Consider the following 111247-nt stretch of genomic DNA (forward strand, 5'->3'; position numbering starts at 1 on the left):
AACGCCGGGTCGAGACAGTCGATGTCGATGGAGATGTACAGCGGGCGGTCGCCGAACGTCAACTGGTGATCAGCTCTTGGGAGTTGCTACTGGTGGGGTCGTCATCGCCCCGTCCCCGACGGACACCGTCGCGGGCACGCGCGCCTCGACGCTGAACTCCTCCACCGCCTCCTCGCGCCGCTCCCGCAGCAGCGTCACCACGACGACGAGCACCCCGACCGCCAGCGCGGTCGAGATCAGCAGCCACTTGCGGAAACCGTCCTCCGCGTAGATCACACCGCCCCCGGGCACGAGCGTGGCGTACGGCGCCAGGACCGCGAACATCACGACGGGCAGGACGGCCGAGAACCCGGTCTGGGTGAGCTGGACGGTGCCGGCGGTCGAGCCCTGGTCGCCGACGGGCGTCGCGCGCATCACGAGGCCGGGCACGGACGCCGTCGTCAGACCGCCGCCGATCCCGACGATCAGGGCACAGACGACGAGTTCGCCGAACGTGTCGTTGCGGTAGGCGAGCAGTGTCGTGCCGATCGCCCACGCGCCGAGGCCGAGCGTCATGAAGAGCCGCGGGTTCCGGCCACGGGCGGCCAGGAAGCCGACCAGCAGACCGCAGGCGACCGTCGCCAGTGCCTTCGGCGTCTCCAGGGAGGCGTATCCGAGCGTGGTCAGCCCGAGCCCGTACGTCTGTCCTGCCTCGCGTGGGGTCATCGCCATCATGGGGATGATCTGGAAGACCGACGCGGAGATCGCGTACGCGGTCGCGCCCGCGACGGAGACGTACAGCAGCTGTTTCCGGCGGAACAGGGAGAGGTTGACGATCGGCTCCGGCGTACGGCGCGCACGCCAGAAGAAGAGCGTGAGTAGTACGAGTCCGGCCACCAGCAGGGTTACGCCGCTTCCCGCCGCCCAGCCCCAGGAGTTGCCCCAGCTGACGTAGAGGAGCACGCCGAGGACACCGGCGGCGAGCAGGGCGGCGCCGAGGACGTCCGGGCGGGCGGTGCGGCGCAGGGTCGACTCCGCCGTGGTCAGCCGTATCGCCGCGCACAGCCCGAACGTCCAGACCGCGTCGAACCAGAACATCCCCCGGAAGCCCACGGTCTCGATGAGCCACCCGATGAGCAGGGGCGAGAACAGCGAGAGCGCGCCCATGCCGGTGATGGTGATGCTGGCGGCGAAGGCGGCCTGCCGGGGCGGATAGACGTCCCTGACGAGGGACGGGATCAGGGAGATCGTCGCCAGGATGGGGCCCTGGAGCGTCCGGCCGACCACCATGACGGCGAAGCTCGGTGCCAGTGCGCAGACGACGGCGCCGACACCCGACACGAGCATGGTGAAGAGCAGCACCCGCCGTTTGCCGTAGAGGTCGGCCGCCTTGCCGAGCAGCGGTGCGCAGACCGCCCCGGCCAGGAAGTAGACGGTCGTCAGCCAGCCGCCCTGGGTCGTCGGGAACTCCTTGAGGATGCTCGGGAGCCCGATCGCGACCATGGACGCGCCGAGGGCCAGCGCCTCCAGGACCATGGCCAGGAAGACCGTCGACCAGACGAGCCGGGGGGTCCAGCCCGGGCCGTTCGCGGGTCCGTCCGTGGGGCCGTTTCCGTTCGCTGCATGAGGTATTGCCGTCATTGGAATCCTCCGGCGGGAAAGGGGGGAGGGGGAGCGGCCGGTCGAGCGTATGGCGGGGTGGAGGCCCTCCGTGAGCGCGGATTCCGTTTGATGGGACGGGCGGTGGACGACCGAAGACCCCCACGGGGAGAGTCGATTTCAGCCCCGCTGCGGTGGCGACCGACGGCGACACCGGAGCGTGCCGCGGAGGAGGAGGCCGAGACCCATGAGCGATGACGTGGATGACGTACGGGTGTGGATCGATCAGAAACTGTGCACCGGCGACGGTCTGTGCACCCAGTACGCGCCCGATGTCTTCGAGTTCGGCGGCGACGGGCTGGCCTACGTCAAGGACGTCGCCGACGGGGAACTGCTGATGGCGGAGGGCTCGCAGGCCGATGTGCCGGAGAAGCTGCGTCTGGATGTGATCGACGCCGCCGACGGGTGCCCGGGCAACTGCATCCACGTGGTGCGGAGTTCCGACGGGACCGAGGTCGCGGGCCCCGACGCGGCCTGACCTCATGAGTGCCCGACCTCATGAGTGCCTGACCTCACGAGTGGAGGAGTGATTTCTGGTGTCTGTGGAAACCGAACCCCGGCTGGAGCGGCGCGTTCCCTGGTTCGCGGGTGATGTCCCCGCCGAGAAGGTCCCGGAGAAGTACCGGCTTTCGCGTGCTTTCGTGCCCAAGGGCCGCTACCTGGACCCCGAGTTCCTCAAGCTGGAGCTGGAGCGGGTGTTCACGAAGGCCTGGCTCATGGCCTGCCGCGTCGAGGAACTGCCGGGTGTCGGCTGCTTCGTCGAGTACGAGATCGGCGGTCACTCGATCCTGATCGTGCGGGAGGCCAAGGACTCGATCCGCGCCTACTTCAACGCGTGCCGGCACCGCGGTACCCGGCTGGCGCGGGGGCGGGGCCGCGTCGGTTCGCTCATCTGCCCTTTCCACGGCTGGCGTTGGAACCTGGACGGCTCGATCAGGCTGGTGCTCGACCGTGAGGAGTTCGTGCCCCGCTCGGACGAGGACCTGGGCCTCGTACAGGTGCGGGCGGAACAGTGGGGCGGGTTCGTGTTCATCAACATGGACCCCGAGGCCAAGCCGCTCCTCGAATACCTCGACCCGATCCCGAGGATCTTCGAGCCGTTCCAGTTCGAGCACATGCGGTACCGGTGGTTCAAGAGCGTGCTGCTGCCGTGCAACTGGAAGACCGCGCTGGACGGGTTCCTTGAGGCGTACCACGTGGCGGGGACGCATCCGCAGCTCTACCGCTTCGACAAGTCGAACACGAACATCGCCTCGATGAAGGAACTCGAGTCACGGATCTGGGCGCCCACGACCGTGTACGAGCGGCACGCGCACTACTCGAGCGTCGGCGAGAAGAAGAACACGGCTGCCGACAGCGCAGCCAAGGACCCGAGCAACCGGGGCACAGGGGGCGTGACCGACGAGCGGCTCAGCGTCGCGCTGAGCGTGCAGTACATCGCCGACGACATGCGCGGCCTGGAGAACGAGCGGAGCTGGCGTGCCGCCGAGGCGCTCAAAACCGCGGACGTACCGGAGGGGACGACCGCCGGCCAGCACTACCTCCAGCTGTACCGGGAGCTGTCGCTCGCCGAGGGCTACGACTGGCCGGTCATCACTCCCCAGCAGTGGGCGGAGGCCGGTACGGCGTGGAACGTCTTCCCGAACACGATCCTGCTGCCCAACCAGGGCTCGGTGTTCGGCTACCGGGCCCGCCCCAACGGCCTCGACCCGGACAGCTGCCTCTTCGAGATCTTCAGCCTGGACCAGGTCCCCGTCGCCGACTACGACAAGAAGCGTGACTTCCAGCCCCAGTTCTTCGAGGACTTCCGCGACGCCGACCTGGGCGAGATCTTCACCCAGGACCTGATGAACGCCAAGGAGGTCACGGTGGGCATGCACTCCCCGAGCTTCGACGGCCACCGGCTGAGCGAGGAGCAGGAGATGACCATCTACAACCACCACCGAGTGGCAGACCGTTTCCTCTGGGCCGACTGATCAGACTGATCCGACTGATCCGGTTTCGTGCCGGGGGGCTGGGGCCGGCGCGCGCGTTTCAGCGCCGGACCCAGCCGAAGTCGTGCCAGTAGGTCTCGAGGGAGGTCACCGGCTTCGGCCAGGTCTCGATGTAGGTGACGCCCTCGGGCCCGGCGGTCATGGTGTACGGAGTGCCGGCGCGGCTGAGGAAGAAGTCGCCCGGTCCCACCCGCACGGTCTGAGGCGTGTCTGCCTCCTCGTACTCGATGCTGTACTCGCCCGAGAGGACGAAGAGCATCTCGTCCATGTTGTGGTGGTGCCGGGGCACCGTGAAGTGCGGTCGTACGCGCAGGGGGTTGCGGTTGAAGCGCGGCATGTCGATCGGCTTGGTGGTCACCCACATCGCCCCGTCGAACGTCGCCCGGAAGTCGACAGGCGCGTCGCTCAGCAACCCGCCGCCATGCCAGAAGTAGTTGGGACTCCGCTGCTGGTCGAGGTCCATCGGGAGCCAGTCCGCGTCGTCCACCAGATCACCGAAAACAAGTGTCATGCGGCAACCGTAGGCACGGCTGTTCGCGGTGTCGCCGCCCTGTTCCGCACAACGGGACCGACGGATGACACCCTCGAACTCGGTCCCCAGACTCAAGTCATGGCAATCGAATTCTTCAGTCTGCTGTCCGACGACGAGGGTTGGATCGAGCTGCCGGTCGACCAGACCGCCCCCACGTACCTCTGGGCCGAGGGCGGCCTCCTCGCCGATGCCCCGGTCGACATGGAGAAGACCTTCGAGGGCAACATGTGGTTCTCGACCAAGGTGGACGGATCGTTCAACCTCAACGGCCTGCGCTGCGCCCCGAACTTCGCGGTGCCCCGCCATCACCACAACCTCGACGAGCTGATCATCGTGTTCGGCGGCAGCTTCCACGTGACGTGGGGCAAGGACGGGGAGGAGGGCAGCAGGACGGTCGGGCCGGGCGAGTTCTGGATCAGTACGGCCGGAACCCCGTATCTCATGACGGCGGGCCCCGAGGGCGTGACCTACGTCGAAACCTGGCCCGAGCCGATGGAGAAACTCCTGACGTACTGGCACGACGAGGGCTGGCTCCACAGCTGACGATGTCTTATGTTCGGGCGCCCGCGCTCCCGATCCTGAAGCTGGCGTTCCAGATCGCGGCAGCCGTACCGCGCACAGCATCGGACGCCATCCGCCACCTCATCCGACCGGCGGAACCGGTGACGGACACCGCCCCGATCGCGCGCCCCGTGCTGCGGATCGGGGCGGCGACGCAGACGAACTCCTCGTACGCCTCGCTGCGGTCGAACGCGACGCCGACCTTACGAATCTGGTCGAGCTCGGTCCACAGGGCGAAGGGTTCGGTGATGGTGTTCGCCGTTCTCCTGGGCATCTGCGCGGAGACGACCGCGCGCATGGCCTCGCCGTCGAAGGCGGCCATGGCCTTGCCGAGCGCGGTGCAGTAGGCGGGCTGGCGTCCGCCGCGCCGGGTCGGCAACCGGACCGGGCCCACGACGATACGTTCGAGATACACGACCTCGGTCCGGTCGAGGATGCCGAGCTGCACGGACATCCCGGTCTTGGCGGCGAGTGCCTGCAGATGCGGAAACGCGGCTTCCTGTAGCCGGTTCCCCTCGACGGCGAGCCCCCCAAGCTCGAACAGCCGCATTCCGACCCGATAGCCGCCCGGATCACGCTCCAGCCACCCGACCTGACACAGCTGGTCGGCCAGCCGATGCAGGGTCGACTTCGGCAGCCCCGTGCACTCACTGAGATCACCGAGCCCCAGCACCTGCTGACCCCCGTTGAACGCGTCCATGATGGTGGCGACCCGCCCCAGGACGGTACGTTCCGGACCGCGCTGGTCGACGGTTTCCTCGTCGTGGCCGCCGTCTCCCATCGAGACGATGCATTCACGCAGAGACTCGATGGTCGATTCCGCCGGAGTGACCGGCACACCTCGTACCGCACTTGACGACACGACTGCCACCTTCCCGTTCAGGGCACCATTGCCCTCCCCGAGTTCGTCACTTAATGGACGAATTGCCTGTTCGCGCCACGCTTATCGCATAATGAGTATCCTCTAATCAGGGTCACCCTCGCGATGTACGCCCGTCAAGGGTCGTGCGTGTCCTGGCCTCGTAGCCTTTGAGGATGTCCGTACCCCGAAGCAACGGCTCCTGGCGGCAGGTGAACTCCCGCCAGGACTTCGCCGCTTACCTCCATCTGCTGGCGGCCGACTGCGAACAGGCCTGCACCGGGCGGGACTTCGACGATCCCGCGGTCCAACGGTGGACCAACCGGACGATCTCCGACTTCCTGTGGGGCTGGGTCAGGCTCCTGGGCAAGCGGATCGACGGCACCGACCAGCTGTGGGAAGAGGCTCCCGGCCGGCCCGGCTGGCAGGGCCTGGCCTTCCAACTGGACGAGGCCCGCACGTCCCCTCCCGGATACAACTGCGCCCTGGCCGACTCCGGGACCCGGCCGGACGAGGTGGTCAGCGCGATCGACATGCGCTGGTACGTGGCGACCCTCGCCACCGACTTCGCCGCCGACCAGCGGAGACTCCGGGCGGCGGCCGATCGTGGCGAATGGACCGGCGACGGAGGCAGCTGGGCGCACAGCACTCTGTACGACTGGCTCGACGCCTGGGCCGCGTGGGCGGGCGCCAACTCGCCGAACCACGCCCGACTGGAACCGGTCACCTGGCGATCGGTCGCTCTGCAACTCTCCGTGGCCCAGACGTACGAGTAGCCGTCGTTCCCGAAGCACCGGATACAACAATCAACAATCACTCGTCGGCCTCGGGGTCGGCCACCTCCCAGCCGAGTACGTCGGCGATCCTCGCCGCAAGCTCCCGTGCGGTTTCCCAGGTCCGGGGGCCGTCGGCATCGGAGCAGATCAGCTCCACCACGTTGACTCGCTGCGGCATCCGGCCCTTGTGGGCCGCGTAGTCACCGTCGCTGTCGCAGTCGGCCATGACGACGTGGAGCCAGCCAACGCCGTCCACAGCCTCGTAGAAGGCCAGGTCGGTCCGCCGAAGCTCGGGAGCCGAGTCCAGGCACTCCACCAGCACACGTGCGGGAACGCTGTCGCCGTAGCGAGAGTCCGACCGCACGGTCAGGTACGTGTACATCCCCGCATCCAACCCGAGCGGGCGCGAACCTCAAACAGTCACGCGAGCGACGGCCACCGGTTGGCGGCCCACTCCGGCCAACCCGACCACCCACGAGGCGGACTGCCCACTGCGCGCCCATCGAGTTCCGCGGAGTCGGCAGCGGATCGCGGACCTCTCATCCGCGCTTGAGGCGGTTGCGGACGCGGTCCGTCGGGGCCCTGATCCGCTTGCTTGAAGTGCACTCCACGGCCATAGCGTTGAGACAGCTGAACCGAACACCCGACGCGTCGACGCATCAGCCCGCACGACCAACGAGAAAGACGGCAAGTGGCAGACAACCAATTCACAACGCATGCAGAACTATTCGATCTGCGTGGAAAGCGCGCGCTCGTCACCGGTGGCACCAGAGGCATCGGGATGATGATCGCGCGTGGCCTTCTCCAGGCGGGCGCCCGCGTGGTCATCAGCTCACGCAACACAGAAGCGTGCGCTCAGGCGCAGGAACAGCTGTCCGCATTCGGTGAGGTGCGGGCCATCCCCGCCGACCTGTCCCGCCACGACGAGTGTCGGCGATTGTCCGACCTCGTCACCGCCGACTCTGAGCGTCTCGACATCCTCGTCAACAACGCGGGCGCCCTGTGGGACGAGCCGCTGGAGACATTCCCAGACGCCGCCTGGGACACGGTCGTCGACCTCAACCTGAAGTCGCCGTTCTGGCTGGTCCAGGCGCTGCTGCCCGCACTTCGCAAGGCGGGCACCGCCGACGATCCCGCGCGGATCATCAACATCGGCAGCATCGCCGCCATCCACATCCCCCAGCGGCCCAACTACTCGTACTCCAGCAGCAAGGCCGCACTGCATCAACTCACCAGAGTGCTCGCCAAGGAACTAGGACCGCAGCACGTCACCGTGAACGCCGTGGCGCCGGGACCGTTCCCGTCGAAGATGATGGCTGCAACCCTCGATGAGTTCGGCGAGGCGATCGCGGCGTCGGCCCCACTACGCCGGATCGGCCGCGACGACGACATGGCGGGTGTCGCCGTGTTCCTCGCCAGCCGGGCAGGCGCATACCTGACGGGCGCCGTGATCCCCGTCGACGGCGGCATCGCCACAACCGCGTAGGTCGCCCAGGGCCTTGTGCGAAAGTTGATCTCGATCGTTGATGGTCATGTCCTGCGGGGATGTGGGGATGTGGGGATCTGACGAACGGCCAGTGGGCCCGACTTGAGCCGCTGTTGCCGCGAGGCATCAAGTCGGGCCGTCCGCCGGTGTGGACGCGGCGGCAGCTGATGGACGGCATGCGGTGGCGTATCCGGACGGGTGCGGTGCTCCCTGGCGTGACGTGCCGGAACGCTACGGGCCGTGGGACCGGGTGAGCAGCAGAGCGGTCGCGGCGAGAGCCGACAGGAAGGGGACGGTCCTGGCGAGAGCCGGGCGGAGCGGGTCGGGTCTGCGCATCCGGTCATCTGATCAGGGCGTGAATCCTGTGCGTGTGATGGAGGCCATGGTTCCGGCCACAGGGGTGTCACAAGTTCGGCGGCGGGCGGGGCGGACGTGTCCGAGCAGGGGGGATCGCCGATCGCTCGTGCATCAGTCCAGGAGCGCGATGACGCCCATCACGACGAGCGCCAGCAGGGTGATCACGAAGCCGAGTGCCAGGAGGAGTACGAGGATTCCCGAGGTCTCGGTCATGCGTACCTCGTCCGCCGGCGACTCCGCACTGGTCTCTCCCTTCTCTCCCTGGTCTGTCGCCGCGAGGCGACGGCCCTCTTCCAGTATCGCGATCACCTTCCGGTGGCGACCGAACGACGGCCAGCGGCTGAACGCCTCGACGGTCACCCGCCGGCCGTCCGCCAGGTCGAGAGAGAGGACGCCTGACCAGCCACCACATGGTGACGACCAGCAAGATCCCCGGCACACTCGTTTCGGACTTCGGCCCGACCACGGCCACGACGATCCCTGTTACGCCCTGTTTCTACCCCACCCGCAGAACCGCCCCCCCGCTCAGATCTTCACCGCCCCCGAAGCCACCCCCCGATAGAACCACCGCTGCGTGATGACGAACAGCACCAGCACCGGGATCACGGAGATCACCGAACCGGCCATGACCATCCGCTGGTCGTAGCCGAACGACGACGACTGGAGTCGTGAAAGGCCCAGCGTCAGCGTCATGTTGCTCTCGGAGCGCAGCACGATCAGCGGCCACAGGAAGTCGTCCCAGGCGCTGATGAACGTGTTGATGACGACCACCATGATCGCGCCCCACGCGGACGGCAGATACAGGTACTTGAAGCGCTGCCACTCGTTCGCGCCGTCCAGCATCGCCGAGTCCTCGATCTCGCGAGGGACCGCGAGGAACGCGCCGCGCATGAGGAGGACGTTGATCGCGCCTACGAAGCCGGGCAGCCACACGCCGGCCAGGCTGTCGACCAGGCCCAGGTCGCGGATGCTGATGAACAGCGAGACCATGATCGACTCGAAGGGGAACATCATCGAGGCGATCAGCACCACCCAGACCGCCTTGCGGCCCTTCCAGGAGGGCTTGGAGAGCATGTAGCCGGCCGTCGTGGAGAAGACCAGCTGGCTGGTGATCGACAGGGTGACCACGATCAGGCTGTTCTTGATGTACGACCACACCGGCACCTGGTCGAAGACCGTCCGGTACGCGCGCAGGGTCGGGTCGTGCGGCAGCAGGGTGGCGTTCGCGCCGAAGACGTCCTCGCTCGTGCCCTTCAGCGAGGCCAGCAGCTGCCACAGCAGTGGGCCCACGGTGAGGCCGAGCACCAGGAGGAGGAGCAGATAGCGGACGACCAGCTCGCGCGGGCGCCCGTAGTCCCGCCAGCGCGGCATCAGCCGCCGGCGCTTGTCGACAGCGGCCGTGCTCACGACTCGTCCTCCTTCGTCAGGCGCTGTGCCAGCAGGGTCAGCCCCAGCGTCAGTGCGAACAGGGCCACGCTGACGGCCGAGCCGTATCCCGCGTTGCCGGTGATCGGGTCCAGGCCGACGTCCCGGATGTAGAACGGCAGGGTGCGGTCGGCGCCGCCGGGGCCGCCGGTGGAGCTGCCGAGCATGTAGATCTCGGTGAACACCCGGAGTGATCCGATGCCCGTCAGGGTGCCTACGAGCATCATGGCCGTCCGGACACCGGGGATCGTGATGTTCCAGAAGCGGCGGACCGCGCCGGCGCCGTCCATCTGCGCGGCCTCGTGCAGTTCCTTGGGCACGTTCCCGAGGGCGGCCAGGTAGAAGACCATGTACCAGCCGAGGCCCTTCCACAGGGTCAGGCCCATCGCGGAGAGCAGGATCAGCCACGAGTCGGAGAGGAAGGGGATCGCCGACCTGATCAAGTGGGCTTTCTCCAGCCAGGTGTTGACCAGGCCGTCGTCCGCGAGCAGCCACTGCCAGCTCAGGCCCACGACCACGCTGGAGGCGAGCACCGGCGTGTAGAAGGCGGAGCGGAAGAAGCCGATGCCGGGCAGGTTCTTCTCCACCAGGACGGCGAGCATCAGCGGCAGCAGCACCATCAGCGGCACGACGATCACCGCGTACAGGATGCTGTTGCGGGTCGCGAGCCAGAAGTCGTCGTCCTGGAACATCCGCGTGTAGTTGTCGAGTCCGACGAAACTCGCGGCGCCGCCCAGCGGCTTGGCGTTGGTGAACGACAGCAGGACCGTGTTGAGGAACGGGAACACCCCGAATACCACCGCGCACACGATCGCGGGGGCGGTCCACAGCCACGGCAGCCACCAACGGCGGTACATGGCCGCCCCGTTGGCCCCGGGAGCGGGACCGGGCAGCGCGGCCCTGGCGAGTCGGCGCAGGCGGGAAGGAGGAGGGGACGGGGCCGGGGCCGGCGTGGAGGCCAGGGCCTCTACGCCGGACGCCGGGTTCGTGATCTGTGCCGTCACCGTCAACTGCCCTGCTTCAGCAGCTCGTTCGACTTCTCCTGGGCGTCCTTCACGGCGTCCGCCGCGCTCTTCTTGCCCTGCATGGCCAGCTGCACCTGGGACACGATGGCGTTCTGCACGGCCGGGGAGAGGTTGGTCTGGTTGGTGGAGGCCGTCTTGAGCTGGTCGGCGACGAGCTTGCGGGCCTGGGAGAACGGGTCGGTGCCGGTGACGTTCTGGAAGAACGGGTCGTTCAGCGACTCGGTGGTGGTCGGGAAGATCACCACGGCCGGGTCCTTGCACCAGGCCGTCTGGTTCTCGGCGTTGGTGAGGAACTCCGCGAACGACAGCGCGGTGGCCGCGTGCTTGCTCGTCGCGGCGACCGAGATGTACTGCGGGGCGCCGGCGGAGGCGACGCCGAGGGCGTCGTAGGGCTGCTGGCCGACGGCCGTCTTGGCGTAGACCGACGGGCTGTTCTGCTTGACGAACCGCACGAAGCTCGGGTTCGTCGAACCGTAGGCCACCTTGCCCTGGCTGTAGAGCGTGGACGGGTCGTTGCTGGAGGACAGCGAGTCCTTCGGCATCGCGCCCTCCTTGTACAGCTTCGCCATCCACTCCACCCACTGGGTGGTGCGCGGGTCGTCGCCGAAGACGGCGGACTTGCCGTCGGTGGAGAGGACCTTGATGCCCATCTGGTCGAAGTCGGCCGGGATGCGCCAGATCGGGTTGGCCATCGTCGCGAAGTACTTGCCGTCGGAGGCCTTGGCGACCTTCTCGTAGTCGGCGAAGAGCCCGAAGATGCTCGTCGGCGCCTTCGCCGGGTCGATGCCGGACTTCTCCAGCAGGTCCTTGTTGTACGTCAGGAGGACGCCGCCGGTGTACCAGGGCAGCGTGGTGTGGATCGACTTGCCCGAGGCGTCCGCGAAGGTGGCGGTCTTCCAGAACGACGGGACGAAGGGCTTGGACGAGTCCGGGTCCTTGGTGCCGATGTCGAGCAGGTAGCCGGCCTTGGTGAGGGCGGTCGCCGTCGGCGCGTTGACGTTGATGACGTCGGCCATCGTGCAGGCCTGGGCGTCGGCGACGGTCCGGCTGGTGAAGGTGTTGTCGCCGGGGTCGTCGATCCACTTGACCTTGGCGTCGGGGTGGGCCTTCTCGAAGTCGGCGATCACGCCGTTGAAGAAGTCGCCGAAGTCTTTCTTCAGGTTGGTGGTCTGGAAGGTGATCGTGCCCTTGACGTCCCCGGTCAGCTTCCCCGACCCGACGTTGCCCTTGTCGACCTTGCAGGCACCGGCGGTGGCGCCGCCGTCGTCGGAGCCTCCGGAGAGGCCGCATCCGGCGGCCGTCAACGTCAGTACGACGAGACAGGACAGGGATCCGGTCAGTCTTCTTGCGCGCATTGCTGCTGCCCTCCTGGAGCATCCGGGATGTCCTGGATACTGGTTCAATTCACCAACTTTGACTCCGATTGATGAAAAGGTGGACCAGAATTCATCGGAGGTCAATGGGGTGCCGTGTTGCTTTTGTGTTCCGGAACCGGTGCGCGCCGCTTCAGTGGCGGTGTTCGTGGTCCGGGTGGGACGGGTCCCCGGGGTGCTCGTGGCCGGGTGCGTACACCACGTCCGCGCGCGCCAGATCGAGCCACGAGAAGAAGGCACGCCGGCCTGCGGCCTGCCTCAACTCGCCCTCGATTCCTGCCTTTACGTGCTCGTACGGGAGGAAGTCCGTGTCCGTCGCGGCGCGGAACGGGTCTACGCCGGCGCGGAGCGCGTCCGCTGTGAGGAAGCGGTCCCGGTTGTGCTCGTAGTACTCCCACACCGCCCTCTCGGGGATGTTCTGGTGTGCTTCGAGGTGGGTGAGGAGGGTTCGGGCGGCGGGGGAGTACGCGAGAGTCACGGCGACGATGCTGCCCAGGCCGGCTACGGCCGCCTCCGGCACGGGGCCCAGGGTTCGTGGAGTGTCGGGTGGGGGCAAGCCTCGTTCCGCGCACGCGCGTCTTGCCAGTACGTCCGCCACGACCACCTGTGTTGCCCAGCGGCGGCGTTGTCGTTCCGCGGAGGGGGTCGTGTTTCGGCTTGCGGCCGGTGGGGGCTTGTCGCGCAGTTCCCCGCGCCCCTGAAGGGGCGCGTCACCTGGGCGCCTGCCATCCCGTGCCGGTACTGCTGCCAGTACCGCCTCCACCTCCTCCCGGGGTATCGGATCGCCGCCTACGAGGGCGCAGGCGCCCTCCGGTGGATGCTCGTGCTCGTGATGGTTCACGGGGTCACCTCCAGCACCACGGCCTCCGTGTACGCCACGCACCCGTGCCAGCCGGCCTTCGCCAGCAGCCAGTACGAACCCGGTGTCAGCGCGGCCCCGTCGACCTCGATCCCGTACTCCACCGACTCCCCGGCCGGTACGGCGAACCCCTGGACCCCGGGTCCGACCCCCGCCCACGTCCCCCACGAGGACACGGCCCACAGGGTGCCGTTGATCTCCCCGAGGGTGGTGTTGCGCAGGCTCACCGGGACTCGTACGCGCTCTCCGTGCCGCACCACGACCCGGTCAACCCCCAGCTCTGTCACCAGAGTTGGGCCGGTATGGCCGTCCGGCACGTCCAGGGCCACGGTGTCCTCGTACACCTGGCCGCCGTACGGCAGGCGTGCCGTGAGCCAGTGGCGGCCCGGCGGCGCGTCCGGGGGCGGGGTCACCGTGACTTCGGTGAGGGTGAAGCCGGCGGGGCCGAGGGCGTACGGCAGCTCGGCCGGTTCGGCGGACCAGCCGGGCGGGACGCCGAGGGTGAGTGTGCCTGAGACGGGCGCGTCCGTCAGCTCGGAGCTGACGCGGACCGTCGCCGTGACCGGCCCCGAGGCGGTCAGGGTGGTCGGGGAGAGGTACACGGCCACGGGTAGGTTGCCGCGTGGCGCCGGGCCGGAGTTGTGCAGCCAGTAGCGGGTGTGGACGGGCTGGGCGGGCTCTTGCGCGGCCACACCGGCGCTCGGGTCAACAGCCGCCGCCCCAGCGGGAGTTGCGAGTACCGTCGCCACCTCGAAGCCGGTCAGGTGGGTGCCGAGGCCGCCGTCCGGGGCCGGGGGCAGCGGCTCTCCGGGCCGCTCCAGTACGTCCGTACGGGCGCCGTCCGTCCACGGCAGCGGGCCGCGTATCCGGGCCGCCGTCGGCCTGCCGTTGACCTCGTGCATCCGTACGACGACACCGCGCCCAGGGTCGGCGGGCGCCACGCTCCCGCGCGCCAGGGGCGAACCGGCCGGCTTGAGCGCGTCGAGCAGCACCTCACCGGCGGGTTCGAGGCTCAACAGGGTGATGGTGCGCGGCAGGGCGCTGCCGTCCTCCGGTGATCGTTCCCGGAGCCGTGCCCGCAGCGGGTGGTTGTACGCGTGTCCCGCCTGCGGCAGGCGCAGCTCGCGCCAGTCGCCCGTGCCGCCCAGGACGGCGTACTCGAAGGTGTGAGACCAGCGTTGGAGCTGGAAGGCCGAACCGTCGGGGGTCGTGCGGCGCGGCGGGTCGACCCAGATGCCCGACGGCCAGCCGGTGCAGGAGCGCATCAGGGACATGTAGAGGTCGCCGGACGGGGTGACCACGCAGCCGGGCGTGCCCCGGTTGAGGACGGCGAAGCCGGTGCCGTCCCAGGTGTCGCCCGGCGGCAGCGCCTCGCCGCCACCCGCCGCCGTGGCCTGCACGACGGCGTCGCCGAGGTCGGCGATCAGCGCGTCCACCGCCTTGGCGTCGTCCTCCGGACCGCTGCCCGCCACCACGAGCAGCGGCAGCCGCTCCAGGTCGCGGAGGTCGGCCCCCGGTATCCATTCCTCGCGCAGCCCCGCTCGCGGTGCGACCCACACCGACGCGATGCCCGACTCGGCGAGCTGGCGCCGGAGTTCGCGTCCGGCGGCCGGGTCCATCGCGAGGGCCTCGGCGACCACGGAGTTGCGTTCGGGAGCGCCGACGGCGATCCGGATGTCGGGGAGGTTGGAGTCGACTTCGAGGTCGCCGTAGCGCTGACCGCCCGCGATCGTCGAGGTGGCCGTGACGCCCACGCGTACGAGCGCGGCGGCGAGTTCGGCACCGAGTTCGCCCGCCTCGGCCCAGGACGGATAGATCAACTCGGCGACACCGATGGCCCGTTGGCCGAGCAGCGCGCCGGAGTCACTGTGCACCGCCACCCGGGCCGTGCTCCCCAGCCCGAACCAGTTGTTGGCCGGATTGTCCAGCGTCCAGGGGAACTCCTTGCTGTCCACCTCCACGAACCCGAACCCGCGCCCGATGACCGCGTCGGCCACCTCGTGCACGGGCAGCCCGCCCTGGACGTTCGACGGCCAGCGGACCCGGATGAGGCGGTCGGAACCGTCGTACCCGTCGATGGTCGTGGTCAGGTCCAGCCGGTCGATGCCCTTCCACAGGGTCAACTGCTGGGTGTAGGTGAGGAGTTCACCGAGCGGTGCGGTGACCGTGATGCGCGACCCCGCCGCCGAGTGCTCCACCTTCACCGCAGCCGTCACGTCTCCACTGCGGGCGGCCGTCGTGCCCGTCGGCGTGAGGTGCCAGGGCCCCTCGCCGAAGCGCGGGTGCCTCGAATACTCCTCCTGTACGACCAGCTCGTTGCCGATGTCACCGGCGCGGAGCAACTCCCGTCCGCCGTCCGCTAGTTGGCGAAGGCTGCTGACGCCGCCGCCACGCGACGGGTCGACCGTCACCTCGTAGAACTCGTTGCGGATGACCAGACCCTCCCCGGGGGTCCAGTCGGCGACCGTTCCCTCGGCGAGGGGAAGTGCCTTGAGGCCCAGCCCCGGCACCTCCGGTACCACCACCCGCAGTTGACCGTCCGACTCCCGAACTGCGGGCAGCGGCAGGCCTGTTGTCTCGTCGACGGGGACCAGTCCGTCGGGGAGGTCGGTCGTGAGGGTGTCCCGGCGTTGCCAGGTCGCGGAGTTGAGGACGACGAGGTCGGGGCCGCCGCCCGGCAGCGGGGTGATGCGGTCGGCGAGGGCCTGGGTGGCGTCGGCGTGCACGGACTCGGCGAGGTCGTACAGCTCGCGCCAGCCCGTCAGCAGGTCGATGTAGACCTGGTCGGACTCGGATCCGGTGATCGCGTCGTGGTGGGCGCCGTAGACGAGTTGCCGCCAGGCCTTGTCGAGCGCCGCGTCGGGATAGGCGCGCCCGGTGAGGAGGGAGGCGAGTGTCGCCCAGGCCTCGGCGTCGGCGAGGAGTGTCTCGCCGTACCGCTGGGCCTGCTTGGTGTCGATGTACGAGACGTCCTTGCCGGTGTAGATCGGGTTCATGTCCCGGGTCTGCGGCGAGGCCCTGCGCCCTTCGGCGTCGAGTTCGGAGCGTACGGCGGCGAAGAAGTCGCGGGGGATCGCGGAGACGAAGCGCGGCCAGACGTACCGCTCGTTCCAGTCGCGGTGGATGGCCATGACCCAGCGGCAGGGCGGCGCGTAGTCGCCGCCGACGGGCAGCAGCACATTGCGGGTGAGCGCGACCTTCTTCAGCCCGGTGAAGAGCTTGAGCGCCGCGGCCTCCGCCTCCGGGAGCGTGGGCGCGTTGTCGATGGCCCAGCCGGCGCCGTAGTGATTGACCATGTAGGCGGTGAGGAGGCCGCGTCCGGAGGGGGCGATCCAGTCGAACTCGGCCTGGAACTGCATCCGTTGGGGGTCGCGGGGCGGCTCGCCGAAGACGTTCAGGGTGGGCCCCCACTGGTGGAAGGGCCCACGCGCCCAGGAGCTGGACGACAACCCCGCGTCGGCCATGAGCCCCGGGAACTGGGGGTCGTGGCCGAAGGCGTCGAGCTGCCAGGCGGTGTGCGGGTCGGCGCCGAGAATCCCGCGCTGGAAGCCGTCGCCGTACAGCGCGTTGCGTACGGTCGCCTCGGCGCCCGTGAGGTTGGTGTTGGGCTCGTTGTACGTCCCGCCCATGATCTCGACGCGCCCGGTGCGCAGCAGCTGCCGCAGGAAGGCGCGCTCCTCGGGGAACGCGTCCCAGTAGGGCTTCAGGTAGTCGACCTCGGCGAGCACGAAGGTGTACGCGGGGTCGCGTCGTGCGAGATCGATGTGCGCGCGGACGAGGCTCATGCCGGACTGGCCGCGGGAGTCGAAGGTGCGGGCGGGGAGGCCGGAGGTGGCCGGGTCGTCGGCGACGTCCCAGGTCTCGGTGTAGGCGGCCTGGGTGTTCCACCAGACGGGGTCGTAGTGGAAGTGGCTGACCATGAACATCGTCCAGCCGGGCTCGGCGACGAGGAGGGCGCCGGTGAGGGATGCCTGCTGCTCGGGGTCCTCGGTGTCCTCGGCGGTGACCGTGACGTGGGTGCGCTCGCCGGGAGGCAGGTCGCAGAGCACGGGTATCTCGGCGCGGAGGGTGCCGTCGTCACCGACGGTCGAGCGGATTTCCCCGTCGGAGCGGACGCCGGGGCCGTCGGCGGTGAGGCGGACCGTGCGGCCGGCGGTGTGGCCGATCTCGGCGGTCACCACCTGACGCGGATGCTCGGCGCTGCCGACGAACAGCTCGGTCGACTCGACTGAGGTGACGCGCATGGGTCTCCTACGAGGCCTACGAGGGAAACGGGGGAACAACGGGGCACGCGAAGTGGTGGGGCCCATCGTGGCACCGTTCCGATGGTTCAAACAACCATCTTCGAGTTTCCTTGGTGGTTCATCCATGCAAAAGCCGCCCTCGGGGAGATGTCTCCCGGGGCGGCATTTGTGTGCTTGCCGGCTGATTGCCGGTTGCTCAGCGGGTACGGCGGGTCTTCACCGCGTGCTCCCTGGCGATGTGGTCGGTGAGGGCGAGGGAGGCGCTGGCGCGCTGGTAGGAGAGCTGGGCGACCCGGACGTACAGGCAGTCGATGAGGACGAGCACCGAGTGCCGGGCGCCGATGCTCTCGGTGCGGAAGCTGGTCTCCGAGGAGGACGAGATCAGCCGTACGTCGGCGGCGCGGGCCAGCGGGGACTTCGGGTCGGCGGTGATGGCGACGGTGGTGGCGCCGCGCTGCTTGGCCAGTTCGAAGGGCTCGATGGCCTCGCGGGTGGAGCCGGAGTGCGAGATGCCGATGGCGACGTCGGCGGGGGTGAGGAGGGCGGCGGAGGTCAGCGCTGCGTGCACCTCGGTCCAGCCGCGCACCTGGCAGCCGATGCGGAAGAGCCGCGTCTCGGTCTCCTGGGCGACCGCGCCGCTGCCGCCGACGCCGTACACGTCGATGCGCCGGGCGCGGGCGACTGCCTGCCCGGCACGCTCGATGGAGTCGAGGTCCATCCGGTCGATGGTCTGCTGGATGGCCCGCAGATCGGCGCTGCCGACGACCTGGACGACCCGCTCAAGGCTGTCATCAGGGGAGATGTCGGGCCCGATCTCGGCGGTGCCCCAGTCGGAGACCTCGCCGCGCCCGCGTTCCTGGGCCAGCTCGATGAGCAGATGCTGGTAGGAGTCGAGGCCGATGGCACGGCAGAACCGGGTGACCGTGGCCTGCGAGGTGCCGGTACGGCGGCCCAGCTCGGCGGCCGAGCAGTGGGTGACGGCGGCGGGGTCCTCGAGGATCAGCTCACCCACCTTCCGCAGGGAGCCGGCGAGGCGCGGCAGTTCCGTACGGATGAGGGTGGTGACGTCGGTCGGGGGCATCCCGTTGCCGGAGCCGGTCCGTTCCATGGGGTACCCGATCTCCTCGGTGCTGTACTGGTAGTGACGACGAATGTATCAGCCACCGTCTATTGGGCAGTTTGAATTCCAGGACCAGGAAGGCTGCCTGCGGCGGTCCTGGGGTCTCCGACCGTTGCTCGCGGCCCGTACACTGTGATTTATTGATTCACCGATAGAGCTAGAGCGGGTGGTTTCATCCACCGGTGGGGAGTACCGAGTGTCCGTCGAGTCCGTCAGTGCCCAGGGCTTCGTGCGTGAGAGCCGGGCCGTGCTCGACCGCATCACCGGGTCGGAACCGGTCCGGGAGTCGGTGTCCCGAGCCGCCGAACTGATCGCGGACTGCATCCGCGCGGACGGCGTGATCCAGGCCTTCGGTACGGGCCACTCCCAGGCCCTCGTCCTGGAACTGGCGGGCAGAGCGGGCGGCCTCGTCCCCACCAACCGCCTGTCGATGGCCGACCTCGTCCTGTACGGCGGCGACGACCCGAGCGCCCTCGACGACCCCCTGCTGGAACGCAAGCCGGGCATCGCGGAGCGCCTGTACGACCTGGCCGCCCCGCAGCCGTCCGACCTGTTCGTGATCATCTCCAACTCGGGTGTCAACAACGTCATCGTTGAGATGGCCCTGCGCGCGAAGGAACGCGGCCACAAGATCCTCGCGATCACGTCCCTCACCCACACCCGCACGGTCCCGGCGGGCCACAGCAGCGGCAAGAAGCTGGCGGACATCGCGGACGTGGTGCTGGACAACGCGGCCCCCACGGGCGACGCGCTGCTGGAGTTGCCGGGCGGCGGCGCGGTGTGCGCGCTGTCCACGCTGACCGGCGTGATGCTGGTGCAGATGGCGGTCGCGGAGACGGCGGCGGTGCTGATCGGGGCGGGGGTGCGGCCGCCGGTGTACGTGTCGGCGAACGTACCCGGGGGGTTCGAGGGGAACTTGGGGCTGGAGCGGCATTACGGGGACAGGATTCGGCGGCCGGCTAGCTGAGACGGGCGTGCAGCGGGGCGTGTGGACGTGGGACGGGCGGGACCCGGAGTGCCTGCCGGGTCCCGCCCGTCCCACGTCGCTTCCTGCCGTCGTACGAGAGGGGTCAGCCCCCGTCGACGTGCCCGTTCACCTCGATGCCGCTGTCGTGGTGGCCGGTCAGCTCGATGCCGTTGTCGTGCTGACCGCTCTCGTGGTGGCCGGTGCCTGCCGAGGTGGCTGCGGACGCGGTGCCGATCCCGGCGAGCAGGGCGCCGAACGCGAGTGCGCCTGCGGTGATGACGGTCGCGAGTTTCCTGCGGATCATGGGTGGTACCTCCGTGTTCCCCGTTCCCCGTTGATGGTTCGAGTCTGGCGGCCGTTTCCGGGCCGACGCCACACGTTGAAACCGTGCTCTAAACGAAGTCCGTGGACGAAGGCCCTGGACGAACGCTCTAGACGTCGAACGGTGTGTCGAGCGGGTTGCCGAGGAGGGCGAGTCCGGTGGGTGTGGCGGTGTGCAGTACGTACTTGCCGTGCCGCTCGCTGAGCAGCAGCCCGGCCCGGCGCAGGACGGCGGTGTGATAGCTCGTGGCGGCTTCGGAGATGCCGATGCGACGCGCGAGTTCTCTCGTCGTACGGCCGGTCACGACGTCCTCCAGGATGGCGGCCCGGGTGTGACCGATGAGGGGTCCGAGGTTCGGCCCCCGGACCCGGGCGAGGGCGAGGGTGTGCCGTATCGGATAGACGAGAACCGGGGCCGGACCGACCGGCGGGACGGCGAGTGTGACGGGCCTGCGGCAACAAAAGAAGGACGGTTGCAGTGCCAACCCCCGCCCGCCGAGCAGCAGTTCACGGTCGACCGGATAGTCGGCCTCCAACACCGGCGGCTGCCAGCGCAGCACGGGCCAGAAACTCCGCAGCAGCCCGTCGGCGCCGCCCGCCAGCACGGCCCGGGTGCGCAGGGCGAGGTCGGCGTCGACCTGGGCGCGGACGGTCGGCCAGAAGGGGGCGAGGGTCTGGCGGTGGTAGGCATGCAGCGCGTCGCCGAGGCGGCGCAACGCGTCGGGATCGCCCTCGGCGAGTGCACGGGTGCCGGCGGGCAACGGCCGTATGCGCTCCGGGGACGCGGCGAGCCGGGCGAGGTCACCGCGCAGGCCGGCCCGGGGTGTGCTGAGCACGGCGTCGACGGCACTGGCCAGGTCGGAACGGCCGCCCAGGTCGGGCGTGAGGAAGTCGGGGGAGTAGCCGCGCGCAGGTAACAGCCCGCCCAGCAGCCGACCGGCCGTGGGCAACCGAGGCAGGACCAGTCGCCGCCACTCGCCGAACGCGAGCGGAGCCTCTCTGGTGATCAGGACCTGGAAGCTGTTGGTGACCTCCCAGAGCGGGTCGGGTGCGGTGGCGAGACGGACGCGTGCGATGTCGTCGGTGGTGAAGTGCACTCGCAGCATGGGATCTCCGACGGTGGTCGCTCATCGGGCCGGCGGGCACGGGCATGCTCACCGCCAGAATGCCTGTCGCCGAGGGTGAACGGCATAAGGGCCAACGCCGGTGACGGGAAAACCGGTTGCTGAGCGAACGCCGGTGACGGGAAAAGGGGTTGCTGAGCGAACGCCGGTCCTGGACGATCCCGGACCGTGAAGACACCCGCCGAGGAAGCCCACCCTGCCCGCCCCGCCGGCCCTGCCCGTCCGCTGGCCCTGGTCACCGGGGTGGGCCGCACCGTGGGTATCGGTGCCGGGATCGCCCGCCGGCTGGCGGAGTCGGGCTGGGACATCGCCTTCACGTACTGGACCCCGTACGACGCACGCATGTCCTGGGGCACCGAGCCGGGCGCGACGGAGGAGATCACCGCGTCGCTGACCGCGCTCGGCGCCGCGAGCACGGCGACAGAGGCGGACCTCGCGGATCCTTCGGCCCCGGCGCAGGTCTTCGACGAGGTCGAGCGCAGAATGGGCGGCGGCGGTACGGGTGTCACGGCGCTGGTGATGTGCCACTGCGAGTCGGTCGACTCGGGCCTGCTCGACACGACCCTGGAGAGCTTCGACCGCCACTTCGCCGTCAACGCCCGCGCGACCTGGCTGCTGATCCGGGAGTTCGGCCGCCGCTTCACGGCTCCCCCGGGAACGGGCCGGATCATCGCCCTCACCAGCGACCACACGGTGGGCAACCTGCCGTACGGGGCGAGCAAGGGGGCCCTGGACCGCATCACCTTGGCGGCGGCCCACGAGCTCTCCCACCTGGGCGTGACGGCGAACGTCATCAACCCTGGCCCGGTGGACACGGGTTGGATGACGGAGGAGGACAGGATGAACGCCATCCGCTACACCCCACGGGGCCGCCTGGGCACTCCGGAGGACACGGCCCGCCTGGTCGACTTCCTGTGCTCCGGGGAGGGGGAGTGGGTCAACGGTCAGTTGCTGAAGAGCAATGGGGGGCTCGGGTAGACCTGGGACGGGCGCGCCGGTGTGCGGTCAGTTCAGTTCGGGTTCCGGATGATGGCGAGGGCTTCCACCTCCAGCATGAGTTCCGGCCGGTACAGGGCGGCGACCTGTACGGCCGTACTGGCAGGCGGGCGCGCGGTGTCGATGTGCGCGTCGCGGGCGATCCGTACGTCCGGCAGGACGGCCACGTCGGTGACGTAGAAGGTGAACTTGGCGACGTCGGCGAATGTCGCGCCGGCCGCCGCCAGGCAGCGCCGCAGGTTCTCGAAGACCTGTCGGGCCTGGGCGGTGGCGTCGCCCTCCCCGACCAGGTTGCCCTGCTCGTCCAGTGCGACCTGCCCGGAGATGACGACCAGCCGGCCCTCGCCCACCACCACATGGCTGTAGCCGTTCCCCGGGGCGACCCCGTCCGGCGGAATGTGGGTGAGCACGGCCATTGCCGGCTCTTTCGACTCGTCCGACACGGGTGACCTCCACGTACAACAGGCGACGAGGCAACGGTATATGGCGGTGATCCCGTGAGAGGACGCGAGGACGCGAGGACGCGAGGACGTGGATGTGTATGAGGCCGTGGACAGCCGCCGGGCTGTGCGGGCGTTCAGCGATGAGCCGGTGCCGAAGGAGAGACTCGAACGAGTGCTGACCGCGGCGACGCGCGCTCCGTCGAGCGGGAACCTCCAGCCGTGGCATGTGTTCGTCGTGACCGGCGGGCCCCTGGACAGCCTGAAGGGGCGCACCACGGCCAGGGCACTGGCGGGAGACCCCGGTGATGACCGGGAGTATCCGATGTACCCGGCCGAACTGAACTCGCCGTATCTGGACCGTTTTTCCGCCGCGGCCGCCCAGCGGTACGAAGCCCTGGGAATCGAGCGGGACGACCCCGACAGACCCATGAAGATCGCCGCCTTGAACTCGGAGGCGTTCGGGGCGCCGGTCGTCCTGTTCTGCTATCTCGACCGGAGCATGGGACCCGGACAGTGGGCTGACGCGGGGATGTACTTGCAGACGGTCATGCTGCTGCTGAGGGCGGAAGGGTTGCACAGCTGCCCCCAGGTCATGTGGACCATGTACCACGAGACGGTCAGGCAGGCAGTCGGAGCCGATGACGGGCTCGTGCTGCTCTGTGGTGTCTCGGTGGGGTTCGAGAAGGAGGCGCGCCACCGCTGCGTACCGGCCGGGCGGACATGACGGAGACAGTCAGCTTCATCGGGGTGTGAGCCGCTGGGCGGTCGAGATCGACAGGACGGCTCAGTAGCCTCGGACCCCATGGGCATTCAGATCGACGTAGTGACGAGTTACCCGATCAACGATGAGGTGGAGAGGGTGCTGGGGCTGGCCGAGGCGGTTGGCGAGCCTGTCACTGTCACGTTCATGTGGGAGGGGCGGGAAGAGGCGGAACGCGCGGTGCTGGTGCCCGCAGCCACGCTGGCGCTCTGGGAACACTGGGCCCCCACCGCCTACGCGAGAGCTGGCGTCGAGGACGAGATCGGGGACGAGAACCGGGCTGTGGCGGAGGAGCCGGAGCTTGCCCACCCGGCGGAATTCGGCGCGTTCACGCTCTTTCGTCGTCGCGCGGGAGGGCGTACGGCGGTCGCTCGCAACGGCGTGGTGGTCGCCGAGCTACTGGACCCCGACGAGGCGCACTGGCTCCAGGAGACGGCCCGCAATGTCCGCCAGGGCTTCATGGACCCGAAGCAGAAGGCGGCGTTCGAGGAGTTCCTTGCCCGGCAGGTGTCCCTTGACGAGCAGTGACGCGCCGAATCGTGCTTCGTGGTTGGTCCGAAGCCTGCACGGTTGAACGTTCGCTTCTGCCCGGCTGCTGTGTCCCTCACCGCTCAGGTGGCTTCGCATGAGGACGGTGGCGGACTGGCTCCGGGTGCCTGCGAAAGGCCACACCCCGGTCAGGCCGCGGCACTAGGTTGTGCCGATGACCCGACCCCTGCCGCCCGGCGGCACTGTGCTCGATGCGGACGAACTGGCAGCCCGCTGGGCGGACGCATGGCGTCCGGAACAAGTCGCGGAGCGGTTGGGTGGGGTCGGTGCGCCCTGGTGCGTCGCGGCGGGGTGGGCGCTGGATCTGTTCCGCGGGCAACAATCGCGGCCGCACGGCGACTTGGAGATCGCCGTGCCTGCGGCGGGCTTCCCGGAGATCCGGCGCCGCTTCCCCGAGTGCGTGTTTGACGCTGTGGGTTCGGGGCGGGTCTGGCCGGGGGCGGGAGCCGAGGCGCTGGCGGCCACGCACCAGACGTGGCTGCGGGATCCGGCGAGCGGGCGGTTCCTGCTCGACGTCTTCCGCGAGCCGCACGAGGGCGGGACATGGACCTGTCGGCGGGACGAGAGGCTGCGGCTGCCGTACGAAAGGATCATCGAGCGAACGGCAGACGGGATCCCGTATCTGGTACCGGAGTTGGTGCTGCTGTTCAAGGCCAAGGCGCCACGACCCAAGGACCAGGCGGACTTCGTCGGGGCGCTCCCTCTGTTGGGCCCGCCGCGGCGGGATGCCCTGAGCGAGTGGCTGCAGCTCGTCCACCCCGGGCATCCATGGCTGGCGGAGCTGGCGGGATGAGGAGCTGGGCGGGGGTGGGCCGGTCCACAGGGGGATCAGACCGGCATCGGTCGGCCGGAAACCGCAGGCCTCGAAGTAGAAGGAGCGCAGGTGCCCCTCGAAGTCCACGTGCAGCCACTCGCACTTGGCGGTACGGGAGTGCTGCGCGGCGGTGGCGATGAGAGTGGCGCCGATGCCTTGGGAGCGATACCGCTGGGCCACGACGGTGTCCAGGACGAAGGCGTGAACTCCCCCGTCCCAGGCGACGTTGACGAACCCGACGAGGGAGTCGCCGTCCCAGGCGCAGACCCAGCCGAGGCTGTGGCGTTGCAGCCGGGTGCGCCAGTCGATGTTGCCGACTGGTCCGCCGAAGCCTTCGGCGTGCAGGGCGTTGAGGGAGGCGTTGTCGAAGTCGCTGTGCCATGCGTATGTCGCCGTCACGCGGTTTCACTCTCATCGATTCTGTGCGGCGGAACGACGACCGACCGTGCTCGTTCACGCACCTGCGGTGGCTTGATCAGAGCAGTACCCTCGAAATCATGGCAGAGCACTTGGGGGACCGGTTGAAGCGGCTTCGCCGCGTGGCCGGTCTGACGCAAGAGGGCCTGGCGGAGAAGTCGAACCTGTCCGTCGACACGGTGAAGAAACTGGAACAGCGGCAACGGCACTCCGCGTCGCTGCCCACGCTTCACGCTCTGTCGGGCGGCCTCGGGGTCGAGCTGACCAGCCTTCTGGGCGACCCACCCGGAGTGCCCTCGAACGGGGAGGCCGATCCGCCTCAGCTGGTCGCGTTGCGTCGCGCGATCATGCCCCCGATGTTCGCTCCTCCGCCGGAGCCGTCCGGCGTCGAGAAGCTGACACTTCCCCTTCTCCGCAAGGAGATCGCCGCCGCGTGGACTCTCTACCACGATGCCGAGTTCGCGGCCCTGATGGAGGTTCTGCCGGGCATCGTCAACGATGCACGGTTCGCGACGGCCGTGGGCACCGGCGACCAACGGGCCGAGGGCCAGGCCGCGTTGGGGAAGTCCCTTCAACTGGCCGGCCATCTTGCCATCCGCATGGGGAAGACCGATCTCGCCCTGTCCGCCCTCGAACGGGCCATGAACGCGGCCGACGCCTCCTCGGATCCCCTCCTGGGAGGGATGGTGACCAACTCCGTGGCGTGGAACTACCAACGCCAGAACCGGCTGGGGGACGCCGAACGCGCCGCCGTGTACGCGGCTGATCGCGTGGAGCACGAGAACAGCTCGACGGCCGAGGGCGTACGTGTGTGGGGCGGGCTGGTCATGTCGGCGGCCACCAGCGCGGCCCGCAGCGGCGACTACGACAAGGCCTCGGACATGATGCGGACGGCCGAGGACGCGACCAGCCGGTTGGCGCTGCTGCCCCCGCCGGTCGACGGGAAGATGGTGAGCGTCTTCAGCCGGTCGTCGGTGCGGATCGAGCGCGTCCGTCTGGCTGTGCAGCACGGCCGCCCCGACGAAGCCCTGAGCCTGGCCAAGGGGATGCGGCTGAGGGCGGACACTCCGCCCTCGTGGCGTACGTGGCTTCTCCTGGACGTCGCTCGGGCACACACCGACCTCGGGGACGCCGAGGGGGCGGTGAAGGCCCTCGAACGGCTTCGCCGGATCGCCCCTGCATGGATGCGACACCACACGCTGGCCGTGGCCATCGTGACGGATCTGTCGGCCGGTCCTTACCGTCCGCCGGGTCTGCGGAAGCTTGCCGAGTTCCTCGGGGTGGCAGGCTAAGGCCGCAAAAAGGGGGACATGGCGTCCCTCTCGTCGCACGTGCTCCGGCGGAATCATCGCCCCAGTCAGCGAGTCTGAGGGGCGAACGATGATCAGGCAGAGTCGACACAACGCGGCTGAAGCGCGCGAGGCGGTTGCCCGTGCCGAGTTAGTCGGTTCCGAGCACAAGGGCACCTTCTGGCTCCTTGTGCCTGAGTGCGTCCCACGGGAGTTCGCTCCTCCAACTCGCCCCCTGATACACCGAGTCGAAGCGGGTCTTCGCCGTATGGCCGGGTCATGAGCGGACAGAAGACTTCGCTCGGCATCCCGGTCCTGCACACACCCGCCCTTGAGCCCGTGGGCGTCGCAGGGTGCGACGTGTGCGGTGCCCTGGTGGGCCAACGGGAAGCCGCACGCGAAAGGGGCGCTCGCGACTCGGGCAGGTCGCCGCGGCAACGATCCGGGGAAGCCGAACCTTGTCGAATTCCTGAACCGGCTACCGGGTTACTGCGCCGCGTGCGCGGGCTGGCGCGAGATCTGGTGTCCGCGCTGCTGTGGCTTCGACGGGTGCGCGGGTTGCGCGTACACGTTTCGCGTTCGGTGTCCGACGTGCGCGGGGGGAGACGCGGAGCCGATCCGATGGTGAGGTTCTGCCGCGCCGCGACAGGTTCGAGACCCCTTGGACAGATCACCGCGAGGTCCAGCCACATCGGGACGTTGAGCGTGCGGGCCGTGGCCCCGTAGAGGACGTCCCAGCAAAAATTCGGGTGCTGGAGCCTGGCCCCCGTCCCTACCCTCGGCCCATGCGCCCCGAATCCGCCGCCCTCCTGAACGTCATCGACGTGGAAGCCACCTGCTGGGACGGGCAGCCGCCGCCCGGTTCCGTGAACGAGATCATCGAGATCGGGCTCACCGTCGTGGACGTGACGGCACGGCGCCGGGTGTCCCGGCACCGGGTTCTGGTCCGGCCCGTCCGGTCGAGGGTGAGCGGCTTCTGCACCGAGCTGACCGGCCTGACACAGGCCGAGGTGGACCGGGGCGTCAGCTTCGCCGAAGCGTGCCGGGTCCTCGTCGAGGAGTACGGGGCCGGGGAGCGCCCCTGGGCGAGCTGGGGCGAGTACGACCGCAGGCAGTTCGCCCGGCAGAGCCAGGCCGACGGGGTGGCCTACCCGTTCGGTTATCCGACGGAACGCACCCACACCAACGCCAAGGCCGTATTCACCGAGGCCTACGGACTACGCAGGAAACCCGGCATGAGCCAGGCCCTCCAGATCGCCGGACTGCCGCTGGAGGGACGCCATCACCGGGGTGAGGACGACGCGTGGAACATCGCCGCGCTCGTTCTTGATCTGGTGGGGCGCGGGGCGTGGCCGGTCACGGACGCGGTCGTCTAGTGGCTCGTCTCGATTGGTCGGTTGGGTAATTGATCCGTCGTCTCTGAAGCCCACCCAGCCGATCCCACTTCTTCAGGCGGTACCGCCTGTGCGGGGCAGGCGCGGCCGGCCCCGGCGTCGGTCGGATGCGGTACTGGGCGACCGCGGCTACGACCACGACACGTACCGTCGGCTGGTGTGGGATCTCGGCGTGAAGCCGCTGATCGCCCGCCGCGGCACCGAACATGGCTCGGGTCTGGGCACCCAACGCTGGGTCGTGGAGCGCGCGTTCGCCCACCTGCACCGGTTCCGCCGCCTGCGGGTCCGCTGGGGGATACGCGACGACATCCACGAAGCCTTCCTCGCTGTGGGATGCGCACTCACCCGCTAATTCTTCTGCAGGGCGCGGGTGACACCCGCGACGACGGCGGTCGTCAGCACCCACCCCGAGGCGATCAGCACGTAGGCCAGCCATTGAGGGCCGCCGTCCGTCCAGTACCAGGCGGTGCGCTGGCCCAGGCCACCAATGGGGATCAAGAGGTCGAGCGTGTAGACAAGGGGCTGGAACGGAGCGCCTTCGCCCGGCTTCACGGGCGTGGGCCCGTGCGCGTCGAAGACCAGGGTGCCCAACAGGGTCAGCGCGAGGAGCCAGACGCCGGCCAGCCAGGGGCGGTAGCCGTAGCCAACGGTCGCGTCGAGCAGGTGGCCCCAGGCACGCGCGGGCCAGGACAGGGCGCGGCGCCGGTGCCGCTGTTTTGCCAGGAGGACCCGGCGGGCGTCGTCGTCGTGGCCGATCGTCCGGTACCAACTCGCCAACTGCTCGTACGGTTGCGGGCCATAGCCCGGACTGCGCCGAATCCACGCCACACGGCGGTCCGCGGAGTCCCTCCGCTCACCGGACTCCACCTCCTTGATGGAGCCATAGACGAAGCCCTCCAGCTCCACCACGTCCGGCCAGCTCTGCGCGCTGTCGTAGAGGTAGGACACCTGCGCGCCACGCAGATCCACCGCGCCCGACGGCGGCCGGGCGAGGGTGAGGTCGACATCGACGGCCTGCATGAGCCTGCAGACCAGGGCCGGGCCGTCACCGTCGGGTGGCCCGTTCAGGACGCCTCCTTCGAAGCCCATGCGGTCCAAGACCTGGGTACGCCGCAACTGCACGGTCCCGTTCGCGGTGAATCCGTCGGAGAAGTCGAGTCGTGAGACCACGGCGTTGTTCAGGGCGAGCGCCACTCCGCGCGGTCCAGGGTCTTCCAGGCGTGAGCCCCGCATGTACAGACCGCGCGGCAGCTGCGCTCCCACCAGCCGGACCTCTCCTCGCGCGACGAAACCGCGGTTGCAGTAGACGCCCCCTTCCATGACCAGACCACCGGCGGCCATGGCCAATCCTCCGGGCGCGCTGATGCGGGCTCCGTTCAGGAGCATGCCGCCGGCCACCCGGGCGTCACTGAGCGACAGGGCGGTGCTGACGTTGTTGAAGGGAGAGGAAGCGAGGCTTTCCACGACGGAGCGCCGTAGGTCGAGGTTGCCCTCGATACGGGCCGAGTCGGCCTCGACGCCCGGCACCCTGCAGTCCGTCATGACGACCGTCCGAGTCGACGCTCCGAGCAGGTCCACCGCCTCCTCGAACCAGCACTCCTCGATCCAGAGGGCGTGCTCGATCTGCGCACCGGCCAGACTCAGGTGCCCCGATATCCGCGCCCCGGCGAGCCTGAGGCATGCGACGGCGCCGGGCTGCGCGGCGTTCGCGCCCAGCAGGAGCGCCACGATCACGGCGCCCCGGACCGTGCGCTCGGCACCCCACTGCCCGCCTCCGGCGACTCGGTCGTCCTCAGGCCTCCCGGTGTGCAGGTCCACGCGGCGCCCCTCGGGGAACGCGTCCCACAGCGCACGCTCGGGCGGCGTCAACTCGGCGTATGAGATCACGCGGGCAGCGTAGTGACCTTCCTTCTCGCTCCCCTTGCCTCACCGCGCGAACCGGAGGAGGTCCATTTCTGCTAGGAGATCCAAGTCTGCTGGCGCCGTGCAAGGGCCGAATACTCCGCAGCGGTGTGAGCCCTCCCTACCGCACCGGGTACCGCTGTTCGGGCAGGAGGTCCACGCCGAACCGCTCGTGCAAGGCCGCCATGTCCCGGCAATCCTCGTCATCGAGTTCGTATCCGGTGTGGCACCGCACCTGCCCCTGCGCGGTCAGGCACCGCACCGGCTCACGCTGAAGGGTCCCGGTCCCACCGAACCAGGCAGCCTCGTAGACCCACACCTCGCCGTTCTCCATCGTGTAGTCGCCGTTGCCCTCGCCGTCGAACACGACGGGATGGACATCGACGCTCCTTCCCTCCTGATCACGCAGGACGAAACACGACGAAAGACGACCCTCCGCAACGGCGAAGCCCACGCACCGCAGAGCCTGGACTGCGGCCTCAGCCTGGTCGACCCGGACAATCAGATCGACATCCTTGTGCGGACGTGTCTGCTCGCCGAGAAGGGCATCAACTCCCCAGCCACCGTCCCCGAGCCACACCTCCACACCCTGTGTCTCCAGAGCCCTGATCACAGCCAGCGCGTTGGCAGCATCCATCATCACCACGCCAGTATCGCCATGGAGCCGGAGGACGCCGGGGGATTTACCTGGTCAACGCTCTGGACAATCCACTAGGGAGTCTTCCGGCGCGGCCGACAGCCCCGTCAAGGCCAGGTCCGGTCGAGGCCGCCGAACCGTACGGCGTACGCGGCGGGTCCGCCCTTCTCGACGGCCCGGAGGATCGCACTGCGATGTGTGTCGAGCCGCTCCACCATTTCCAGGCTGCGGAGTTGCTGGTTGTCGAGGTAGAAGAGCACGGCGGAGCGCTCGAGGACAGGTTGGATCTCCAGGTCCCGTGTCTTGATACGGCCGTCCTTCGACAGCGGAACCCATGACCGGTCGAGTCCGTACGAGATCCACTCCTCGTCGGGAATGTCCTGCGCGTCCGACGGGAAGACGTCGACGATGCGGTGCACCGCCCAGCCACGCTGCCTCAGTTCCTCCGCGACGCGGCGTCCCAGGTTCCGGTCGAGGAAGAACTCAGGCGGCAAGGCGCACCACTGCGTGGCAGAGCGAATCCACTTGCTCGGGCGTCATCTCGTACTCGTATGCGATGTCCTCGACGCTCTCACCGGCCTCCCAGAGGTCTGTGACGGCCTTGACGGTGACGCGGTTCGCGGCGATGACGGGCAGGCCGTGTCCGAACCGCGGGTCGATGACGACAGGAACCGATTCCCCGTACTGCTTCAGCCGCAGGCTCGCCGGGTAGTCGTCCTCGCCTTCCCAAGTCAGGTAACGGAGGTAGCCGGCCACCACCTCGTGGATGGGGGCCTGGCCGTCGCGGGCACGCCTCAGATCTCCGAAACCGTGCTCGACGAAGATGTCCACCCCGTCCGTCGCGATGCGCTTCGAGACCAGACCGTAGGGGGTGTCGAATGCCTTCCGTACGGCCGCGGCGGCCTCCCGGATCTCACTCATCCGCAGGCCGAGCGAGCGCAGGGAACGTAGTACGTGGGCCTCCGCCACGGCGATGAAAGGGACCGAGGGCTGCCCGTTGCGGACCGGCTCGACGCGGTGGACGAGCGGCGCGCCGGCCGCTGTTCCCTTGAGCCAGCTGGTCAGCGTCGACAGTGGGACCTCCAGGTGGGAGGCCGTCTCCGTGGGCGTCAGAAGCCCGTCATTGAATCGGTCAACCATGATCCTCCTCCCGTTGATCCGAGGTTCAGCATGCTTGCACACCCGAATCGTCGGCTGTGCGCCATGACGGTTCACCTCCGTGACGCGCCGTGCCCTGGTACCGGTCCCCCAAGCCATCAAGCCGCCTCCACCACCCTGCAATCCCTGCACGCCGAAGGCCCCGCCGCCCGGAACGCCCGTTCGCAGCCGTCGCAGGTCTGCCAAGGGAGGGTGGGCGGCAAGGATGTGACCGCTGGCCGGGCGCTCGGCGGTGCCGGGAGCGGAGTTTCGCGCAGGCGGAACGCCAGTATGCGTGCCGGGCGGGCCCGGAAGTGGGCGGGGAGGCCGGTGGTGAGCGCCCCGGTGGTCTCCTCGGGCCGGAGACCCTGCGCGAGCCACTCACCAACCGCCGGGGCCAACTCGGCGACCTCGCTGCGGGACAGGACCAGCCTGCGGTCGACGATACGGAGCGAGGCGAGGATGACGACGGCCTGCGGGTCGGCTTCGTCGAGGTCGAGCGGGTGAGGTGCCGCTGCTGCCTCCGCAGCCGCCTCGGCTGCTTCAGCCGCAGGTGCATCCGGTGGCGTGCCGCTGCTCTCGGCGGGCGCGGACTGCTGCGGCGGCGGAGGGGGTGGAAGGGGCGGCCTCTCACCTGCGGCACGCGGTACGTCGTAGAAGAACGTCTGCGTACGTACCTTGCCGTTCGGCCCCCGCACCCGCCGCCGTTCCGGATACCCCGCCGCCTCCAACTCCCGTAGTGCACGCGAGATCAGGATCTCGCCCTCGTCGAAGTGGGCGCAGAGGGCGGTGATGCTGACGCGGGCGCCGTCGGGGACGGAGAGGATGTAGGCCGCGACGCCGATCGTGACCGCGCTGCCGCGCCGCTGGGCGAGGGCGTTGGAGATCACCGTGAAGTCGGCGGTGAGGCGGGTGCGTACGTGAATCACACCGTAGGTCGGTGTGTTCAGCGCGTTCGGTGCACCGGCGTTGGCGCACGAGGGCGCGTTAGACTGCGTGTCAGCCATTGGGAAGGTGATCTCTTCCTGAGCGGTCAGGCCCTCGTTCAGGATTGCCGTCCTGGCGGGGGCCGTCGTCTTTGTGAGGTTGTTTCCGGGAACGTAACTCTCCGCACCCACTCGCCGCAACCGAGTCACTCCTGAGGGTGAACGTGTGAACGGGCGGTAGGAGGAGGGGGGTGGTTCTTTACCCCAAGTCCTATAGGGGGGTTGGGCTGTTGTCGTCCGAATCCCGGCTGACAAGGACCCGGCTAGCCCATCGCGGGAGCATGGCGGACCAGCCAGGCCGTCAGCTCGGTGCGCATGTCGTCCGCGTTGTCGTCCTCCCACATCCGCCAGGGAAGTTCGTCTCCCAGTAGGTCGTACTCCCAGTGGGCAGCCGCCTCCGCCAAGTGCCGGTCGGCCACCGGGTGATCGAGTGTCTCCCAGACCGTGAGCCAGGGGCTGATGGTGCCCGAGGCCTCGGCGCACAGTCCGAGGAGTTCGTGCACGGGGACGACGGGGGCCGGATCGGTGAGGCTGTGCGCCCACCAGGCGTGCAGGAACTCCTCCACCGCCGTGCTCTGGCGCACGGGCCACCGGTGCCAGTCGCCCTGCGAGAAGGAACGTCCGACCTCGTCGATGAGGTACGGCTCCACGAGGCCGGCTGTCAGCGCTCTGGCGAACTGGGGCAGGATGCGGCGCAGTACCGCGCCGTAGTCCTTCCAGTCGAAGGCATGCCAGGTGCGGTGCAGCAGGTCCGGGTCGAGTTCCACGTCCGGGATCTTCAGCAGCGCGAGCTCTTCCGCACTGCCCCAGTGGCAGTCGCACTGAACCTCGTCGGGGGACTCCAGGAGGCTTCCGCCGACCGAAGACTGCGACTCTAGTCGTTGTGGGTCAGGGCGTTGGTGACCGCGCATAGTGGTGGGCAAGTTTGGTGGCGAGGTCGCGGAGGTGAGCCCTGGCTTCGGTGGGGCCGTGCACAGTGATGGCGTTCCCGAACGGCAGTAGTGCTCGCACGTCCTCCAGATGCAGGAAGCGGATCGTCACCTTGCGGCCGGTGGCGGATTCTTCCTGGTCGTCCGGGACGAGTCGTTGGCCGAAGATCCGTTGCGCTCGCTCGATCTGGGTCTGGTCGATGGTGGCGCTGACCTCTATCGCGTGGTTGTGCTCCCACTGGTCAATGAGCGCTGCGGCGACGGTGGCCAGGGTCTGGCTCTCGCGGATCCGTCGTGGCTGGTCGACTTCTTTGCACGTCGTGATCCGTTCGAGTCGGTACATCCGTGGCACTCGGGCACAGTCGGCGACGAGGTACCAGATGCCGGCCTTGGCGAACAGCCCGTAGGGATCCACGACCAGGTCGCGTGGGCGTGACTCGCGTGGGCTGTCGTACTCGATCCGTAGCCGGCGACCTCGCCGCACCGCGCCGATCAGCGAAGCCGGAGTCGTGCCGGAAGCTCGTGCCTGACGCCAGGGACGGCTGTCCACGTGCACGACGTCGGTGAGCGGCAGGAGCTCATGAACTCGACGTGGCTGTGCAGCGGCGATCTTGGAGAGCGCGCGCCGGCTTTCGGCCGATGCGTCGAACTCCGCACGTTGCTTCTCGTCCAGCCCGGTGAGCGACAGATGATCACGCTCGCCCGGTGTGAGTCGCGTGAGGTCGAGCCCGGACCCGGGCAGCATGGTCACGCCTCCGAGGCGGCCCCGGTGTGCGGTCACCGGCAGACCGGCGTCGCGGAGCCAGTTCAGGTCTCGGGTGATGGTTCGAAGCGACACCCCGAGCGCTGAGGCAAGTTCCTGTGTGGTCACGGCATCCCTCGATTCGAGGAGCAGCATCAGGCTGAAGAAGCGATCCGGGGTCACACACCAATTTTTCCAGGAATTGCGACACGATGCGGCGCATATCCCGGTCAGGCTGGTGGATGCGTACCTACCACCTGCGAGCCTGTGAGAAGGAACAACCATGACCAGATCCGTCGTGTCCATCGTCTACGTGAACGACGCTCCCGCCGCAGCCCGTTTCTACGGCGACCTCCTCGGCATGAGTCCCTCGTTCGAGACTTCGGGATACATCACCTTCGACCTCGGGCCGGGCGCTGACCTCGCTGTGTGGTCCGGCCAGTTCGAGGATCTGTCACCGGACGTCCCGCGCACCGGTGAGGTGTGCCTGGCCATCGGCGGTGGATCCGACGAGGTCAACGCGACCTTTGAGCAGTGGAATTCCAAGGGGGTCACGATCCTGCGCGAGCCTCATGACATGGGGTTCGGGCTGACCTTCCTCGCAGCCGATCCTGACGGGAACCGTATCCGCGTCGCACCGCGGGGCTGAAAGGCCGCAATGCGGCAGGCGCGCACGACAGGTGTCGCGCCTGCCGTCATCGCCGGCGGCTACACGGTGATGCAGGATTGGACGAACTTGTGAGTATCGGTTCTGTGATCGACCGGCGAACTGTCAGCCGACACCTGACCCGGCTCGGCCTCGGCGAACGCCGCTTCATCGACCCAGGGCTGCTCGCGTTCCCCACTCGGTTGCACGGTGAACGGAGGGCCGGATTCGCCCGTCAGTTGAGGGTTCGGACCGCTCCTCCGCGTCGAGGGCGCCTACGGCGTCGTGTATCCGCTCCGACCGCCGGTACGGCGTGGCATTGCCGCTCTACCGTTCGGCGGTGCCGTCCGCACCGTCAATCTCGTAGATCCGCCCTTGGAGCTGTTCACCGGCCCAGTCCAGCCCGACGCCCAGGTCGAACCAGTGCCGATCCTTGCGGGCTTCGGGCGATGAGAGATTCACCGCCGCCCAGGAGAACACCCCCAGGAGGATGGAACGCCCGTGTTGCGTTGTGCGCACCGACAACGCGAACGGCGCGGCGAGTGCCGCCCGGGTGACCAACATGAGCTGTTCGTCCTCAGAACGCCGCCGCCCGCCCGTGAGAAACCGGGGCGTTTCGAGGATCTTGACCCACTCGACCATCGCGTCTGCCACCTGGGCGCGCAAGGACTCCTCGATGCCCTTCCGGACGGCGGTCGCGGGTTCATCGCCGAGCCAGCCAAGCCAGTGATCAGGGTCGGTGAGCTTGCCGAAGTCGTCCTGTGGCACCCCGTGACGGGGATTCTCCTGGTACTCACCTGTAAGTTTCCCGCTGCTGTCCACCACCCACGCGCCGCGGATCGCTTCGGGAGGCACGTAGCCGTTCGGGTCGTCGATATACGTCGGGTCGATCTCGGCGACGCTGCCACCGGGATTCTCGGCAGCCGCAGCCAGCAGCGCCGAGTCGTTCGGTATGCCCTTACGTCGGCTTCGCGAGCCAAAAAGCCCCACGTTGCCACCCCCCCACCGTTGCCCGCCCAGTTGACCGTGATTGTGCCGCACCGGTCAGCACCGTATGAGGGGGGTGTGCGGGACGGCGACAGGTGGGTGCGGGTGGGTGGGGAATCTCAGCGAGCAGGTCCCTACCGCCAGCCCCTCAGCGACATCAACGGCCCGCCACCGCCCAGATAACTACGAAGCGCCCCCGCACTCGACCGCACGAACTCCCCCGGCAACGCGTCCACTTCGGTCCAGCGGACCTCCGCGTGCTTCTCGGGTTCTCGGTTCTCCGGTTCGCCCGTCCAGGTGTGGGTGGCGAAGACGACCGTGAGGTAGCCGTTCGGGGCCTCGACGCCCTGGGCGCCGTGGACGACGTGGGCGACCGACAGGGACTCCGGGTTCACCCGCAGGCCCGTCTCCTCGTACAGCTCGCGTACTGCCGTCTCGGTGATGGGCTCGCCGGGTTCGCTCTTGCCGATGGGGAGGTCCCACATGCCCTGGCCGAACTTGGCGTTCGGGCCGCGCCGGAGGAGGACGACCCGGCCCGCCGCCCGGTCGTGGACGATGACCGCCGCAACGAGCACCGTCATCGAACCGAGGGCAGGCTTCAGGGTGTTGAGGGTTGCGGGGTCGTTGTTCGTCATGGTGCGGCGGAGTCTAGGGCCGCCCACTGACATCGCCTTCCGAGAGCCGCCCACCCCGCCCTCACGCCCGCCGCGACATCGGCCGTTCCACCACCACGTACGACGCCAGAGCCGCCACCCCCGTCGCCGCCAGGCCCGCCGGGAGCAGGTGGTCGTCGGTCACGCCCAGGTCGGAGAGGAGGCGGATGACGGGGTAGTGCCACAGGTACATCCCGTAGCTCAGGTTGCGGCCCACCCAGGCCAGCGCCGCGAGCGACAGCAGGCGGGAGGGCCAGGACTCCGGGACCAGGTCCAATGCCGCCACCACCGTCGCCGCCAGGACTGCGGCGACCATGAAACCGGCCGTGTACCAGACCGGGTTCCACGCGCTCGCCTCGGCGATCGGGATCTGCCAGGCGATCAGGCCCAGCAGGGCCAGCGCCGGCCAGCACAGGCGGTTCGCCCACCGGCGGAGCAGTGCGAGTCGGGGGTCGTCGGCTTGCAGGCGGGCCAGGAGTACGGCCAGCAGCGCGCCGATCAGGAGTTGGTCGGCGCGGGTGTCCGGGCCGTTGTAGATGCGGTGCGCCGCCGTGGGGTCCCAGAGGGCGAGGCGCCACAGCAGCGGCAGTACGCACAGTGCCGCGACCCAGGCCAGCACCTTCCGTGCCGTGGTGTGCCGTAGGAGGAACAGGAGGAGCAGGGGCCATGCCAGGTAGAACTGCTCCTCCACTCCCAGGGACCAGGTGTGGCTGAGAGCTGAGGTGACGTCCGAGTACGGGCCCGGCTCTCCCGCCCGTACGAGGTTCACCACCGACACCGCCGCCAGCGCCGCCGCCGTCCACGCCCCGTCGAACAGCGGCAGCGGCAGTGCCAGGGAGAGGAGTGCCGTGACCGCGCACATCAGCAGCAGGGCCGGGCCGAGCCGCAGCCAGCGTCGGCGGTAGAACCTCCGCAGGCCGATACGGCCCGTACGGGCGTACTCGGCGATCAGCAGGCGTGTGATGACGAAGCCGCTGAGCGTGAAGAAGACGTCCACCGCCACCGAGCCGCCGGGCAGCGGGCCCGGCTCCACGTGGTACACGATCACCAGGACGACCGCGACCGTCCGCAGCCCGTCCAGCCCCGCCACCCGCCCACCACCGCGCAACGCCGACGGAAAGCCCCGCCCGCCACCGCCGGATCTGCGCCGCGGCTCGGCCGTACGTACGGCCGAGCTCTGCTTGGCGGCCTCGTCCGCCACTTCTGGCGCTTCTGCCTCTTCTACGGTGCTCGGGTCGGTGGGAGTGCTCATAACGACCGCGCCTGCCCAGCCCGGGCGGCGTCACACAAAGTCTTATGGTCCCCACAGCTTCGGCGCGGCTTTCCGGCCACCGCGCCTCCACCTGTCCTCCACCCTTCCTTCGCCCACGCTTCCCTCCGTCCGCTCAACCCCACGGGTCCCGCGCAGGTCTACTCTGTCGCCGCGGACAGCGGTCAAACGCGTGAGCGGAGACGAAAACAGGATGAACAGCCCTACGGGAGCACCTCGAAGAGTCGGCGGCGGCCGCACCAGGCAGCCGGGGCGGCCGGGGCAGCGTGGTGCGCGGATACATCGCACGCGTACGACCGTGCGTACCACCGGTGTGCCCACGAGGACCCCTGCCCCTGCCGACAGCCGTGGCGGCGGCCCCCTCCTCTCGGAGCCCGCCCGGCGCATCGCCGCCGGAAGCGTGCTGTTGCTCCTGGTCAGCGGTGTGATCACCGTGGGTGTGTGGTTCTGCATCACGTTCCAGACGGCCGTCACGCCGGTACTGCTCGCGCTGCTGCTGTCGGCCCTGCTCGGGCCGTTCTACCGGCGGCTGGTCGCGATGAAGTTCAACAAGTCCCTCGCCGCCGCGCTGACCTGCGCCGCTGTGATCCTCGTCATGGGCGGGGCCGCCTACATCGTGGTGAACGCCCTCGTCGACACCGGTGACCAGATCATCGACTCGGTGCGGGACGCTGCGAAGGACCTCAGCGAGCGCTTCGACGTGGTCGGCAACTCACTGGACGAACTCGCCGCGAACGCCAAGGACCTGCTGTCCAACTTCGGCGGCACCGCGGTCTCCGGGGTGCTGAGCGGCGTCAGCCTGATCACCGAGGTGATCGCCACCAGCACGCTCGCGATCCTGCTCCTCTTCTTCTTCCTCCGGGACTCCGACCGGGCCGTCGCCTCCATGCACACCCTCGCGCCCCGGGGCACCGGCCCGACCCTGGAGATCATGGCCCGCCGCGCCTTCCAGGCGATCGAGGGCTTCATGCTGGGGACGACGATCGTCGCGTTCATCGACGCCGTCTGCATCACCGTCGGTCTGCTGATCATCGGGGTGCCGGGCGCCGTCGGGCTCGGGGCGCTGGTGTTCATCGGCGCCTACATCCCCTACCTCGGTGCTCTTCTCTCGGGCGCGGTCGCGGTCCTCGTCGCCTTCGCGGACGGCGGGCTGACCACCGCGCTGTGGGTCCTCGGGGTGGTCGCCGTCGTCCAGGTCCTGGAGGGCAACGTGTTCCAGCCGATGATCCAGAGCCGTACGCTCCAGATGCACCCGGCGGTCATCCTCCTCGCCCTCACCGCAGGCGCCTCCCTCGCCGGCATCCTCGGCATGCTCCTCGCCGTACCGCTGACGGCGGCGGCCTTCGGGGTGCTCTCGGAACTTCGGGGGCGGTACGAGCAGGGGACCGGCACGCCTGCCGAGGCGCCGACCGGCTGACCTCTGGATGTCCTGACGTCCGGTGCCCTCACGCCGACTGGAGTGAGGGCGCCGCACCGTCCGACGACAACTCGTAGGCCGCCAGCAGGCGTTCGGTGTCGGCCAGCTGACGGAGCCAGCCGTCCCGTACGACGTCGATGCCTGTCTCGGGCTCCTGGAGGGACGCCAGATAGCGGGCGAGCGGGGCACCCTGCGGGCCCGCCTGTTCGTGCAGCGCGATCATCCTGGCCACCAGCTTGGTCTGTGTGCCGTAGACCGGGATCTGGGGGCCGCGCGGGGCGATGAGGCCGATGAAGTACAGCTTCTCGGCGGTCGCCGTGACGATGCCGCCCGCGTAGCGCACCGGCGCCCCGGCCGCCCAGGGGAACAACGCGTCGTCGAGGAACGGGAGCCGGACGTTGAAGCCGGTGGCCCACAGGACGGTGTCGTAGTCGCGGGCCGTGCCGTCGGCGAAGTGGACGGTCCTGCCGTCGAACCGCTCGATGCCGGGCCGGACGGTGATGCGGCCGTGGTGGATCCAGTACAGGAGCAGGTCGTTGACGACCGCGCGGCCCTCGGCGAGCGACGCTCCCTCGGGGGCGGGCATACCGGGGTACGCGTTCCACTCCCCGATCGACAGCCGGGCCATGAGCCGGTTGATCAGATCCTGTTCCTGCGGCGCGAAGTCGGCCAGGAACGGCACCTGTTGGCGGGGCACACCGAAGTACGTCTTGGGCTGGAACCATGATCCGCGCCGGATCACGATGTCGGCGTCCAGCCGGTGCTGGGCGAGATCCACGGCCAGATCGCAGCCGGAGTTGCCCGCGCCGACGACGAGGACCCGGTCCCCGTCGAGGTCGGAGACGTTCCGGTACGCGCCGGAGTGGATCGTCTTCCCGGTGAACTCGCCGGGGACGTCCGGGATCCTGGGGTCCCACAGATGGCCGTTGGCGACGAGTACGCCGTCGTAGATCCCGTCGTCCCCGGCGGAGGTCGTCACGCGCCAGCCGTACGACCCGGTCGGGGCGTCCGCCGAGCCGTCCGGTGCCTCGACGGGGACGACGCCCGTCACCGCCGTACCGAACCTGATGACGTCGTAGAGGCCGTGCTCGCGGGCGTACGACTCGATGTAGGCACGCACCTGGTCGCGGCGCGGGAAGTGCGGGTGGTCGGCGGGCATCGGGAAGTCCTCGAACGCCGTCGTGTCGCGCGAGGTGATGAGGTGCAGGGCGTCGTAGTCGGTGTGCCAGTGGCCGCCGACCCGGTCGGTCTTCTCGAAGCAGTCGACGTCGTGGCCGAGTCGGCGCAGCTGCTGGAGGGCGGAGACGCCTGCGGCGCCGGCGCCGATGACGCAGTAGCGGGGCATGGGGATTCCCTTCCGGCGGACCGAGGTGCTGCGGGATGGGCACAGTATTGGCAGTCCGACTGCTCTAGGTAAATGTGCAATTTATGGACATGTCCATAGGGTTTCCCTATGGCTGGCTTGGCCTCGGCTTTGCCAAAGGGTCAGCCTTGAGGAGCTCTCGGAATTCGAGGGTTTACCAAACGGCCCGGGCTCTTCATGCTCTCGGCAAGCGTTGAGGTGGTCGGCGGTCTCCCGTCGCGAAATCGGCATGCCTTTTTGGGAAATCCTGTTCAGGTCACAGCTGGATGACGAAATATAGACGAAATAAAGCTGACCTATCGGATTGCATTCCAAGTCATTACGATCCCCTCAAATTTCCCCTCCCTGCGGTGCTGAGGAGTGCAATGCGCAGATCGGCAAGGATTTTCGCTACGGTCGCGGTGACCGGACTCGCGGTGAGTGCCTGTGGTGGCAATGCCTCGGGCGGATCGGACGGCGGCTCGTCGAGCGGGGACACGCTTGTCATCGGTGTGGACCTGCCGCTTCAGGGGGCGTCGAAGGACGCGTCCGAGTCGACGGTCAACGCGATGCAGCTCTACCTGGACCAGACCGGCAGCAAGGCCGGCAAGTACAAGGTGAAGCTCAAGGTCTACGACGACTCGACCGCCGCCAAGGGCGCCTGGGACGACGCGACCTGTGCCAAGAACGCGCAGGACCACGTGGGCAACACTGCGGAGGTCGCGGTCATGGGCACCTACAACTCCGGCTGCGCCAAGATCATCGCCCCGGTGCTGAACCAGGACCCGAGCGGACCCATGCTGATGGTGTCGCACGCGAACACCAACCCCGGTCTGACAAAGGCCTGGGACCCGGGCGAGCCCGAGAAGTATTTCCCGTCCGGCAAGCGCAATTACGCCCGGGTCATCGCGACCGACGACTACCAGGGCGCGGCGGGGGCCCAGTTCGCGGCCAAGGATCTCGGTGTCAAGAAGTGCTACGTCCTCAATGACAACCAGACCTACGGCCAGGGCGTCGGGAAGGCATTCGAGGAAGCGGCGAAGAAGCAGGGAATAGATGTCCTGGGCAACCAGGCGTGGGACGCCAAACAGCCCAACTACACGGGGTTGTTCACCAGCATCAAGGCGTCGAACCCGGACTGCGTCTACCTCGCCGGTGTCTTCGACAACAACGGCGGCCAGCTCGTCAAGGACAAGGTCAAGGTCCTCGGTGACAATTCCAAGGTGAAGCTCCTCGCCCCCGACGGCTTCAGCGGCTACCCGGAATTCGACGGGCTGGCACAGGCCCAGGGCGCCTACATCACGTTCGCCGGCCTGACCGCCTCGACGCTGCGCGAGGAGGGCGGCCCGGGTGCGGACCTGCTCGATGCCTACAAGAAGAAGTACGGCGCCGACCCGGCGACCAGCTACGCGCTGTACGCCGTGGAGGCGCTGCAGGTGATCCTGCAGGCGATCGAGAAGTCCGACGGCACCCGCAAGTCCGTCAACGAGCAGGTCTTCTCGGGCAGCGGGATCAGCATCCCGGCCGCCGAGTCGATCGTGGGCAAGAAGCTGGACATCGACACCGAGACGGGTGACGTGAGTGTCCTCGACATGTCGGTGCTGCAGGTCGTGAACAAGGAGGAGAAGTTCCTGAAGCCGTGGCCGCTCAGCTGAGTTGAGGCCCGGGGCGGGCGTCGTCCGACGAAGGTGGCGCCCGCCCGGGACCGGCTTTCCGGTCCCCTTCTCCGCTTCTCCGCCGCTCCCTTGTTTCCCCGACCCGTTCCCCGACCCTCGCGAGGCCTTCATGGCAGCAACTGTCACCAGTACCGTGGTGCCGGCCGCGATCGACCGCAAGGCGGTCATCCAGCGCATCGCCACCCAGGTCATTCTCCTGGGCGTCGTCGTCTGGCTCGGCGCCAACCTGATCAACTCACCGTCGCAGTTCTTCTCGGCGGGCATGGTCGGGCTCAACCTCGGCATGCTCTACGCGCTCATCGCGCTCGGCTACACCCTTGTCTACGGCATCATCGAGCTGATCAACTTCGCCCATGGCGACCTGTTCATGCTGGGCGCCCTCTTCAGCGGCTTCCTGCTGACCACCGTCATGGGCCAGGACCACGCGGGTGTGCTCGGCATCGTGCTCCTGCTCGTCACGGTCGTCGCCACCATGATCTTCTGCGGCGGTATCAACGTGACGCTCGAATTCGTCGCCTACCGCCGCCTGCGCCGGGCCCCCAAGCTCGCCCCGCTGATCACCGCGGTCGGGATGAGCTTCATCCTGCAGTTCGTCGGTCTGAAGTGGAACGGCTCGACGCCCAAGCAGTGGCCGAGCGTGCTCCCCGAGGGATCCTTCGGGATCGGTGACTTCCAGGTCGACTACAGCCTGCTGGCGGTCGTCGCGGTGACCGTTCCGGTCCTGCTGCTGCTGCGCTGGGTCATCACCAGCACCAGACAGGGCAAGGCGATGCGGGCCGTCGCCCAGGACCAGGACGCCGCCCGGCTGATGGGCGTCAACGTGAACCGGACCATCTCCTTCACCTTCCTGATCGGCGGGGCCCTGGCCGGTACCGCGGGGGTGATCTACCAGCAGGTCGTGGGGACCACGGCGTACAGCCTGGGCTACCAGCTGGGGCTCATCGCCTTCGTCTCCGCGGTCCTGGGCGGTATCGGCAACATCACCGGCGCCGTGCTGGGCGGCCTCCTCATCGGCCTCATCCAGGGCTTCAACGACGGCCTGCCCTACGGCTTCGGGCAGAAATGGTCGCAGAGCGTCGTCTTCGCCATCCTCATCCTGCTGATGGTCTTCAAGCCCGAAGGCCTGCTCGGCCGACCGACCACGGAGAAGGTGTAGCCATGGTGTCCGACGCTCCCGGCAGGGCCCGGCGGATGCCTGGCCTGGCCATACCCCACCGCATGCGCTGGCCGCTCGGCTACACCGCGGCAGCGGTCCTGGTGTTCCTGGCCTACTACTACATGATCCCCGGCCTGAGCCCCGACGCCCAGACGTTCTTCCGGAACTGGCTGCCGCTCACCTCGATCAACGAGGCGATCGTCTGGATGATCTGCGCGCTCGGCCTGAACATCGTGGTCGGCTACGCCGGCCTGCTGGACCTGGGCTTCGTCGCCTTCTGGGCACTGGGCGGCTACACCGCGGGCTGGCTGATGTCCGGCTTCTTCTACCAGGTCGACTTCCACTTCCTCGGCGGGGCGCTGGAGTCCCTGCCCGGTATCCACATCAGCTTCTGGCTGGTGCTCGTCATCGGAGCGGTCTTCTGCGCGGTGTGGGGCGTGATCATCGGCGCGCCCACACTGCGTCTGAAGAGCGACTATCTCGCCCTGGTGACGCTCGGCGCCGGCGAGATCATCCCGCAGGTCTTCACCAACGGCGACGACATCGGCGGCTTCAACCTGACCAACGGCACCAAGGGCATCACCCCGGTCGACCCCATCGGAATCGGCTCCGCCCGCCTGGGCCCGTTCGACCTGGTGTGGAAGTACCTCGTCTTCGTGCTGATCGCCGCCGTGGTGGTCTTCATCTCGCTGCGGCTGCGCGAGGGCCGGCTGGGCCGGGCCTGGCTGGCCATCCGCGAGGACGAACTCGCCGCGAGCATGATGGGCGTCCCGCTCATGCGCACCAAGCTCTCGGCCTACGCCGTCGGCGCGGTCGCCGGAGGCCTGGCAGGCGTCGCCTTCGCCACGCACGTCGGAGGTGTCCTGCCGGACCGCTTCAACTTCTCCATCTCCATCACCCTGCTGGCGATGGTCGTGCTCGGCGGGATGGGCAACGTCTGGGGTGTCATGCTCGGCGCCCTGGTCCTGGCCTGGGTCAACTCCACCGGCCTGCCGCAGTTCGGCACGTCCTTCAACGAACAGTTCGGCACGAACGTCAACTTCCCGTCGTACAACTACCTGCTGTTCGGCGGCATCCTCGTGCTGATGATGCTGTTCCGCCGCGAGGGCATCCTGCCCGAATCACGCACCCGCCTGGTGCTGCACGAACCCAGCCGCACCGATATGGAGTCGCTGCACGCCGACATGGAAGCGCCCGCACCCGAACTGGACGAGGACGTGTCACTCAGGACCGCCGTCGCCGACGGATCAGGGGAGAAGGCATGACGACCGCACCGGACACCGGCACCCGGCTCAGACTGCACGCCGACCACATCACCGTCCAGTTCGGCGGACTGGTCGCCGTCAACGACGTGTCCTTCACCATCCCCGAGCAGTCGGTGGTCAGCCTGATCGGGCCCAACGGCGCCGGCAAGACGACGTTCTTCAACGTCCTCACCGGCCTGTACCGGGCGACCAGCGGACGCGTCGTCCTGGGCGACAAGGACATCACCAACCTCGTCCCGCACCGGATCGCCGCCCTGGGCATGGCCCGTACGTTCCAGAACATCCGTCTCTTCGGCCTGATGACGGCCGAGGAGAACGTCAAGGTCGCCATGCACTCCAAGCTGCGCTCGGGCCCCTTCCACACGATCGTCCGCACCCGCCGACAGCGCCGCGAGGAGGCCGAAGCCCAGGAAAAGGCCCGGGAGTTGCTGGAGTTCGTCGGCATCGGCAAGGTGGCGGGCGAGTACGCGCGCAACCTCTCCTACGGCGACCAGCGCCGCCTGGAGGTCGCGCGGGCCCTCGCCCTCGACCCGAGCATCCTGCTCCTGGACGAGCCGACGGCCGGCATGAACCCGCAGGAGTCCGGCAGGTTCACCGAGTTCGTCCACCGGGTGCGGGACGAGAAGGACCTCTCGGTCCTGCTCATCGAGCACGACATGAGCGTCGTCATGCAGGTCTCCGACCGGATCACCGTGCTCGACAGAGGAGAGAAGATCGCCGAGGGCGGCCCGGACGACATCCGCTCCGACACCCGCGTCATCGAGGCCTACCTCGGCAAGTCCGGAAGGGACAAGACCACATGAGCGGCGCCAGCGGTGTGATCGAGACGCGCGAACCGATGCTCGAACTCGACGAGATCCACGTCTACTACGGCAACATCGCCGCGGTGAAGGGCCTGTCGCTGACCGTCTACCCCGGCGAGATCGTCACCCTGATCGGCTCCAACGGTGCGGGCAAGTCCACCACCCTGCGGGCGATCTCGGGCCTGCTGCCCGTCCGCGGCGGCACCATGACCTTCCAGGGCCGGAAGCTCAACGGAGTCGCCGATCACGAAGTCGTCAGACGCGGTATCGCCCACTCGCCCGAGGGCCGGCGCATCTTCCCCCGGATGACCGTCGACGAGAACCTCGACATGGGCGCCTTCCTGCGCAAGGACAAGGAAGGCATCGCCGAGGACCGGGAGACGGTCCTCGAACTCTTCCCCCGCCTCCGCGAACGCCTGAACCAGAAGGCGGGCACCATGTCCGGCGGCGAGCAGCAGATGCTCGCCGTCGGACGGGCCATGATGGCGAAGCCGCAGCTGCTCCTGCTCGACGAGCCCTCCATGGGTCTCGCCCCGGTGCTCGTCGACGTCATCTTCGAAACCATCGTCCGCATCCGCGAACAGGGCACCACCGTCCTGCTCGTGGAACAGAACGCGCTGGCCGCACTCGAAGTCGCCGACCGCGCCTACGTACTGGAATCCGGCTCCCTGAAACTCCACGGGCCCGCGGCCGAACTGGCCGAGGACGAGGAGATCGTGAAGGCGTACCTCGGCGGCTGACCCCGCGGGAACGGGGGCATGGGCGTGCCCGCCAATGCCCCCGACGGACCGCGCAGAGACCGAAGGACAGGAAGCAGGTCGGCTGGGACGACCGGTGCGAACATCGCGAGGGGGAAGCGCGTGCCGCGGATGACGCGAGGGCAGCGGCTCGGCGTGCTGATGGGAGCGGCCTCCGCCGTTCTGGTCGGGGTGTCCTTCGTGGCGAGCAGCATGATGGCGCACTACCCGTTCCTGGGCGGACAGGCGGTGCGCTACGCCCTCGGATTCCTGCTGCTGGCCGTGCTCTGCGCGCGGCGGGGATGGGCACCGGTCCGCCGCCTCACCCCACGGCTGTGGGTACGGCTCACGCTGGTGACGGCGGCGGGCCTGGTGGGGTTCAACGTGGCGGTGCTCTCCGCGGAGCGCACCGCCGAGCCCGCTGTGCCGGGCGTCGTCGTGGGCTGTACCCCGGTCGTGGTCGCGATCCTGGCGCCGTTGATGGAGGCGAGGCGCCCCTCGGGGCGGGTGGCCGGCGGAGCCCTGGTGGTGGTGGCCGGGGCGGCGGTGGTCCAGGGGTTCGGCCGGACCGACGCGGCAGGACTGCTCTGGTCACTGGCGGCGATGGGCGGGGAAGTGGTCATGGCCCTGTTCGTCGTGCCCGTGCTGCGGGTCCTGGGTCCGCTGCTGCTCACGACCTGCGCCTGCGCGATCGCCTCGGTGGAGGCGGCGGCACTGGGGCTGGCCGTGGACGGCCCGGCGTGGGTACGGATGCCGGACGGCGTGGAGGCGGCGGCACTGGCGTGGCAGGTCCTCGCGGTGACGGTGCTGGGCATCGTGCTGTGGTTCGGGGCCATCCACCGGATCGGGGCGGTGGGCATGGCACTGCTGTCCGGGCTGATCCCGGTCTCCGCCGCGCTGACGGCACCGGTCGTCGGCACGGGGACCTTCGGTGCGGGACAGCTGGCGGGCAGCCTCCTCGTCGCGGCCGGCGTGGCACTCGGCGCCTCCGCCGCGGCCACGGACCAGCCGGACGGGCGCCCGGTCACCGTGTCGCCGGTACCCCGCCGTGCGGCGGCGCGGGTCCCTGCCACGAGGAAGCGAGAGCAGATGCCGGACGACATGCCGGAAGAGATCCTGTTCCTGTCCCGCAGCCGGGTGGATCGTCTCTTCGACCCTGATACGGCGATCGAGTCCCAGCGCGCCGCGTTCGCCGCCCTGGGCGACGGGACCGCCGAAGCGCCGGAGAAGATCCTCTACTCCAGCCGCTTCGACGGCTCGATCGTCTTCTGCTACGCCTCCCGGCTGTCGGCGGACACCGGCGCGGTGAGCAAGTTCGGGAGCCTCAACCAGGGGAACTCCGCACGTGGACTGCCCAGCACCCACGCCTTGATCACCGCGCTCGACCCGGAAACCGGCCGGCCCGTCGCCGTGCTGGACGGAACGACCGTGACGACCCTGCGCACGGCCGCGGGCAGCGCCCTCGCCGTCGACCTGCTCGCCCGCCCGGACGCCACCCGGCTCGCCGTCATCGGCTCGGGCGTACAGGCCCGCGCACACGTACGTGCCATCGCCCGGGTGCGCGGACTGCGGGAGGTGCGGATCTGGAGCCCCACACCGCACAACCGGCTGGCCGCCGCGGCCGAACTCGCCGCCGAAATGGGGACCGAGGGCATCGACGTGCAGGCCACGGCCACCGCCGAGGAGGCGGTGGCGGGCGCGCACATCGTCGCCGTGTGCACCCTCAGTGAAACGCCCGTCGTCCTCGGTTCCTGGCTGCCGAAGGGCTGCACGGTCGTGAGCGTCGGGTCCGTCGAACCCACGCGCTGCGAGACCGACGCGGAGGTGCTGCGCCGGGCGAGCGCCGTCGTCGTCGACGACCCCGCCACCGCCGCCGGGCACTGCGGGCCGGTGGTGGCGGCGCTGCGGTCGGGAGAGATCGGACGGCAGGATCTCGTCGCCCTCGGCGATGTCGTCGTGGGCCGCGCGGCAGCCCGCACCGATCCCGACGACATCGTGTTCTACGGCAGCGTCGGCCTGGGCGTGCAGGATGCCGCGGCCGCCTGGGCGGTCATCCACCGGGCCCGCCAGGAGAACCACGAACATGCGGGAACCGTGAACTGAACCGGCGAACCGGCGACGTCCTCTATGGCGGAGTGCCGGGGCTTCCCTATGGCTGTGCCGGCGACTCCAGCCGCGCGAGGTGCTTGGTGGCCAGCTCGATCAGCACGCGCGTGGCGGGGGACACGTGGGCCTCGCGGCGCGTGATGAACGCGAACGTCTCGTGCAGCGGCGGGTCCAGTGAGACCGCGTGCAGGCGGTCCATGTATCCCAGGGCGTGGGCGAGGGGCAGGGAGCTGATGGTGTCACCGATGCTGCGGGCGGCGAGAGCGAGGGCCAGGGCCGGGGACTCGACCTCGACCACCGAGGTGAGGGAGACGCCCGCCTCCTGCGCCCGCTCCAGGAGCCGACGCCGGGTGGGGTCGGCGTTGCCCCAGCGCGCCTCGGGGAGGATGAGCGGTGCCTCGGACAGCCGCTCGGCCGTGGGCGGCGCGGTGACGCGCGACGGGTCGGTGCTGAGGTAGACGGCCTCGCAGGTCCACACGACGTTGCCCACGTCGAGGCCACGGTCGTCGACGGGCAGGGAGACGAGCCCCGCCTCCAGAGTGCCGTCGCGGACGGCGTCGGCGACCTCCGAGGAGTTCAGCCCGACGACCCGCACCCGTACCTGCGGATGGCAGGCGTGGAAATCGGCGATCAGGTCGCTCAGCAGCAGGTGCTGTGCGCTGCTGAAAGTGCCGAAGGTGACGGTGCCGCCGGTGAGCGTCCGCACTCCGCGCACCGATTCCGCCGCCTCCTTCGCGGCGGCCAGGGCGTGCTGGGCGCGGGGCAGCAGCAACTGGCCGGCCTCGGTCAGCACCAGCTTGCGGTTGGTGCGGACGAAGAGCGGGACGCCGAGCGAGTGTTCCAGGCGGCGGATCTGCTCGGACAGGCTCGGCTGGGCGATGTACATCGCCTCGGCCGCCGCGGAGAAGGAGCCGTGCTCCACGGCCGCGAGGAAGTAGGTCAACTGAGCCAGAGTCATGACGGGGGGCCTGCCAAAGGGTGAGGCTTGGGGATCTCTCGGACTTCGAGGGTTTACCAATCGCTCCGAGGCTCTTCATACTCTCCGCAAGTGCTGAGCCGGTCAACGGCCGAGCGCGCATCGCCGTCGTCGGACCTGAAGAACCCCCCAGGGACACCCGCCAGAGGAGGCAGCATTGAACGCGCTCCCCATCCCGTCCGCCGGTGCACGGCTGTCCGGCAGGACCGCCCTGATCACCGGGGCGGCCCGCGGCCAGGGCGCCTCGCACGCCGAACGGCTCGCCTCCGAGGGCGCCCGGGTCCTGGCCTGCGACGTCCTCGACGACGAGGGCAAGGCCACGGCCGCCCGCCTCCAGGAGGCCGGGCTCGACGTGGAGTACCTGCACCTCGACGTCACCTCGCCCGACGACTGGGCCCGGGCCGTCGACCGGGCCAGGACGGCGACCGGACGCCTGGACGTCCTCGTCAACAACGCCGGGATCATCCACGTCAACCCGCTCCTCGACGAACGTACCGAGGACTGGAACACCACCCTCGCGGTCAACACCACGGGCCCGCTGCTCGGGATCCAGGCCGCCGTACCCCTGATGCGCTCGGGCGGCGGCGGCTCGGTGATCAACGTCGCGTCGATCTTCGGCGTGGTCGGCGCCCCCGGCTACGTCGCCTACTGCGCCAGCAAGGGCGCCCTCGTCGCCCTCACCAAGACCGCCGCGCTGGAACTGGCCGTCGACGGCATCCGCGTCAACGCCATCTGCCCCGGCGGGGTCAGCACACCCATGAACGAGCACGAGAAGGAGGGCGGCGTGATCCCGCAGACCCCGCTGGGCCGCCGCGCCCATGTCCGGGAGATATCCGGGGCCGTCGCCTTCCTGGCCTCGGACGACTCCAGCTTCATCACGGGAACGGAGATGATCGTCGATGGCGGCTTCCTCGCCCACTGAGCCCATGCGTCCGACGGCCCTGGTGACGGGCGCCGCCAGTGGCATGGGCCGGGCCGTCGCGGAACGCTTCCTCGCCGAGGGCTGGACGGTCCTGGCCGTGGACCGCGACGCCGAGGCCCTCACCAAGGCGGCCGCCGAACTGGGCGCCGCCTTCCACCCCGTACCGGTGGACATCACCGATCGCGCGGCGGTCGCCGAGGCGCTCGGCTCCCCGGAGGACCTGCGCGCGGTCGTCAACGCGGCCGGCATCTACCCGGCCACCCTCCTCGCCGACTACGACGAGGCGACCTACCGCCGCATCTTCGACGTGAACGTCCTCGGCACCCTCAACGTCACCGCGGCAGCCGTCCCCGCGCTGCGTGCGGCCGGTGGCGGAACCGTCGTCAACTTCGCCTCGATCGACGCCTTCGCCGTCTCCCCGGGCCAGTTGCTCTACAGCGCCTCGAAGGCGGCCGTGGTCTCCCTGACCCGCTCCCTCGCCCAGGAACTCGCCCCCGACGGCATCACGGTCAACGCCGTCGCCCCCGGCTGGGTCGACACCCCGGGCACCCGGGCCGGAGGCCGCATGGAGGAGGCGGTCAAGTCCGTGCCGCTGGGGCGCGCGGCCCAGCCTGCGGAGATCGCCGACTGGGTGTGGAAGCTGTGCGACGGGAGCTATGTGACGGGGGAGACGCTGGTCATCGGCGGGGGGATCACGGTCCGCTGAGCCGCGCGGGGCCCGACGTAGGCTCGACGGCATGGAGACAGCGAGGCTGCGGCTCCGCCGGTTCACCCCGGCGGACGCGCCGGCCCTGGCGGCGTACCGCTCGGACCCGGAGGTGAGCCGGTACCAGTCGTGGGAGTCGCCGGTGCCGTCGGCGGAGGCCGAGCGGCTGGCGGCCACGCTCTCGGCAGGGGATCCGCGTGGTCCGGGGTGGTTCCAGTACGCCGTCGAGCGGCTGGACGTACCGGGGCTGATCGGCGATGTCGGGGTGTGCCGGAGCGACGACGGGCGCCAGGCGGAGCTGGGCTTCACGTTCGCGCCGGAGTTCCAGGGGCGCGGGTACGCGAGCGAGGCGGTCGCGCGGACGGTGGAGTTCCTGCTGGTGGAGGAGGGGCTGCACCGGGTCTCGGCCGCCTGCGACGGACGCAACGTCCGCTCGGCGAGGCTGCTGGACCGCGTGGGTTTCCGCCGTGAGGGCCACCTCGTGCGGAGCACCTGGATCAAGGGGGAGTGGACCGACGACGTCCTCTTCGGCCTCCTCGCCTCGGAGTACCCGGCGCGGGCGCAGAGGGACGGACCCGGACCTCCATGACCGCCATGACTACCCCGCACGTACTGATCCTCGGCGGCACCACCGAAGCCCGCCGCCTCGCCGAACTGCTCCACCCCACCCCTGACCTGACCCTGACCAGCTCCCTCGCCGGACGGGTGGCCGGCCCCCGGCTGCCCCCCGGCGAGGTCCGGATCGGCGGCTTCGGCGGAGCGGAGGGGCTGGCCGCGTGGCTGCGCGAGCACCGGGTGGACGTGCTCGTCGACGCCACGCACCCCTTCGCCGCCAGGATCAGTCTCCACGCGGCGCGTGCCGCGGCCACGGCCCAGGTTCCGCTGGTCGCGCTACGACGCCCCAGCTGGACCCCGGTCGCGGGGGACGACTGGCACGACGTCGGCTCCCTGGCGGAGGCCGCGACTCTGCTGCCCGCCCTCGGCCGACGGGTGTTCCTCACCACCGGGCGCCTGGGGCTGGCCGCCTTCGCCGCGCTCGACGACCTGTGGTTCCTCGTACGTTCCGTGGATGCACCGGAGCCCCCGCACCCGGCCCGGATGGAGGTGCTGCTCGACCGGGGCCCGTTCACGCTCGACGGCGAGCGCGAGCTGCTGCGCGGCCACCGCATCGACGTCGTGGTGACCAAGGACAGCGGGGGAGCGGCCACCGCACCGAAACTGACGGCGGCGCGGGAGGCGGGGCTGCCCGTGGTCATGGTCCGCCGGCCACCCGTACCGGAGGGCGTCCCGGTCGCGGCCGACCCGGAGCAGGCGGCGGGCTGGATCGGCGAACTGCTGAGACCTGCCTGACGGAAACCTTGCACGGGCTTTGCCGCCCTCTTCTTCTACTTGCAACCTCTATGCAGAAACCTGTGGTGTGCGGCTGAGGTGGCCGTCCCGTCGACAGGTAAGGCCCGTCCCCCATGACCACCGCTCCCCGGCAGCGCATCCGCACCTCGATGACCCGCAAGGAGTGGACGAGCCTCGGCGGGATGGCCGCGTTCATCCTGGCGCTGCACGTCATCGGCTGGTTCACGCTGGTGGTGATCGTCGCCCCGGAGCACTACAGCCTGGGCACGAAGACCTTCGGCATCGGCATCGGCGTCACGGCCTACACGCTCGGCATGCGGCACGCCTTCGACGCCGACCACATCGCCGCGATCGACAACACCACCCGGAAGCTGATGAGCGAGGGCCAACGCCCGCTGTCGGTCGGCTTCTGGTTCTCGCTCGGCCACTCCAGCATCGTGTTCGCGCTCGCGTTCCTGCTCTCCCTCGGCGTCAAGGCCCTGGCGGGCCCGGTCGCGGACGACAACTCGGACCTCCACAACGTCACCGGCTGGATCGGTACGACGGTCTCCGGGACCTTCCTCTACCTCATCGCGATCATCAACATCGTGATCATGGCGGGCATTTGGAAGGTCTTCCGCCAGATGCGCACCGGCCACTTCGACGAGGAGGCCCTGGAGGAGCAGCTCAACAACCGCGGTTTCATGAACCGCCTCCTGGGCCGCCTCATGAAGTCGATCACCAAGCCGTGGCAGATGTACCCGCTGGGCATGCTCTTCGGCCTCGGCTTCGACACGGCGACCGAGATCGCGCTGCTCGTCCTCGCGGGTTCGGGCGCGGCCTCGGGCCTGCCCTGGTACGCGATCCTGTGCCTGCCGGTCCTCTTCGCGGCCGGCATGTCGCTGCTCGACACGATCGACGGCTCGTTCATGAACTTCGCGTACGGCTGGGCCTTCTCCAAGCCGGTCCGCAAGGTCTACTACAACCTCACGATCACCGGCCTGTCGGTCGCCGTCGCGCTCATCATCGGCACGGTGGAACTGCTCGGCCTGATCGCCGAACAGGCGGACCTGCACGGCCCGTTCTGGGACTGGGTCTCCGGCCTGGACCTCAACACCATCGGTTACGTCATCGTCGGGCTGTTCTTCGCGACGTGGGCGCTGGCCCTGCTGGTGTGGAAGGTCGGCCGGATCGAGGAGAAGTGGACGGCGGGCCTGGCGACGCAGCCGACCCCGGCGACCGAGAGAAGCTGACCGCTCACTCCTCTCCTACTCCTCCTCACTCGCGATCGCGTTGATCGCGGCGGCGGCGATGGCACTGCCGCCACGACGACCGCGTACGACGATGTGCTCCAGCCCCGACGGATGCGCGACCAAGGCCTCCTTGGACTCGGCGGCACCGACGAACCCGACCGGAACGCCGATGACGGCGGCGGGCCGTGGCGCACCCTCCTCGATCATCTCCAGCAGCCGGAAGAGCGCGGTCGGAGCGTTGCCGACAGCGACAACCGACCCCTCCAGCCGGTCCCGCCACAGCTCCAGGGCGGCGGCACTGCGCGTGGTCCCGAGCTTCGCGGCCAGCTCGGGGACGGCAGGGTCGGTGAGGGTGCACAGCACGTCGTTCCCGGCGGGCAGCCGCTTGCGGGTCACGCCGCTGGCGACCATCCGTACGTCGGTGAAGATCGGTGCGCCGCCGCGCAGCGCCTCACGGGCGCGGGCCACGACACCGGGCGTGTACGACAGGTCCCGTACGAGGTCGACCATCCCGCAGGCGTGGATCATCCGGACGACGACCTGACTGACGTCGGCCGGCAGACCCGCGAGGTCGGCCTCGGCGCGGATGGTGGCGAAGGACTGACGGTAGATGGCCGTGCCGTCCTTCTCGTAGTCGTACGTGGTCACGGCGCTCTTCTCACTGCTCGCGGTCGTCATGCCTCTGGTGTGACATTTTGCCCCTGCCGATCACAGGGCGGGATCACGCCTCCCGCTTCGCGCCGTCGATCTCGGCGATCAGGGCCTCGATGCGGTCCCTGATCTCGTCGCGGATGGGACGCACGGCCTCGACGCCCTGGCCTGCCGGGTCGGCCAGGTCCCAGTCGAGGTACTTCTTGCCGGGGAAGATCGGGCAGGCGTCGCCGCAGCCCATGGTGATGACGTAGTCCGACGCCTGGACGGCCTCGGTGGTGAGGATCTTCGGCGTGGCGCCGGCGATGTCGACACCGACCTCCCGCATGGCCTCGACGGCGGCCGGATTGACCTGGTCGCCGGGGAGGGAACCGGCGGAACGGACCTCGATCCGGTCGCCCGCGAGGTGGTCGAGGAAACCGGCGGCCATCTGCGAGCGCCCGGCGTTGTGGACGCAGACGAACAGCACGGAGGCGAGGGGGCTGGGGGGCATGGTTTCTTCCTTCATATGGGCGTATTCGGAGTGATGTGAAAGTATCAGTCCATGCTGAAGTCAGTCGACACTGATCTGATGCGGGTTCTCGCGGACCCGCTCCGCCTCCGGATCGTCACCCTGCTCGCGAAGGAGACGCTCTGCAGCACTCACCTGATCGAGGAGACGGGTGCCAGACAGACCAACCTCTCCAACCACCTGAAGGTGCTGCGCGAGGCCGGGGTGGTGGAGACGGAACCGTGCGGCCGGTTCCTCTACTACCGCCTCAAGCCCGACGTCATCGCCTCCCTCGCGGGCCAGTTCGCCGACCTGGCGGAGACCGCGCGGGCCACCGCCGAGAACAACATCAAGAGGTCCTGTCCTTGAAGACGGCAACGACAGCCCCGACGGCGGCGCCCGCAGTGGCCCCGCTGATATCCAGGACCGCAGCCGAACTGCTCGGCACCGCACTCCTCGTCGCGATCGTGATCGGCTCGGGCATCCAGGCCACCGAGCTGACGACGGACGTCGGGGTGCAACTGTTGGCGAACTCGATCGCCACGGTCTTCGGCCTCGGCATCCTGATCCTGCTGCTCGGCCCGGTCTCGGGCGCGCACTTCAACCCGGTGGTCACCCTCGCCGAGTGGTGGACGGCCCGACGCGGCGGCGGTGTAGGCGTCACGGCTCGCGAGGTGGCGGTGTACGTCCCCGCGCAGATCGTCGGTGCGATCGCGGGCGCGATCCTCGCCGACGCGATGTTCGGCGAGCCGCTGGTGGAGTGGTCCACGCACGACCGCTCGGCCGGTCATCTGCTCCTGGGCGAGGTGGTGGCCACCGCCGGCCTGATCCTCCTGATCTTCGGCCTGGCCCGCACCGACCGCCTCCAGTACGCCCCCGTGGCCGTGGCCTCGTACATCGGCGCCGCCTACTGGTTCACGTCGTCCACGTCGTTCGCCAACCCGGCGGTGACGATCGGCCGGACTTTCAGCGACACGTTCGCGGGGATCGCGCCGGGGTCGGTGGCGGGGTTCATCGGTGCCCAACTGGTGGGCGGGGTGGTCGGGTTGGCGCTGGTGGCGCTGATCTTCGTACCGGACAGGTCGGCCGAAGGGCGGGCAGGGGGCGCGTGATGCGACGCGCCACGCCCTGCTTCGACGCACGCCTATATTGACGTCTATCGATTAAAGAGTGACACTGGCTCCGAGCCTTATATCGACGACTGTCGAAACATCGCCTTCGCCCTACTTGAGGAGCACCCCATGGACGAGGACCTGCCCGTCGTGGTCATCGGCGCCGGACCCGTCGGCCTGGCTGCCGCCGCCCGCCTGGTCGAGCGCGGCCTCGAACCCCTGGTCCTGGAGACGGGCCCCGTCGCGGGAGCCGCCGTGCGCGAGTGGTCGCACGTCCGCCTGTTCTCGACGTGGGGCGAGGTGGTGGACGCCGCTGCGGAGAAGCTGCTGGCGCCGACGGGCTGGATCCGCCCGGACTCCGCCACGTACCCGACGGGCGGCGACTGGGCGGAGCGCTACCTCCAGCCGCTCGCCGACGCCCTCGGCGGCAAGGTCCGCTACGGCGCCACAGTCACCGGAGTGGCCCGCGCCGGCCGCGACCGTGTCGTCGACGCGGGTCGCGAGGAGCAGCCCTTCACGGTGCACATCGCCTCCACGGACGGCCACGAGGACCGGATCACCGCCCGCGCGGTGATCGACGCCTCCGGCACCTGGTCCACCCCGGGTCCCGTCGGCGCGGACGGCCTGCCCGCCCTCGGCGAGAAGTCGGCCGCCGACCGCATCTCCTACCGTGTCCCGGACCTCGACGACCCGTCCGTACGCGCCCACTACGCGGGCAGGCGCACCGCGGTCGTCGGCTCCGGAGCCTCCGCCTTCACGGCCTTGGCGCTCCTGGCCGACCTGGCGGAGCGGGAGCCCGACACGCACACGGTGTGGGTCCTGCGGCGCGGCATCGGCGCGGACACGTACGGCGGCGGCGAGGCGGACCAGCTCCCGGCCCGAGGCGCTCTGGGCCTGCGCGCGAAGGCGGCGGTCGAGGCCGGCCACGCGAGCGCGGTCACGGGATTCCGTACACAGGCTGTGGAGAGGGAGGGCGACCGCCTCACCCTCGTCGCCGAGGACGGCCGCCGCCTGCCCCCGGTCGACGAGGTCATCGCCCTGACCGGCTTCCGCCCGGACCTGACCTACCTCTCCGAACTCCGCCTGGCCCTCGACGACCGCCTCCAGGCCCCAACGGCCCTGGCTCCGCTCATCGACCCGAACGTCCACTCGTGCGGCACGGTCTACCCCCACGGCGTTCGGGAACTCTCCCACCCCGAACAGGACATCTACCTGACCGGCATGAAGTCGTACGGCCGAGCCCCGACGTTCCTCGCGATGACCGGCTACGAGCAGGTCCGCTCGATCGCGGCAGCACTCGCGGGCGACCACGAGTCCGCCGAACGCGTGGAACTGACCCTCCCGGAGACTGGGGTGTGCGGCGGCGCGGGCTTGTTCGACGAGCCGGAGAACACCGAGGCGTCGGGCGGCGGATGCTGTGCCGCTCCCAGCACCCTCCAGATCGGCATCGGCAGCCCGGCTGCCACGTCCGGCGGCTGCTGAGTCCACCGAACCCCTCACCCGTACAAGGACGTTCGTCATGTCCGGCTCCGGTTGCCCGCGCACGTTCTCGCCCCGCCCCGAGGGCGGCGCCGGGAGTGCCGGGGCCGTCAGTCGCGTTTGTTCCCGGGCCGGTCCGGCTGCGGAGCGGGGATGGCCGAGGTGTCGAAGCCGCCCGAGATGATCTGCGTGGCGAGGTCCGACAGGCGCAGATGACGGGCACGGGCGTACGACCGGAACGTCTCGAAGGCGTCGTCGACGGAGGTGTCCCAGCGCTCGGCCAGGACTCCCTTGACCTGCTCCACCAGGACACGGCTGATCAGCGCGGCCTCCAACTGGCCGTTCTCCACGTGCGACTGCTCCAGCGTGCGCTGCTGGAGGATCGCGATGGTGGACACGTCGGCGAGTGCCTGGGCGAGCGCGATGTCGTCGTCGCCGAGGTGGTGCGGTGCGGTCTGGAAGAGGTTGAGGGCGCCGACGACCCGGCTGCGCAGGCGCAGTGGGATGGCGTGGGTGATCGAGTATCCCGTCTCGCGGGCCCGTGGGGCGAAGTTCGGCCAGCTGGCGGTGGTCTGCGGCCGGGTCAGGTCGATGTTCGTCCGGGCGGTACCGGTGCGGTAGCACTCGACGCACGGGCCCTGGTCGTGCTGGAGCGCGAAGAGTTCCAGCAGCCGGGTGTGCTCGTCGGAGGCGGCGATGATCTGCAGTTCACCGTGCGCGTCCGCGAGCAGGATCCCGGCCGCCGACACGTCGAGCAGCTCGACGCAGCGTGCGGACAACCGGTGCAGCAGGTCGATGACGTCGAAGTCCTCGACGAGGGAGTCCGCGACCTCCACGAAGATCTCGGCCAGACGTCGTTCACGGGCCATGCCGATCATCCCTTTCCACCGTCGGGCGAATGCGGCCCGCTCACATCGTCGTCGAATCGGAGCCTGCGGGCGACCACGTCCGCCGCGATCTCACCGAGTGGACGCTCACTGCCGTACGCGTGGGCACGCAGGCGCAGGAGAGCCTCCTCCATGGCCACACCCAGTTGGACGCTGATCATTCCCGTGGCCTGGTGCACGACCGCGCGGCGCAGCCCCGACGGCGGTTCCAGGGACATGTCGAACCCGCGCACGTCCCCGCCCCCGCCGCGCGGGCCGCCGTTCAGGAAAGCTCCGGTCAGCGCGGCCGTGAGGGCGGTGGCGTCCGTGTACTGCTGCGCACTCAGCCGCCGGTCGCCGTCGCACAGCACGGTCAGTACACCGACCCGGATGGCTCCGATGCCCAGCGGGAAGCAGCACACACCGTGTACGCCCAGATCGTGCGCGGCCGGCAGCAGCGCGGGCCATCGTTCGGGGCGCACCCGGTGCAGGTCCGGCTCCACGACGGGCGAACCCGTGCGGACCGAGTCCGGACCCGGCCCCTCACCCAGCGTGAACTGAAGCTCCTCGAACCGCGCGCTCAGCTCGGGGTGGCACCAGACCGGCTCCGCCGTCGGGGCCGGGCCGACCAGCAGGGACAGTACGACGCCCTCGGCGCCCAGTGCCTGCGCGCACGCCCGAGCCGGGTCGGCCACCTCGCCCAGACGCAGCGACCGCAGGACCTCGGCCATGCCGTCGCTGATCACCGGTCTCCGTCCCGCGCCGGCCGTGGCACCTCAGAGTGGGGCGCCGCTCGGCCTCCGCCGTACATTACGCGGGCCGGTCCGCCGCCACGCGGTCCGCGGGTACGTCCTGCCAGGCGTCCTGGGGACTGGCGTACCGCGGGAACCGCTCCAGCAGACCGGCGGCCCGGAACACGAGACTCGCGCACGGCCGGTTGTGCACGACCCGCACCCATCCGAGCCGGTCGCGGCAGTCATCCCACGCCGCGCACAGTGGGTTCAGAACGCTGCCGTCCATGAACGTGACAGCACGCAGGTCGACGATGATGAACCGCCGCCCACCGCCGCGCCGGGCGTCTTCCAGATCACGCACGAGGGCAGGCACGGTCGTCAGGTCCAACTCGCCGCCGGCCGTGACCGTACGCAACTTGACGAGCAGGTCGGAATGCGGGCCCATACGCCCCATCTCCTCTGTCACCGGGTCTGTCACCGGGATGACTCTCGCCTTGCGCAGGGCCTCTGTTGCGCGGAACAGGACGGTACGGAGAGGGCCGGGGGCACGGGCGGCCGTATGCCGAGAGTACTGCCGTGGGGGGATCAGCCGGCCGGCCTTTCGCCGGTCATCCACGAGGGCGGTCGAAACTGTCGTCCCCGGTCGGTTCCTGACCGGATCGAGGGTGAAGGTGCGAGAGAAGTGGTACTTCCCGTGTCAACGCACCGTCGGAATGGGCGAGTTCGAGGTGCTGGGCAGTGGGCGGCACCGGGGTGGCCGACGCTGCCGGTTCGGCCGGGGGCGACGGCAGGATGCGGTCCTCCCACCAGGAGAGGGCCATCACGACGGCGAGCAGGACGAGGGGTGTCGAGGCGGGAACGATCAGCGCGTACATGTGTATCGCCTGGTGTGGGATGCGTGCGACGCGGCGGGCAGCAGAATCGGTACCCGCTTGAGGCGCGTCGGGGCTTCGCCGGGATCGCGTGACGAGGGGCGGGCGGGGGAGAGGCCTCGCTCGTGACGCGGCGGGTTCCGGCACCGATGCGCGGGGGTGCGCCCTCTGGGGGCGCGTGGGCGGTGCGACGCAGCCGGGGGCCGGGGCGGCATGCCACACGCTAGTCCTCGCGGCAGTTCCCCGACAGGTGTCAAGCAGCCATCCACGCCGGGCAGGACGCGCTGACGTCGCACGGTATCCCCGGCCTCCGGGCAGGACTACGCTGGAGGCGAGGCCCCGGACCCCGGTATCGACGCTGTGTCCAGCTCCCGGAGAGGCCCGCCGTGTTCGCCCTGCTCGTCATCGTCCTCATCGTGATCCTCTTCGGCTCCGGCTCCCTCCATCCCCTCTGGTGGGTGGCCGCGGCGGTGCTGGTCTACGGCGTCACCCGCCACGGCCGTGATCGTGGCGGCGGCGGTTCCGGTCGCGGGGACTACCGGGAATACCAGGAGAGCCGGAGCCGTCGGGAACGCTGGGACCGCCGCTACAGCCGCCAGAACCGGGCGCGTTGGCGGCGCGAGGACCGCCAGGACCACAAGCGCCACCGGTGACGGACCGTCAGGTCAGGCACCCAGACCGGCGAGGGATTCGGTGTCGTCGACGAAGGCACGGGCCACGTCGGCCAGACGCCGGTTGTGGGAGCGGGCGTAACCGCGCAGCGCGCTGAACGCCTGTTCCATGTCGATGCCCTGGCGTTCTGCGAGCTTTCCCTTGGCCTGTTCGATCAGCACCCGGCTGTTCAACGCCGTCTGCAGCTGTTCGTTGAGCATCGTGCTGCGATGGGCGGTGCGTTGTTGCAGCAGACTGATGGTGGCGACGTCGGCCAGGGCCTGGGCGACGAGTGTGGCGGGCGGGTCGAAGGGGCCGGGGGCGGCGCGGAAGAGGTTCAGGGCGCCCACGGTCTCGTCCCGCAGGCGCATGGGCAGGGCCTGGACAGCCCCGAATCCACTGCGGTGGGCCGCCGTGACGAAGCGCGGCCAGCGGTCGAGCTCCCGGGTCAGGTCGTGGACGATCACCGGTGCGCCCGTGCGGAAGCACTCGAGGCAGGGGCCTTCGTCGTTCTGCAGCTGGAACAGCTCCAGCAGGCGCACCTGTTCGTCGGAGGCGGCCATGACGCGGAGTTTGCCGTCCCGGTCGGCGAGCAGCACCCCGGCGGCGCTCGCGTCGAGCATGCCGACGCAGCGGTCGGTCAGCAGACGCAGGAAGTCGATGAGGTCGAAGTCGGCGACCAGGTTGTCGGCCAGCTCGACGAAGGTCTTGGCCAGGAGCTGTTGATCCATCGTGGGCACCCTCGATTGAGACTGGTCCCGGCCCGAACGGGCGGGGACGACGGTACGGTCGGCGGCCGGCAGCCATGCGTCAGGTCTCCTCGTCGGCATGGTCCGGCTCGGCGCCCGGTGAGAAACGAAGCCGACGGGACACCACGTCCGCGGCCACCGGTGCGAGCCGGCGTCCCTGCGCATAGGCGTGGGCACGCAGCCGGACGAAGGCTTCTTCGATGCCGACGCCGAGCTGGACGGTCAGGATGCCGGCGGCCTGGTCGATCTCCGCCCGGTACGCGCCCAGGTCTTCGGCGGGGTCACCGCGTGGCCTGCCAGTCTCGTCGATCCGCGCGTCGAGCAGCATCAGCGTCGCGAGATCGGCGAACGCCAACGCGTCCGCCAGTTCCTCCGCGTTCAACCGGACCGGAACGCGGGCGTACAGGTCCAGTACTCCGGGGCTGATCGCCCCCATCTGCAGCGGGAGCGCGAACACCGAGCGTGCCCCGGCCTCCAGGGCCGCCTCGGCGAACACCATCCAGCGGTCCTGCAGTTCACGGGCGAGCAGATCGGGTGTCAGGACTGCCGAGCCCTGCAGGAAGGCGTCCACACAGGGCCCCTGGCCCAGCGTGAGCTGGAGCTCCTCCAGTTGTTCGCTGATGTTGTCGGTGCTGCACAGCGGGTGGCTCGGCGCGGTTCGGGACATCGCCGACAGCCCGGCTCCGCCGACCGGCAGCGCGGCCACGGCCGCGGTGCACACGTCCACCACACCGACCCGGGCACCGCGTCGCGCCGCCTGCTCGGCCACCAGCACCTGGATGCGGGCCGACCGGCTGTCAGACTCCACCCGGGCCACCACTTCCAGGCATCGTGACAAGGCCCGCCGGCCTCGCCGCGGTCCGTTCCCCGCCGGGAAGCACCAGTGCGCGGAACGTGGTGGGACCGGCCCGTCTGTGAAGCTCTCCGATGTCCTGCCACCCCCAGGAGCGGATCGCGGCCGGAGTGGGGCCGTCGGCCCGGTCCACCAGCGTGGCGCCGAGTGACGCCCGGTGGTCGGTCAACAGCCGCTCCTGCACCCGACGGGCGAGGCTCCGGTCCTGCGGGTGCGGCCGGATCATGATGGCACCGAACGCGAAGACCCCGCCGGACACCATGAGTTGACCGATGCCGTGCGGCAGTGTTCCGGCGAGGCCGAACCACCAGGAGCCGTCGCCGCGTACCGGGAATCCGAAAGCGCATCCCATCAGGCCGTCCGTCTCGCCGATCACCATGGCGAACCCCGGGCGACGCATGTCCGTGGTGAGACGGTTCAGGAAGCTCTGGCGGCTGGGACGGAGGTATGCGTCGCCCGGCTCCGTCGCGCGGGACTCCGCATACAGGTCGGCGAGATCCTCACGCACTCCCTCGACCTGCCGACGGTTCAGCCGACGTAACCGCACCGGAGCCACGGCGGACGGCCGGCCGCCCGCCGGCTTGCGTGACTGTGTCTGCCGGGCGTCGGCCGTCATCGCCCGTCGCCCGAGAGCACAGGCACCAGCTGGACAGAGAAGGGCGGCGGGACCGGAGCGGGTGTGGCAGGCGTATCCCCGGGAGAAGCGGGAAGGTGGGAGAACGGAGGATCGAGGAGCAGGAACCCGCAGCCGGTGAGGTCGAGCATCCGCGCCGGCATCGGCTGCGGATGACGCAGTCGCAGGGTCCCGCCGACCGCGGTGGTCCGCTGTGCGGCGTGGAGGAACGCGTTGAGCCCGCTGCAGTCGCAGAAGGTGACATGGGTGAGGTCGACGTCGATGGCGCGGACACCGTCTCGCAGGCACTGTTCCAGGGACACCCGCACCAACGGCGCGGATTCGAGGTCGATCTCACCGGCCAGGGTGATCAGCGTCCGTGTCCTTCGGTCATCGCGGTGGACTGTGAGCTGTGGCAGGGGCATGGCGCCTCGGTTCGGAAGACCATCCGGAAGCGGATGCGGTGGTGCCGGAGTCCCGGCTCCCTGGGCGCGCTCCCGGAGTGGGAGTGTTTTCGACGGAGGCAGAGCAACGGCCGGTCCGACAGCCTGCGCAGCAGGACAGAGGATCCACCCGGTTCCCTCCAGGGAAGCGTCGGGTGACAGACGAAGAGTCCGTACCCCGCAGCCATCTGTGTTCAGGACAGCAGCCCGTCGGGGTCTCGGACGTCTATACGGCAGTGTAGTCCGCGCCACCGCCCGATGGACGGTTCGAAGCCGCCGGATCCGGACCCGCCCGCCGACCGGAGAGGGACGGCCGGCCGCGGTCGCCGGAGACCGTCGGCCAGGAGGATTGGCATCTGCACCCGGACGCGCCCCGAGCCGTCGAGCGGTGGAACGGCCACACATGGGAGCCGTACGGGTTCACCGCGAACCTCGCTGCGGCAAAGGCCCTCCTCTACCCGGAGGCCGCCGAGCCCCCGCCCTCGCAGCCAGGGCCGGAGCACAACAAGGGCGGGACCCGAAAGCCCCGCCCGCCACCAGTGAAACCCCTCGGCAGGGCCAGTTGTGCCCTCGCCTACGGCGTCGGCGCGGGCTGTTCGCCCGAGCCTCGGACGATCAGGCGGGTGGGGACGGTGATGGTGCGGGCGCGGGTGCGGTCGCCGTCGAGTCGGGTCAGGGCGGTGGTCGCCGCTGTCCTGCCGAGTTCTTCCGCGTCCTGGGCGACGACCGTCAGGGCCGGTTCGAGCGCCTCGGCGAGGGACACGTCGTCGAAGGCGACGACGGCGACGTCCTTGCGCTTGCTGCGGGCGAGTTCGGCGACGATCCCCAGCGCCATCATGTTGTTGCCGGCGAACAGAGCTGTGGGGGGATCGGCCAGGCCGAGGAGTTGGGCGGTCGCGGCCTCGGCGCCCTGCTGGTCGTGGGCGTTGGTGACGAGCGAGCGGTCGTAGGGGATGTCGGCTTCCTGGAGGGCCGAGCGGTAGCCGGCCAGACGTTCGCGGCGCGTGTACAGCTTCGGGGGCAGGTCGCCGACGAAGCCGATGCGCCGGTGTCCGTGGGCGACGAGGTGGGCGACGCCGTCGTGGGCTCCGGCGCGGTTGGAGCTGACGATGCTGTCCGTGGCGAGGCCGACTCCGGGGCGGTCGAGGAAGATCACCGGCAGTCCCGCCGTACGCTGGGACTTGAGGTGGGAGTGGTCGGCGCCGACGGACGGTACGACGATCAGGATGCTGACCCGGCGGGCGAGGAACTTGTCCGTCAGGGCGCGTTCGCGTACGGGGTCGTCCGCGGAGGAGCCCATCAGCAGGGTCAGGTTCCGGTCGCGGACCGTGTCCTCGATGCTCCGGGCCACGGCCCCGAAGAAGGGGTTCCCGAGGTCCGGGATGACCAGTCCGACCGTGGTGTCGGGTCCGCCGACGCGGATGTTGCGGGCCATCAGGTTCGGCTGGAAGCCGAGCTTGGCGACTGCGGCCAGTACCTGTTCCCTGGTCCGAGCGGAAGCGGGTCCGTCCTCGTTGAGGACTCGGGAGACCGTCTTGGCGCTGACACCGACTTCTCGGGCGACATCGGTCAGGGTGGGGCGGCGGTTCGCTGCCATGGAGAAACCGTCCTGTGGGCTCTCGGTTCCGGCCGCGGCCTCGGCCGGAAACTACGAGAGCTGGTCGTGCTGTCAGGTGGCCTGGACTCCCGCGGCCTTCGCCGCCTCGGAATCCGCTACGACAGTATCTCCGGCCGCGTCGACGGTGAGGGCGCCGGTCATGATGGCGACGACCTCGGCCATGGAGTAGTCGGAGGGCTTGATCACGGCGGCGCGCCGGCCGAGGCGGTGGACGTGGATCCGGTCGGCGATCTCGAAGACGTGCGGCATGTTGTGGCTGATCAGGACGACCGGCATGCCCTTGTCGCGGACCCGGCGGATCAGGTCCAGGACCTGGCCGGACTCCTTGACGCCGAGGGCGGCGGTGGGTTCGTCCATGACGACGACGGAGCTGGCCCAGGCGACGGAACGGGCGACCGCGACGGCCTGCCGCTGTCCGCCGGAGAGTGTCTCCACCGACTGCGTCAGTGAGCGCAGACCGATCTTCAGGTCGGCCATGTGCTCGGCGGCCTCCTGGCGCATGCGCTTCTTGTCGAGCATGCGGAAGACACTGCCGAGAACGCCGGGGCGGCGGAGTTCGCGCCCGAGGAACACGTTCGAGGCGATGTCCATGGACGCGGCCACGGCGAGGTCCTGATAGACCGTCTCGATGCCGTGGGCGCGAGCGCTTTGCGGCCCGGAGAACTGGATCGGCTTGCCGTTGAGACGTATCTCGCCCGCGTCGGGGGTCACCGCTCCGGTGAGGGCCTTGATCAGGCTGGTCTTGCCGGCGCCGTTGTCGCCGATGACGGCGAGGACCTCACCGGGCAGCAGGTCGAAGTCGGCGCCGTCGATGGCGGTGACCTGCCCGTACCGCTTGACCAGACCGCGGGCCTGAAGGACAGGGGTGGGGGTTCCGGTGGCGGTCATCGGGCCTTCTTCCGGGAGAGCTGGTCGACGGTCACCGCGAGGATCACCAGGACCCCGGTGATCAGGGTCTGGTAGATGGACGCGACGCCCATCAGCTGGAGCCCGTTGCGGAACACACCGACGATGAGGACGCCGATGAAGGTGCCCAGGACCGACCCGCGTCCACCGAAGAGGCTCGTGCCGCCGAGGACCACTGCGGTGATGCTGTCGAGGTTGTCGGTCTGCCCCGCCTGCGGATCGCCCACTCCGGTACGGGAGATGAGCAGCAGGGCGGCGATGCCGTACAGCAGGCCGGCCACGGTGTAGATGCCGATGGTGAGGCGGGAGGTACGGATGCCGTTCAGCCGGGCGGCCTCGGCGCTGTTGCCCAGCGCGTACACGTGCCGGCCCCAGCCGGTGCTGCTCAGCGCGTAGGCGAGGAGCAGGAACAGGGCGATGGTGACGAGGGAGCCGTAGGTGATGTCGGTGTGGCCGAGGGGGAAGGTCTCGCCGAGGGCGGTCAGCGGGCCGGGCAGGTTACTGACCGTCTGCTCCTCGGAGTAGATGTGGGTCAGCGCGAACGCCACGTTCAGCATGCCGAGGGTGACGATGAACGGCGGCAGCGGGATCTTCTGCACCAACAGCCCGTTGACCAGCCCGAACCCACCACAGACGCCGATCCCGAGCGCGATGGCGACCAGCGGCGGCAGCGACCCCTCGGCGGCCATCTTGGCGATCACGATGCTGCCGAACGCCATCACCGCCCCGCACGACAGGTCGATGCCGGCGGTCAGGATGATCAGGGTCTGCCCGATGGCGAGGGTGCCCACGACCATGACCTGCTGCACGATCAGCGAGAAGTTCCCGCCGGTCAGGAACTGATCGGTCGAGAACGAGAAGAAGGCACAGGCCAGGAGGAGGGCGGCCAGGGGTCCGGTGGTCGGCGCCGTGAGCAGCCGCCGGGCCGTCGTCGGCGCTTTGAGCTCCGAGTACGGCGAGGGGGTGCCCGGGGGTGTGGTCGTGGCTGTCATGCGAAGTCCTTGTCGGAAGACAGATGGCCGGGTCGGCGGACGGGAGACGGGGGCGGGGGACGGTGGCCGGGGGGTCTGGCGATGTCGGGTGGCGCGACAGCGCCCCCGACAGGGGCGCGGGGCTGTGTCGATATGCGGCTCCGCCGCGCGGGCGCGACCAGCCCCCACCGGGCCCGCAGCAAACACCGCGCCCACCCAGCGGAGCGCCCCGCTCACCCCCAGCAGTTCTCCAGCCCGTACGCGGTGTCCTTCGACGCAACCCCGTCCTGCGCCTTGTCGCTGATCAACGTGACCCCGGTGTCCGTGTAACCGGACGCCTTCGTGCCGTCCTTCGCGTACGCCACGACCGCCTTGACACCCTCCGCGGCCATCTTCAGCGGATACTGCTGCGAAGTCGCGGCGATCTTGCCGTCCTTGACGGCCTGCGTGCCGGTGCAGCCGCCGTCGACGGAGACGATCAGTACGTCCTTCTCCCGGCCCTTGGCCTTCAGCGCGGTGTACGCGCCCAGCGCGGCCGGCTCGTTGATGGTGTAGACGACGTTGATGTCCGGCTCCTTCTGGAGACAGTTCTCCATCGCCGTCTGGCCCTTGGCCTGGTCGCCGCCCGTGTCCTGGGCGCACACGACGTCCTTGTCGGTGGCGCCGAAGCCCTTCAGGAAACCGTCGTGGCGCTGGACGCCGACGGAGACGCCCGGCGCGAGGTCGAGCGCGGCTATCTTCGCCGTCTTGCCCGCCATCGCGGCCTTGGCGTACTCGCCGATCAGCTCGCCGGCCTTGAGGTTGTCGGTGGCGAAGAGGGCGTCGACCGCGCTCTCCGGCTCGGTCGGGGTGTCCAGGGCGATGACCAGGACGCCCTTGGCGCGGGCCTTCTCGATCGCGGGCACGATCGCCTTGGAGTCGCTCGGGGTGATCAGGATGCCCTTGACCCCGGCGGCGACCATGTTCTCGATGGCGGTGACCTGCCCGGCGTTGTCCCCGTCGAACTTGCCCGCCGCGGTGGACAGTTGGACGCCGTTCTCCTTGGCGGCCTTCTCCGCGCCCTCCTTCATCTTCACGAAGAACGGGTTGGTGTCGGTCTTGGTGATCAGACCGACCTTGACCTCGCCCGAGCCGGAACTCGACGAGCTCGATCCGGAGCCGGACCCGCAGGCCGTCAGGGTGAGGGCCGCGACGCCCGAGACGGCGGCGACTCTGAGGAGGGAGGAGGACAGGCGAGTGGTACGAGACATCATCGGCTCCTGTGGGATAGCGAGCGGCACGGAAGTGGGATCAGAGCACACCGCCCCGGAGTGTCATCGTTGACTTATGTCATCGTTGACACTGCCTGGCGAGGATGATGGACTCCGTCTCCCGGAAACGTCAATGCCCCGCGCTTGTCACGAATCGGCAAACATCCGATGCCGCCGCCCACCCCGGCTGTCCGGCACCCGCCCTCCCCATGACCGGTGAGCCCGTACGTCGTCAGAGAAGAGCAGCCCATGAGCCCGAGCCGGATCACCGTCCTGGGAGAGTGCGTCGCGGACGCCTTCGCCGAACCCGCGAGCACCTCGAACGAACTCGCCCTCCGCGTACTGCCGGGCGGCGGACCTGCGAATACGGCGGTGTCCCTGGCCCGTCTCGGCACCCCGGCCCGCTTCCTCGCGCGGCTGTCGGACGACGTGTTCGGCCGTCTGTTCCGCGCCCATCTGGAGGCGTCGGAGGTGGACCTGTCGGACGCCGTCCAGGCCGCGGAGCCCAGCACACTGGCCGTGGCGGAGCTGGACTCCGAGGGCCAGGCCGCGTTCTCCTTCCACGCCCAGAACACGGCCGACTGGCAGTGGACACCCGAGGAACTGGCCCGCGTCGACCTGTCCGGAACGGCCTGTCTGCACACCGGATCCCTGGCCCTGGTCCGGCAGCCCGGCGCGACGGTGGTCGAGGACTTCCTGGCGGCGGCCGCTCCTCGTACGACCATCAGCATCGATCCCAACGTCCGGCCGCTGCTGGTCCACCCCGACGTCTACCGGGCCCGGCTCGCGCACTGGTGCACCCTCGCCGACGTGCTGCGGCTCAGCGAGGACGACCTGGAACTCCTGCTGCCAGGCACCCCGCCCGAGCAGGCGTGCGACATCTGGCACGCGGCCGGGGCGCGGCTCGTCGTGATCACGCGCGGCGCCGACGGCGCCCTGGCCTCGCTCGACGGCGAACGGGTCCAGGTGCCCGCCGTCGCGGTGAGCGTCGCCGACACGGTCGGCGCGGGTGACTCCTTCACCGCCGGACTGCTGCACCACCTCGGCACTCACGGGCTCCTGGGCGGCCGGCTGACGGAACTCCGCCTGGACGACGTCGAGGAAGCCTGCCGCTTCGGCACCCGGGTCGCGGCCCTGACCTGCTCGGTCGCCGGCCCCAACCCGCCGTGGCACCACCAACTGGGGCAGCTCGCCGCGGCCGACCGCGCCTGACGGGCTAGCGTGCCGCTCAACAGGCCGTCGTGGCCGAACCGTTGACGCACCGGCCGGATTGCCTCCATCATCGGGCCACTCGATGTCATCGATGACTCAAGTCAACGATGACACTCCTCGCCGGAGCCGGTGCCGTGGGACGACGGCACCGGCGAGGCGCTACTTCAGCGGCCGGATCCGCGCCGGGCAGCAGGCTTCGCTGCCCGGACGGCCGCAGCACAGGAGAACCCATGAGCGCTGCACGTGTATCCCGGCATGCCCGCGTACGGATGATCGCGGCGGTGGCGACGGTCTGCGCCCTGTCCGCCGCCCCGCTCGCCCCTCAGGCCGTGGCCGCCGACATCCCGCCGTACTCCGAGACCTACCGGCCCCAGTTCCACTTCACGCCGGAGCAGAACTGGATGAACGACCCCAACGGCCTTGTGTACTACGAGGGCGAGTACCACCTCTTCTACCAGTACAACCCCAACGGCAACTCCTGGGGAGACATGTCCTGGGGCCACGCGGTCAGTACGGACCTCGTGCACTGGACGGAACTGCCGCTCGCCCTCTCGCACGACGACAACGAGATGGTGTTCTCCGGCAGTGCGGTCGTCGACCGGGACAACACCACCGGCTTCGGCACGACGGAGAACCCGGCCATGGTGGCGATCTACACCAGCCACAACAAAACGACGGGTATCCAGGCGCAGTCGCTCGCCTACAGCACCGACCGCGGCCGTACCTGGACGAAGTACCAGGGCAATCCCGTCCTCGACATCGGCTCCAGGGACTTCCGCGACCCCAAGGTCCAGTGGTACGCGCCGACGCAGAGCTGGCTGATGACGGTGTCGATGTCCGCCGAGCACAAGGTGCGGTTCTACTCGTCGAAGAACCTCAAGGACTGGACGCTGCAGAGCGAGTTCGGCCCGGCCGGCGCGACGGGCGGGGTGTGGGAGTGCCCCGACCTGTTCCCCCTCGCGGTCGACGGCGACAAGAACAACATCAAGTGGGTCCTGGTCGTCAACATCAACCCCGGTGGTATCGCGGGCGGTTCGGCCGCCCAGTACTTCGTCGGCGACTTCGACGGGACGAAGTTCACCGCCGAGGACAAGGGCACGTACATCCCGCCCACCGGCACGGTGGTGCAGGACTTCGAGGGCACCGACTTCGGTACGTGGACGACCACGGGCACCGCGTTCGGCACGGCTCCGGCCGCCGGGACGTTGGACGGCCAGCAGGCGGTCTCCGGCTTCGAGGGCAAGGGCCTCGCCAACAGCTTCCACTCGGGCGACGGCACCACCGGCACCCTGACCTCGCCCTCCTTCACCGTCGACAGCAAGTACCTGAACTTCAAGGTCGGCGGCGGTCGGCACCCGCATGTGGACGGCACGGTCCTCGCCGACTTCGAGGGCGGCACCTACGGCGGCTGGACGACGACCGGGAACGCCTTCGGCACCGCACCGGCCACCGGCACCCTCCCCAACCAGCAGCAGGTCTCCGGCTTCCTGGGCGACGGCCTGGTCAACAGCTACCTGAACGGCGACTCCACCACCGGCACCCTCACCTCGCCCGAGTTCACCATCGACAAGGACTACGTCAACTTCCTTGTGGGCGGCGGCAACCACCCCGCCGGCTCCGGCAACCCGACCGCGATCGAACTGCTCGTCGACGGCCAGGTGGTCCGCAGCACCACCGGACAGGACAACGAAGCACTCGACTGGGCCTCCTGGGACGTCAAGGACCTCGCCGGCAAGAAGGCACAGATCAAGATCGTCGACGACAACACCGGCGGCTGGGGCCACCTCAACGTCGACCACATCACGCTCTCCGACACCCGGGCCCAGCCCGCCACCCAGGAGACGTCCGTCAACCTGATCGTCGACGGCAAGGTCGTCCGCAGCGCCACCGGCTCCAACAGCGAGACCCTGGACTGGGCCTCCTTCGACCTGCGCCCCTACGCGGGCAAGCAGGCGCGGATCCAGCTCGTCGACATGAACAGGACCGGCTGGGGCCACATCCTCGCCGACAGGTTCACCGAAGCCGACACGGCCGCGACGTCCGTCGTCCAGCGCGCCGACTGGGCCGACTACGGCAAGGACTACTACGCGGCCGTGTCCTGGGAGGACGCGCCCGACGGCAAGCGGTACATGATCGGCTGGATGAACAACTGGGACTACGGCGGCGCCGTCCCCACATCCCCCTGGCGCGGTGCGCAGAGCGTCCCCCGGGAGATGGCCCTCCGTACGGTCGACGGCCGGATCCGGCTGACCAGCGAGCCGGTGAGCAGCCTGGAGTCCCTCCGTGCGCAACCCCCGGCAACAGCGTCCGGCGTCACCGTCGACAGCACCACGCAGACCCTGATCGGCCCCGCGGCCGAGGGCAAGGCGCTCGACATCGAGGCGACCTTCTCCCTCGACGACGCCGACCGCTTCGGCCTGAAGGTACGCACCGGCGCCGACGGCGAGGAGACCGTCATCGGCTACGACACCACGACCGAGGAGCTGTACGTCGACCGCACCCACTCCGGTGCCGTCGACTTCGACAGCACCTTCCCCGGCGTCCAGACCGCACCCCTGAAGGCCGAGAACGGCAAGGTCAAGCTGCGGATCCTCGTCGACTGGTCCTCCGTCGAGGTCTTCGGCGGCAACGGCGAGGCCGTCATCACCGACCAGATCTTCCCCGACCCCGCCAGCCAGGGAGTGCAGATCTTCGCCGAGAACGGCTCGGTGACGCTGGACGAGGCCGTGGTCTGGCAGCTCGACTCGGCCCACGAGTGACACCCGCAGCCGACAAGAAGAACAGGAGAACAAGACCGTGAAGAAGACCCTGCTCGCCGAGTTCACCGCCCGCGAGGGCACTGAGGACGAGGTCGCCCGTCTGATCGGCGACTACGCCCTGAAGGTCCGCGAGGAAGAAGGCAACCTCGTCTTCGACGTCTACACCAAGGAAGCCGCCCCGCGCGCCTTCTGGATCTTCGAGGTGTACCGCGACGAGGACGCCTTCCAGGCGCACATCAAGGCCCCCTACGGCGGCCCGTTCAACGCGGCGCTCGTCCCGCTGATCGAGGAAGACGCCTCGGTGCTGACCTTCCTCGATCCGGTGACCTGACCTGACCTGACCTCGCCCGATCTGGTGACTGACATCGGCCGGTCCCGGGCACATCGTCATGCCGCCGACCGGTGCGGCGGGGCGTCGGAATGCGCTGGCTTGGGCGGCAGTCGGAGCCTGTTCTCTTCGGCGTCCTGCTAAGCCTCGGCCGGGCCCGGTACAGCGAGTCAGCCGACGGATTCCTGACGGCACGCCAACGATGCTTCTGGTGTGATGTAGCCCACATTGGCGACCTGTCACGTGCGGTGCGGGTCGCTTGTCCCATGGGCGTCACCGGCACCGAAGCCGGTGCCCGACCTTGGGAGATCCGATGAACAACGGCCACCGCATCGTCGTCCTCGGCGCCGGCTACACGGGCTTGTTCAGCGCCATCCGGCTGGCCCACCGCACCCGCCGGACCGACGTGAGGATCACCCTGGTCAACCCCTCCAGCCGGTTCGTCGAGCGGCTGCGGATGCACCAGATCGCCACCGGTCAGGAGCTGGCCGACCACCGGATCCCCGACCTGCTCGCCGGGACCGGCGTCACGTTCGTGCAGGGCACCGCCATCGCCATCGACGCCCAGGCCCGGCAGATCACCGTCGACGGCGCCGAGACCCTCGGGTACGACACGCTCGTCTACGCGCTGGGCAGCTCGACCGACACCGGCAAGGTCCCCGGCGCCGACACCCACGCGTTCACCCTCGACAACCCGCAGACCGCCGGTCGGTTTGCCGCGCGCCTCATCGAGGTCGCTGCGTCCGGCGGCACGGTCACCGTCTGTGGCGGCGGCCTGACCGGCATCGAGGCTGCCACCGAGATCACCGAGAGCCACCCCGGCCTGAACGTCACGCTGATCAGCCTGGACGAGCCCGGCGGCATGATGGGTCCCAAGGCCCGCGCCCACCTCCACGACGCGCTGGACCGCCTCGGCGTCACTCTTGAGACCGGCGCCCGCGTCACCAAGGTGCTGCCCGACGCGGTCGAACTGGCCGACGGCCGGCTCGTCCGCTCCGACGCCTGCCTGTGGACCACCGGCGTCAAGGTGTCGCCGCTCGCCGCCGACGCCGGGATCGCCACCGACGACCGGGGCCTCATCCTGGTCGACGCCACCCTGCGTTCGGTCTCCCACCCGGAGATCCACGCCATCGGCGACGCCGCCGCCGTCCGTCTGGCCTGGGGGCAGATCCACGGCACCTGCCAGAGCGGCCTGCCCACCGCCCAGTACACCGCCGACACCATCGCGCGGCTCGTGCGCGGCAAGGCCGTCAAGCCGTTCCGCTTCGGCTACTTCCACCAGCCGGTCAGCCTCGGCCGCCGTGACGCCGTCATCCAGTTCACCAGGGCCGACGAAACCCCCCGCCGCATGCACCTCACCGGCCGGATCGCCGTCGCGTACAAGGAGATGGTCAGCGGCAGCCCGCTCACGACCTACCGGTTCAGCAAGCGCATGAACGTCACCACCATCGTCTCCAAGGGCGGCCGCGCCACCCGCAAGCCCGCGGTATGACGGGCACATCGGCTCCCAGCGCCGTGATCCCGGGCCTTGCCGCCCCGGTTACGGCGCTGGCAGCATGAGCCGATGGTCGACGCCAGGGACGAGCAGGACCCGTACATCGAACACCGCAGGCTCCTGTTCGCCACCGCCTACCGCATGCTGGGCAGCGTCACCGACGCCGAGGACGTCCTCCAGGACACCTGGCTGAGCTGGAGCACCGCGGACCGCGACGCGATCCGCCACCCCAAGGCCTACCTGGTCCGCACGGTCACCAACCTCTCGTTGAACCGCCTCACCTCCGCACGGGCAACCCGCGAAACCTACGTCGGGCCGTGGCTCCCCGAGCCCCTGCTGACCTCCCCCGACGTCGCCGCGGAGACCGAACTGGCCGACAGCGTCTCCACCGCGATGCTGGTCGTCCTGGAAACCCTCAGCCCCGTCGAACGCGCCGTCTTCCTGCTCCGCGAGGTCTTCGGCTACTCGCACGCCGAGATCGCCGAGACCCTCGACCGTCCCGAGCCGACAGTCCGCCAGATCGCCCACCGTGCACGCGAGCACGTCCAGGCCCGCCGCCCCCGCTTCGACGCCGACCAGACCCGGCGCCGACAGGTCACCACCCGGTTCCTGGCGGCCTGCGCGGGCGGCGACCTGAACGCCGTCATGGAACTGCTCGCCCCCGAGGTCACCGCTTGGTCCGACGGCGGCGGCAAGGTCACCGCAGCCCGCCGCCCCCTCCACGGCACCGACCGCGTCGCGCGCTGGATCGTGGGTTTCCTGGCGAAGCCCGAACTGGCCGCCCTGACCATGGAGCCGGCCGTCATCAACGGCGAGCTCGGCGTCCTGGCCACCCTCGGCGGACACACCGTCGGCGCCCTCTCGTTCGACCTCGTCGACGGCCGCATCCAGAACCTGCGCTTCCAGGTCAACCCCGAAAAGCTCAGCGGCCTGACCCCCGACAACAGCTTGGCGCTGCCCTAGCGTTCGATCCTGAAGCACCACCGGCGGGACCCTGGACCGGAACGAGCTGTCCAGGGCGGGCGCAACCCATCGCCTACGACGCCGAAGGCGCCCTTGACGGAGCCGAGTCGCCCCGAACTCATCACTGGCGGGCGAATCGGCCCAAGTCGGCGAGGGCAACGGCCCGGGCAGTGAAGAGCATCGCTGGCCGTTTTGAGTCTTCAGAGATCCTCATCACCGACGGGGCCCCTTCCGCTGTCGAACCCGGTCGATCAGTTCGCAGGCCCTTACTGCGGCCACCAGCGCGCCGGTGCTACCTGTGGTGGCGGCTATGTCCAGCAGGGTGTCGGTGAACTTCACCACGTGCTCGGCGGCGCGTGCGAAGACTTCCTGTGCGCCGCTCGGTTCGGGCACCGGCAAGCACCGCAAGCCGCAGGCTCCCAGGCCGGAAGGTGAAGATCGGGCACGGTAGCGACACTCGGGCACAAAAAGGCAGGCACACAACAAGGGCGGGACCCGCAAGCCCCGCCCACTACTACCTGCCCACGAGCCCGCAGCTCACGGCCAAACACGGCAGTGGGGCTGATGCCCCGCCTCATGCAGCCGGTGTGAGAAGTCCTGAGTGACGACTCCTGGAACCGGGCCATGACAGAGCGCGGTGCGAACGTCCCTCCTTCTTCGATGGCCCGTCGTCGGCGGGTCCACAACCGGAACACCCATCTGGCGAGGCCGAGTGCGAGCAGGCAGCCCACGGCCAGGTAGATCCACGGCGAGGTTGACGGCATCTGCGGGTCTGTACCGTACTTGGTGTAACGGCGGGATCTGAGGAGGTCCCTGATGCCCGAACAGCCAAGCGAGCCACGCGACTTAGCGGATGGTGTTGAGCCCACCGAGGTCGTGTTGCATGACGAGCTGGATGCCCAGCTGATCCGCCGTCTGACCGACCGGGCCCGTTCCGAGGGGCTGGCGCTGACCGGGACCGGCGGGTTGTTGCAGCAGCTGACGAAGCTGGTCCTGGAATCGGCCCTGGAGGGCGAACTCGAAGACCATCTCGGCTACGCAAAACACGCGCCGGAGGGCCGGGACGGCGGCAACTCCCGCAACGGCCGGCGCGCGAAGACGGTAACCACAGAGTCCGGCCCGGTCGAAGTGGCGGTGCCACGGGACCGGGACGGCTCCTTCAGCCCGACGATCGTGCCCAAGCACGCCCGCCGCCTGCCCGGGGTGGAGGACCTGATCCTGTCGCTGTCCGCGAAGGGCCTCACCCACGGCGAGATCTCCGCGCATCTGGCCGAGGTCTACGGCGCGGAGATCTCCAAGACCACCATCACCACGATCACCGACAAGATCTCCGAACGCCTTGCGGAATGGCAGAAACGCCCGCTGGACGAGGTCTACCCGGTCCTGTTCCTCGACGCCCTGCACGTGAAAATCAGAGACGGGCAGGTCGCCAACCGGGCGATCTACATCGCACTGGCAGTCACCGTGGACGGCGAACGCGACATCCTGGGACTGTGGGCCTCGGACGGCGCCGAGGGCGCCAAGTACTGGCAGCGGGTCCTCGCCGAGATCAAGAATCGCGGCGTGCGCGACACCTGCATCGTGGTCTGTGACGGCCTCAAAGGGCTGCCCGACGCGATCAATCTGACCTGGCCCGAGGCGATCGTGCAGACCTGTCTGATCCATCTGATCCGCAACACCTTCCGCTATGCCGGCCGCCAGGACTGGGCCGCCCTGGCCCGCGACCTCAAACCGATCTACACCGCGGTCTCCGAGGCCGCCGCCCTGGAGGAGTTCGCCCGCTTCGCCGGGATCTGGGAACAGAAATACCCGGCGATCATCAAACTCTGGGAGAACGCCTGGGCTGAGTTCGTGCCCTTCCTCCGCTTCGACCGGGAGATCCGCACTGTCGTCTGTTCCACCAATGCGATCGAGTCCCTCAACGCCCGCCTGCGCAGGGCCGTGCGGGCCCGCGGACACTTCCCCAGCGAGGCCGCCGCCCTCAAATGCCTGTTCCTCGCGATCACGGCGCTCGACCCGAAGGGAGACGGCAGAGCCCGCTGGGCCCGCCGCTGGAAACCCGCCCTCAACGCCTTCGAGCTCACCTTCGAAGGCCGCCTGACCCGACACACCAACATCAACTAACCAACATCAACAAGCCAGTTACACCAGGAACTTGACAGTCCCCGCAAGGGTTCGGCTTCCTTGATGTGGAGGCGGTCGAGGCGCAGACCGGCCGCCCCATCCGATCGGCTTGGCGATCACGGGGAGGACTGCGCACGACTCGGCCCGCGGATGCGATCGCGGTCGCCCCGGCCAGCTTCAACGCCGTCAACAAATGGGCGGCCGGGATCTGCGACAACCTCGCGTTGGGCATCCTGTGCGAAGCACCCGCCATGGGTGTACCGGTCGCTGTACTGCCGTACTTGAACTTGGCCCAGGCCGCCCACCCCGCGTACCACCAGAGCCTGGAACGGCTACGCGAGATGGGCATCCTGATCGGCTCGTACGAGCCTCACCGGCCGAAGGCCAGCGGCGGGGCAGACCGCTGCTGTTGGGAGGAAGCTGAAACCTCAGCTCACGGCCAAACCAAGCAATAAGGCTGATGCCCCGCCTCATGCAACCTGTGACTGAAGTCCTGCCACTCATGCAGCAGTTGGTACACATTGAACGCATCCCGAGGCCCACCCCGGTCCGGCACCGTCGACCAGATGAACGCCGCCGCGCCCACCGCCTCCTCGCCGATGCCCCGCAGCGGGTCGACGACCGTCATCGGGAGTTTCACCACCGCGTAGTCGGGGTGCAGCACGACCAGTTCCAGTGGCGGCACCTTGTTGAGGGGTACGCCCTCGATGCCCGTGAGGACCATCGCGGCCATCGTTTCGGGCTTGATCTTGGTGAACATGCCGTTCATGCCGAGTTCGTCGCCGCCGAGTTCCTCGGGGCGCATCGAGATCGGAACGCGGGCTGCCGTGGCGCCGTCAGGCGCGCCGAAGTATTTGTACGTCACCCCCACCCGACCACCATTCCCACTCGCCGCCCGGAGCCGCTCGACCCTCCGGTCGAGGCCCTCGGGCACACCGTTCGATCCCGGGCCCTGCCCAGGACCCGTTCCCTGTCCATGCCGTGCCGCTTCTGCCGCTGCCGCTTCCTCCGCGTCGCGTCGGTGCCTTCCCCGCTGCGCACGTCGAGGACCCAGGCCGTCGGTCCCCTCGCCCAGTCCGCCACCGCGATGCATATCTCCACCCGACTGCTTTTCTAGGACGCGCGAACCCCTCCGCGCAACCCGATCATCGTGTCAGTGACCTCCCCCACGTCCGCCCGCCGAAACGTGCGTTGAAACACCTGTCCGCAGGATCTTCGCAGCCTCTGAACACCGTCGTCCGCTCATCGTGCACCCATCGTTCGTATGTACGGGCCGATGGGCCATGTGTCTCTGAGTGTCCCTGTGTGTGTTCGGTCCCAGTTTCGCAGACGGGTGGGGCCGACGGGCCGCTGTCCGGCCGCCTACCCTGAGGGGGTCACTGGCAACCGGAGTCCGAGAAGTCGGAGAAGTCGCAGGTCATGAGCGAAACGTCTAGCGAAATGTCTAGCGGGGCAGCCAGCGGGATGGCTAGTGGGTTGCCCTATTCATATGAAGCGCCCGTCTCGCAGGGCCTCTTCGACCGTGCGACGGCCGTCACACCCGGCGGAGTCAATTCGCCGGTGCGTGCCTTCCGTGCCGTGGGCGGTACGCCCCGGTTCATGGTCTCGGGGCGTGGCCCATATCTCACCGACGCCGACGGGCGTGAATACGTCGACCTCGTCTGCTCCTGGGGGCCGATGATCCTCGGCCACTCCCGCCCCGAGGTCATCGCCGCCGTCCAGGACGCCGTGTCCCGCGGCACCTCCTTCGGCACGCCGGGGGAGGGGGAGGTCGCCCTCGCCGAGGAGATGGTCGACAGGATCGACCCCCTTGAGCAGGTGCGGCTCGTCTCCAGCGGGACCGAGGCCACCATGTCGGCCATCCGGCTCGCTCGTGGGTTCACTCGGCGCGCCAAGGTGATCAAGTTCGCCGGGTGTTATCACGGTCACGTCGACTCGCTCCTCGCCGCCGCCGGCAGCGGTGTCGCCACGTTCGCGCTGCCCGACACCCCCGGCGTCACCGGCGCCCAGGCCGGCGACACCATCGTCCTCCCCTACAACGACCTCGACGCCGTGCACGCCGCCTTCGCCGCGCACCCCGGCGAGATCGCCTGCCTCATCACCGAGGCCTCCCCGGGCAACATGGGTGTCGTACCGCCGCTGCCCGGTTTCAATCAGGGGCTGAAGGATGCTTGTGCGGCGAATGGCGCGCTGTATGTGTCCGACGAGGTCATGACCGGGTTCCGTACCAGTCGTAGCGGGTGGTTCGGGATCGACGGCGTACGGCCCGATCTCATGACCTTCGGGAAGGTCATGGGCGGGGGATTCCCCGCCGCCGCCTTTGGTGGGCGTGCCGATGTCATGGCCCACCTCGCGCCCGCCGGGCCCGTCTACCAGGCCGGCACCCTCTCCGGTAACCCCGTCGCCACCGCCGCCGGGCTCGCCCAGCTGCGGCTGCTCGACGAGGCCGCGTACGTCACCGTCGACGCCGTCTCCGCGCAGGTGCAGGCGCTGGTCTCCGACGCGCTGAGCAAGGAGGGCGTCGCGCACACCGTGCAGAACGCCTCCAACATGTTCTCCGTGTTCTTCACCGACCAGCCGGTGCGCGACTACGAGGGCGCCAAGGCGCAGGAGTCGTTCCGCTTCACCGCGTTCTTCCACTCCATGCTGGCGAGCGGCGTCTACCTCCCGCCCTCGTCCTTCGAGTCCTGGTTCGTCTCCACCGCGCACGACGAGCGGGCCATCCAGAAAATCGCCGACGCCCTCCCGGCGGCGGCCCGTGCGGCAGCGGAGGCCACGGCGGCATGAGCGACATCAGCAATGAGAGCAGTGGCTCCAACGAGTCAGACATCACCGTCGTCCACCTCATGCGGCACGGTGAAGTCGCCAACCCTGATGGGGTGTTGTACGGGCGGCTCGCCGGTTACCACCTCTCCGAACTCGGGCGCCGCATGGCCGACCGCGTCGCCGAGCACCTCGCCTCCCGCGATGTCACGCATGTCGGCGCCTCCCCGCTGGAGCGGGCGCAGGAGACCGCGACGCCCATCGCCAAGGCGCACGGCCTCGATCTCGCCTCCGACGAGCGGCTCATCGAGGCCGACAACGTCTTCCAGGGCAAGACCTTCGGCGTCGGCGACGGCGCCCTCAAGCGGCCCGAGAACTGGAAGCACCTGGTCAACCCGTTCAAGCCGTCCTGGGGGGAGCCGTACGTCGATCAGGTCGTACGGATGATGGGGGCGCTGGACGCCGCCAAGGACGCCGCCCGTGGGCACGAGGCCGTGCTCGTCAGTCATCAGCTGCCGATCTGGATCGTGCGCTCGTACGTCGAGCGGCGGCGGCTGTGGCACGACCCCCGCAAGCGGCAGTGCACGCTCGCCTCCCTCACCAGCTTCACCTACCGCGGCGACAAGATCGTGTCTGTCGGGTACAGCGAGCCCGCCCGCGATCTCGTCCCGGCCCATCTCCTCGCCGGCGCCAAGCCGGTGAAGGGGAAGGACAAGGCCTTCGGGGCGTAGTGACATAGTTGTTGCAATTGTTCCGAACTGCGTAACAACGGGAGGAACCTCCCCATTCGTCGTGCCCTCTGACTGGGTGACCACCAGCGGGTACGACGGATGGGGAACACATGCACGTCAAGAAGGGTGCCGCCGGCTTCAGCCGACGAGGTGCGCTCGGCCTCGGTCTCGGGGCCGCCGCCGCTCTCGGTACCGCCGGCTGCGGAACCGTCCTGCAAGAGGGGGCGGGAGGGTCCGGAGGTTCCGGGAACGACCGGCCTTCTGCCAAGCCGTCGCCCACCGCCACCGCCAAGCCCATCGGCGACGGCTCCACCTCCTTCACCGGCAAGCAGCCCCACCAGCCCGGCAAGCCCGTACCGCTGGAGGCGGGCCAGACCCCGCCCCAGTTCGTGATCTTCTCCTGGGACGGCGCCGGCGAGGTCGGCAACGGGCTCTTCCCGCGCTTCCTGGAGCTGGCCAAGACCCACGGCGCCCACATGACCTTCTTCCTCTCCGGGCTCTACCTCCTCCCCGAGTCGCAGAAGCGCAAGTACCTCCCGCCGAACAACGCCCCCGGCGCCTCCGACATCGGCTACCTCACCGACGAGCACGTCAAGGCGACCCTCACCAACGTCCGCCAGGCCTGGCTCGACGGGCACGAGATAGGCACCCACTTCAACGGCCACTTCTGCTCCGGCTACGGCACCGTCGCCAACTGGACGCCCCAGCAGTGGCGCAGCGAGATCGACCAGGCCAAGGGGTTCGTCAAGGAGTGGCGCACCAACACCGGGTGGACCGACCTGCCCGCCCTCCCCTTCGACTACGACAAGGAACTCATCGGCGGTCGTACGCCCTGCCTCCTCGGGCAGGACAACCTGCTGCCCACCGCCCGTGAACTCGGCTGGCGCTACGACGCCTCCTCGCCCGGCGGCCGGCAGGTCTGGCCCACGAAGACGAACGGCGTCTGGGATCTGCCCCTCCAGGCGATACCTTTCCCCGGCCGCCAGTTCGAGGTCCTGTCCATGGACTACAACATGCTCGCCAACCAGTCGATCAACTCGACCAACGCGCCCGCCTACAACTACCCGGCCTGGCGCGAGCAGGCGGCCGGCGCCTACATCGCCGGTTTCCAGCGGGCGTACGAGACGAACCGCGCCCCCTTCTTCATCGGCAACCACTTCGAGCACTGGAACGGCGGCATCTACATGGACGCCGTCGAGGCCGCCCTCAAGCACATCGCGCGGGAGAAGGAGAAGGGTGAGGACATCAGGCTCGTCTCCTTCCGGCAGTACGTCGACTGGATGGACGTACAGAAGCCCGAGGTGCTGGAGAAGCTGCGGACCCTCGATGTCGGGACGCAGCCGGTGGGTGGCTGGAAGACGTTCCTCGCCGACACACAGCAGTCCTCTGCACAGCAGTCCTCGACCCCTGCTGCCTGAGGCACCGGAAACGCCGCCTGAAATGCGGGTTTCCGCCCGCAAGGGGGGTGCGCAAGATCCTCGGAACGGACATGCGAAACTTTTCACATGAGTGCCGCCAGCCGCGCCCCCCTCTCCTCGAACCATCCCCGTGGCCATGTCAGTAGCCGCAGGGCCATGGCGCTCACCGCCACGGCCGTCGCCTCCGCGCTGGCCCTGACCGCGTGCGGTTCCGGTGGTACGTCCGGGGGCTCGGGCGACACCAACTTCGTCACCGGGACCGACGGCATCGCCACCGTCGCCAAGGGCGAGCGGGTCGCCGCCCCCGATCTCTCCGGCCCGACCATCGACGGCAAGCAGCTCGACGTCGCCGACTACAAGGGCAAGGTCGTCGTCATAAATGTCTGGGGTTCGTGGTGCGGGCCCTGTCGGCTGGAGGCGAAAAACTTCGTCGCCGTCTCCGCCGATCTGAAGGACCAAGGGGTCCAGTTCGTCGGCATCAACACGCGTGACACCAGCACCGGTCCGGCGGTCGCCTTCGAGAAGCAGTACGGGGTCACGTACCCGAGTCTGTACGACCCGACGGGCAAGCTGATGCTCCGCTTCAAGAAGGGCACGCTCAACCCGCAGGCGATCCCCTCAACCCTGATCCTCGACCGGGACGGGAAGATCGCCGCCCGTACGCTCCAGGCGCTCAGCGAGGACAACCTCCGCAAGATGCTCAAGCCCGTTCTCGCGGAGAAGTGACGTGCCCGGCGCGATCACGGACGTGACCGGTGTGCTCACGCTCGCCGCCTCCGTCCCCGAGGCCAACCAGACCGTCCTGAACGGCGCCCTGATACTGGCCCTCCCCATCGCCCTGCTCGGCGGCCTCGTCTCCTTCTTCTCGCCCTGCGTGCTGCCCCTCGTACCCGGTTATCTGTCGTACGTCACCGGCGTGACCGGTACCGATCTCGGCGAGGCCCGCCGGGGGCGGATGGTCGCCGGGGCCTCGCTCTTCGTGCTCGGGTTCACCGCCGTGTTCGTGTCCACGGGCGCCCTGTTCGGGTACTTCGGGCAGACGCTGCAGGAGCACCAGGACACGCTGTCCAAGGTGCTCGGCGTGCTCATGATCCTCATGGGTGTCTTCTTCATGGGCATGATGCCCTGGCTCACCCAGCGCGAGTTCCGCTTCCACAAGAAGCCGGTGAGCGGGCTGCTCGGCGCCCCCGTCCTCGGCGCGCTGTTCGGCATCGGCTGGACGCCCTGCATCGGCCCGACTCTCGCCTCCGTCAACAGCCTCGCCTTCGACCAGGCCAGCGCCGGGCGCGGGGCCATCCTGACGGTCGCCTACTGCATCGGCCTCGGCGTGCCCTTCGTGCTCGCGGCGGTCGCCTTCCGCAAGGCGCTCGGTGCCTTCGGCTGGGTCAAGCGCCACTATGTCTGGGTCATGCGCATCGGCGGCACGATGATGATCCTGACCGGTGTCCTGCTCCTTACCGGCGCGTGGGACCGTCTTGTGCAGGAGATGCAGACCTGGTCCAACGGCTTCACTGTGGGGATCTGATCCATGAGCAACACCACCGCCGACAGCAAGAGCGACGCCCCCGGCACTTCCGGCACGTCCGACGAGCAGGAACTCGGCGCCGCCGGCTCCCAGCTGTCCACCGCCCCCCAGGAGGACGCGCCCGGCCTGCCCGCCCTGGGTGTCATCGGCTGGGCCCGCTGGTTCTGGCGGCAGCTCACCTCGATGCGGGTCGCGCTGCTGCTGCTGTTCCTGCTGTCGCTCGGGGCGATCCCCGGCTCGCTGATCCCGCAGTCGGGGACCGACGAGACCAAGGTCGCCGACTTCATGCAGCGGCACGACTTCCTCGGGCCGATCTACGACAAGCTCGGGCTGTTCCACGTCTACAGCTCGGTCTGGTTCTCGTCGATCTACATCCTCCTCTTCGTCTCCCTCATCGGCTGCATCGTGCCCCGCACCTGGCAGTTCGTCGGCCAGCTGCGCAGCCGCCCGCCGGGCGCGCCCCGCCGTCTGACCCGGCTGCCTGCCTACACGACGTGGCGTACGGAGACCGAGCCCGAGCAGGTACGCGAGGCAGCCCTCGTACTGCTGAGGAAGCGGCGTTTCCGCGCCCACCTCGCCGGGGACGCGGTCGCCGCCGAGAAGGGGTATCTGCGGGAGGTCGGCAACCTCGCCTTCCACATCGCGCTGATCGTGATGCTGACCGCTTTCGCCTGGGGCCAGCTGTACAAGTCCGAGGGCAACAAGCTGATCCTCGAAGGCGACGGCTTCTCCAACACACTCACCCAGTACGACGACTTCAAGTCGGGCACCCTCTTCGACACCGACGACCTCGATCCTTTCTCCTTCACTCTGAAGGACTTCAAGGGCACGTACGAGGTGTCCGGGCCCAACCGCGGTACGCCGCGCACGTACGAGGCCGACGTCAACTACAGCGTGGGCGCGTACGGCAAGGACGAGAAGACGACCATCAAGGTCAACGAGCCGCTGGTGATCGGCGACTCGAAGGTCTACCTCACCGCCCACGGCTACGCGCCCGTCATCACCGTCCGCGACGGCAAGGGCAAGGTCGTCTACAGCCAGCCCGTGGCCCTGCTGCCGCTCGACTCCAACGTCACCTCCTCCGGCGCCATCAAGGTCATGGACGGCTACCGCAACGCCAAGGGCGTCGAGGAACAGCTCGGCTTCCAGGCCTTCTTCCTGCCGACCTACGTGCCCGGCAACGAGATCGCCTCGCAGTTCCCGGCGCTCGACAACCCGGTGCTGAACCTGATCGGCTACCACGGCGACCTCGGGGTCAACGCGGGCATCCCGCAGAGCGTGTACCAGCTCGACAAGAGCCACATGAAGGTGTTCAAGGACGCCAAGGGCAAGGAAGTACGGGAGAACCTGAAGCCCGGCGAGACCATGACCCTCCCGAACGGCGCCGGCTCGGTCACCTACGAGGGCACCCAGGAGTGGGCCAACTTCCAGGTCACCCGGCAGCCCGCCAGCGGCTGGGCGCTCGCCGGCGCGATCGTCGCCATCTTCGGCCTCGCCGGCTCTCTGTTCATCCAGCGCCGACGGGTGTGGGTGCGGGCGGTGCGCGGCTCCGACGGCGTGACCGTCGTCGAGCTGGGCGGCCTCGGCCGCAGCGAGTCCGCCAAGGTGCCAGAGGAACTCGGCGACCTCGCCGGAATTTTGTACGACCAGGCGCCGGGCGTGCCTGATGCCAGTCCCGACCCCGACCCCGACTCCGATACCCCCGACCCCAAAGTCGTACCTGCCGAAGGGGCTGAGAAGTAAATGCAATCTCTCGCCGCCGCGACCAACGAGAACCTCGCGAACATCAGCAACACGCTGATCTACTCCGCGATGGCCGTCTACACCCTGGCCTTCTTCACCTACATCGCCGAGTGGATCTTCGGCAGCCGCAGCAAGGTCAGCCGTACGGCCGCCGCGCTCACCGCGAAGCCGGCCGGGGCGGCCGGGGCGAAGGCGCCGGAGGTGACCGTCAAGAAGGCCGGCGGGACCGCCGTACTGGAGCGGCCGAAGGTCGTCGTACGGGCCGCGGCCGGGGCCCGGGACGTGCCGGACGGGCCCGGTGCCCACGGCGGGGACGAGCAGGGCGACCTCTACGGGCGGATCGCCGTGTCCCTCACGGTCGTCGCGTTCCTCGTCGAGTTCGCCGGGGTGCTGGCCCGCGCGCTGTCCGTGCAGCGGGCACCGTGGGGCAACATGTACGAGTTCAACCTGACCTTCTCCACCACCGCAGTGGGCGTGTACCTCGTCTTCCTCGCGCTGAAGAAGGACATCCGCTGGCTGGGCCTGCCCCTGGTGACGTCCGTCCTGCTCGACCTCGGACTCGCGGTCACCGTCCTGTACACCGCGAGCGACCAGCTGGTCCCGGCGCTCCACTCGTACTGGCTGTACATCCACGTCTCCACGGCGATCCTCTGCGGTGCCGTCTTCTACGTGGGCGCGGTCGCCACGATCCTGTACCTCTTCAAGGACTCGTACGAGAACAAGCTCGCGTCCGGCGGCAAGCCCGGCAGCTTCGCGACCTCCGTCATGGAGCGCCTGCCCGCCTCCGCGTCCCTCGACAAGTTCTCCTACCGCGTCAACGCGGCCGTCTTCCCGCTCTGGACGTTCACGATCATCGCGGGCGCGATCTGGGCGGGCGACGCGTGGGGCCGCTACTGGGGCTGGGACCCCAAGGAGACCTGGGCGTTCATCACCTGGGTCGCCTACGCCACCTACCTGCACGCCCGCGCCACGGCCGGCTGGAAGGGCCGCAAGGCCGCGTACATCGCGCTGATCGCCTTCGCGTGCTTCCTCTTCAACTACTACGGCGTCAACATCTTCGTCAGCGGCAAGCACTCGTACGCCGGAGTCTGAGCCCTAACTCCCTTGTACCGAAGGCCGGTTCCTGTGACTCAGGTCACGGGAACCGGCCTTCGGCGTACGGACAGGTAAGTGGGCGTGGACACGAATCTGCGGAAACGGATCCGCGCGGGGGAGCACGACGCCTTCGGTGAACTCTTCGACGCGTACGCGCGCTCCGTCTACAACCACGCCTTCCGGCTGACGGGGGACTGGTCGGCGGCCGAGGACGTGGTCTCGCTGACCTTCCTCGACGCCTGGCGGCTGCGCGCCAAGGTCGACGAGGAGGGCGGCTCGCTGCGGCCCTGGCTGCTCGGCGTCGCCACCAACGTCACGCGCAACACCCGCCGCGCCGCCCGAAGACACGCCGCCGCCGTCGCCCGGCTGCCCCGCGACGAGGTCGAGCGGGACTTCGCCGACGAGGTCGCGGGCCGCCTGGACGACACCGACCAACTGGCCCTCGTACGCACCGCGTTGGCGCTGCTGCGGCGGCCCGAGCGGGAGGTGCTGGCGCTGTGCGTGTGGTCGGGGCTCGACTATCCGGCGGCGGCCGAGGCGTTGGGGGTGCCGGTGGGGACCGTACGGTCGCGGCTGTCGAGGGCCCGTACAAAGCTCGCGAAACATGTCAAAAACCTGGAACCGTCCACCGGGCGCGGACAGATGAGAGGTGACCGCATCACCGCGGTCGGGCCCATGAGGGAGGGAAACCGATGAGCAAGCCGATGAGCACACCCCCCGGATTCTCCGAGCGAGACCTTCCGCCGGGCCGTCACCGACTCCTCAAGGAGCATCTGATGACCGAGATCCGGCACGAGGACGAGAAGCGCGCTCCGCGGCGCAATGTGTGGCTGCGGCCCGCGATCACCGCCGGGGCCGTCGCCACCGTCGCCGCGCTCACCTTCGTCGTCCTTCCCGGCGGCGGCGCGGACAGTACGAGTGGCAAGGGGACCACGACCACGACGACCGTCCAGACGGCCACGACCCTGCTGGAGAACATCGCGCTCGCCGCCGAGGGCACCGAACTGCCCAGCGGTATCCGTGACGACCAGTTCGTCTACATCAAGAGCCGGATCGCCTACATGACCTACGCCAACGGCGGGCCCGGGAAGCTGGACCCGGTCCACGACCGGGAGGTCTGGCTGTCGGTGGACGGCGTCCGGGACGGACTCCTGGAGGAGGACAAGGACCACCTCCGGCACCAGGTACTGAGTTTCTCGGGGGACCTTCTGGAGAAGCCCGCGACCCCGTCGGCCACCAGCTACCGCTCCCTGTCCAAGCTGCCCACCGACCCCGACAAGATGCTCGCCTGGCTGTACGAGACCGTCGCCGAGGAGGTCGACGACGAGCAGCCCGACAAGGACTACCGGGCCTTCGTCCTCTTCGGCGATCTGATCCGGGAGACCCTGATGCCGCCGAAGGTGGGCGCCGCGCTCTACCGGGCCGCCGCGAAGATCCCGGGCGTCGAGGTGGTCCAGGACGTGCAGGACACGACGGGCCGGACGGGGATCGCGGTCACCAGGACCGGCGCCGACGGCGAGGAGGAGCAGCTGATCTTCGACAAGAAGACGTACACCTTCCTCGGTGAACGGGTGCTCGACGACGGCAAGCTGATCGGCAGCAGTTCGGTCCTGGAGCGCGCGGTGGTCGACCGGACGGGCCAACGCCCGTAACCCACAGCCTGGTTGAGGGACTGCCTACGACGGCGGCAGGCAGTCCTTCTCCGGTGGCTTCCCGGTCGGCCAGGCGATCTCGACGAAGCGGGCGTGCCGGTCGGAGGTCAGTTCCACGATCGGTACGGCCTTGTCGTACGGGTTGCCGTAGTTGTCGAGGCAGATCCAGCCGCTCGCGCCGTTCACCCGCCCCGAGGAGCCCTTGATGAGGGTCCACTCGTCGCCCACGTCGGCGAGCGTCGGCGCGGACTGGCCACGGGGCGTGGCCTCGCGGATGCCCTCGACGGTCAGCCGCATCGCGTCGTACGCCACGATCAGCTGGCCGTCCTCCAGGTCGACCTCGCCGATCGGCAGGGGCCTGTCGGTCTTGGCCGTCCTGTTGGCCTGGGCGGCGGCCAGCAGGTCGGCCAGGTCCTGGGCGTCGGCCGCCGAACCCCCGGTCTCCGGGGGCTTCTTGAGCCACGCCTCCGGGTGGGCGAGGGCGCTGTAGCGGACCGAGATGCCGTGTTCGAGGGCCTCGGGGTCGAGCTTCGCGTCGCCGGTGAGGTAAGAGGCGTCGTCACCGGTGAGGATGGTGAACTCCCGCTGCTGGCAGCCTCGTTCGCCAAGTGCGTTGATGAACTGGCGCAGTTGGGTGTGGCGGCCGGCGAACAGGATGGTGTTCACGGCGGGCGCGGTGTCGCAGACCAGCTCCCTGATCTGCCGGAAGTCGTTGGCGGTCGTGCCCTCCTTGGTGCGGTCGGCGAGCGGGGTGAAGGGCCACGGCTGGTAGCGCGAGCCCTTCAGCAGCTTCTCGAACGAGGCTTGCAGGGTGAGCGTGTACGGGTCGCCCGGATCGTCGTACACCAGCACCGCCTTGTCGGCCGCCACCTTGGCGAAGGAGGCGAGGGCGAGGGCCTCGTCGGTGTTGGTCGGCGCGACGCGGGCCAGCCCCGGGAAGGGCATCATGCCCGCGGGGTTGCCCTGCTGGCCGTTGGCGAGACTGTCGGCCGTGATGGAGGTGCCGACGACGGGGATGCCACGGCTCGTCAGCTCCTTGACGGCCCGCGCGTTCTCCTCGGTGCTGAGCCCTATCCCGGTGACCGCGCGCAGCCGGTCCGAGGTGGTCGTCATCTTCTCCAGCTGGTCGACCGTGTGCTCCCAATGAGCGCCGGTACGGCCCGGGTTGGCGAGCACCAGCCGGATCGGCGGACCCTCGCCGTTCGCGTCGTGGTTCACCTTCCACTGGGCGAGATACGCGCCCTGGAGTTCGTGCAGCACATCCCCGAGGTTGTCCGCGTCGGTCGCGGTGAACGGCTCGAACAGGGCGACGGTGACATAGCCCTTGTCGTCCTTGCCGTCGGTGAGGGAGTCGTTCTCGCGGTCGATCGCCGTGATCGTGTCGGCGAGCTGCTTCCGCCCGAAGGAGAAGCCGGTCGTCGAGACGCCCACGCACTCGTCGCTGCCCGCCGGTCTGACCACTCCGGGCGCGCAGGAACGGTCGTCCTCGGTGAGCTTTTGGACGGTGAAGCCGAGTCCGGTCACCAGCGCCGCCGTGACCAGCAGGGCCAGATAGCGGCGCAGCGGGATCGCCCAGACCCCCTCGCGCAGCCACCGGCCGACACCCCTGGACCCCGTACCTCTGGAACTCGTGCGGGTCATCACGCGCCTCCGTCGGTCCGGTTGTCGTCGTCGGCGGAGTCCTCGTCGCCCGGGACGCGCAGCGGGCGCCCGGCGAGCGCGGCCTCGGGCCACTCCTGCGAGGCCTGCCACAGCAGCGCGTTGCTGGCACGCGGGTCGTTGGACAGCTGCTCCAGCTCGTAGCGCAGCCGGTCGCACAGTTTCCGGTCGGGCAGCACCAGCGGATCGGTCAACTGCCAGACGGCGTGCAGGAGTCGGCGTACCCGCAGATGCAGTACGGCGTCCACGTCGTCCGGCGGGAGCTGCTCGGCGTCGGTGTGGCCGAGGGCGATCCGGGCGCGGAGGTGGTCCCCGCCCGCGAAGTCGTGGCCCTCGGTGTCGTGGGCGTGGAAGTAGGGCGCGGACGCGACGAACAGGAGGGTGTCGAGCCAGGTGCGGGTGTCGAGGCTGTGGAATGTGTCCCGGAGATGGGCGACCGCCGGTCCGGTGTCGCCGAGGGCGAGTTCGTGGTGGAGGCGGTAGCGGGCCGCCGACGGTTCGGGTCCCTCGTAGTGCTGGATGAGGGTCTCGTGGACGTCGCGCCACTTGCCGTGGTCGGCGTGCCGGTGGTGCAGGCGCAGCAGGAGCAGGGTGCGGACGAAGGCGTCGCCGACGAACTGCCCCGGTACGGCGGGCAGTCCCTCCGCCGTGAGCCGGGTCTCCAGGGCGCGGACGCTCGACGGGCCGAAGTCGTCCGGGAGTTGGACGGCGGCGAGCAGACAGGCCGAGTCGTGGTCGTGGGCGGCGGCCAGCACGGTGAGTTCGTCGAGCCGGTCGGCGGGGACGAGCCGGTCGAGGAGTTCGCGGTAGGCGGGACGGCCGTCGCGGTCCTCGTACAGGACGAGGTCGGCGGTGAGCAGGGCGCCGAAGGGTGCGGTGGGCGGCAGTTGGGGGAGGTTCTGCCGGGCCGACTCGGCGAGCAGGGCGATGCCCAGCGGGTTTCCGCACGTCAACCGGTGGGTGGCGGGCGGGAGTTCGGCCGGTACGGGCACCGCCGTACCCGTGCAGACCGCGTCGACGATGTGCAGCGTGTCGTCGGAGGAGAGCGGCGGCAGCGACACCAGCAGGGCCCGGGAGGCGACCGTGTCGGCCGGGGTCCAGCGGGTGCGCTGGGCGGTCTCGCGCAGGTCCCGGCGTACGGCGTTGCGCAGCGAGGACTGGCCGCCGCTGCCGCGCACGGCGGCGATGAAGGCGACCTGGTCGGTGATGCCCTCGGACCGGTCGCGCAGCACCTGCTCGATGAGTTCGCGGCCCGGCGCCCCCTGGGCGTTGTCGACGAGGACGAGCGGACGGCCGAGGCGCTGCAAGTGCGCCCGTACGCCGCTGTAGGCGTCGGTGAGGTCCGCGAGCAGGGCGCGGACGAGATAGCGCTCGGCGTGCTCGCGGGAGGTGCCGCCGGCCCTGAAGTGGTCGGAGAGCAGCCGGAGTCCGAGTTCGGCCCGGTCCCCGGCGTTCGGATAGGTCCGGTACCAGGTGGACGCCCGGCGCTGCCGCGCACCCGAGGAACGTTCCGTCATCGCCTCCAGCGTCGCCTCGATGACCGCCGACACCAGCGGGTCGTCGCTGATCGCCGCCGCGACCGCCTTCGCGGCCACCCGGCCCGCCCAGCGCGCGGCGAACCCGCTGAACCAGGAGGCGCTCTCGTTGAGCAGCAGCATCCGCTGGACCTCCCACCGGATGCGCTCGGTGTCGGCGTTGCCCCAGCCGCCGGCGGCCACCGCGATCAGCCCCGACATCAGCCGGGGGAAGGCGATCCGTCGGGCGCCGGTGACCGGTTCGGCGAGCTGCTCGGCGATCACGAGCAGCGCCTGCGCGAGCGGCGACCAGGCCTGCGCCGGGCGCGACTCGAACGACCCGCTGAACTGGGGGTCCTCGCAGTCGATCAGCGCGATCGGGGTGTGCCCCTGGTAGGCGGCGCGCAGTTCACGCAGGACGGCGCTCTTGCCGAGCCCACGCCCGGCGGTGAGCACGACGAACGGCAGCTCGCGGGGGTGTTCGAGGGGAGCGGCGATGTGGTGGTGGGGCCGCAGTCCGATGAGCCGGGGCGCGAGCCCCGGCGGCTCGGTGTCGAAGAGCGCCCCGCGTCCGTGCAGCCGTCTGAGCACCGCATCCCTCCCCCTGGCGCGGTTCAAAGTGCTGTGCAGCAGCGCTGTTCAGTCTGCTGTGTGTCGCAGCAACACCAGTGTAAGAAGAGGGAGTTGCATCGGACCAGATAGTGAGATGTCCGTTGAGTTACGAAATTATCGACCCGATGCTCAGCTTTGTACGGAGGCCTACTCGACCGTGATCGAGTCCAACTGGCCCCGCAGATAGACGTGCGAGTCGAAGGGTTCGTACGCGACCCGGCCCACCGGCGCGGGCACGGACTCGACGGTCGTGCCCGGGGTGCACTCGCCGAAGTACACGAGGGACATCAGCTCCTCGGCGGGCGCGTCGGCCGGCGGCGGCAGCACGCGATGACGCCCGGACCGCCACCGATCACCCGTCCAACGGGCCATCAGATCACCGATGTTGATGGTGAACGCCTCCGGATCGAAGGGCGCGTCCTCCCAGCCGCCCTCGTCCGTGTAGACCTGCAGCCCGCCCTTCCCGGCCTGCCGGTCGAGGATGGTGACCGTCCCGAAGTCGGTGTGCGGCCCGATCCGGAACTGCCCCGGCTCCGGCTCGCCGACGACCTCGATCCCCGGATACCAGTTGATGTTGAAGCCGTACGTCGGATGGTCCATGTGCCGGGAGAAGAAGTCGGGTTCGAGCCCGAGCGCGTCACCGAGCAGGGTGAGCAGCTCCTTCTCCAGCTCGCCCATCCGGTCGAGATACTCCTCGCACAGCGCCCGCAGCTCGGGCGCCTCGGCGGGCCAGACGTTGGGCGCGTACCACTCGGCGTTGACGATCGGGTCGTCGAAGGGCTCGTGGGTGGCGAAGGACAGCGACTCCTTGAGGTCGGGCGGAGTCTCGGTCCCTTCCGAATACCCGTTGGCCTCGGCCCCGGGCCCCAGCCACCCCCGCCCGCCGACCTTGACGGCGTACCGCTCCTTCACCTCGGCGGGCAGTGCGAAGAAGGCACGGGCCGCCTCCCGGACCCCGGCCCGCAGGGCGGGGTCGACGCCGTGCCCGGTGACCAGCAGGAAACCGGCGGTCTGGAGGGCCTCGTCGACGGTACGGGCGATGGCGGCGCGGGCATCGGGGTCCCCGGAGAGCCAGGGGCGCAGGTCGACGGTCGGGATTCGCGGGGTCGTACGAAGGTCACTCACCGATGTCCTCGTTCCACAGTGCGGGATTGTTCTTGATGAAGTCGCGCATCAGGGCGGTGCACTCGGCATCGTCGAGCAGCACGATCTCGACGCCGTGCTCGGCGAGCCAGTCGTGGCCGCCGTGAAAGGTGACGGCCTCGCCCACGACCACCCGGGAGATACCGAACTGCCGGACCAGACCCGAGCAGTACCAGCAGGGCGAGAGCGTGGTGACCATGGTCGTCCCACGGTACGAACGCTGCCGTCCCGCGTTCCGGAACGCGGCCGTCTCCCCGTGTGTCGAGGGGTCGCCGTCCTGGACGCGCCGGTTGTGCCCACGCCCGAGGAGTGTGCCGTCGGCGCCGAAGAGCGCGGCGCCGATCGGGATACCGCCCTCGGCGAGCCCGGCACGGGCTTCCTCGAGGGCGACGGCGAGCCAGGAGCGGGCCTGTGCCGGATCCAGCTGACGTACCTGATCTCCCTGATCCATAGGTCCACTCTCCTTCGACGGAAACACCGGGGCAACGTGCGGAAAGTACTCTCCGGACATCCCGCAGCAGGACGAAGTGTCAGCGCCCCTGGAGGCACCCGTGCCCGCACTCACCCTCCGTGAAGTCCTGACCCTCGACCCGGTCCGTGCCGCCGAGCCCGAACTCCTCACCGGGGAGGCCGCGTTGGACCGTCCGGTGCGCTGGGTGCACTCCAGCGAGGTGTACGAGGGCGCGAACTTCCTGGACGGCGGCGAACTGCTGCTGACCAACGGTTTCGGCCTCACCGACACGGACGAGGAGGTACGGCGCCGGTACGTCCGTGAGCTGACCGCCCGGGGTGCGGCGGGCCTCGCGGTGGAGATCGGCCGCTCGCTCCCGGCGATGCCGCCCGAGGTGACGGACGAGGCCCGCCGCCTGGGCCTGCCCCTGCTGGCGCTGCGCCGGGTCGTCCCCTTCGTACGCATCACGGAGGCCGCCAACCGCGCGATCGTCGCCCGGGGCCTGTCCGGCCGTACGGTGGTCCGCCCCTGGGGCGACGACCACACCGCCGCCCTGCTCGCCGACCTCGCCGACGCCCAGCCCCTGAACCAGCCCGAGGTCGAGGCCCGCGCGGCCCTGTCCGGCTTCCACCCCGGCCCCGGCGCCCGCCTGATCGGCGTCTCCGTGCACGGGACGCGGGAGGTCGGGGCGGTGGACCGAGCGGTGCGGACCCTGGGCGGGGCGGTGCTGCGGGCGGCGTTCCCGGGGGACGTGCTGGCGCTGGTGGCGGTGCTGCCGGGGGCGGGCGCGAAGACGGCGAGGGGCCGGGACCCCGTACGGGCGGTGCAGGAAGCGTTCCGTACGTCTGCTGCCCCCGGCCTCACCGTGGCCGTGGGCCACGCCGTCGACGCCAGCAGCGGCTGGCTGCGCTGGAGCGAGACGCTGCGCGCGGCCCGTACGACGCTGGAACTGGCCCTGACGGTGCCGCCCCCGGAGCCGAACGCACCCCAGGGCCCCCTGGTGACCTCGTCCCGTGCCCTGGCCCTCGAACGGGAACTGACCCGAGGCGGAGTCGACGCCAACCACGACCGCCTGACCCGCCTGGTCCAGCACACCCTGGGCCCCCTGCTGGCCTGGGAGGCGGCCCACCCCAGCGACCTCGTCCGCACCCTGGAGGTCCACCTCCGCAACGGCTGCTCCCCGACCCGCACGGCGACCCTCCTCCACATCGGCCGCCAGTCCCTCTACCAGCGCCTGGAACGAATCGAGTCCCTCCTGGGCCTGGAGATCGACGACCCGGACCTGCTGGGGGAGCTGCTGACGGCGGCTTGTGCGTGGCGGGTGGTGCGGGGGACCGGGGCGGCGGGGGCGGGAGCGGGGGGCCTGCGGACGGTGGCGTAAAAGCGTGTGAACACCGGGCCGAGCCCACCCAGAATGCCCCTGTGACCCATGCCCACATCCACGCGCACGCCCATGTCCTGTGCGGGTTGGCCGCCAACACCGCCCTGCCGTCCGAGCTGGTCGACCGGCTGATCGAGGTCGCGGCTGCGGACGTCGACTTCGTGGACGACCTCGCCTGCCGTGGGGACCTCAGCCACGCGCAGACGCTCGCGCTGTTCGCACGCGTCCCGGAGGCCGGCGTACTGCTGGCCCGCGAGGGTCGTCTGACGGCCGCCGACGTCGATCCCGTCGCCCAGCCGGACACCGCTCTCGCGCTGCTGGACGAGGGGCGCGGCGAACCGGAGTGGGCCCGGCTCCTCGCGGCGGACCCGTGGGCCGTGCGCCGGGAGCGACTGGCCGCCTGCGCGGGCCTGCCGCCCGATGTGGCCGAGACGCTCGCCGCCGACCCGGACGTGCAGGTCGCCGCGGAACTCGCCCTGTGGACGACGGTTCCGGAGGTCGCCACGAGGCTCGCGGAGCATCCGCACGCCGACGTCCGCCGGGCGCTGGCCTGGAACGAGGCGACGCCACCGGCCGTACTGGCGGCGCTGGTCAGCGGCGAGGGGCTGCCGCCCGCGCGACGGTGCCCGGTCTGCGAGCGTGAGGAGACGCCGTACACGCACGCCCCGGACTGTGACCGGCCCGACTGCGATCTGCCGCCGGGTGCCTCCTGCGACGGCTCCCACGAGTCCACCGTGCACGACATACAGCACGCGGCCCTGCGGAACCCGGCCACGCCCACCGAAGCCGTGGTCGCCTTCGCGGACCACCCGTCGACGATGCTGCGCTGGGCCCTCGCCGAACGCCCCGACCTCCCCCCGGAGGTGAGCCGACGCCTCGCCGCGGACCCCGTGCCGGGCATCCGGGCCGACCTCGCCGGGAACCCCGCGATCGACGAAGCGCTGATGCGCGCTCTGGCCGACGACGAGGATCCGGACGTACGACGCCACCTCGCGCACAACCCGAACGTGCCGCTCGACACCCTCACCCGCCTGGCCGCCACCACGAAACTGGGCGCCGCCCTGCCCCCACGGATCGCGACCGCGTCGACCGCCGAGGTCGAGGAACTGGCCCGCTCGACCGACCCGACCGTACGGATGCTCCTGGCCCTGCGCCGCGATCTGCCCGCCGGGATACGCGACGCGCTGGCCGCCGACCCCGACGCGAAGGTGCTCAAGTCCGTCGCCCCTCACCCGGGCCTCTCCGAGGCACAGCTGCGTGCCATGGTCGACCGGCACGGAGTCCGGGTCCTGGCCAAGGTGGCGACCAACCCGGACGCGTCCGGCGCTCTCCTGGAGGACCTCACCCGCCACCGGCCGCCGGTACAGAAGGCGTTCCGCGAGATCGCCCGACACCCGCACGCGACCCCACAAGCCCTGCTCGCCTGCCTGACGGTCACCGACGTGAGATCCATAGCCGCCGCGCACCCGGCACTGCCGCCCGAGGCCGTCGTGGAGTTGCTCGCAGACGAGGACCGCCAGGTGGTGCGGGCGGCGGCGGGCAATCCGTCGCTGCCGCGCGCGGTGATGCTGGAGCTGATGCCTTAGCCGCTCTCAGAACCCGGGCGGGATCAGGTCCTGGGGCCCGTCAGGGTCGGCCGAGTCCGAGAGCAGCTCCGCGACGCGCAGGGTGCACTCCCACTCCGACAGCTTGCCCTTGATCACCACCAGGTACGACTCCGGGTCGGTGAAGCGGTACACGCGGCGCCGCTTCTCGATGATGTTCTTGCTCGGTACGTATGTGTGGACGGCAGCACGGAGCTCCTCCAGCGCCTGGTCCTTCGTTTCCCGCCCACGGCAGATGAACTCCGTCCGGTGCGACTCACCGTAGAAGTACTCAGCGATCACGACCCAGTTGCCCATACCCACCCCCTCGTCCAGGGTTACCTACCCCTCGACACGCTCGATGTACTCCGCCGGCCAGGCGCCGGTGTCACAGGTTGCCGACAGTTCACGAGGCATGTCCCGTACACCATGAGCACTCTGAACTACCTTGAGGAAACGGGGTGTTGGGGGAGGGGAGAGATCGTGATGTATGCGAGAGCCCGGTTGGTCTGCGGGGCGGTGATGACGTGCGCGACGCTGCTGGCCGGCTGTACGGACGGCGGCGGTGGTCCGGGCGGGGAGACGACGCGGGGGGCGAGCCCGGATGCCGCCCGGAGTGATGGTGACACGGACGCGGTCACCGGCGCCGATGCCTTACCCGCGGCCTCGCCGACCGAACGGGCGGACCCGGCGAAGCAGCCGCACAGCGCGGCCGAGGCGTGGGCGTTCGTCCGGAAGGTGATCGCCGATCCGGAGCTGGTCGGGTCGGGGGCGGCGCCGGGGACGCCGTACGAGAGCGATCCGAACACCTGGGCCGTGCTGGGCGAGAACTGCGCATGGCAGCGGGAGGGGCTGCCGGAGGACGTACTGGCCACGCTCACCCGCCACTTCGAGGTGCCCGCGAGCGGTGCCGAGGGGGCGGTGCGGATGTCGACCACGGTCACGGTGCACCGGACGGCGCTGGACGCCGCCTGGGAGCAGGCCGGGATGCTGGAGGAGGGCGTCGGCTGCCCGGAACAGACCCTGCGGGCGGGTGAGCGGCTGACCGATCTCTCCTCCGTGGCCGTCGCGTGGGGCGAGAGCGGTAACACGTCCAGCGACGACTCGCTGTCGGAGTCGGGCGCGTGCGTCAGCGACACCCGGGGCGGTCCGTACCCCTACTCGTGGACGCAGTCCGTGTTTGGCCCGGTCGTGATCTCCGCGTCCTCGTGCGGAGGGCAGGAGGGCACGTCGCCCGAGTTGGATGTGGCCGTCAGGACGCTGTTGCGGGTGCAGGACGCGATCGGAAGCCCCACCGGGGCCGGCTCGGCCTCACCGGACCCGGCCACCCCCTCCGGCACCCCCTCCGACAGCCCCACCGTCGGGGACAAGAAGGGCGGCGAGTGATGGAGCGTCTCCTTCCCGCCGACCCCTCCCGCCTCGGCGACAACCGCCTGCTGGGCCGCCTGGGAGCCGGCGGCATGGGCGTGGTCTACCTGGCCCGCACCGGGACCGGCGACCTGGCCGCCGTGAAGGTGATCCAGCCCGAGTACGCCGACCAGGCCGAGTTCCGGGCCCGTTTCCGCCGCGAGGCGTCCTCCGCCGGGCAGGTCGACAGCCCGTGGGTGGTACGGGTGCTGGGCGCCGACACGGAGGCGGCGGCGCCCTGGCTGGCCACCACGTTCGTGCCCGGACCCGCCCTGGCCGAGGCGGTCGCGGCCTGCGGACCGCTGCCGGACCGTGCGGTACGGGTGCTGGGCAAGGTACTGGCGCGCGCCCTGACCGCCGTGCACGAGGCGCGCCTGGTCCACCGGGACGTCAAGCCGGGCAACGTCCTGCTCGCCCTCGACGGCCCCCGCCTGATCGACTTCGGCATCGCGCGTCCGACGGCGACCGACGAGACCGAGCTGACCTCGGACAACATGGTGGTCGGCACCCCCGGCTTCCTCTCCCCCGAGCAGGCACGGGCGCAGCGGGTGGGCGCGGCGAGCGACGTCTTCTCGCTGGGGTGCGTGCTGGCGTACGCGGCCACCGGCCGCCTGCCGTTCGGCACCGGCGCGGCGGACGCGCTGCTGTACCGCACCGTGCACGACGAGCCCGAGCTGGACGGTGTGGCGGACACCGAGCTGCGGGCGCTGCTCGGCCGCTGTCTGGCGAAGCAGCCGGAGGAGCGGCCCACGGCCGCCGAGCTGGACGCGGCACTGGTGGAGGACGCCCCGGCCGGCACCGTCGACTGGCTGCCCGACCCGGTCGTACGGATGATCGCCGAACGGTCGGCGGAGATGCTGGCCCTGCCGGGCATCGAGCCCACCGAAGTCCCGCAGGAATCCACGGAGTTCCCGGATTCCCAGGAGCGCCCGGGGCACGGCCGGCGCAGGGTCCTCGCCCTGGGCGGCGGCGCGGCGTTGCTCCTGGCGGGCGGCGGGACCGCGCTGTGGGCGACGCTGCGCGACGACGAGGACACCCCGCGGGCACAGACCGCGAACAGCCCCTGGGTCATCGGCCTCCACGCGGATCTGACGGGCCCGCTGCGGGAGACCGGGCGGGCGCAGGAGCGGGGCGCGCGGCTGGCGGTGGAGCGGTTCAACGCACGTAAGGGCAGGCCGTTCACCCTCGCCCTGCGGACCGAGGACGACCGGGGGGAGCCGGCCCGCGCGGTCCGGGCGGCGCGGCGGCTGACCGGTGCCACCGATGTCCTCGCCGTGCTCGGCCCCACCGGCTACTCCTCGACGCTGGCCGCGCTGGAGGTCTACGACGCCGCCGTGATGCCCCTGCTGACGGTGTCGGAGCTGTCGGCCCGCGCCGCGCAGGCGGGCATCGCCGGCACCGACCCGCGCTCGTACTTCAGGGCCGCGACGCTGTCCGCGTACGGCGCCTTCGCCACCGTCACCGCACTCGGCGAGCGGGGTGTCGGCAAGCTGGGTCTGCTGGGCGACAGGGCGGGCGGGCTGGTCGGCATGGAGTCAGTGCTCGTGACCAGCAGCGCCGCGAGCGGCCGGCTGGAGCTGTACCTGCGCGTGGTGCCCGCCCTCGCGAGCACGAGCGACCTGGCACCCGTCACCGACGACATGCTCGGCCGCGGTGTCGACGGCTTCTACTACATCGGCACTCCCGAACGTGCAACCGCGGTCGCCCGCACCCTCGCCGAGCGGAACTTCACCGGGCCCCGCTACCTCGACGCCGCCTCCGCCACCGGGGCCTTCGTCTCCGGGGCCGGCCGGGCGGCCGAGGGCTGGCAGGCGCTGACGTCGTACATCGGACCCGACGCCGCACCCGTGAGCGCCTTCGCCACCGCCTACCGCAAGCGGTACGGCAGCGCGCCGGGCCCGTGGGCGGCCGAGGCGTACGACGTGACGCGCCTGCTCGCCGACCGGCTCACCGCCCTCGCCCCGAAGGGCGGGAAGCGGCCCACCCGCGACCGGCTCACCCAGGCCCTCGCCGCGGCCCGGTTCACCGGGGTGGCCGCGACCTACGCCTTCGACGACCAGAAGCGGATGAAGCAGCAACTGCTTCACCAGTACCGCGTCCAGAACGGCCGGTTCGCCTATGTGGGCGTCCGGGACCTCACCGGAGACTGATCCGACGCGATCCGACGTGATCCGACGCGACAGGTACTGGAGGAGCTGGACCGATGCGGGCGCTGCACGCGCGGGACCCCGGCGAGCTGGGCGGGCACCGGCTGCTCGCCCGGCTCGGCGCGGGCGGCATGGGCGTGGTCTACCTGGCCCGCACCGCCGACGGGACCCTGGTCGCCCTGAAGGTCATCCGCGCCGAGTACGCCGCCGACCGGGCCTTCCGGGAACGGTTCCGGCGCGAGGCGCGGCTGGCCAGGGGGTTCACCTGCCGCTGGCTGGTGCCGGTCACCGACGCCGATGCCGAGGCACGCGAGCCGTGGCTGGCCACCGCGTTCGTACCCGGGCCGTCCCTGGCCGAGGCGGTGGACGGCCACGGCCCGCTGACGCCGTACGCCGTCACCGCGCTCGGCGCCCGGCTGGCGGAGGCACTGACCGAGGTGCACGGTGCCGGCCTGGTGCACCGGGACGTCAAGCCGGGCAACGTCCTGCTCGCCCTCGACGGCCCCCGGCTGATCGACTTCGGCATCGCCCAGGCCGGCGGTGCCACGGCGCTGACCGAGCCCGGCGCGATCGTCGGCACCCCTGGCTACCTCGCCCCCGAGCAGGTCCGGACCGGTGGCGAGGCGGTCCCGGCGAGCGACCTGTTCGCCCTGGGCTGTGTGCTGGCGTACGCCCTCACCGGGCAGCGGCCCTTCGGCCTCGGCGACCCGGCCGCCGTCCTGTACCGCACCGTGCACGAGGAACCCGACGTACCCGGCCTCGACCGGCTGCCGCTCCCCCTGCGTACGGCGATCACCGGCTGCCTGGCCAAGGACCCCGCCGGGCGACCTACGGCGACCGAACTCGCCCGCGCCCTGCGAGCTGCCGAGCAGCCGACGACGGGCTCAGATCAACCGGCCGATCCCTTTCCTCGGGCCGATCTCCTTCCCCGGGCCGCTCCCGACCACCAGGCCGATCCCCGTCGACCGGCCGATCCCCGTCGACCGGCTGCTCCCGACCACCAGGCCGCTCCCCACCACCAGGCCGACCCCCCTCACCGGGCCGCTCCCGACCACCAGGCCATGCCGCCCCATCAACAGGCGTCCCCCGCGCAGGAGTTCACCCTCACCGCCGCCCTCCCGCCCGACTGGCTCCCCTCCGCCGTACTGCGCCTGGTCGCCGACCGCTCGGCCCGCGCCCTGGACCCGCCACCCCGCCAGAGCGAGCCCCTGGCCCCACTGGAGCCCACCGTCGTCGACGAGGGACGCACGCCCTCCCGGCGCCGGATGCTCGCCATCGGCGGCTCGGCCGTCGCGGTCCTCGCCGCGTCCGGCACCGGCACCGCGATCGTCCTGACGAACCGTCAGAAAACCGCACAGGGTGGCGCGGCGCTGAACCTGCCCACCTATGTCATCGGCTTCCAGGCCGCCCTGACGGGTGATCAGAAAGAGGTCGGACTGGCGCAGGAGCGCGGCGCCCGGCTCGCCGTGGCCGCCCACAACGCCCGCAAGGACACCCGCTTCCGGCTCGCCCTCACCTCGTACGACGACCGGGGCGAGGCCGGGCGGGCGAAGGCAGGGGCCCGCGAGCTGCTCGCCGAGCGGTCCCTGTGCGCGGTGATCGGCCCCACCACCGTCGCCGCCGCCCGCGTGGCGGTCCCCCTGTACGGGGAGGCGTCCACGCCGGTCCTGCTCGTCTCGGCCGACTACGACGCGCTGGGGCTGTCCGCGGCCACGGAACGCACCCTCTGCGTGACCACGGCCCCGAGCAGGTACCGGACCACACCGGTGCTCGCCTACCTGACCTGGGTCCACAAGGTCGAGCGCACCGCCGTCGTCCAGGACCAGGCCGCGGGCGAGACGGCCGCCGACCTCGCCCGCGACCTGCGCGAGACACCGCCCAGTGAGGGCACCACCACCGTCCACCCGGTGGCGTCCGGCACGGACGACTTCGGCCCGGCCGTCGCCGCCGCGCTGGCCACGCGCCCCGAGGCCGTCGTCTACGCGGGCACCTCGCCGACCCGGGCCGCGGCCTGTGCCCGCGCGCTGGCCACCGCGGGTTTCACCGGTCCCCGGGTGACCTTCGAACCCGTCATGCGCCCGGCTTTCCCGGAGGCCGCGGGCGAGGCCGCCGAGGGCTGGGTGTCGGGGGCGCCCTACAGCGAACCGCAGTCGTCGGACAGCAAGGCCGCCCGGGCCTTCACCGCCGCGTACCGCGACCGCTACGACGCGCCTCCCGCCCGCTGGGCCGCCGAGGCCTATGACGCGGTGGGTCTGATCGCCGCTTCCCTGAACGCCAACGGCGGCGGCGCCGGCATCACTCCCGGGCAGGTCGCCGAACGCCTCTTCAAGCTCACCTACGACGGTGTGGCCAAGCCCATCCGCTTCAACCAGGACATCACCCACGGCCTCAGACCCGAGAACACGAGCTTCCTGTACCAGGTCGAGGACGGAGAGTTCCGCTTCCTCGGCCGGTACGACCAGGTGAGCTGACCGGCGCCGTTCCGTAGACCGTCACCCCCGCTGCTCGACGTACTCGATGTACTCCGCCAACCGCCCCGCCCCCGCCAGCATCGCCCGAGTACGCCCCGCCAGCGCCTCCCCGCGTGCCTCGACCGCCGCTCGCAGTGCCTCCGTGCTGCCCTGCTGACGCAGTTCTTCCAGTACCGGGCGGATCTGGTCGAGGAGGTAGTGGCTGCGGCGGAGCGTCTGGATCAGGCGGGCGTCACGGACGTCGTCCGGCCCGAACTGCCGGTAGCGCGTGCCGCGTTCGCGGTCCGGGGTGAGCAGCCCCGCCGCCTCCCACACCCGCAGCGCGGACGTCCGTACGCCGAGCAGCGCGGCCAACTCACCGATCCGCAGGTCGAGGTCGGCCGTACGGGGCGTCGCCGCCGGAGTGCGCCCTGTGGCCAGCGCCTCCAATGCCTCGCGTGTCGCCCGCAGCGCCGTCCGCTGCTCGTGCAGTCCGGCGTGCGCCGCGTCGACGAGCGCGAGGGCGCCCGGTACGTCACCGTCGTGCAGGGTGCGCATGACGGCGGTCGCCGCCAGGGGCCCGTACCCGGGTTGCAGGGCCCGGTACGTCAGCAGCGCGCGCCGGTGCACGTCCCCGAAGACGCGGTATCCCGACTCCGTCCGCGCCGCCGGGGGCAGGACGCCCGCGTCCTCGTAGTTGCGGATCTGCTGCGTCGACAGTCCCGACAGCCGGGCGAGGTCGACGGGACGGAGTCGCGGCTCGTGGTTCATCACGGATTTGAAGCTTAGGGGCAGTGCGGCCCGGTGTTTCTGCCTAAAAGTCTCAACAGGAACTTCAATGAAAAACTTGAAGGTATGGATGAAGACACGGTTGACCGAAGTTCCGTGATGCACATCAAAGGTGCCCGTCTCCACAATCTCAAGAACGTCTCGCTCGCGATCCCGAAGCGGAAACTGGTCGTCATGACCGGTCTCTCCGGTTCCGGCAAGTCCACGCTCGCACTCGACACCCTCCACCGGGAGAGCCACCGGCAGTACATGGAGTCGTGGGGCGTGGCGACCGCCGGTGTCAGCCGGCCCTCCGTCGACTCGATCACCGGTCTGTCCCCGTCGGTCAGCGTCGACCAGCGCCCGGCCGGACGCGGCCCGCGCTCGACGGTCGGCACCGCGACCGAGGTCTTCACCTATCTGCGGCTGCTGTGGTCCCGGATCGGCGTACGGCCGTGCCCGAGCTGCGGGGAGCGCGTCCCTCTCGCGGACTGTCCGCGCTGCTCCGCCTCCGTGCCCGAACTCGCCATGGGCTCCTTCTCCTTCAACAAGCCCGCCGGTGCCTGCCCGTCCTGCACGGGGCTCGGCGAGGTGATCCGGGTGGAGGTACGGACCCTGGTGGACGAGGAGTCGAGCGTCGCCGCCGGTGCGGTGCGGGGCTGGCCCCGCCAACTCGTCGAGCGGAACGTGCGGTTGCTGTTGGCGGCGGCCCACCACTACGGCCTCACCTTCGACGGGGACACCCCGGTAGCCGAACTACCCCCGGAGACAAGGGACTTGCTCCTGTACGGCGTCGAGTCACCGGAGTTCCGCAACCGTTTCCCCGCTGTCGAGCCCCCGGCCACCGTCTCCGCAGGCCGTTTCGAGGGGGTCGTCACCGCGTTCATGCGGCGCTACGCCGACCGTATCGACGACACCGACTACCGGCAGAAGGCCGAGCGTTCGATGGTGAAGGAGGTCTGCGGGGAGTGCGAGGGCACCCGGCTTCGTGCCGAGAGCCGGGCCGTCACCGTGCATGGCCTCGGGATTGCCGACGCGGCCCGGCTGCCGATCACCGAACTCGCCGACTGGGTCGGGCAGTTGAAGTCGCATGCCGCCGGCGACGAGTGGCGGTTCGCCGAGCCCGTCGTGGCCGACCTGGAGGAGCGGGTACGACGGCTCGTCGACACCGGGGTCGGCTATCTGACCCTCGACCAGTCGAGCACCAGCCTCTCCGCCGGGGAGTCACAGCGGCTGCGCCTGGCCGCGCTGCTCGGCTCGGGCCTCACCGGCATGCTGTACGTCCTTGACGAGCCGACCATCGGACTGCACCCCGCCGACACCGCCCGCCTCGTCGACGTACTGCGCCGCCTGCGGGACCTGGGCAACACGGTCCTCGTCATCGAGCACGACCTGGATGTGCTGTGGGCCGCCGACCACGTCGTCGACATCGGTCCGGGCGCGGGCCGGGACGGCGGCCGGGTCGTCGCCTCGGGGACCCCGGAGGAGGTGGCGGCGACGGAGGGATCGGTCACCGGGGCGTATCTGTCGGGACGGCTCCAGCACCCCGTACGCAAGGAACGTCCTTCTACGGATGCGGAGTTGGTGATCCGCGGGGCGCGCGCCCACAACCTCCGGGACGTCACCGTACGGATTCCGCTCGGGCGGCTGGTGACGGTCACCGGGCCGTCGGGGTCGGGCAAGTCGACGCTGATATTGGATGTGTTGGGGCGGGCGGCACATCAACGCCTGGACCCGGCAAGGGCATTGCCGGTGTCGCCGGGGGAGCACGACGACATCGAAGGCTGGGAGCACTTGGACAAGGTCGTGACGATCGACCAGGAGCCGATCAGCCGCCTGCCGCGCTCGAACGCGGCGACGTACGCGGATGTGTTCACGCCGGTGAGGGAGCTGTTCGCCGCGCAGGACACGGCAAGGTCCAAGGGGCTGACTCCCGCCTCCTTCTCCTTCAACGTGCCGGGCGGGCGCTGCGAGCGGTGCGAGGGCGCCGGTGTGCTCGCCGTGCACATGCACTTCCTGCCCGCGGTGGAGGTGCGGTGCCCGGGCTGCCGGGGCCGCCGCTTCCGGAGTGAAGTACTGGCGATCCGCTACGACGGGTACGACATCGCCGAGGTGCTGGCCGCCACGGTGGACGAGGCGCTGACCGTCTTCCGGGGCGTACGGCAGGTCGCCGCCCGGCTGCAACGGCTCTCGGACGTGGGCCTCGGCTACCTCCCCCTCGGCCAGCCGGCCACCACCCTCTCCGGAGGCGAGGCCCAACGCCTCAAGCTGGCCAAGGAGTTGGGCCGCCGCGCGACCGGACGCACCCTCTACCTCCTCGACGAACCGACCACCGGCCTGCACGCCGCCGACACCGCCCGCCTGCTCGACGTACTCCAACGACTCGTCGACGCGGGCCACTCGGTCGTGACGATCGAGCACAACCTCGACGTCATGCGCGCCTCCGACTGGCTCGTCGACCTCGGCCCGGAGGGCGGTGCCGGGGGCGGGCTGGTGGTGGCGGAGGGGACGCCGGAACAGGTCGCGGAGGTGGGTGGCTCTTTGACGGGTGGGTTTCTTCGGAGTACCTGATTCCTGGGTGGCGGGGTCCGGTGATCACGGAGGATGGCTTCGAACGCTTCCTGGGGGAGGGGCAGTTGCAGTTGATGCGTCGGGTGGGCTCGTTACGGCCGTTGGCGTCGCTGGCTCTGGGCTTTGTCTCCTTGTTTCTGCTGGGGGTGACGTACAAGTGCAACGCCGACTACGACCTCGTGCCGGTGTGGGTCAACCCGGGGATCGTCGTTCTGGGGGTGCTGGTCGTCGTGTGTGGGGGCCGGTGTGTGGTCGGCGGCGACTGGGGCACGTCGCTGACGGTGTCAGTGGTGGGGACCGTGGCGGCCGAGGGTCTGGACGGGGGTCGCGTCGGGGCGGGTCCACTGGGGGACCGGGCGGCTGGTCGGGCCCCAGGAGGCGTTTCCGTCGGCGTCCGAGCGCCAGGACCAGCACGGGACGTTCCCCTCGGGCCAGCCGTCGGGCTTGTCCTCCCAGGCCTCGCCGCGGCCGTACGGTGTCATGTCGAGCAGGCCCAGGGAACCGTTGGCCCGCTCGGTGCCACGGCCTGTCGTGGAGTAGGTGAGGAACACGCGGTCGCCGTCGCGCAGGTAGGAGGTGAGGTAGCCCATGTCGCCGCCGGCCGGGCCGGCCACGTCGCGTACCGAGTACCAGGGCTGGGTGTACCCCATGAACTCGACAAAGTCGGCGACCTCGTCCCACGGGCCCGTCGTCACGACGGCGAAGGACACGCCCCGGGCGTTGAGGTAGACGGCGTCCTTGAGGTGCCAGGCCGTGGTGGTGCAGCCCTCGCACTGGCCCTGGTGCGGCGCGCCGTCGTACCACATGTGCTTGTAGACGACGAGTTCGTCGCGGCCCTCGAACAGGTCCAGGAACGGGACCGGGCCGTCGGGCCCGACGACCTCGACCGTCCCGTCGAACTCCACCATCGGGAGTCGGCGGCGGGCCGCGGCAATGGCATCGCCCTCGTGGGTGTGCGCCTTCTCGCGGACCAGCAGCTCGTCACGGGCGGCCTGCCAGGTCGCCAGGTCTGTGACGGGCGGGCGCCCCGGCAGAGCTGCTGCGGTGGCGGTCGGGTCACTCGGCGTGTTCGTCATGGTGTCCTCCGTACGTACTCCAGCGACGGTCACCACAACAGACTCTGCACCCGGCCGAAACTCATCGCGACCCGGCCCTACGCCTGCGGTTCCAGTACGGAGTAGTCGGCGAAGCAGCGGCGGTAGCGGGTGTGGCGGGTCTCCTGGGTGTGCAGCCGCTGCCATTCCTCGACCTCGGCCGGGTTCGCGTGCCGTCCTGACACGGCCCCGCAGTCGTGCTCGTCGCCCGAGACGCAGCGCGCTTCGTACTCGGGCTCGGCGGAGCCGTCCTGGACGATGGAGTACGGCACGTACCGGAAGATCCGGCGGCGAGGCTTCTCCGCACCTTCCCCATTGCCGGTGTGCTCCTGTCGCTGGTGGCGGCGGAGCAGCACGTTGGCGTCGGCCTCGCGGCTGCGGTCGGCCTCGGTCCGGGCGGTGCGCCGCATCTCGGCCAGCTCGTCGCAGGTGGCGCAGCCCGGGACGGGTACGGGAGGTGACGGATAGATCGTGGCGGGCAGCAGGCTGAGCCCCGAGTGGTGGATGGCCGCGCGCCGGCTCGCCCTCAGCTGCTCCTCCAACGTCGTTGTCCCCGGCTCGATTTGCTGTTCGTCGGTCATGCGCCAACTCCGTACGTGCGTCACCGCTTGTCATTACTCTGGGTGTACTGAGCGTGGCTGAGGGGAACGGTCCGTTTCAACGCCTGAGGCGTGCGAACGGGGCACTGGCACATGAGGGCACACGAGGAGGACGCGTGGCGCGACGAAACGCTGAGGACGGTTCCGGGACGGGAGTCAGCAACGCCGCCCTGTTCGGCGAGGTGTTACGTCACTTCCGCGAGGCCGCGTTCCTGACGCAGGCGGCTCTGGCCCAGCAGATCCCGTGCGACCGGTCCCACGTGGCGAAGGTGGAGGCGGGGATCAGCGTCCCGCAGGACACGTTCGCGAAGATGTGCGACGAACTGCTCGGTACGGGTGGGGTGTTGCTTCGGTTGTGGAAGAAGGTGGACTGGTATCCGGAGGTTCAGCATCCGGACTGGTTCGAGCGGCGGGCGAGGATGGATAGGGAGGCGGTGGCCCTCCGGGAGTATCAGGAGCAGGTCATCCCCGGCTTGTTGCAGGCTCCGGGCTACGCGCACGCCCTGTTCTCCCAGATTTCGACAGGGAACGAGGTGGAGGAACGCGTCCGGGCCCGGTTGAGTCGCCAGCCGCGCTTCCTGGCGGACGACGGCCCGCTGTACGTCGCTGTCCTGGACGAGAGCTGTCTGCGCAACGCGGTAGGGAGCCCGGAGGTCATGCGCGACCAGTGCGCGCATCTGCTGGGTGTCGGGCAGCGCCCCAACATCCGTATCCAGGTGGTCCCGACGGGCCTTTTCGGGCTTGTTCCGCCGAAGAGCTCCATGTCCCTGATCGACCTCCCCGGCGAGCGGTGGGTGTACTCGGAGTCGCTGAGCCAGGGCCACTTCACCAATGATCCAGCCGATTACGCGCGGCACAGCCAGACCTATGATGTGCTCAGGGCGGACATTCCGTCGGCCCGCGAATCCGCCGCTCTGATCAGCGACGTGATGGAGGGTTACGAGCATCATGCACAGGCACGCACTCGACACGGCGACCTGGATCAAGAGCAGCTACAGCGGCAACGACGGCGGCAACTGCATCGAAGTGGCCCCCGGATTCCCCGGCGTCGTCCCCGTCCGTGACAGCAAGGTGGCTCCCGAGGGTCCCGTGATCGTCGTAACCCGGGCCGCCTGGGCCGAGTTCGTGGCGTTCACGTCTCACTGACTCAGCCCTTAGGGCGGGCAGTCCACTCCTTGATCTCATCCGCGACCTCGCGTACGTCCAGCCCGTCACGGGCAATCCGCTCGGCCAGGTCCCCGGCCTGTTTGAAGTCTGCCGTCACCACGGACCCTGACGTCGTCAGGTACGCGGCGGCCACCACCGCGCCGAACAGCTCGTTGGCGTACTCCAGCGCTGGGCACCGGATGAGCTGGTGCATGAGCGCTGCCGCCCGATGGTGCACCTCGGCGTACACGGGCCTGTCCATCACCTTGTCGGCGTGCCGGGCCACGGCGGCCTGAAGAGTGCCGAAGTCGGTGACGTCTGGGTCACCGGGCAGGCTGCGGTGAGCGAGGTCGAGCAGCCACGCACGGTCGATGTGCAGGATCACGCGGCGTCCTGCCCGCGCGTCTCGTCCTGGGCGGGCGCGGGGTGGCCGAACTTCTCGGCGAAGTGGGGACCCCACGCGTCCATGAAGTGCGCCCCGGCCTCGAGGAACCGATGCCTTATGTCGTTCGCCTCGTCGGCGAGCACCTGGCGGGCGTAGTCGGTCACCTCCATGCCGGCCGCCGCCGCGCGCTCCTCGATCCCGGCGTACACCTCGTCGTCCACACGCACGTTGATCTGCTTCTTCGCCATGGGCCAAGCGTAGCGGCTTCTACGCGCCGCTACAGTGGGTTGGATCAATCTCAGCGATACGGGTTTTCCCACTGGGCCCCAAGGCCGGTGAGCGGGCTAGCCAACGGGGCGGCGGTAGCGCAACTTGTTGAGGGAGGCCCCACCGGTGGTGTCCTCCACGGCTGCGCCGTCTGCGCGCCAGTCAGCGGCTTCGTAGAAGCGCCGGGCGCGTTCATTGTCTTCCAGGACCCACAAGGTGGCTTGCGCGTAGTCAGCCTGTCCGAGAGCCGTCAACGTGGCCAGCATCAACTGCTTCCCGACCCCAGTGCCCCAGACCTCAGGCATCACGTAAAGCGTGCCGATTTCCGCGATGACAGGGGACTCCTGAGACGGGCCGAAACCTGCAAGTCCGACGATCCCCGCCTCGGTTTCGGCCACCAGTACTCCCGACGAGGGCCATCGTGTCTCCGCGATGCGTGTCTTCCACTCTGGCTCTTCGCGGCTTGGGTCCATGGCGTCGAGGTAGTGCTGAGGAACAAGACTGGCAAAGGCCGCCTGCCAGGAGCGCACGTAAACACCGGCGACCGCTGATGCGTCTTCAGGCCACGCCTGTCGAGTCTGCATGGCCGTCATTCTTCAAGTCCCGTCAATCCGAGCCAAGTTCTTTTCCCGAGGGCGATGCCGAGTGCTCGGCTGTCTGTTGCAGTAGCGCCCGTACGGAGTCCGCGTAGCGCATCGCGGTCTTCTCATTGAGCCCGAACACCTCGGCGAGGTGAAGCGGATCGGGCCCGTGGACCATGGCCCTTCGAGCTGCCGGTCGAGGCGGAGCCGCTCCGGCGTCGCGTCCTGTCCGCGCATCGCGGCGCTGATCCAATGGTTGCTGGCCCTGCCGGTCGTGTTGGCGGGAAGGCAAACGGGACAGCTTCGAGGACGTCCTGCTGATCTCCGAGGTCGTCTCGACCTCCTCCGCGCGCAAGGACTACGACGATTTGGACCCAGTCCGTCTCCTCGGCGGTCTGTGCGTCCGCGTGGAGGGCCGCGATGGCCGCCTGGGCCTGGAACTCGCCCAGGCGGTCCCGGGAGAGAGCCGTCTGGAGGATCGCCACGCCCTCGGCGATCGTCTTCGTGTCCCAGCGCGTTCGGTCCTGTTCGGCGAGTGGCACCAGGTCCCCGTCGGGGGTTGTCCGGGCCGCGCGCCTCGCGTTGTGGAGCAGCATCAGGGGGGCGAGATTCCGCAGGCGTCTGATCGTGTCGTCAACATCGGCCAGCCCTCGCTGGGGGATGGGTAGACGGGCAGGCGTTCCGTCGGCAGTGCCCCCGGTTCGAGGAAGACGTTGTAACCGTGCCCAGAGGGTCGAGAGCGGCCGGCATCCAGCTCCGGTCCCTTGCGCTCGTCGTCGCTGGCCATGGCGTCCCGGGCCTCGATGCATGCCGACTGGATGTCAGGTGCGGTGCAAGTTTGCGATGAGGTCGTCGAACATGGCGATCGTATTCTCCTCGTTGAGCGCCCTGTTCTCCAGATCCTCGAAGCACTCCTGATAGGCCACCAGGTGCCGGTTGTCGTGGAATGGCGGCAGGTTCGGATACTCGACTGTGCGGAATGGCCTTCGTGAGCTCACCGCGGGGCAGTCGGATGACGCAGGGGGATTTGGTGTCGACGGTCGACGTGCAGGGATTCTGGAAGCCGTCTGTAACAGAGCGCTGGGCGGGACGACGCCCTCTGTGGTGGACGGCCGGCCCGACAGGGGAGCTTGCTGTTCTGCTCGTCCATCGGCAGTACCTACGCCGAAGTCGCTACGGCAAGGGTTGGGTGGGATGGATCCCGCAGGTCCCATTCGATGCGGTACTCGTGATTCGCCAGGCTGACGGGTCGATTCAACGTCGACCGCTCAAGGACGTGCCGGTCAGGCCGAGCCACATCGCACTTCTCCCGGAGTCCCGACTCCTCATAGCAAGCGGTCGAGCGGGCAAGGAGGAGTCTGGACAGTGGAGCCCGAACGCTGTGGTGTTCTCTCTGGAAAGTGGTGACCAAGAGGCCACCTTCTGCATCGGTGACGACATCCCTGTTCTGGCGACCGATCGAGGGGGATCGATCTGGACGGCTTACGGAGACGAAGGCATCTACGGAGGGCATCCGGAGTCGGCAACCGGTCTTGCCGGCTGGAGTGCCGAAGGCCAGGCAACCTGGGCTCCGGGAGGTCGTCTTCCTGACGTGCCGTTGGAAGGATGCACCGCTGCCACCGAGGGGGACCGGGTCTGGCTGATCTGGTATTCCGGCAGTCGGCGGGGTGGCACGTTCTTGACGCGGATCACCCCGTCGACCGGTGAGGTGACCAGTTGGCCCAGCCCCGTACGTCACCCGGACGGGTTCGCCGTGCGCGGCCGGCGAGCAGTCCTGACCAGGCGCGTTCACAACCAGCGGTCAACCGAAGTGGTGCGAGCTGAGTTGGATGGTGATGCCTGGAGTGTGACCGAGCGGCGCAAGATTCGAGTACCTGGACGGGTGGTCATGCGCTGCGGTCAGGGTCGTGAGGGTTTTCTGTGGCTTCGCGCCGGCGACACGTGGCTTCGCATCGAAGCCTGACAGCAGCCGAGGGCGCTGATTTCCGCACGGGGCATACCGGTGGCGAAGATCGCTGAGGTGTCGTTCGCCAGCCACGACTGGGTCCGCGATGTGATCCACGACTTCAACACGGACGGTTTCGACTCGCTGTATCCGAACTGCAGGGGCGGTCGGCCAAAGACGTTCACCCTTGGAAATCGTGCCCGGAAGTCACCCGGGCGTCCCGGAGCCTGACGTGAAGTCACGGTTCTGTCGGGCCCAGGGGCGGGGGGTTTACCGAGGGGCGCACGGTGTACATAGTGAGTCCTGCGTGCGCCCCGGCAGGTGCATGCGGAGGGGGAAAACCGTGGTGCGCTACGTTCACCATCAATTGTCGGCGGTCGTCGAGGTGGGGATCGCCACGGCCGTCACCGCGCCTGTGGTCATCGCCCTGCGTGGGCTGCCGCAGACTGGCAGCGGAGAGGTGTTTCTCGCGCTGTGGCTTGTAGTGGTCATGGCGCTGATCGGCCTGCAGGAGGTTTTGACCCGGTCGTGGTGGCTGGGCGGCGAGAAGCGCGATTTCGAGAGCGCGCTCCCCCTGA

General features: G+C 69.7%; 107 protein-coding genes and 7 pseudogenes (1 of these 114 cut by a window edge). 59 read left to right on the forward strand and 55 right to left on the reverse strand.

Annotation, left to right across the window (positions count from 1 at the left end; translation table 11 throughout):
• Window positions 1–69 precede the first annotated feature (69 nt).
• Complete coding sequence (locus tag ACWCRB_RS03845) at window positions 70–1620, reverse strand: MFS transporter (RefSeq protein ID WP_450994475.1); 1551 nt, start codon at window positions 1618–1620, stop codon at window positions 70–72.
• Window positions 1621–1825: 205 nt separating this feature from the next.
• Here ACWCRB_RS03845 and ACWCRB_RS03850 point away from each other — a divergent pair, with 205 nt between their 5' ends.
• Both ACWCRB_RS03850 and ACWCRB_RS03855 read left to right on the forward strand, forming a co-directional pair.
• Window positions 1826–2116 (forward strand): ferredoxin, encoded by a 291-nt coding sequence (locus ACWCRB_RS03850; protein WP_450994476.1) that lies wholly within the window; start codon window positions 1826–1828, stop codon window positions 2114–2116.
• A gap of 58 nt (window positions 2117–2174) precedes the next feature.
• Window positions 2175–3614: an aromatic ring-hydroxylating oxygenase subunit alpha gene (locus ACWCRB_RS03855; RefSeq protein ID WP_450994477.1), complete on the forward strand. Its 1440-nt coding sequence runs from the start codon at window positions 2175–2177 to the stop codon at window positions 3612–3614.
• Between the two features lie 58 nt (window positions 3615–3672).
• On the opposite strand, the gene ACWCRB_RS03860 is transcribed toward ACWCRB_RS03855, so the two are convergent.
• Window positions 3673–4143 (reverse strand): cupin domain-containing protein, encoded by a 471-nt coding sequence (locus ACWCRB_RS03860; RefSeq protein WP_450994478.1) that lies wholly within the window; start codon window positions 4141–4143, stop codon window positions 3673–3675.
• 99 nt (window positions 4144–4242) lie between these two features.
• Here ACWCRB_RS03860 and ACWCRB_RS03865 point away from each other — a divergent pair, with 99 nt between their 5' ends.
• Window positions 4243–4707 (forward strand): hypothetical protein, encoded by a 465-nt coding sequence (locus tag ACWCRB_RS03865; protein ID WP_450994479.1) that lies wholly within the window; start codon window positions 4243–4245, stop codon window positions 4705–4707.
• A 7-nt stretch (window positions 4708–4714) separates the two neighbouring features.
• Here the strand turns inward: ACWCRB_RS03865 and ACWCRB_RS03870 are convergent, their stop codons facing one another.
• Entirely contained in the window at window positions 4715–5587 is an 873-nt protein-coding gene (locus tag ACWCRB_RS03870) for an IclR family transcriptional regulator (RefSeq protein ID WP_450994480.1), read from the reverse strand.
• Window positions 5588–5760: 173 nt separating this feature from the next.
• Here ACWCRB_RS03870 and ACWCRB_RS03875 point away from each other — a divergent pair, with 173 nt between their 5' ends.
• Complete coding sequence (locus ACWCRB_RS03875) at window positions 5761–6360, forward strand: hypothetical protein (protein WP_450994481.1); 600 nt, start codon at window positions 5761–5763, stop codon at window positions 6358–6360.
• Between the two features lie 37 nt (window positions 6361–6397).
• Here ACWCRB_RS03875 and ACWCRB_RS03880 read toward each other — a convergent pair whose 3' ends face one another.
• Window positions 6398–6742 (reverse strand): hypothetical protein, encoded by a 345-nt coding sequence (locus ACWCRB_RS03880; protein WP_450994482.1) that lies wholly within the window; start codon window positions 6740–6742, stop codon window positions 6398–6400.
• A 309-nt stretch (window positions 6743–7051) separates the two neighbouring features.
• Here ACWCRB_RS03880 and ACWCRB_RS03885 point away from each other — a divergent pair, with 309 nt between their 5' ends.
• Window positions 7052–7846 (forward strand): SDR family oxidoreductase, encoded by a 795-nt coding sequence (locus ACWCRB_RS03885; RefSeq protein WP_450994483.1) that lies wholly within the window; start codon window positions 7052–7054, stop codon window positions 7844–7846.
• Between the two features lie 59 nt (window positions 7847–7905).
• Window positions 7906–8100, forward strand: a complete 195-nt coding sequence (locus ACWCRB_RS03890; protein WP_450994484.1) for a transposase — start codon at window positions 7906–7908, stop codon at window positions 8098–8100.
• 214 nt (window positions 8101–8314) lie between these two features.
• On the opposite strand, the gene ACWCRB_RS03895 is transcribed toward ACWCRB_RS03890, so the two are convergent.
• The 7 genes from ACWCRB_RS03895 to ACWCRB_RS03925 all read right to left on the reverse strand — a co-directional run bounded on the left by ACWCRB_RS03895 (window position 8315) and on the right by ACWCRB_RS03925 (window position 18210).
• Window positions 8315–8563: a hypothetical protein gene (locus ACWCRB_RS03895; RefSeq protein WP_450994485.1), complete on the reverse strand. Its 249-nt coding sequence runs from the start codon at window positions 8561–8563 to the stop codon at window positions 8315–8317.
• A 165-nt stretch (window positions 8564–8728) separates the two neighbouring features.
• Window positions 8729–9574, reverse strand: coding sequence for a carbohydrate ABC transporter permease (locus ACWCRB_RS03900; protein WP_450994589.1), 846 nt, complete (start codon window positions 9572–9574; stop codon window positions 8729–8731).
• A gap of 32 nt (window positions 9575–9606) precedes the next feature.
• On the reverse strand, window positions 9607–10632 hold the full coding sequence (locus ACWCRB_RS03905) for a carbohydrate ABC transporter permease (protein WP_450994486.1): 1026 nt from the start codon (window positions 10630–10632) through the stop codon (window positions 9607–9609).
• A gap of 2 nt (window positions 10633–10634) precedes the next feature.
• Window positions 10635–12008 (reverse strand): extracellular solute-binding protein, encoded by a 1374-nt coding sequence (locus tag ACWCRB_RS03910; RefSeq protein ID WP_450994487.1) that lies wholly within the window; start codon window positions 12006–12008, stop codon window positions 10635–10637.
• A gap of 151 nt (window positions 12009–12159) precedes the next feature.
• A complete protein-coding gene (locus ACWCRB_RS03915) occupies window positions 12160–12867 on the reverse strand; it encodes a peptidyl-prolyl cis-trans isomerase (RefSeq protein WP_450994488.1) in 708 nt (235 codons plus the stop codon).
• Window positions 12864–17129, reverse strand: coding sequence for a glycoside hydrolase family 38 N-terminal domain-containing protein (locus tag ACWCRB_RS03920; RefSeq protein WP_450994489.1), 4266 nt, complete (start codon window positions 17127–17129; stop codon window positions 12864–12866). Before ACWCRB_RS03920 ends, ACWCRB_RS03915 begins: the two co-directional genes overlap by 4 nt.
• A gap of 196 nt (window positions 17130–17325) precedes the next feature.
• Window positions 17326–18210 (reverse strand): MurR/RpiR family transcriptional regulator, encoded by an 885-nt coding sequence (locus ACWCRB_RS03925; protein ID WP_450994590.1) that lies wholly within the window; start codon window positions 18208–18210, stop codon window positions 17326–17328.
• Window positions 18211–18445: 235 nt separating this feature from the next.
• Here ACWCRB_RS03925 and ACWCRB_RS03930 point away from each other — a divergent pair, with 235 nt between their 5' ends.
• Window positions 18446–19216 (forward strand): sugar isomerase domain-containing protein, encoded by a 771-nt coding sequence (locus ACWCRB_RS03930; RefSeq protein ID WP_450994490.1) that lies wholly within the window; start codon window positions 18446–18448, stop codon window positions 19214–19216.
• A 103-nt stretch (window positions 19217–19319) separates the two neighbouring features.
• Here the strand turns inward: ACWCRB_RS03930 and ACWCRB_RS03935 are convergent, their stop codons facing one another.
• Window positions 19320–19520 (reverse strand): hypothetical protein, encoded by a 201-nt coding sequence (locus tag ACWCRB_RS03935; RefSeq protein ID WP_450994491.1) that lies wholly within the window; start codon window positions 19518–19520, stop codon window positions 19320–19322.
• 127 nt (window positions 19521–19647) lie between these two features.
• Window positions 19648–20643 carry an ArsR/SmtB family transcription factor gene (locus tag ACWCRB_RS03940; RefSeq protein WP_450994492.1) on the reverse strand — a complete coding sequence of 332 codons (996 nt, stop codon included), beginning with the start codon at window positions 20641–20643 and terminating at the stop codon, window positions 19648–19650.
• Window positions 20644–20829: 186 nt separating this feature from the next.
• On the opposite strand from ACWCRB_RS03940, the gene ACWCRB_RS03945 reads away from it, so the two are divergent.
• Window positions 20830–21639 (forward strand): SDR family oxidoreductase, encoded by an 810-nt coding sequence (locus ACWCRB_RS03945; protein WP_450994493.1) that lies wholly within the window; start codon window positions 20830–20832, stop codon window positions 21637–21639.
• 32 nt (window positions 21640–21671) lie between these two features.
• On the opposite strand, the gene ACWCRB_RS03950 is transcribed toward ACWCRB_RS03945, so the two are convergent.
• Window positions 21672–22073 (reverse strand): RidA family protein, encoded by a 402-nt coding sequence (locus ACWCRB_RS03950; protein ID WP_450994494.1) that lies wholly within the window; start codon window positions 22071–22073, stop codon window positions 21672–21674.
• A 115-nt stretch (window positions 22074–22188) separates the two neighbouring features.
• On the opposite strand from ACWCRB_RS03950, the pseudogene ACWCRB_RS03955 reads away from it, so the two are divergent.
• The 3 genes and pseudogenes from ACWCRB_RS03955 (at window position 22189) to ACWCRB_RS03965 (ending at window position 24202) form a co-directional block, all read left to right on the forward strand.
• Window positions 22189–22853 (forward strand): annotated as a pseudogene (locus tag ACWCRB_RS03955) (nitroreductase).
• Window positions 22854–22902: 49 nt separating this feature from the next.
• Window positions 22903–23388 (forward strand): hypothetical protein, encoded by a 486-nt coding sequence (locus tag ACWCRB_RS03960; protein WP_450994495.1) that lies wholly within the window; start codon window positions 22903–22905, stop codon window positions 23386–23388.
• A gap of 175 nt (window positions 23389–23563) precedes the next feature.
• On the forward strand, window positions 23564–24202 hold the full coding sequence (locus ACWCRB_RS03965; RefSeq protein ID WP_450994496.1) for a nucleotidyltransferase domain-containing protein: 639 nt from the start codon (window positions 23564–23566) through the stop codon (window positions 24200–24202).
• Between the two features lie 27 nt (window positions 24203–24229).
• On the opposite strand, the pseudogene ACWCRB_RS03970 reads toward ACWCRB_RS03965, so the two are convergent.
• A pseudogene (locus tag ACWCRB_RS03970) lies at window positions 24230–24622 on the reverse strand (GNAT family N-acetyltransferase); the annotation flags it as partial.
• Window positions 24623–24717: 95 nt separating this feature from the next.
• Between ACWCRB_RS03970 and ACWCRB_RS03975 the strand changes: the two are divergent.
• The 3 genes and pseudogenes from ACWCRB_RS03975 to ACWCRB_RS03985 form a co-directional block, all read left to right on the forward strand.
• On the forward strand, window positions 24718–25932 hold the full coding sequence (locus ACWCRB_RS03975; protein ID WP_450994591.1) for a helix-turn-helix domain-containing protein: 1215 nt from the start codon (window positions 24718–24720) through the stop codon (window positions 25930–25932).
• Window positions 25933–26714: 782 nt separating this feature from the next.
• The gene (locus ACWCRB_RS03980; protein WP_450994497.1) at window positions 26715–27305 is read left to right on the forward strand and encodes an exonuclease domain-containing protein; all 591 of its coding nucleotides are present in this window, start codon (window positions 26715–26717) and stop codon (window positions 27303–27305) included.
• Between the two features lie 52 nt (window positions 27306–27357).
• Window positions 27358–27675: pseudogene (locus ACWCRB_RS03985) on the forward strand (transposase); the annotation flags it as partial.
• Here the strand turns inward: ACWCRB_RS03985 and ACWCRB_RS03990 are convergent.
• From ACWCRB_RS03990 to ACWCRB_RS04020, 7 genes are all read right to left on the reverse strand, one after another.
• The gene (locus tag ACWCRB_RS03990) at window positions 27672–29210 is read right to left on the reverse strand and encodes an oxidoreductase (protein ID WP_450994498.1); all 1539 of its coding nucleotides are present in this window, start codon (window positions 29208–29210) and stop codon (window positions 27672–27674) included. The pseudogene ACWCRB_RS03985 and the gene ACWCRB_RS03990 overlap by 4 nt on opposite strands.
• Before the next feature lie 136 nt (window positions 29211–29346).
• Entirely contained in the window at window positions 29347–29865 is a 519-nt protein-coding gene (locus ACWCRB_RS03995; protein ID WP_450994592.1) for a nucleotidyltransferase domain-containing protein, read from the reverse strand.
• Between the two features lie 104 nt (window positions 29866–29969).
• On the reverse strand, window positions 29970–30356 hold the full coding sequence (locus ACWCRB_RS04000; RefSeq protein ID WP_450994499.1) for a PIN-like domain-containing protein: 387 nt from the start codon (window positions 30354–30356) through the stop codon (window positions 29970–29972).
• Window positions 30346–31002 carry a DUF433 domain-containing protein gene (locus ACWCRB_RS04005; RefSeq protein WP_450994500.1) on the reverse strand — a complete coding sequence of 219 codons (657 nt, stop codon included), beginning with the start codon at window positions 31000–31002 and terminating at the stop codon, window positions 30346–30348. The genes ACWCRB_RS04000 and ACWCRB_RS04005 overlap by 11 nt, the downstream gene beginning before the upstream one ends.
• A gap of 116 nt (window positions 31003–31118) precedes the next feature.
• Window positions 31119–32006, reverse strand: a complete 888-nt coding sequence (locus ACWCRB_RS04010) for a hypothetical protein (protein ID WP_450994501.1) — start codon at window positions 32004–32006, stop codon at window positions 31119–31121.
• A 242-nt stretch (window positions 32007–32248) separates the two neighbouring features.
• On the reverse strand, window positions 32249–32752 hold the full coding sequence (locus ACWCRB_RS04015; RefSeq protein ID WP_450994502.1) for a hypothetical protein: 504 nt from the start codon (window positions 32750–32752) through the stop codon (window positions 32249–32251).
• A gap of 121 nt (window positions 32753–32873) precedes the next feature.
• Complete coding sequence (locus ACWCRB_RS04020; protein ID WP_450994503.1) at window positions 32874–33839, reverse strand: helix-turn-helix transcriptional regulator; 966 nt, start codon at window positions 33837–33839, stop codon at window positions 32874–32876.
• Between the two features lie 100 nt (window positions 33840–33939).
• Between ACWCRB_RS04020 and ACWCRB_RS04025 the strand changes: the two genes are divergently transcribed.
• Window positions 33940–34305 (forward strand): VOC family protein, encoded by a 366-nt coding sequence (locus tag ACWCRB_RS04025; RefSeq protein ID WP_450994504.1) that lies wholly within the window; start codon window positions 33940–33942, stop codon window positions 34303–34305.
• Between the two features lie 324 nt (window positions 34306–34629).
• Here ACWCRB_RS04025 and ACWCRB_RS04030 read toward each other — a convergent pair whose 3' ends face one another.
• The 3 genes from ACWCRB_RS04030 to ACWCRB_RS04040 form a co-directional block, all read right to left on the reverse strand.
• Window positions 34630–35292, reverse strand: coding sequence for a hypothetical protein (locus ACWCRB_RS04030; protein ID WP_450994505.1), 663 nt, complete (start codon window positions 35290–35292; stop codon window positions 34630–34632).
• A 131-nt stretch (window positions 35293–35423) separates the two neighbouring features.
• Window positions 35424–35924 carry an NUDIX domain-containing protein gene (locus tag ACWCRB_RS04035; protein WP_450994506.1) on the reverse strand — a complete coding sequence of 167 codons (501 nt, stop codon included), beginning with the start codon at window positions 35922–35924 and terminating at the stop codon, window positions 35424–35426.
• Window positions 35925–35985: 61 nt separating this feature from the next.
• A complete protein-coding gene (locus tag ACWCRB_RS04040; RefSeq protein ID WP_450994507.1) occupies window positions 35986–37194 on the reverse strand; it encodes an acyltransferase family protein in 1209 nt (402 codons plus the stop codon).
• A gap of 211 nt (window positions 37195–37405) precedes the next feature.
• Here ACWCRB_RS04040 and ACWCRB_RS04045 point away from each other — a divergent pair, with 211 nt between their 5' ends.
• Window positions 37406–38629: an AI-2E family transporter gene (locus ACWCRB_RS04045; protein WP_450994508.1), complete on the forward strand. Its 1224-nt coding sequence runs from the start codon at window positions 37406–37408 to the stop codon at window positions 38627–38629.
• 28 nt (window positions 38630–38657) lie between these two features.
• Here ACWCRB_RS04045 and ACWCRB_RS04050 read toward each other — a convergent pair whose 3' ends face one another.
• Window positions 38658–39974: a flavin-containing monooxygenase gene (locus tag ACWCRB_RS04050; RefSeq protein WP_450994509.1), complete on the reverse strand. Its 1317-nt coding sequence runs from the start codon at window positions 39972–39974 to the stop codon at window positions 38658–38660.
• Between the two features lie 383 nt (window positions 39975–40357).
• On the opposite strand from ACWCRB_RS04050, the gene ACWCRB_RS04055 reads away from it, so the two are divergent.
• The 6 genes from ACWCRB_RS04055 (at window position 40358) to ACWCRB_RS04080 (ending at window position 47711) form a co-directional block, all read left to right on the forward strand.
• Complete coding sequence (locus ACWCRB_RS04055; RefSeq protein ID WP_450994510.1) at window positions 40358–41626, forward strand: branched-chain amino acid ABC transporter substrate-binding protein; 1269 nt, start codon at window positions 40358–40360, stop codon at window positions 41624–41626.
• A 130-nt stretch (window positions 41627–41756) separates the two neighbouring features.
• The gene (locus tag ACWCRB_RS04060; protein ID WP_450994511.1) at window positions 41757–42803 is read left to right on the forward strand and encodes a branched-chain amino acid ABC transporter permease; all 1047 of its coding nucleotides are present in this window, start codon (window positions 41757–41759) and stop codon (window positions 42801–42803) included.
• A 2-nt stretch (window positions 42804–42805) separates the two neighbouring features.
• A complete protein-coding gene (locus ACWCRB_RS04065) occupies window positions 42806–44068 on the forward strand; it encodes a branched-chain amino acid ABC transporter permease (protein WP_369036512.1) in 1263 nt (420 codons plus the stop codon).
• A complete protein-coding gene (locus tag ACWCRB_RS04070) occupies window positions 44065–44871 on the forward strand; it encodes an ABC transporter ATP-binding protein (RefSeq protein ID WP_450994512.1) in 807 nt (268 codons plus the stop codon). Before ACWCRB_RS04065 ends, ACWCRB_RS04070 begins: the two co-directional genes overlap by 4 nt.
• Window positions 44868–45611: an ABC transporter ATP-binding protein gene (locus ACWCRB_RS04075; protein ID WP_369036514.1), complete on the forward strand. Its 744-nt coding sequence runs from the start codon at window positions 44868–44870 to the stop codon at window positions 45609–45611. The genes ACWCRB_RS04070 and ACWCRB_RS04075 overlap by 4 nt, the downstream gene beginning before the upstream one ends.
• Window positions 45612–45740: 129 nt before the next feature.
• Window positions 45741–47711 (forward strand): EamA family transporter, encoded by a 1971-nt coding sequence (locus ACWCRB_RS04080; protein WP_450994593.1) that lies wholly within the window; start codon window positions 45741–45743, stop codon window positions 47709–47711.
• A gap of 46 nt (window positions 47712–47757) precedes the next feature.
• Here ACWCRB_RS04080 and ACWCRB_RS04085 read toward each other — a convergent pair whose 3' ends face one another.
• The gene (locus tag ACWCRB_RS04085; RefSeq protein ID WP_450994513.1) at window positions 47758–48672 is read right to left on the reverse strand and encodes a LysR family transcriptional regulator; all 915 of its coding nucleotides are present in this window, start codon (window positions 48670–48672) and stop codon (window positions 47758–47760) included.
• Between the two features lie 175 nt (window positions 48673–48847).
• Between ACWCRB_RS04085 and ACWCRB_RS04090 the strand changes: the two genes are divergently transcribed.
• From ACWCRB_RS04090 to ACWCRB_RS04110, 5 genes are all read left to right on the forward strand, one after another.
• Complete coding sequence (locus tag ACWCRB_RS04090; RefSeq protein WP_450994514.1) at window positions 48848–49612, forward strand: SDR family NAD(P)-dependent oxidoreductase; 765 nt, start codon at window positions 48848–48850, stop codon at window positions 49610–49612.
• Window positions 49613–49616: 4 nt separating this feature from the next.
• Window positions 49617–50318 (forward strand): SDR family NAD(P)-dependent oxidoreductase, encoded by a 702-nt coding sequence (locus tag ACWCRB_RS04095; RefSeq protein WP_450994515.1) that lies wholly within the window; start codon window positions 49617–49619, stop codon window positions 50316–50318.
• Between the two features lie 31 nt (window positions 50319–50349).
• A complete protein-coding gene (locus tag ACWCRB_RS04100) occupies window positions 50350–50907 on the forward strand; it encodes a GNAT family N-acetyltransferase (RefSeq protein WP_450994516.1) in 558 nt (185 codons plus the stop codon).
• Entirely contained in the window at window positions 50904–51668 is a 765-nt protein-coding gene (locus ACWCRB_RS04105) for a cobalt-precorrin-6A reductase (RefSeq protein ID WP_450994517.1), read from the forward strand. The genes ACWCRB_RS04100 and ACWCRB_RS04105 overlap by 4 nt, the downstream gene beginning before the upstream one ends.
• A 113-nt stretch (window positions 51669–51781) precedes the next feature.
• Window positions 51782–52900: a HoxN/HupN/NixA family nickel/cobalt transporter gene (locus ACWCRB_RS04110; RefSeq protein ID WP_450994518.1), complete on the forward strand. Its 1119-nt coding sequence runs from the start codon at window positions 51782–51784 to the stop codon at window positions 52898–52900.
• 15 nt (window positions 52901–52915) lie between these two features.
• Here ACWCRB_RS04110 and ACWCRB_RS04115 read toward each other — a convergent pair whose 3' ends face one another.
• A complete protein-coding gene (locus ACWCRB_RS04115) occupies window positions 52916–53578 on the reverse strand; it encodes a precorrin-8X methylmutase (RefSeq protein ID WP_450994519.1) in 663 nt (220 codons plus the stop codon).
• A 43-nt stretch (window positions 53579–53621) separates the two neighbouring features.
• A complete protein-coding gene (locus ACWCRB_RS04120) occupies window positions 53622–54044 on the reverse strand; it encodes an arsenate reductase ArsC (RefSeq protein WP_450994520.1) in 423 nt (140 codons plus the stop codon).
• Between the two features lie 51 nt (window positions 54045–54095).
• Between ACWCRB_RS04120 and ACWCRB_RS04125 the strand changes: the two genes are divergently transcribed.
• From ACWCRB_RS04125 to ACWCRB_RS04135, 3 genes are all read left to right on the forward strand, one after another.
• Entirely contained in the window at window positions 54096–54410 is a 315-nt protein-coding gene (locus tag ACWCRB_RS04125; RefSeq protein WP_235475772.1) for an ArsR/SmtB family transcription factor, read from the forward strand.
• Window positions 54407–55153 carry an aquaporin gene (locus ACWCRB_RS04130; protein ID WP_450994521.1) on the forward strand — a complete coding sequence of 249 codons (747 nt, stop codon included), beginning with the start codon at window positions 54407–54409 and terminating at the stop codon, window positions 55151–55153. Before ACWCRB_RS04125 ends, ACWCRB_RS04130 begins: the two co-directional genes overlap by 4 nt.
• 129 nt (window positions 55154–55282) lie before the next feature.
• Window positions 55283–56635, forward strand: a complete 1353-nt coding sequence (locus ACWCRB_RS04135; RefSeq protein WP_450994522.1) for an NAD(P)-binding domain-containing protein — start codon at window positions 55283–55285, stop codon at window positions 56633–56635.
• 107 nt (window positions 56636–56742) lie between these two features.
• Here the strand turns inward: ACWCRB_RS04135 and ACWCRB_RS04140 are convergent, their stop codons facing one another.
• The 4 genes from ACWCRB_RS04140 to ACWCRB_RS04155 all read right to left on the reverse strand — a co-directional run bounded on the left by ACWCRB_RS04140 (window position 56743) and on the right by ACWCRB_RS04155 (window position 59107).
• On the reverse strand, window positions 56743–57510 hold the full coding sequence (locus ACWCRB_RS04140) for an ANTAR domain-containing protein (RefSeq protein WP_450994523.1): 768 nt from the start codon (window positions 57508–57510) through the stop codon (window positions 56743–56745).
• A complete protein-coding gene (locus ACWCRB_RS04145; protein ID WP_450994524.1) occupies window positions 57507–58244 on the reverse strand; it encodes an ANTAR domain-containing protein in 738 nt (245 codons plus the stop codon). Before ACWCRB_RS04145 ends, ACWCRB_RS04140 begins: the two co-directional genes overlap by 4 nt.
• Window positions 58245–58308: 64 nt before the next feature.
• A complete protein-coding gene (locus ACWCRB_RS04150; protein ID WP_450994525.1) occupies window positions 58309–58677 on the reverse strand; it encodes an STAS domain-containing protein in 369 nt (122 codons plus the stop codon).
• A 163-nt stretch (window positions 58678–58840) separates the two neighbouring features.
• A complete protein-coding gene (locus tag ACWCRB_RS04155) occupies window positions 58841–59107 on the reverse strand; it encodes a hypothetical protein (RefSeq protein ID WP_450994526.1) in 267 nt (88 codons plus the stop codon).
• A 383-nt stretch (window positions 59108–59490) separates the two neighbouring features.
• On the opposite strand from ACWCRB_RS04155, the gene ACWCRB_RS04160 reads away from it, so the two are divergent.
• Window positions 59491–59757 carry a hypothetical protein gene (locus tag ACWCRB_RS04160; protein ID WP_450994527.1) on the forward strand — a complete coding sequence of 89 codons (267 nt, stop codon included), beginning with the start codon at window positions 59491–59493 and terminating at the stop codon, window positions 59755–59757.
• Between the two features lie 12 nt (window positions 59758–59769).
• Here ACWCRB_RS04160 and ACWCRB_RS04165 read toward each other — a convergent pair whose 3' ends face one another.
• The 4 genes from ACWCRB_RS04165 to ACWCRB_RS04180 all read right to left on the reverse strand — a co-directional run bounded on the left by ACWCRB_RS04165 (window position 59770) and on the right by ACWCRB_RS04180 (window position 62395).
• Window positions 59770–60486: a GAF and ANTAR domain-containing protein gene (locus ACWCRB_RS04165; protein ID WP_450994528.1), complete on the reverse strand. Its 717-nt coding sequence runs from the start codon at window positions 60484–60486 to the stop codon at window positions 59770–59772.
• Window positions 60487–60565: 79 nt separating this feature from the next.
• Window positions 60566–61312: an ANTAR domain-containing protein gene (locus tag ACWCRB_RS04170; RefSeq protein ID WP_450994529.1), complete on the reverse strand. Its 747-nt coding sequence runs from the start codon at window positions 61310–61312 to the stop codon at window positions 60566–60568.
• Window positions 61302–61973: a hypothetical protein gene (locus ACWCRB_RS04175; protein ID WP_450994530.1), complete on the reverse strand. Its 672-nt coding sequence runs from the start codon at window positions 61971–61973 to the stop codon at window positions 61302–61304. The genes ACWCRB_RS04170 and ACWCRB_RS04175 overlap by 11 nt, the downstream gene beginning before the upstream one ends.
• On the reverse strand, window positions 61970–62395 hold the full coding sequence (locus ACWCRB_RS04180; RefSeq protein ID WP_450994531.1) for an STAS domain-containing protein: 426 nt from the start codon (window positions 62393–62395) through the stop codon (window positions 61970–61972). The genes ACWCRB_RS04175 and ACWCRB_RS04180 overlap by 4 nt, the downstream gene beginning before the upstream one ends.
• A gap of 362 nt (window positions 62396–62757) precedes the next feature.
• Here ACWCRB_RS04180 and ACWCRB_RS04185 point away from each other — a divergent pair.
• Window positions 62758–62922 (forward strand): annotated as a pseudogene (locus tag ACWCRB_RS04185) (DUF6087 family protein); the annotation flags it as partial.
• A 65-nt stretch (window positions 62923–62987) separates the two neighbouring features.
• On the opposite strand, the gene ACWCRB_RS04190 reads toward ACWCRB_RS04185, so the two are convergent.
• The 4 genes from ACWCRB_RS04190 to ACWCRB_RS04205 all read right to left on the reverse strand — a co-directional run bounded on the left by ACWCRB_RS04190 (window position 62988) and on the right by ACWCRB_RS04205 (window position 67158).
• A complete protein-coding gene (locus tag ACWCRB_RS04190; RefSeq protein ID WP_369036530.1) occupies window positions 62988–64010 on the reverse strand; it encodes a LacI family DNA-binding transcriptional regulator in 1023 nt (340 codons plus the stop codon).
• Between the two features lie 72 nt (window positions 64011–64082).
• Window positions 64083–64919, reverse strand: coding sequence for an ATP-binding cassette domain-containing protein (locus ACWCRB_RS04195; protein ID WP_450994532.1), 837 nt, complete (start codon window positions 64917–64919; stop codon window positions 64083–64085).
• Window positions 64916–65929 carry an ABC transporter permease gene (locus ACWCRB_RS04200; RefSeq protein WP_450994533.1) on the reverse strand — a complete coding sequence of 338 codons (1014 nt, stop codon included), beginning with the start codon at window positions 65927–65929 and terminating at the stop codon, window positions 64916–64918. The genes ACWCRB_RS04195 and ACWCRB_RS04200 overlap by 4 nt, the downstream gene beginning before the upstream one ends.
• A gap of 212 nt (window positions 65930–66141) precedes the next feature.
• Entirely contained in the window at window positions 66142–67158 is a 1017-nt protein-coding gene (locus tag ACWCRB_RS04205; protein ID WP_450994534.1) for a substrate-binding domain-containing protein, read from the reverse strand.
• Window positions 67159–67407: 249 nt separating this feature from the next.
• Between ACWCRB_RS04205 and ACWCRB_RS04210 the strand changes: the two genes are divergently transcribed.
• From ACWCRB_RS04210 to ACWCRB_RS04230, 5 genes are all read left to right on the forward strand, one after another.
• On the forward strand, window positions 67408–68370 hold the full coding sequence (locus ACWCRB_RS04210; protein ID WP_450994535.1) for a carbohydrate kinase family protein: 963 nt from the start codon (window positions 67408–67410) through the stop codon (window positions 68368–68370).
• 230 nt (window positions 68371–68600) lie between these two features.
• Complete coding sequence (locus ACWCRB_RS04215) at window positions 68601–71129, forward strand: GH32 C-terminal domain-containing protein (protein ID WP_450994536.1); 2529 nt, start codon at window positions 68601–68603, stop codon at window positions 71127–71129.
• Window positions 71130–71166: 37 nt separating this feature from the next.
• Window positions 71167–71460, forward strand: coding sequence for a putative quinol monooxygenase (locus ACWCRB_RS04220; protein WP_450994537.1), 294 nt, complete (start codon window positions 71167–71169; stop codon window positions 71458–71460).
• Between the two features lie 310 nt (window positions 71461–71770).
• Window positions 71771–72949 carry an NAD(P)/FAD-dependent oxidoreductase gene (locus ACWCRB_RS04225; protein ID WP_450994538.1) on the forward strand — a complete coding sequence of 393 codons (1179 nt, stop codon included), beginning with the start codon at window positions 71771–71773 and terminating at the stop codon, window positions 72947–72949.
• 72 nt (window positions 72950–73021) lie between these two features.
• On the forward strand, window positions 73022–73915 hold the full coding sequence (locus ACWCRB_RS04230) for an RNA polymerase sigma-70 factor (RefSeq protein ID WP_450994539.1): 894 nt from the start codon (window positions 73022–73024) through the stop codon (window positions 73913–73915).
• A gap of 213 nt (window positions 73916–74128) precedes the next feature.
• Here ACWCRB_RS04230 and ACWCRB_RS04235 read toward each other — a convergent pair whose 3' ends face one another.
• Window positions 74129–74308, reverse strand: a complete 180-nt coding sequence (locus tag ACWCRB_RS04235; RefSeq protein ID WP_450994540.1) for a hypothetical protein — start codon at window positions 74306–74308, stop codon at window positions 74129–74131.
• 423 nt (window positions 74309–74731) lie between these two features.
• Here ACWCRB_RS04235 and ACWCRB_RS04240 point away from each other — a divergent pair, with 423 nt between their 5' ends.
• Both ACWCRB_RS04240 and ACWCRB_RS04245 read left to right on the forward strand, forming a co-directional pair.
• Window positions 74732–76039: an IS256 family transposase gene (locus ACWCRB_RS04240; RefSeq protein WP_450994541.1), complete on the forward strand. Its 1308-nt coding sequence runs from the start codon at window positions 74732–74734 to the stop codon at window positions 76037–76039.
• A 38-nt stretch (window positions 76040–76077) separates the two neighbouring features.
• Window positions 76078–76494, forward strand: a pseudogene (locus ACWCRB_RS04245) (flavoprotein); the annotation flags it as partial.
• Here ACWCRB_RS04245 and ACWCRB_RS04250 read toward each other — a convergent pair.
• A complete protein-coding gene (locus ACWCRB_RS04250) occupies window positions 76473–76910 on the reverse strand; it encodes a hypothetical protein (RefSeq protein WP_019061278.1) in 438 nt (145 codons plus the stop codon). The pseudogene ACWCRB_RS04245 and the gene ACWCRB_RS04250 sit on opposite strands and share 22 nt — an antisense overlap.
• A gap of 593 nt (window positions 76911–77503) precedes the next feature.
• On the opposite strand from ACWCRB_RS04250, the gene hemL reads away from it, so the two are divergent.
• From hemL to ACWCRB_RS04295, 9 genes are all read left to right on the forward strand, one after another.
• Complete coding sequence (gene hemL, locus ACWCRB_RS04255; protein WP_450994542.1) at window positions 77504–78826, forward strand: glutamate-1-semialdehyde 2,1-aminomutase; 1323 nt, start codon at window positions 77504–77506, stop codon at window positions 78824–78826.
• Window positions 78823–79533 (forward strand): histidine phosphatase family protein, encoded by a 711-nt coding sequence (locus ACWCRB_RS04260; protein WP_450994543.1) that lies wholly within the window; start codon window positions 78823–78825, stop codon window positions 79531–79533. Before hemL ends, ACWCRB_RS04260 begins: the two co-directional genes overlap by 4 nt.
• A gap of 110 nt (window positions 79534–79643) precedes the next feature.
• Window positions 79644–80951, forward strand: a complete 1308-nt coding sequence (locus ACWCRB_RS04265) for a hypothetical protein (RefSeq protein WP_450994544.1) — start codon at window positions 79644–79646, stop codon at window positions 80949–80951.
• Between the two features lie 87 nt (window positions 80952–81038).
• Complete coding sequence (locus ACWCRB_RS04270; RefSeq protein ID WP_450994545.1) at window positions 81039–81677, forward strand: TlpA family protein disulfide reductase; 639 nt, start codon at window positions 81039–81041, stop codon at window positions 81675–81677.
• 22 nt (window positions 81678–81699) lie between these two features.
• Complete coding sequence (locus ACWCRB_RS04275) at window positions 81700–82476, forward strand: cytochrome c biogenesis CcdA family protein (RefSeq protein WP_450994594.1); 777 nt, start codon at window positions 81700–81702, stop codon at window positions 82474–82476.
• Window positions 82477–82479: 3 nt separating this feature from the next.
• On the forward strand, window positions 82480–84219 hold the full coding sequence (gene resB, locus ACWCRB_RS04280; protein ID WP_450994546.1) for a cytochrome c biogenesis protein ResB: 1740 nt from the start codon (window positions 82480–82482) through the stop codon (window positions 84217–84219).
• Window positions 84220–85311: a c-type cytochrome biogenesis protein CcsB gene (gene ccsB / locus ACWCRB_RS04285; protein WP_450994547.1), complete on the forward strand. Its 1092-nt coding sequence runs from the start codon at window positions 84220–84222 to the stop codon at window positions 85309–85311.
• 84 nt (window positions 85312–85395) lie between these two features.
• Window positions 85396–86010, forward strand: coding sequence for an RNA polymerase sigma factor (locus ACWCRB_RS04290; RefSeq protein WP_450994548.1), 615 nt, complete (start codon window positions 85396–85398; stop codon window positions 86008–86010).
• A complete protein-coding gene (locus ACWCRB_RS04295; RefSeq protein ID WP_450994549.1) occupies window positions 86007–86966 on the forward strand; it encodes a CU044_5270 family protein in 960 nt (319 codons plus the stop codon). The genes ACWCRB_RS04290 and ACWCRB_RS04295 overlap by 4 nt, the downstream gene beginning before the upstream one ends.
• A 24-nt stretch (window positions 86967–86990) precedes the next feature.
• On the opposite strand, the gene ACWCRB_RS04300 is transcribed toward ACWCRB_RS04295, so the two are convergent.
• From ACWCRB_RS04300 to ACWCRB_RS04315, 4 genes are all read right to left on the reverse strand, one after another.
• Window positions 86991–88607, reverse strand: coding sequence for an ABC transporter substrate-binding protein (locus ACWCRB_RS04300; RefSeq protein ID WP_450994550.1), 1617 nt, complete (start codon window positions 88605–88607; stop codon window positions 86991–86993).
• Window positions 88607–90730 (reverse strand): hypothetical protein, encoded by a 2124-nt coding sequence (locus ACWCRB_RS04305; protein ID WP_450994551.1) that lies wholly within the window; start codon window positions 90728–90730, stop codon window positions 88607–88609. Before ACWCRB_RS04305 ends, ACWCRB_RS04300 begins: the two co-directional genes overlap by 1 nt.
• Window positions 90731–90898: 168 nt before the next feature.
• A complete protein-coding gene (locus tag ACWCRB_RS04310) occupies window positions 90899–91876 on the reverse strand; it encodes an isopenicillin N synthase family dioxygenase (RefSeq protein WP_450994552.1) in 978 nt (325 codons plus the stop codon).
• A complete protein-coding gene (locus tag ACWCRB_RS04315; protein ID WP_450994553.1) occupies window positions 91869–92345 on the reverse strand; it encodes a nucleoside deaminase in 477 nt (158 codons plus the stop codon). Before ACWCRB_RS04315 ends, ACWCRB_RS04310 begins: the two co-directional genes overlap by 8 nt.
• A 100-nt stretch (window positions 92346–92445) precedes the next feature.
• Here ACWCRB_RS04315 and ACWCRB_RS04320 point away from each other — a divergent pair, with 100 nt between their 5' ends.
• Both ACWCRB_RS04320 and ACWCRB_RS04325 read left to right on the forward strand, forming a co-directional pair.
• Window positions 92446–93726, forward strand: coding sequence for a PucR family transcriptional regulator (locus ACWCRB_RS04320; protein ID WP_450994554.1), 1281 nt, complete (start codon window positions 92446–92448; stop codon window positions 93724–93726).
• 41 nt (window positions 93727–93767) lie between these two features.
• A complete protein-coding gene (locus ACWCRB_RS04325) occupies window positions 93768–95312 on the forward strand; it encodes a hypothetical protein (protein ID WP_450994555.1) in 1545 nt (514 codons plus the stop codon).
• Between the two features lie 6 nt (window positions 95313–95318).
• Here the strand turns inward: ACWCRB_RS04325 and ACWCRB_RS04330 are convergent, their stop codons facing one another.
• The gene (locus tag ACWCRB_RS04330) at window positions 95319–95627 is read right to left on the reverse strand and encodes a hypothetical protein (protein WP_450994556.1); all 309 of its coding nucleotides are present in this window, start codon (window positions 95625–95627) and stop codon (window positions 95319–95321) included.
• A gap of 168 nt (window positions 95628–95795) precedes the next feature.
• Here ACWCRB_RS04330 and ACWCRB_RS04335 point away from each other — a divergent pair, with 168 nt between their 5' ends.
• Genes ACWCRB_RS04335 through ACWCRB_RS04345 form a run of 3 tightly spaced genes read left to right on the forward strand, consistent with a single transcriptional unit; the run spans window position 95796 to window position 101334 of the window.
• The gene (locus ACWCRB_RS04335; protein WP_450994595.1) at window positions 95796–96695 is read left to right on the forward strand and encodes a hypothetical protein; all 900 of its coding nucleotides are present in this window, start codon (window positions 95796–95798) and stop codon (window positions 96693–96695) included.
• On the forward strand, window positions 96695–98866 hold the full coding sequence (locus ACWCRB_RS04340) for a bifunctional serine/threonine-protein kinase/ABC transporter substrate-binding protein (RefSeq protein ID WP_450994557.1): 2172 nt from the start codon (window positions 96695–96697) through the stop codon (window positions 98864–98866). The genes ACWCRB_RS04335 and ACWCRB_RS04340 overlap by 1 nt, the downstream gene beginning before the upstream one ends.
• A 53-nt stretch (window positions 98867–98919) precedes the next feature.
• Window positions 98920–101334: a protein kinase domain-containing protein gene (locus ACWCRB_RS04345; protein ID WP_450994558.1), complete on the forward strand. Its 2415-nt coding sequence runs from the start codon at window positions 98920–98922 to the stop codon at window positions 101332–101334.
• Between the two features lie 21 nt (window positions 101335–101355).
• Here ACWCRB_RS04345 and ACWCRB_RS04350 read toward each other — a convergent pair whose 3' ends face one another.
• Window positions 101356–102084, reverse strand: coding sequence for a TioE family transcriptional regulator (locus ACWCRB_RS04350; RefSeq protein ID WP_450994596.1), 729 nt, complete (start codon window positions 102082–102084; stop codon window positions 101356–101358).
• Window positions 102085–102201: 117 nt separating this feature from the next.
• Between ACWCRB_RS04350 and uvrA the strand changes: the two genes are divergently transcribed.
• Window positions 102202–104652: an excinuclease ABC subunit UvrA gene (uvrA, locus tag ACWCRB_RS04355; protein WP_450994597.1), complete on the forward strand. Its 2451-nt coding sequence runs from the start codon at window positions 102202–102204 to the stop codon at window positions 104650–104652.
• A 284-nt stretch (window positions 104653–104936) separates the two neighbouring features.
• On the opposite strand, the gene ACWCRB_RS04360 is transcribed toward uvrA, so the two are convergent.
• Together ACWCRB_RS04360 and ACWCRB_RS04365 are read right to left on the reverse strand one after the other, a co-directional pair.
• Window positions 104937–105728 (reverse strand): DUF899 domain-containing protein, encoded by a 792-nt coding sequence (locus ACWCRB_RS04360; protein WP_450994559.1) that lies wholly within the window; start codon window positions 105726–105728, stop codon window positions 104937–104939.
• Window positions 105729–105805: 77 nt separating this feature from the next.
• The gene (locus ACWCRB_RS04365) at window positions 105806–106327 is read right to left on the reverse strand and encodes a DUF7848 domain-containing protein (RefSeq protein ID WP_450994560.1); all 522 of its coding nucleotides are present in this window, start codon (window positions 106325–106327) and stop codon (window positions 105806–105808) included.
• Window positions 106328–106461: 134 nt separating this feature from the next.
• Here ACWCRB_RS04365 and ACWCRB_RS04370 point away from each other — a divergent pair, with 134 nt between their 5' ends.
• Together ACWCRB_RS04370 and ACWCRB_RS04375 are read left to right on the forward strand one after the other, a co-directional pair.
• A complete protein-coding gene (locus ACWCRB_RS04370) occupies window positions 106462–107409 on the forward strand; it encodes a helix-turn-helix domain-containing protein (protein WP_450994561.1) in 948 nt (315 codons plus the stop codon).
• Window positions 107372–107491 (forward strand): DUF397 domain-containing protein, encoded by a 120-nt coding sequence (locus ACWCRB_RS04375; protein ID WP_450994562.1) that lies wholly within the window; start codon window positions 107372–107374, stop codon window positions 107489–107491. The genes ACWCRB_RS04370 and ACWCRB_RS04375 overlap by 38 nt, the downstream gene beginning before the upstream one ends.
• Before the next feature lies 1 nt (window position 107492).
• Here ACWCRB_RS04375 and ACWCRB_RS04380 read toward each other — a convergent pair whose 3' ends face one another.
• The 4 genes and pseudogenes from ACWCRB_RS04380 to ACWCRB_RS04395 form a co-directional block, all read right to left on the reverse strand.
• Window positions 107493–107876 carry a fic family toxin-antitoxin system, toxin component gene (locus ACWCRB_RS04380; RefSeq protein ID WP_450994563.1) on the reverse strand — a complete coding sequence of 128 codons (384 nt, stop codon included), beginning with the start codon at window positions 107874–107876 and terminating at the stop codon, window positions 107493–107495.
• Entirely contained in the window at window positions 107873–108124 is a 252-nt protein-coding gene (locus ACWCRB_RS04385) for a plasmid mobilization protein (protein ID WP_450994564.1), read from the reverse strand. Before ACWCRB_RS04385 ends, ACWCRB_RS04380 begins: the two co-directional genes overlap by 4 nt.
• A gap of 96 nt (window positions 108125–108220) precedes the next feature.
• A complete protein-coding gene (locus ACWCRB_RS04390) occupies window positions 108221–108727 on the reverse strand; it encodes an N-acetyltransferase family protein (RefSeq protein WP_450994565.1) in 507 nt (168 codons plus the stop codon).
• A 359-nt stretch (window positions 108728–109086) separates the two neighbouring features.
• Window positions 109087–109332: pseudogene (locus tag ACWCRB_RS04395) on the reverse strand (DUF6596 domain-containing protein); the annotation flags it as partial.
• A gap of 773 nt (window positions 109333–110105) precedes the next feature.
• On the opposite strand from ACWCRB_RS04395, the gene ACWCRB_RS04400 reads away from it, so the two are divergent.
• From ACWCRB_RS04400 to ACWCRB_RS04410, 3 genes and pseudogenes are all read left to right on the forward strand, one after another.
• Window positions 110106–110687 (forward strand): hypothetical protein, encoded by a 582-nt coding sequence (locus ACWCRB_RS04400; RefSeq protein ID WP_450994566.1) that lies wholly within the window; start codon window positions 110106–110108, stop codon window positions 110685–110687.
• Between the two features lie 15 nt (window positions 110688–110702).
• Window positions 110703–110867, forward strand: a pseudogene (locus ACWCRB_RS04405) (helix-turn-helix domain-containing protein); the annotation flags it as partial.
• Window positions 110868–111012: 145 nt separating this feature from the next.
• Window positions 111013–111247, forward strand: the start of a protein-coding gene (locus ACWCRB_RS04410) for a hypothetical protein (RefSeq protein ID WP_450994567.1). It continues 290 nt past the right edge of the window; the window shows 235 of its 525 coding nt (coding positions 1–235); the start codon lies at window positions 111013–111015; the stop codon falls past the right edge of the window.

It is taken from the genome of Streptomyces sp. NPDC002156, from assembly GCF_053593675.1.

What these genes read in the sequence shown, in the direction of transcription:
- ACWCRB_RS03845 (WP_450994475.1), bottom strand. Translation starts at nt 1,620, where the DNA reads ATGACGGCAATACCTCATGCAGCGAACGGAAACGGCCCCACGGACGGA.
- ACWCRB_RS03850 (WP_450994476.1), top strand. Translation starts at nt 1,826, where the DNA reads ATGAGCGATGACGTGGATGACGTACGGGTGTGGATCGATCAGAAACTG.
- ACWCRB_RS03860 (WP_450994478.1), bottom strand. Translation starts at nt 4,143, where the DNA reads ATGACACTTGTTTTCGGTGATCTGGTGGACGACGCGGACTGGCTCCCG.
- ACWCRB_RS03865 (WP_450994479.1), top strand. Translation starts at nt 4,243, where the DNA reads ATGGCAATCGAATTCTTCAGTCTGCTGTCCGACGACGAGGGTTGGATC.
- ACWCRB_RS03875 (WP_450994481.1), top strand. Translation starts at nt 5,761, where the DNA reads ATGTCCGTACCCCGAAGCAACGGCTCCTGGCGGCAGGTGAACTCCCGC.
- ACWCRB_RS03880 (WP_450994482.1), bottom strand. Translation starts at nt 6,742, where the DNA reads ATGTACACGTACCTGACCGTGCGGTCGGACTCTCGCTACGGCGACAGC.
- ACWCRB_RS03890 (WP_450994484.1), top strand. Translation starts at nt 7,906, where the DNA reads ATGTGGGGATGTGGGGATCTGACGAACGGCCAGTGGGCCCGACTTGAG.
- ACWCRB_RS03900 (WP_450994589.1), bottom strand. Translation starts at nt 9,574, where the DNA reads ATGCCGCGCTGGCGGGACTACGGGCGCCCGCGCGAGCTGGTCGTCCGC.
- ACWCRB_RS03910 (WP_450994487.1), bottom strand. Translation starts at nt 12,008, where the DNA reads ATGCGCGCAAGAAGACTGACCGGATCCCTGTCCTGTCTCGTCGTACTG.
- ACWCRB_RS03920 (WP_450994489.1), bottom strand. Translation starts at nt 17,129, where the DNA reads ATGCGCGTCACCTCAGTCGAGTCGACCGAGCTGTTCGTCGGCAGCGCC.
- ACWCRB_RS03925 (WP_450994590.1), bottom strand. Translation starts at nt 18,210, where the DNA reads ATGCCCCCGACCGACGTCACCACCCTCATCCGTACGGAACTGCCGCGC.
- ACWCRB_RS03935 (WP_450994491.1), bottom strand. Translation starts at nt 19,520, where the DNA reads ATGATCCGCAGGAAACTCGCGACCGTCATCACCGCAGGCGCACTCGCG.
- ACWCRB_RS03940 (WP_450994492.1), bottom strand. Translation starts at nt 20,643, where the DNA reads ATGCTGCGAGTGCACTTCACCACCGACGACATCGCACGCGTCCGTCTC.
- ACWCRB_RS03950 (WP_450994494.1), bottom strand. Translation starts at nt 22,073, where the DNA reads ATGGCCGTGCTCACCCACATTCCGCCGGACGGGGTCGCCCCGGGGAAC.
- ACWCRB_RS03960 (WP_450994495.1), top strand. Translation starts at nt 22,903, where the DNA reads ATGGGCATTCAGATCGACGTAGTGACGAGTTACCCGATCAACGATGAG.
- ACWCRB_RS03965 (WP_450994496.1), top strand. Translation starts at nt 23,564, where the DNA reads ATGACCCGACCCCTGCCGCCCGGCGGCACTGTGCTCGATGCGGACGAA.
- ACWCRB_RS03980 (WP_450994497.1), top strand. Translation starts at nt 26,715, where the DNA reads ATGCGCCCCGAATCCGCCGCCCTCCTGAACGTCATCGACGTGGAAGCC.
- ACWCRB_RS03995 (WP_450994592.1), bottom strand. Translation starts at nt 29,865, where the DNA reads ATGATGGATGCTGCCAACGCGCTGGCTGTGATCAGGGCTCTGGAGACA.
- ACWCRB_RS04005 (WP_450994500.1), bottom strand. Translation starts at nt 31,002, where the DNA reads ATGGTTGACCGATTCAATGACGGGCTTCTGACGCCCACGGAGACGGCC.
- ACWCRB_RS04010 (WP_450994501.1), bottom strand. Translation starts at nt 32,006, where the DNA reads ATGGCTGACACGCAGTCTAACGCGCCCTCGTGCGCCAACGCCGGTGCA.
- ACWCRB_RS04025 (WP_450994504.1), top strand. Translation starts at nt 33,940, where the DNA reads ATGACCAGATCCGTCGTGTCCATCGTCTACGTGAACGACGCTCCCGCC.
- ACWCRB_RS04035 (WP_450994506.1), bottom strand. Translation starts at nt 35,924, where the DNA reads ATGACGAACAACGACCCCGCAACCCTCAACACCCTGAAGCCTGCCCTC.
- ACWCRB_RS04040 (WP_450994507.1), bottom strand. Translation starts at nt 37,194, where the DNA reads ATGAGCACTCCCACCGACCCGAGCACCGTAGAAGAGGCAGAAGCGCCA.
- ACWCRB_RS04045 (WP_450994508.1), top strand. Translation starts at nt 37,406, where the DNA reads ATGAACAGCCCTACGGGAGCACCTCGAAGAGTCGGCGGCGGCCGCACC.
- ACWCRB_RS04050 (WP_450994509.1), bottom strand. Translation starts at nt 39,974, where the DNA reads ATGCCCCGCTACTGCGTCATCGGCGCCGGCGCCGCAGGCGTCTCCGCC.
- ACWCRB_RS04055 (WP_450994510.1), top strand. Translation starts at nt 40,358, where the DNA reads ATGCGCAGATCGGCAAGGATTTTCGCTACGGTCGCGGTGACCGGACTC.
- ACWCRB_RS04060 (WP_450994511.1), top strand. Translation starts at nt 41,757, where the DNA reads ATGGCAGCAACTGTCACCAGTACCGTGGTGCCGGCCGCGATCGACCGC.
- ACWCRB_RS04065 (WP_369036512.1), top strand. Translation starts at nt 42,806, where the DNA reads ATGGTGTCCGACGCTCCCGGCAGGGCCCGGCGGATGCCTGGCCTGGCC.
- ACWCRB_RS04070 (WP_450994512.1), top strand. Translation starts at nt 44,065, where the DNA reads ATGACGACCGCACCGGACACCGGCACCCGGCTCAGACTGCACGCCGAC.
- ACWCRB_RS04075 (WP_369036514.1), top strand. Translation starts at nt 44,868, where the DNA reads ATGAGCGGCGCCAGCGGTGTGATCGAGACGCGCGAACCGATGCTCGAA.
- ACWCRB_RS04080 (WP_450994593.1), top strand. Translation starts at nt 45,741, where the DNA reads ATGACGCGAGGGCAGCGGCTCGGCGTGCTGATGGGAGCGGCCTCCGCC.
- ACWCRB_RS04085 (WP_450994513.1), bottom strand. Translation starts at nt 48,672, where the DNA reads ATGACTCTGGCTCAGTTGACCTACTTCCTCGCGGCCGTGGAGCACGGC.
- ACWCRB_RS04095 (WP_450994515.1), top strand. Translation starts at nt 49,617, where the DNA reads ATGCGTCCGACGGCCCTGGTGACGGGCGCCGCCAGTGGCATGGGCCGG.
- ACWCRB_RS04100 (WP_450994516.1), top strand. Translation starts at nt 50,350, where the DNA reads ATGGAGACAGCGAGGCTGCGGCTCCGCCGGTTCACCCCGGCGGACGCG.
- ACWCRB_RS04105 (WP_450994517.1), top strand. Translation starts at nt 50,904, where the DNA reads ATGACCGCCATGACTACCCCGCACGTACTGATCCTCGGCGGCACCACC.
- ACWCRB_RS04110 (WP_450994518.1), top strand. Translation starts at nt 51,782, where the DNA reads ATGACCACCGCTCCCCGGCAGCGCATCCGCACCTCGATGACCCGCAAG.
- ACWCRB_RS04115 (WP_450994519.1), bottom strand. Translation starts at nt 53,578, where the DNA reads ATGACGACCGCGAGCAGTGAGAAGAGCGCCGTGACCACGTACGACTAC.
- ACWCRB_RS04120 (WP_450994520.1), bottom strand. Translation starts at nt 54,044, where the DNA reads ATGCCCCCCAGCCCCCTCGCCTCCGTGCTGTTCGTCTGCGTCCACAAC.
- ACWCRB_RS04125 (WP_235475772.1), top strand. Translation starts at nt 54,096, where the DNA reads ATGCTGAAGTCAGTCGACACTGATCTGATGCGGGTTCTCGCGGACCCG.
- ACWCRB_RS04135 (WP_450994522.1), top strand. Translation starts at nt 55,283, where the DNA reads ATGGACGAGGACCTGCCCGTCGTGGTCATCGGCGCCGGACCCGTCGGC.
- ACWCRB_RS04140 (WP_450994523.1), bottom strand. Translation starts at nt 57,510, where the DNA reads ATGATCGGCATGGCCCGTGAACGACGTCTGGCCGAGATCTTCGTGGAG.
- ACWCRB_RS04150 (WP_450994525.1), bottom strand. Translation starts at nt 58,677, where the DNA reads ATGGGCCCGCATTCCGACCTGCTCGTCAAGTTGCGTACGGTCACGGCC.
- ACWCRB_RS04155 (WP_450994526.1), bottom strand. Translation starts at nt 59,107, where the DNA reads ATGTACGCGCTGATCGTTCCCGCCTCGACACCCCTCGTCCTGCTCGCC.
- ACWCRB_RS04165 (WP_450994528.1), bottom strand. Translation starts at nt 60,486, where the DNA reads ATGGATCAACAGCTCCTGGCCAAGACCTTCGTCGAGCTGGCCGACAAC.
- ACWCRB_RS04175 (WP_450994530.1), bottom strand. Translation starts at nt 61,973, where the DNA reads ATGACGGCCGACGCCCGGCAGACACAGTCACGCAAGCCGGCGGGCGGC.
- ACWCRB_RS04180 (WP_450994531.1), bottom strand. Translation starts at nt 62,395, where the DNA reads ATGCCCCTGCCACAGCTCACAGTCCACCGCGATGACCGAAGGACACGG.
- ACWCRB_RS04190 (WP_369036530.1), bottom strand. Translation starts at nt 64,010, where the DNA reads ATGGCAGCGAACCGCCGCCCCACCCTGACCGATGTCGCCCGAGAAGTC.
- ACWCRB_RS04195 (WP_450994532.1), bottom strand. Translation starts at nt 64,919, where the DNA reads ATGACCGCCACCGGAACCCCCACCCCTGTCCTTCAGGCCCGCGGTCTG.
- ACWCRB_RS04200 (WP_450994533.1), bottom strand. Translation starts at nt 65,929, where the DNA reads ATGACAGCCACGACCACACCCCCGGGCACCCCCTCGCCGTACTCGGAG.
- ACWCRB_RS04205 (WP_450994534.1), bottom strand. Translation starts at nt 67,158, where the DNA reads ATGTCTCGTACCACTCGCCTGTCCTCCTCCCTCCTCAGAGTCGCCGCC.
- ACWCRB_RS04210 (WP_450994535.1), top strand. Translation starts at nt 67,408, where the DNA reads ATGAGCCCGAGCCGGATCACCGTCCTGGGAGAGTGCGTCGCGGACGCC.
- ACWCRB_RS04215 (WP_450994536.1), top strand. Translation starts at nt 68,601, where the DNA reads ATGAGCGCTGCACGTGTATCCCGGCATGCCCGCGTACGGATGATCGCG.
- ACWCRB_RS04225 (WP_450994538.1), top strand. Translation starts at nt 71,771, where the DNA reads ATGAACAACGGCCACCGCATCGTCGTCCTCGGCGCCGGCTACACGGGC.
- ACWCRB_RS04230 (WP_450994539.1), top strand. Translation starts at nt 73,022, where the DNA reads ATGGTCGACGCCAGGGACGAGCAGGACCCGTACATCGAACACCGCAGG.
- ACWCRB_RS04240 (WP_450994541.1), top strand. Translation starts at nt 74,732, where the DNA reads ATGCCCGAACAGCCAAGCGAGCCACGCGACTTAGCGGATGGTGTTGAG.
- hemL (WP_450994542.1), top strand. Translation starts at nt 77,504, where the DNA reads ATGGCTAGTGGGTTGCCCTATTCATATGAAGCGCCCGTCTCGCAGGGC.
- ACWCRB_RS04260 (WP_450994543.1), top strand. Translation starts at nt 78,823, where the DNA reads ATGAGCGACATCAGCAATGAGAGCAGTGGCTCCAACGAGTCAGACATC.
- ACWCRB_RS04265 (WP_450994544.1), top strand. Translation starts at nt 79,644, where the DNA reads ATGCACGTCAAGAAGGGTGCCGCCGGCTTCAGCCGACGAGGTGCGCTC.
- ACWCRB_RS04270 (WP_450994545.1), top strand. Translation starts at nt 81,039, where the DNA reads ATGAGTGCCGCCAGCCGCGCCCCCCTCTCCTCGAACCATCCCCGTGGC.
- resB (WP_450994546.1), top strand. Translation starts at nt 82,480, where the DNA reads ATGAGCAACACCACCGCCGACAGCAAGAGCGACGCCCCCGGCACTTCC.
- ccsB (WP_450994547.1), top strand. Translation starts at nt 84,220, where the DNA reads ATGCAATCTCTCGCCGCCGCGACCAACGAGAACCTCGCGAACATCAGC.
- ACWCRB_RS04295 (WP_450994549.1), top strand. Translation starts at nt 86,007, where the DNA reads ATGAGCAAGCCGATGAGCACACCCCCCGGATTCTCCGAGCGAGACCTT.
- ACWCRB_RS04300 (WP_450994550.1), bottom strand. Translation starts at nt 88,607, where the DNA reads ATGACCCGCACGAGTTCCAGAGGTACGGGGTCCAGGGGTGTCGGCCGG.
- ACWCRB_RS04315 (WP_450994553.1), bottom strand. Translation starts at nt 92,345, where the DNA reads ATGGATCAGGGAGATCAGGTACGTCAGCTGGATCCGGCACAGGCCCGC.
- ACWCRB_RS04330 (WP_450994556.1), bottom strand. Translation starts at nt 95,627, where the DNA reads ATGGGCAACTGGGTCGTGATCGCTGAGTACTTCTACGGTGAGTCGCAC.
- ACWCRB_RS04335 (WP_450994595.1), top strand. Translation starts at nt 95,796, where the DNA reads ATGTATGCGAGAGCCCGGTTGGTCTGCGGGGCGGTGATGACGTGCGCG.
- ACWCRB_RS04340 (WP_450994557.1), top strand. Translation starts at nt 96,695, where the DNA reads ATGGAGCGTCTCCTTCCCGCCGACCCCTCCCGCCTCGGCGACAACCGC.
- ACWCRB_RS04345 (WP_450994558.1), top strand. Translation starts at nt 98,920, where the DNA reads ATGCGGGCGCTGCACGCGCGGGACCCCGGCGAGCTGGGCGGGCACCGG.
- ACWCRB_RS04350 (WP_450994596.1), bottom strand. Translation starts at nt 102,084, where the DNA reads ATGAACCACGAGCCGCGACTCCGTCCCGTCGACCTCGCCCGGCTGTCG.
- uvrA (WP_450994597.1), top strand. Translation starts at nt 102,202, where the DNA reads ATGCACATCAAAGGTGCCCGTCTCCACAATCTCAAGAACGTCTCGCTC.
- ACWCRB_RS04360 (WP_450994559.1), bottom strand. Translation starts at nt 105,728, where the DNA reads ATGACGAACACGCCGAGTGACCCGACCGCCACCGCAGCAGCTCTGCCG.
- ACWCRB_RS04365 (WP_450994560.1), bottom strand. Translation starts at nt 106,327, where the DNA reads ATGACCGACGAACAGCAAATCGAGCCGGGGACAACGACGTTGGAGGAG.
- ACWCRB_RS04385 (WP_450994564.1), bottom strand. Translation starts at nt 108,124, where the DNA reads ATGGCGAAGAAGCAGATCAACGTGCGTGTGGACGACGAGGTGTACGCC.
- ACWCRB_RS04390 (WP_450994565.1), bottom strand. Translation starts at nt 108,727, where the DNA reads ATGCAGACTCGACAGGCGTGGCCTGAAGACGCATCAGCGGTCGCCGGT.